The sequence below is a fragment of the Mycobacterium sp. GA-0227b genome, from assembly GCF_001499855.1.
In the GTDB taxonomy this organism is placed as follows: domain Bacteria; phylum Actinomycetota; class Actinomycetes; order Mycobacteriales; family Mycobacteriaceae; genus Mycobacterium.
This window is the reverse complement of the sequence record NZ_LQIK01000030.1, coordinates 230687-344980: the sequence shown is the minus strand read 5'-3', so window position 1 is coordinate 344980 and position 114294 is coordinate 230687. Positions and strand designations below refer to the sequence as shown.

General features: G+C 66.0%; 120 protein-coding genes and 2 pseudogenes (2 of these 122 only partly in view). 36 read left to right on the top strand and 86 right to left on the bottom strand.

Features of this window, described 5'->3' with window-relative positions; translation table 11 throughout:
* Window positions 1–698, bottom strand: partial view of a glutamate-1-semialdehyde 2,1-aminomutase gene (hemL, locus tag AU185_RS19215; protein WP_059099212.1) — the 5' portion only. It extends 607 nt beyond the left edge of the window; 698 of the gene's 1305 nt are visible here — the first part of the coding sequence; its start codon is at window positions 696–698; its stop codon lies off the left edge, out of view.
* A 52-nt stretch (window positions 699–750) separates the two neighbouring features.
* Window positions 751–1134, bottom strand: a complete 384-nt coding sequence (locus AU185_RS19210; protein ID WP_059099213.1) for a nitroreductase/quinone reductase family protein — start codon at window positions 1132–1134, stop codon at window positions 751–753.
* Window positions 1135–1155: 21 nt separating this feature from the next.
* On the opposite strand from AU185_RS19210, the gene AU185_RS19205 reads away from it, so the two are divergent.
* Window positions 1156–1536, top strand: a complete 381-nt coding sequence (locus tag AU185_RS19205) for a nitroreductase family deazaflavin-dependent oxidoreductase (RefSeq protein WP_059099109.1) — start codon at window positions 1156–1158, stop codon at window positions 1534–1536.
* A 5-nt stretch (window positions 1537–1541) separates the two neighbouring features.
* On the opposite strand, the gene AU185_RS19200 is transcribed toward AU185_RS19205, so the two are convergent.
* The gene (locus AU185_RS19200; RefSeq protein ID WP_059099110.1) at window positions 1542–2228 is read right to left on the bottom strand and encodes a FadR/GntR family transcriptional regulator; all 687 of its coding nucleotides are present in this window, start codon (window positions 2226–2228) and stop codon (window positions 1542–1544) included.
* An 84-nt stretch (window positions 2229–2312) separates the two neighbouring features.
* On the opposite strand from AU185_RS19200, the gene AU185_RS19195 reads away from it, so the two are divergent.
* A complete protein-coding gene (locus AU185_RS19195) occupies window positions 2313–3521 on the top strand; it encodes a CynX/NimT family MFS transporter (RefSeq protein WP_059099214.1) in 1209 nt (402 codons plus the stop codon).
* 137 nt (window positions 3522–3658) lie between these two features.
* A complete protein-coding gene (locus AU185_RS25710) occupies window positions 3659–3784 on the top strand; it encodes a hypothetical protein (RefSeq protein ID WP_286143210.1) in 126 nt (41 codons plus the stop codon).
* On the opposite strand, the gene AU185_RS25210 is transcribed toward AU185_RS25710, so the two are convergent.
* Window positions 3781–3966, bottom strand: a complete 186-nt coding sequence (locus AU185_RS25210) for a hypothetical protein (protein WP_156425590.1) — start codon at window positions 3964–3966, stop codon at window positions 3781–3783. The two genes, AU185_RS25710 and AU185_RS25210, sit on opposite strands and share 4 nt — an antisense overlap.
* Window positions 3967–4025: 59 nt before the next feature.
* Here AU185_RS25210 and AU185_RS19190 point away from each other — a divergent pair, with 59 nt between their 5' ends.
* Window positions 4026–4499 (top strand): hypothetical protein, encoded by a 474-nt coding sequence (locus tag AU185_RS19190; RefSeq protein ID WP_156425589.1) that lies wholly within the window; start codon window positions 4026–4028, stop codon window positions 4497–4499.
* A 238-nt stretch (window positions 4500–4737) separates the two neighbouring features.
* Here the strand turns inward: AU185_RS19190 and AU185_RS19185 are convergent, their stop codons facing one another.
* The 15 genes from AU185_RS19185 to AU185_RS19115 form a co-directional block, all read right to left on the bottom strand.
* Window positions 4738–5145: a hypothetical protein gene (locus AU185_RS19185; RefSeq protein WP_156425588.1), complete on the bottom strand. Its 408-nt coding sequence runs from the start codon at window positions 5143–5145 to the stop codon at window positions 4738–4740.
* A gap of 22 nt (window positions 5146–5167) precedes the next feature.
* The gene (locus AU185_RS19180; RefSeq protein WP_059099215.1) at window positions 5168–6526 is read right to left on the bottom strand and encodes a cytochrome P450; all 1359 of its coding nucleotides are present in this window, start codon (window positions 6524–6526) and stop codon (window positions 5168–5170) included.
* Window positions 6527–6576: 50 nt separating this feature from the next.
* Window positions 6577–7062 carry a pyridoxamine 5'-phosphate oxidase family protein gene (locus tag AU185_RS19175; protein ID WP_059099113.1) on the bottom strand — a complete coding sequence of 162 codons (486 nt, stop codon included), beginning with the start codon at window positions 7060–7062 and terminating at the stop codon, window positions 6577–6579.
* Window positions 7063–7143: 81 nt separating this feature from the next.
* The gene (locus AU185_RS19170) at window positions 7144–7470 is read right to left on the bottom strand and encodes a hypothetical protein (protein WP_059099216.1); all 327 of its coding nucleotides are present in this window, start codon (window positions 7468–7470) and stop codon (window positions 7144–7146) included.
* A gap of 44 nt (window positions 7471–7514) precedes the next feature.
* A complete protein-coding gene (locus AU185_RS19165; protein ID WP_059099114.1) occupies window positions 7515–8165 on the bottom strand; it encodes a TetR/AcrR family transcriptional regulator in 651 nt (216 codons plus the stop codon).
* A complete protein-coding gene (locus tag AU185_RS19160) occupies window positions 8152–9009 on the bottom strand; it encodes an oxygenase MpaB family protein (RefSeq protein WP_059099115.1) in 858 nt (285 codons plus the stop codon). The genes AU185_RS19165 and AU185_RS19160 overlap by 14 nt, the downstream gene beginning before the upstream one ends.
* 115 nt (window positions 9010–9124) lie before the next feature.
* The gene (locus AU185_RS19155) at window positions 9125–9376 is read right to left on the bottom strand and encodes a hypothetical protein (protein WP_059099116.1); all 252 of its coding nucleotides are present in this window, start codon (window positions 9374–9376) and stop codon (window positions 9125–9127) included.
* Window positions 9373–9855: a transport-regulating membrane protein Mce1N gene (mce1N, locus tag AU185_RS19150; protein WP_059099117.1), complete on the bottom strand. Its 483-nt coding sequence runs from the start codon at window positions 9853–9855 to the stop codon at window positions 9373–9375. The genes AU185_RS19155 and mce1N overlap by 4 nt, the downstream gene beginning before the upstream one ends.
* Window positions 9852–10223: a hypothetical protein gene (locus AU185_RS19145; RefSeq protein WP_059099118.1), complete on the bottom strand. Its 372-nt coding sequence runs from the start codon at window positions 10221–10223 to the stop codon at window positions 9852–9854. Before AU185_RS19145 ends, mce1N begins: the two co-directional genes overlap by 4 nt.
* 20 nt (window positions 10224–10243) lie before the next feature.
* The gene (locus AU185_RS19140) at window positions 10244–10678 is read right to left on the bottom strand and encodes a hypothetical protein (protein WP_059099119.1); all 435 of its coding nucleotides are present in this window, start codon (window positions 10676–10678) and stop codon (window positions 10244–10246) included.
* Complete coding sequence (hemB, locus tag AU185_RS19135) at window positions 10666–11646, bottom strand: porphobilinogen synthase (RefSeq protein ID WP_082683970.1); 981 nt, start codon at window positions 11644–11646, stop codon at window positions 10666–10668. Before hemB ends, AU185_RS19140 begins: the two co-directional genes overlap by 13 nt.
* Before the next feature lie 16 nt (window positions 11647–11662).
* Window positions 11663–13333 (bottom strand): bifunctional uroporphyrinogen-III C-methyltransferase/uroporphyrinogen-III synthase, encoded by a 1671-nt coding sequence (locus AU185_RS19130; RefSeq protein ID WP_059099121.1) that lies wholly within the window; start codon window positions 13331–13333, stop codon window positions 11663–11665.
* Window positions 13334–13387: 54 nt separating this feature from the next.
* Window positions 13388–14320 carry a hydroxymethylbilane synthase gene (gene hemC / locus AU185_RS19125; protein ID WP_059099122.1) on the bottom strand — a complete coding sequence of 311 codons (933 nt, stop codon included), beginning with the start codon at window positions 14318–14320 and terminating at the stop codon, window positions 13388–13390.
* Between the two features lie 3 nt (window positions 14321–14323).
* Window positions 14324–15667: a glutamyl-tRNA reductase gene (locus AU185_RS19120; RefSeq protein ID WP_059099123.1), complete on the bottom strand. Its 1344-nt coding sequence runs from the start codon at window positions 15665–15667 to the stop codon at window positions 14324–14326.
* A gap of 71 nt (window positions 15668–15738) precedes the next feature.
* A complete protein-coding gene (locus tag AU185_RS19115) occupies window positions 15739–15993 on the bottom strand; it encodes a glutaredoxin family protein (RefSeq protein ID WP_059099124.1) in 255 nt (84 codons plus the stop codon).
* A 39-nt stretch (window positions 15994–16032) separates the two neighbouring features.
* Here AU185_RS19115 and AU185_RS19110 point away from each other — a divergent pair, with 39 nt between their 5' ends.
* Window positions 16033–16950 (top strand): HAD family hydrolase, encoded by a 918-nt coding sequence (locus tag AU185_RS19110; protein WP_059099125.1) that lies wholly within the window; start codon window positions 16033–16035, stop codon window positions 16948–16950.
* A gap of 50 nt (window positions 16951–17000) precedes the next feature.
* Window positions 17001–17540, top strand: a complete 540-nt coding sequence (locus AU185_RS19105) for an FAS1-like dehydratase domain-containing protein (RefSeq protein ID WP_059099126.1) — start codon at window positions 17001–17003, stop codon at window positions 17538–17540.
* 90 nt (window positions 17541–17630) lie between these two features.
* On the opposite strand, the gene AU185_RS19100 is transcribed toward AU185_RS19105, so the two are convergent.
* The 9 genes from AU185_RS19100 to AU185_RS19065 all read right to left on the bottom strand — a co-directional run bounded on the left by AU185_RS19100 (window position 17631) and on the right by AU185_RS19065 (window position 25419).
* On the bottom strand, window positions 17631–18698 hold the full coding sequence (locus AU185_RS19100; protein ID WP_059099127.1) for a lysophospholipid acyltransferase family protein: 1068 nt from the start codon (window positions 18696–18698) through the stop codon (window positions 17631–17633).
* Between the two features lie 37 nt (window positions 18699–18735).
* Window positions 18736–19836 (bottom strand): SDR family oxidoreductase, encoded by a 1101-nt coding sequence (locus tag AU185_RS19095; protein ID WP_059099128.1) that lies wholly within the window; start codon window positions 19834–19836, stop codon window positions 18736–18738.
* Between the two features lie 31 nt (window positions 19837–19867).
* Window positions 19868–19969: a 30S ribosomal protein bS22 gene (locus AU185_RS24840; protein ID WP_003402602.1), complete on the bottom strand. Its 102-nt coding sequence runs from the start codon at window positions 19967–19969 to the stop codon at window positions 19868–19870.
* 198 nt (window positions 19970–20167) lie between these two features.
* Window positions 20168–20428: a helix-turn-helix domain-containing protein gene (locus tag AU185_RS19090; protein ID WP_059099129.1), complete on the bottom strand. Its 261-nt coding sequence runs from the start codon at window positions 20426–20428 to the stop codon at window positions 20168–20170.
* Between the two features lie 127 nt (window positions 20429–20555).
* Entirely contained in the window at window positions 20556–21437 is an 882-nt protein-coding gene (gene proC / locus AU185_RS19085) for a pyrroline-5-carboxylate reductase (RefSeq protein ID WP_156425586.1), read from the bottom strand.
* Between the two features lie 30 nt (window positions 21438–21467).
* Window positions 21468–22343, bottom strand: a complete 876-nt coding sequence (locus AU185_RS19080) for a thioesterase family protein (protein WP_059099131.1) — start codon at window positions 22341–22343, stop codon at window positions 21468–21470.
* A 23-nt stretch (window positions 22344–22366) separates the two neighbouring features.
* A complete protein-coding gene (locus tag AU185_RS19075; RefSeq protein ID WP_059099132.1) occupies window positions 22367–23212 on the bottom strand; it encodes a sugar phosphate isomerase/epimerase family protein in 846 nt (281 codons plus the stop codon).
* A gap of 15 nt (window positions 23213–23227) precedes the next feature.
* A complete protein-coding gene (locus AU185_RS19070) occupies window positions 23228–24370 on the bottom strand; it encodes an Rv0497 family membrane protein (protein WP_059099133.1) in 1143 nt (380 codons plus the stop codon).
* A 26-nt stretch (window positions 24371–24396) separates the two neighbouring features.
* Window positions 24397–25419 carry a Ppx/GppA family phosphatase gene (locus AU185_RS19065; protein WP_059099134.1) on the bottom strand — a complete coding sequence of 341 codons (1023 nt, stop codon included), beginning with the start codon at window positions 25417–25419 and terminating at the stop codon, window positions 24397–24399.
* A 33-nt stretch (window positions 25420–25452) separates the two neighbouring features.
* Between AU185_RS19065 and AU185_RS19060 the strand changes: the two genes are divergently transcribed.
* Complete coding sequence (locus tag AU185_RS19060) at window positions 25453–26229, top strand: DUF3109 family protein (RefSeq protein WP_059099135.1); 777 nt, start codon at window positions 25453–25455, stop codon at window positions 26227–26229.
* A complete protein-coding gene (locus AU185_RS19055; protein WP_172800336.1) occupies window positions 26226–26519 on the top strand; it encodes a YciI family protein in 294 nt (97 codons plus the stop codon). The genes AU185_RS19060 and AU185_RS19055 overlap by 4 nt, the downstream gene beginning before the upstream one ends.
* 72 nt (window positions 26520–26591) lie before the next feature.
* Here the strand turns inward: AU185_RS19055 and AU185_RS19050 are convergent, their stop codons facing one another.
* The 24 genes and pseudogenes from AU185_RS19050 to AU185_RS18935 all read right to left on the bottom strand — a co-directional run bounded on the left by AU185_RS19050 (window position 26592) and on the right by AU185_RS18935 (window position 51797).
* Entirely contained in the window at window positions 26592–27563 is a 972-nt protein-coding gene (locus tag AU185_RS19050) for an oxidoreductase (RefSeq protein ID WP_059099136.1), read from the bottom strand.
* Window positions 27560–28489 carry an SDR family NAD(P)-dependent oxidoreductase gene (locus tag AU185_RS19045; protein WP_059099137.1) on the bottom strand — a complete coding sequence of 310 codons (930 nt, stop codon included), beginning with the start codon at window positions 28487–28489 and terminating at the stop codon, window positions 27560–27562. The genes AU185_RS19050 and AU185_RS19045 overlap by 4 nt, the downstream gene beginning before the upstream one ends.
* The gene (locus AU185_RS19040) at window positions 28486–30063 is read right to left on the bottom strand and encodes a flavin-containing monooxygenase (protein WP_059099138.1); all 1578 of its coding nucleotides are present in this window, start codon (window positions 30061–30063) and stop codon (window positions 28486–28488) included. Before AU185_RS19040 ends, AU185_RS19045 begins: the two co-directional genes overlap by 4 nt.
* A complete protein-coding gene (locus tag AU185_RS19035; protein ID WP_059099139.1) occupies window positions 30060–30950 on the bottom strand; it encodes a metal-dependent hydrolase in 891 nt (296 codons plus the stop codon). The genes AU185_RS19040 and AU185_RS19035 overlap by 4 nt, the downstream gene beginning before the upstream one ends.
* Window positions 30951–30992: 42 nt before the next feature.
* On the bottom strand, window positions 30993–31805 hold the full coding sequence (locus tag AU185_RS19030; RefSeq protein WP_059099218.1) for a metal-dependent hydrolase: 813 nt from the start codon (window positions 31803–31805) through the stop codon (window positions 30993–30995).
* A gap of 248 nt (window positions 31806–32053) precedes the next feature.
* Window positions 32054–32758 carry a TetR/AcrR family transcriptional regulator gene (locus tag AU185_RS19025; RefSeq protein ID WP_059099140.1) on the bottom strand — a complete coding sequence of 235 codons (705 nt, stop codon included), beginning with the start codon at window positions 32756–32758 and terminating at the stop codon, window positions 32054–32056.
* Window positions 32759–33007: 249 nt separating this feature from the next.
* Window positions 33008–33646, bottom strand: coding sequence for a TetR/AcrR family transcriptional regulator (locus AU185_RS19020; RefSeq protein ID WP_231740292.1), 639 nt, complete (start codon window positions 33644–33646; stop codon window positions 33008–33010).
* A 66-nt stretch (window positions 33647–33712) separates the two neighbouring features.
* Entirely contained in the window at window positions 33713–34147 is a 435-nt protein-coding gene (locus AU185_RS19015) for an SRPBCC family protein (RefSeq protein WP_059099141.1), read from the bottom strand.
* Window positions 34147–35445 (bottom strand): saccharopine dehydrogenase family protein, encoded by a 1299-nt coding sequence (locus AU185_RS19010; protein ID WP_059099142.1) that lies wholly within the window; start codon window positions 35443–35445, stop codon window positions 34147–34149. The genes AU185_RS19015 and AU185_RS19010 overlap by 1 nt, the downstream gene beginning before the upstream one ends.
* Window positions 35442–35552 (bottom strand): annotated as a pseudogene (locus tag AU185_RS19005) (metal-dependent hydrolase); the annotation flags it as partial. The pseudogene AU185_RS19005 and the gene AU185_RS19010, both read right to left, overlap by 4 nt.
* A 161-nt stretch (window positions 35553–35713) precedes the next feature.
* Window positions 35714–37279 (bottom strand): flavin-containing monooxygenase, encoded by a 1566-nt coding sequence (locus tag AU185_RS19000; protein ID WP_059099144.1) that lies wholly within the window; start codon window positions 37277–37279, stop codon window positions 35714–35716.
* Window positions 37263–38264 (bottom strand): SDR family NAD(P)-dependent oxidoreductase, encoded by a 1002-nt coding sequence (locus tag AU185_RS18995; RefSeq protein ID WP_082683968.1) that lies wholly within the window; start codon window positions 38262–38264, stop codon window positions 37263–37265. Before AU185_RS18995 ends, AU185_RS19000 begins: the two co-directional genes overlap by 17 nt.
* A gap of 10 nt (window positions 38265–38274) precedes the next feature.
* A complete protein-coding gene (locus AU185_RS18990) occupies window positions 38275–39177 on the bottom strand; it encodes a metal-dependent hydrolase (RefSeq protein ID WP_059099145.1) in 903 nt (300 codons plus the stop codon).
* Window positions 39140–40158, bottom strand: a pseudogene (locus tag AU185_RS18985) (SDR family NAD(P)-dependent oxidoreductase). Before AU185_RS18985 ends, AU185_RS18990 begins: the two are co-directional and overlap by 38 nt.
* A gap of 24 nt (window positions 40159–40182) precedes the next feature.
* Complete coding sequence (locus tag AU185_RS18980) at window positions 40183–41739, bottom strand: flavin-containing monooxygenase (protein WP_059099146.1); 1557 nt, start codon at window positions 41737–41739, stop codon at window positions 40183–40185.
* A complete protein-coding gene (locus AU185_RS18975; RefSeq protein ID WP_059099147.1) occupies window positions 41736–42614 on the bottom strand; it encodes an SDR family NAD(P)-dependent oxidoreductase in 879 nt (292 codons plus the stop codon). The genes AU185_RS18980 and AU185_RS18975 overlap by 4 nt, the downstream gene beginning before the upstream one ends.
* Complete coding sequence (locus tag AU185_RS18970; RefSeq protein ID WP_059099148.1) at window positions 42611–43468, bottom strand: SDR family NAD(P)-dependent oxidoreductase; 858 nt, start codon at window positions 43466–43468, stop codon at window positions 42611–42613. The genes AU185_RS18975 and AU185_RS18970 overlap by 4 nt, the downstream gene beginning before the upstream one ends.
* 290 nt (window positions 43469–43758) lie before the next feature.
* Entirely contained in the window at window positions 43759–44136 is a 378-nt protein-coding gene (locus AU185_RS18965; protein ID WP_082683967.1) for a hypothetical protein, read from the bottom strand.
* 67 nt (window positions 44137–44203) lie between these two features.
* On the bottom strand, window positions 44204–44884 hold the full coding sequence (locus tag AU185_RS18960) for a DUF3108 domain-containing protein (RefSeq protein WP_059099150.1): 681 nt from the start codon (window positions 44882–44884) through the stop codon (window positions 44204–44206).
* Window positions 44885–44899: 15 nt separating this feature from the next.
* Window positions 44900–46726 (bottom strand): CocE/NonD family hydrolase, encoded by a 1827-nt coding sequence (locus AU185_RS18955; RefSeq protein ID WP_059099151.1) that lies wholly within the window; start codon window positions 46724–46726, stop codon window positions 44900–44902.
* Window positions 46727–46886: 160 nt separating this feature from the next.
* Window positions 46887–48464, bottom strand: a complete 1578-nt coding sequence (locus tag AU185_RS18950; protein WP_059099152.1) for a flavin-containing monooxygenase — start codon at window positions 48462–48464, stop codon at window positions 46887–46889.
* A 9-nt stretch (window positions 48465–48473) separates the two neighbouring features.
* A complete protein-coding gene (locus AU185_RS18945) occupies window positions 48474–49535 on the bottom strand; it encodes an alpha/beta hydrolase (RefSeq protein ID WP_082683966.1) in 1062 nt (353 codons plus the stop codon).
* Window positions 49536–49599: 64 nt separating this feature from the next.
* Window positions 49600–51216: a flavin-containing monooxygenase gene (locus tag AU185_RS18940; protein ID WP_059099153.1), complete on the bottom strand. Its 1617-nt coding sequence runs from the start codon at window positions 51214–51216 to the stop codon at window positions 49600–49602.
* 29 nt (window positions 51217–51245) lie between these two features.
* A complete protein-coding gene (locus tag AU185_RS18935) occupies window positions 51246–51797 on the bottom strand; it encodes an SRPBCC family protein (protein ID WP_082683965.1) in 552 nt (183 codons plus the stop codon).
* A gap of 186 nt (window positions 51798–51983) precedes the next feature.
* On the opposite strand from AU185_RS18935, the gene AU185_RS18930 reads away from it, so the two are divergent.
* The 14 genes from AU185_RS18930 (at window position 51984) to AU185_RS18865 (ending at window position 65482) form a co-directional block, all read left to right on the top strand.
* A complete protein-coding gene (locus AU185_RS18930) occupies window positions 51984–52760 on the top strand; it encodes a class I SAM-dependent methyltransferase (RefSeq protein ID WP_059099155.1) in 777 nt (258 codons plus the stop codon).
* Entirely contained in the window at window positions 52757–52972 is a 216-nt protein-coding gene (locus AU185_RS18925) for a hypothetical protein (RefSeq protein WP_059099156.1), read from the top strand. Before AU185_RS18930 ends, AU185_RS18925 begins: the two co-directional genes overlap by 4 nt.
* 6 nt (window positions 52973–52978) lie before the next feature.
* Window positions 52979–53947, top strand: coding sequence for a hypothetical protein (locus AU185_RS18920; RefSeq protein WP_156425582.1), 969 nt, complete (start codon window positions 52979–52981; stop codon window positions 53945–53947).
* A gap of 77 nt (window positions 53948–54024) precedes the next feature.
* A complete protein-coding gene (locus AU185_RS18915; RefSeq protein WP_059099158.1) occupies window positions 54025–55407 on the top strand; it encodes an ABC1 kinase family protein in 1383 nt (460 codons plus the stop codon).
* 481 nt (window positions 55408–55888) lie between these two features.
* Window positions 55889–56800: an ABC transporter permease gene (locus tag AU185_RS18910; protein ID WP_082683964.1), complete on the top strand. Its 912-nt coding sequence runs from the start codon at window positions 55889–55891 to the stop codon at window positions 56798–56800.
* Window positions 56800–57666, top strand: a complete 867-nt coding sequence (locus AU185_RS18905) for an MlaE family ABC transporter permease (protein WP_059099159.1) — start codon at window positions 56800–56802, stop codon at window positions 57664–57666. Before AU185_RS18910 ends, AU185_RS18905 begins: the two co-directional genes overlap by 1 nt.
* Window positions 57667–57669: 3 nt before the next feature.
* The gene (locus AU185_RS18900; protein WP_059099160.1) at window positions 57670–58722 is read left to right on the top strand and encodes an MlaD family protein; all 1053 of its coding nucleotides are present in this window, start codon (window positions 57670–57672) and stop codon (window positions 58720–58722) included.
* Window positions 58723–58724: 2 nt separating this feature from the next.
* A complete protein-coding gene (locus AU185_RS18895; protein ID WP_059099161.1) occupies window positions 58725–59735 on the top strand; it encodes an MlaD family protein in 1011 nt (336 codons plus the stop codon).
* On the top strand, window positions 59732–60745 hold the full coding sequence (locus tag AU185_RS18890; protein ID WP_059099221.1) for an MlaD family protein: 1014 nt from the start codon (window positions 59732–59734) through the stop codon (window positions 60743–60745). The genes AU185_RS18895 and AU185_RS18890 overlap by 4 nt, the downstream gene beginning before the upstream one ends.
* A gap of 1 nt (window position 60746) precedes the next feature.
* Window positions 60747–61913, top strand: coding sequence for an MlaD family protein (locus AU185_RS18885; protein ID WP_059099162.1), 1167 nt, complete (start codon window positions 60747–60749; stop codon window positions 61911–61913).
* Window positions 61910–62953: an MlaD family protein gene (locus AU185_RS18880; RefSeq protein WP_059099163.1), complete on the top strand. Its 1044-nt coding sequence runs from the start codon at window positions 61910–61912 to the stop codon at window positions 62951–62953. The genes AU185_RS18885 and AU185_RS18880 overlap by 4 nt, the downstream gene beginning before the upstream one ends.
* A complete protein-coding gene (locus tag AU185_RS18875) occupies window positions 62950–63918 on the top strand; it encodes an MlaD family protein (protein WP_059099164.1) in 969 nt (322 codons plus the stop codon). The genes AU185_RS18880 and AU185_RS18875 overlap by 4 nt, the downstream gene beginning before the upstream one ends.
* Window positions 63919–63957: 39 nt before the next feature.
* On the top strand, window positions 63958–64701 hold the full coding sequence (locus tag AU185_RS18870; RefSeq protein WP_059099165.1) for a PsbP-related protein: 744 nt from the start codon (window positions 63958–63960) through the stop codon (window positions 64699–64701).
* 4 nt (window positions 64702–64705) lie between these two features.
* On the top strand, window positions 64706–65482 hold the full coding sequence (locus tag AU185_RS18865; RefSeq protein WP_059099166.1) for a hypothetical protein: 777 nt from the start codon (window positions 64706–64708) through the stop codon (window positions 65480–65482).
* A gap of 9 nt (window positions 65483–65491) precedes the next feature.
* Here AU185_RS18865 and AU185_RS18860 read toward each other — a convergent pair whose 3' ends face one another.
* From AU185_RS18860 to AU185_RS18825, 8 genes are all read right to left on the bottom strand, one after another.
* Window positions 65492–67297, bottom strand: coding sequence for an SDR family oxidoreductase (locus tag AU185_RS18860; protein ID WP_059099167.1), 1806 nt, complete (start codon window positions 67295–67297; stop codon window positions 65492–65494).
* A 9-nt stretch (window positions 67298–67306) separates the two neighbouring features.
* On the bottom strand, window positions 67307–68263 hold the full coding sequence (locus AU185_RS18855; protein ID WP_059099168.1) for an SAM-dependent methyltransferase: 957 nt from the start codon (window positions 68261–68263) through the stop codon (window positions 67307–67309).
* Between the two features lie 129 nt (window positions 68264–68392).
* Window positions 68393–69079, bottom strand: a complete 687-nt coding sequence (gene regX / locus AU185_RS18850) for a two-component sensory transduction protein RegX (RefSeq protein WP_059099169.1) — start codon at window positions 69077–69079, stop codon at window positions 68393–68395.
* Window positions 69076–70260, bottom strand: a complete 1185-nt coding sequence (locus AU185_RS18845; RefSeq protein WP_059099170.1) for a sensor histidine kinase — start codon at window positions 70258–70260, stop codon at window positions 69076–69078. Before AU185_RS18845 ends, regX begins: the two co-directional genes overlap by 4 nt.
* A 141-nt stretch (window positions 70261–70401) precedes the next feature.
* Window positions 70402–71151 carry a phosphoglyceromutase gene (locus tag AU185_RS18840; RefSeq protein ID WP_059099171.1) on the bottom strand — a complete coding sequence of 250 codons (750 nt, stop codon included), beginning with the start codon at window positions 71149–71151 and terminating at the stop codon, window positions 70402–70404.
* 108 nt (window positions 71152–71259) lie between these two features.
* The gene (locus AU185_RS18835; RefSeq protein ID WP_059099172.1) at window positions 71260–71772 is read right to left on the bottom strand and encodes a type III secretion system chaperone family protein; all 513 of its coding nucleotides are present in this window, start codon (window positions 71770–71772) and stop codon (window positions 71260–71262) included.
* Complete coding sequence (mshA, locus tag AU185_RS18830) at window positions 71769–73070, bottom strand: D-inositol-3-phosphate glycosyltransferase (RefSeq protein ID WP_059099173.1); 1302 nt, start codon at window positions 73068–73070, stop codon at window positions 71769–71771. Before mshA ends, AU185_RS18835 begins: the two co-directional genes overlap by 4 nt.
* A 35-nt stretch (window positions 73071–73105) precedes the next feature.
* Window positions 73106–74395: an ROK family protein gene (locus AU185_RS18825; protein ID WP_059099174.1), complete on the bottom strand. Its 1290-nt coding sequence runs from the start codon at window positions 74393–74395 to the stop codon at window positions 73106–73108.
* Between the two features lie 181 nt (window positions 74396–74576).
* Between AU185_RS18825 and AU185_RS18820 the strand changes: the two genes are divergently transcribed.
* Window positions 74577–75344: an SDR family oxidoreductase gene (locus tag AU185_RS18820; protein ID WP_059099175.1), complete on the top strand. Its 768-nt coding sequence runs from the start codon at window positions 74577–74579 to the stop codon at window positions 75342–75344.
* An 81-nt stretch (window positions 75345–75425) separates the two neighbouring features.
* Here AU185_RS18820 and AU185_RS18815 read toward each other — a convergent pair whose 3' ends face one another.
* Complete coding sequence (locus AU185_RS18815; RefSeq protein ID WP_059099176.1) at window positions 75426–76706, bottom strand: L,D-transpeptidase; 1281 nt, start codon at window positions 76704–76706, stop codon at window positions 75426–75428.
* A gap of 15 nt (window positions 76707–76721) precedes the next feature.
* Complete coding sequence (locus AU185_RS18810) at window positions 76722–77789, bottom strand: UDP-N-acetylmuramate dehydrogenase (protein ID WP_059099177.1); 1068 nt, start codon at window positions 77787–77789, stop codon at window positions 76722–76724.
* 26 nt (window positions 77790–77815) lie between these two features.
* Here AU185_RS18810 and AU185_RS18805 point away from each other — a divergent pair, with 26 nt between their 5' ends.
* Genes AU185_RS18805 through AU185_RS18790 form a run of 4 tightly spaced genes read left to right on the top strand, consistent with a single transcriptional unit; the run spans window position 77816 to window position 80993 of the window.
* Window positions 77816–78322, top strand: coding sequence for a DUF2505 domain-containing protein (locus AU185_RS18805; protein WP_059099178.1), 507 nt, complete (start codon window positions 77816–77818; stop codon window positions 78320–78322).
* Window positions 78323–78377: 55 nt separating this feature from the next.
* Window positions 78378–79160, top strand: coding sequence for a class I SAM-dependent methyltransferase (locus tag AU185_RS18800; RefSeq protein ID WP_059099179.1), 783 nt, complete (start codon window positions 78378–78380; stop codon window positions 79158–79160).
* Window positions 79161–79209: 49 nt separating this feature from the next.
* Window positions 79210–80037 carry a carbon-nitrogen hydrolase family protein gene (locus AU185_RS18795; RefSeq protein ID WP_059099180.1) on the top strand — a complete coding sequence of 276 codons (828 nt, stop codon included), beginning with the start codon at window positions 79210–79212 and terminating at the stop codon, window positions 80035–80037.
* Window positions 80034–80993 (top strand): LmeA family phospholipid-binding protein, encoded by a 960-nt coding sequence (locus AU185_RS18790; protein ID WP_059099181.1) that lies wholly within the window; start codon window positions 80034–80036, stop codon window positions 80991–80993. The genes AU185_RS18795 and AU185_RS18790 overlap by 4 nt, the downstream gene beginning before the upstream one ends.
* 3 nt (window positions 80994–80996) lie before the next feature.
* Here AU185_RS18790 and AU185_RS18785 read toward each other — a convergent pair whose 3' ends face one another.
* The 8 genes from AU185_RS18785 to AU185_RS18750 form a co-directional block, all read right to left on the bottom strand.
* A complete protein-coding gene (locus AU185_RS18785; protein ID WP_156425581.1) occupies window positions 80997–82469 on the bottom strand; it encodes a PrsW family intramembrane metalloprotease in 1473 nt (490 codons plus the stop codon).
* A gap of 41 nt (window positions 82470–82510) precedes the next feature.
* Window positions 82511–84139: a S53 family peptidase gene (locus AU185_RS18780; protein WP_059099182.1), complete on the bottom strand. Its 1629-nt coding sequence runs from the start codon at window positions 84137–84139 to the stop codon at window positions 82511–82513.
* A 360-nt stretch (window positions 84140–84499) separates the two neighbouring features.
* Window positions 84500–85192 carry a deoxyribose-phosphate aldolase gene (gene deoC, locus AU185_RS18775; protein ID WP_059099183.1) on the bottom strand — a complete coding sequence of 231 codons (693 nt, stop codon included), beginning with the start codon at window positions 85190–85192 and terminating at the stop codon, window positions 84500–84502.
* Window positions 85192–85620 carry a DUF2599 domain-containing protein gene (locus tag AU185_RS18770; RefSeq protein WP_082683961.1) on the bottom strand — a complete coding sequence of 143 codons (429 nt, stop codon included), beginning with the start codon at window positions 85618–85620 and terminating at the stop codon, window positions 85192–85194. The genes deoC and AU185_RS18770 overlap by 1 nt, the downstream gene beginning before the upstream one ends.
* Entirely contained in the window at window positions 85620–85904 is a 285-nt protein-coding gene (locus AU185_RS18765; RefSeq protein WP_059099184.1) for a DUF2516 family protein, read from the bottom strand. The genes AU185_RS18770 and AU185_RS18765 overlap by 1 nt, the downstream gene beginning before the upstream one ends.
* Window positions 85905–85970: 66 nt before the next feature.
* Complete coding sequence (locus AU185_RS25905; RefSeq protein WP_059099185.1) at window positions 85971–86606, bottom strand: hypothetical protein; 636 nt, start codon at window positions 86604–86606, stop codon at window positions 85971–85973.
* A 62-nt stretch (window positions 86607–86668) separates the two neighbouring features.
* Entirely contained in the window at window positions 86669–87127 is a 459-nt protein-coding gene (locus tag AU185_RS18755) for a helix-turn-helix domain-containing protein (RefSeq protein ID WP_059099186.1), read from the bottom strand.
* A gap of 60 nt (window positions 87128–87187) precedes the next feature.
* Window positions 87188–88525, bottom strand: coding sequence for a DUF445 domain-containing protein (locus AU185_RS18750; protein WP_082683960.1), 1338 nt, complete (start codon window positions 88523–88525; stop codon window positions 87188–87190).
* A gap of 103 nt (window positions 88526–88628) precedes the next feature.
* On the opposite strand from AU185_RS18750, the gene AU185_RS18745 reads away from it, so the two are divergent.
* The 3 genes from AU185_RS18745 to AU185_RS18735 all read left to right on the top strand — a co-directional run bounded on the left by AU185_RS18745 (window position 88629) and on the right by AU185_RS18735 (window position 91133).
* Window positions 88629–89336, top strand: a complete 708-nt coding sequence (locus AU185_RS18745) for a TetR/AcrR family transcriptional regulator (RefSeq protein ID WP_059099187.1) — start codon at window positions 88629–88631, stop codon at window positions 89334–89336.
* Window positions 89333–90178, top strand: a complete 846-nt coding sequence (locus AU185_RS18740; protein WP_059099188.1) for a polyphosphate kinase 2 family protein — start codon at window positions 89333–89335, stop codon at window positions 90176–90178. The genes AU185_RS18745 and AU185_RS18740 overlap by 4 nt, the downstream gene beginning before the upstream one ends.
* A gap of 115 nt (window positions 90179–90293) precedes the next feature.
* Window positions 90294–91133, top strand: a complete 840-nt coding sequence (locus AU185_RS18735) for a type IV toxin-antitoxin system AbiEi family antitoxin (protein ID WP_059099189.1) — start codon at window positions 90294–90296, stop codon at window positions 91131–91133.
* Between the two features lie 68 nt (window positions 91134–91201).
* Here the strand turns inward: AU185_RS18735 and AU185_RS18730 are convergent, their stop codons facing one another.
* The 3 genes from AU185_RS18730 to AU185_RS18720 all read right to left on the bottom strand — a co-directional run bounded on the left by AU185_RS18730 (window position 91202) and on the right by AU185_RS18720 (window position 94570).
* Window positions 91202–92056 (bottom strand): 3-hydroxybutyryl-CoA dehydrogenase, encoded by an 855-nt coding sequence (locus AU185_RS18730; RefSeq protein WP_059099190.1) that lies wholly within the window; start codon window positions 92054–92056, stop codon window positions 91202–91204.
* 183 nt (window positions 92057–92239) lie between these two features.
* Entirely contained in the window at window positions 92240–93526 is a 1287-nt protein-coding gene (gene aceA, locus AU185_RS18725) for an isocitrate lyase (protein ID WP_059099191.1), read from the bottom strand.
* 267 nt (window positions 93527–93793) lie between these two features.
* Entirely contained in the window at window positions 93794–94570 is a 777-nt protein-coding gene (locus tag AU185_RS18720) for an acyl-[acyl-carrier-protein] thioesterase (protein WP_059099225.1), read from the bottom strand.
* A gap of 125 nt (window positions 94571–94695) precedes the next feature.
* Here AU185_RS18720 and ramB point away from each other — a divergent pair, with 125 nt between their 5' ends.
* Together ramB and AU185_RS18710 are read left to right on the top strand one after the other, a co-directional pair.
* Window positions 94696–96123, top strand: coding sequence for an acetate metabolism transcriptional regulator RamB (ramB, locus tag AU185_RS18715; protein ID WP_059099192.1), 1428 nt, complete (start codon window positions 94696–94698; stop codon window positions 96121–96123).
* A 10-nt stretch (window positions 96124–96133) separates the two neighbouring features.
* On the top strand, window positions 96134–96685 hold the full coding sequence (locus tag AU185_RS18710) for a carboxymuconolactone decarboxylase family protein (RefSeq protein WP_059099226.1): 552 nt from the start codon (window positions 96134–96136) through the stop codon (window positions 96683–96685).
* 11 nt (window positions 96686–96696) lie between these two features.
* Here the strand turns inward: AU185_RS18710 and AU185_RS18705 are convergent, their stop codons facing one another.
* Genes AU185_RS18705 through AU185_RS18690 form a run of 4 tightly spaced genes read right to left on the bottom strand, consistent with a single transcriptional unit; the run spans window position 96697 to window position 101683 of the window.
* Complete coding sequence (locus tag AU185_RS18705; RefSeq protein WP_059099193.1) at window positions 96697–96966, bottom strand: hypothetical protein; 270 nt, start codon at window positions 96964–96966, stop codon at window positions 96697–96699.
* Window positions 96963–98357: a dihydrolipoyl dehydrogenase gene (gene lpdA / locus AU185_RS18700; protein WP_059099194.1), complete on the bottom strand. Its 1395-nt coding sequence runs from the start codon at window positions 98355–98357 to the stop codon at window positions 96963–96965. Before lpdA ends, AU185_RS18705 begins: the two co-directional genes overlap by 4 nt.
* Window positions 98358–98366: 9 nt before the next feature.
* Entirely contained in the window at window positions 98367–101279 is a 2913-nt protein-coding gene (locus AU185_RS18695) for an MMPL/RND family transporter (RefSeq protein ID WP_059099195.1), read from the bottom strand.
* Complete coding sequence (locus tag AU185_RS18690; protein ID WP_502687992.1) at window positions 101276–101683, bottom strand: MmpS family transport accessory protein; 408 nt, start codon at window positions 101681–101683, stop codon at window positions 101276–101278. The genes AU185_RS18695 and AU185_RS18690 overlap by 4 nt, the downstream gene beginning before the upstream one ends.
* Before the next feature lie 199 nt (window positions 101684–101882).
* Here AU185_RS18690 and AU185_RS18685 point away from each other — a divergent pair, with 199 nt between their 5' ends.
* Window positions 101883–102560, top strand: a complete 678-nt coding sequence (locus tag AU185_RS18685) for a TetR/AcrR family transcriptional regulator (RefSeq protein WP_059099196.1) — start codon at window positions 101883–101885, stop codon at window positions 102558–102560.
* 18 nt (window positions 102561–102578) lie between these two features.
* Here the strand turns inward: AU185_RS18685 and AU185_RS18680 are convergent, their stop codons facing one another.
* Genes AU185_RS18680 through adh form a run of 4 tightly spaced genes read right to left on the bottom strand, consistent with a single transcriptional unit; the run spans window position 102579 to window position 105437 of the window.
* A complete protein-coding gene (locus AU185_RS18680; protein ID WP_059099197.1) occupies window positions 102579–103061 on the bottom strand; it encodes a hypothetical protein in 483 nt (160 codons plus the stop codon).
* On the bottom strand, window positions 103051–103329 hold the full coding sequence (locus tag AU185_RS18675; RefSeq protein ID WP_059099228.1) for a putative holin: 279 nt from the start codon (window positions 103327–103329) through the stop codon (window positions 103051–103053). Before AU185_RS18675 ends, AU185_RS18680 begins: the two co-directional genes overlap by 11 nt.
* 36 nt (window positions 103330–103365) lie before the next feature.
* Complete coding sequence (locus AU185_RS18670; RefSeq protein WP_082683959.1) at window positions 103366–103914, bottom strand: DUF779 domain-containing protein; 549 nt, start codon at window positions 103912–103914, stop codon at window positions 103366–103368.
* Window positions 103914–105437, bottom strand: coding sequence for an aldehyde dehydrogenase (gene adh, locus AU185_RS18665; RefSeq protein ID WP_059099198.1), 1524 nt, complete (start codon window positions 105435–105437; stop codon window positions 103914–103916). Before adh ends, AU185_RS18670 begins: the two co-directional genes overlap by 1 nt.
* A gap of 56 nt (window positions 105438–105493) precedes the next feature.
* Here adh and AU185_RS18660 point away from each other — a divergent pair, with 56 nt between their 5' ends.
* Together AU185_RS18660 and AU185_RS18655 are read left to right on the top strand one after the other, a co-directional pair.
* Window positions 105494–107497 (top strand): prolyl oligopeptidase family serine peptidase, encoded by a 2004-nt coding sequence (locus AU185_RS18660; protein ID WP_059099199.1) that lies wholly within the window; start codon window positions 105494–105496, stop codon window positions 107495–107497.
* A gap of 9 nt (window positions 107498–107506) precedes the next feature.
* The gene (locus AU185_RS18655; protein WP_059099200.1) at window positions 107507–108175 is read left to right on the top strand and encodes a class I SAM-dependent methyltransferase; all 669 of its coding nucleotides are present in this window, start codon (window positions 107507–107509) and stop codon (window positions 108173–108175) included.
* On the opposite strand, the gene AU185_RS18650 is transcribed toward AU185_RS18655, so the two are convergent.
* The 4 genes from AU185_RS18650 to AU185_RS18635 form a co-directional block, all read right to left on the bottom strand.
* Entirely contained in the window at window positions 108168–109421 is a 1254-nt protein-coding gene (locus AU185_RS18650) for a Dyp-type peroxidase (protein WP_059099201.1), read from the bottom strand. The genes AU185_RS18655 and AU185_RS18650 overlap by 8 nt on opposite strands.
* Window positions 109418–110344 carry an EfeM/EfeO family lipoprotein gene (locus tag AU185_RS18645; RefSeq protein ID WP_059099202.1) on the bottom strand — a complete coding sequence of 309 codons (927 nt, stop codon included), beginning with the start codon at window positions 110342–110344 and terminating at the stop codon, window positions 109418–109420. The genes AU185_RS18650 and AU185_RS18645 overlap by 4 nt, the downstream gene beginning before the upstream one ends.
* Before the next feature lie 189 nt (window positions 110345–110533).
* Entirely contained in the window at window positions 110534–111817 is a 1284-nt protein-coding gene (locus tag AU185_RS18640) for an HNH endonuclease signature motif containing protein (RefSeq protein ID WP_059157001.1), read from the bottom strand.
* Window positions 111818–111877: 60 nt separating this feature from the next.
* On the bottom strand, window positions 111878–112555 hold the full coding sequence (locus tag AU185_RS18635; RefSeq protein WP_059099204.1) for an EspK C-terminal domain-containing protein: 678 nt from the start codon (window positions 112553–112555) through the stop codon (window positions 111878–111880).
* 206 nt (window positions 112556–112761) lie between these two features.
* Between AU185_RS18635 and AU185_RS18630 the strand changes: the two genes are divergently transcribed.
* Window positions 112762–112995 (top strand): hypothetical protein, encoded by a 234-nt coding sequence (locus AU185_RS18630; RefSeq protein ID WP_156425580.1) that lies wholly within the window; start codon window positions 112762–112764, stop codon window positions 112993–112995.
* A 1107-nt stretch (window positions 112996–114102) separates the two neighbouring features.
* Here the strand turns inward: AU185_RS18630 and AU185_RS18625 are convergent.
* Window positions 114103–114294 carry the end of an ESX-1 system-associated protein gene (locus AU185_RS18625; RefSeq protein WP_502687736.1) on the bottom strand. Its footprint extends 711 nt past the window's final position, so only the last 192 of its 903 coding nucleotides appear in the window; its start codon lies beyond the right edge, outside the window; the stop codon is at window positions 114103–114105.

The following is a 114294-nucleotide window of genomic DNA, read 5'->3' as shown; positions in this document are numbered from 1 at the left end:
TGTTCGGCGGTGATCCGGCGCAGCGCGGCGTTGAAGCCGGGCAGCGGCGGGACGGTGCCCATGTTGCCGGGGCTGGCCTCGGTGATCACGCAGGCGATCTCGTCGCCGAAGCGGGCGAAGATCTCCTCCACCGCCGCGACGTTGTTGTACGGCAGCACGATCGTGTCGGCGGCCGCGGCGCCCGTCACCCCCGGCGACGACGGCAGCCCGAGCGTGGCGACGCCGGAGCCCGCGTCGGCCAACAGCGCGTCGCTGTGGCCGTGGTAGCAGCCGGAGAACTTCACGATCTTGGCCCGGCCCGTGTAGCCGCGGGCCAACCGGATCGCGCTCATCGTGGACTCGGTGCCGGAGTTCACCAGCCGCAGCCGTTCGACCGGTGCGACCCGGCCGATGATCTCGGCGGCCAGTTCCGACTCCGAGGGGGTGGGGGCGCCGAACGACAAGCCGTCGGACACCACTCGCTGCACCGCCGCGACCACGTCCGGATGCGCATGGCCGAGGATCATCGGCCCCCACGAGCAGACCAGGTCGACGTAGCGGTTGCCGTCGGCGTCGGTCAGCCAGCAGCCGTTGGCCGAGGTGATGAACCGCGGGGTGCCGCCGACCGCGGTGAACGCCCGCACCGGGGAGTTGACGCCGCCGGGGATGAGCGCGCACGCGTCGGCGAAGAGCTTCGCGGAGACGTCGGTGCTCGACATGGCCACCAGTGTCCCAGCAGGTGCGAAACCGTCAACTACAGGGTGTAGTGGCTCAACCGGGAGTGAGCGCGAACGTGGGGTGATCGGCATCGGACGGCAGCTGCTTCCAGTAGGCCTCGACGACCTTGCCGGCCAGCGGCCGGTAGGCGGCGATGATCGGTCCCCGCTTGTCCACCGGCACCTCCGTGGCCACATACGTCACGTCGCCGAGCTTGACGTGGGGGTCGGCGCGGACGTTCTTCACCCACTCGGCCTCGCCGCGGCTGGACACCAGATACTTGACGCCGTCGACCTCGGGGACCACGACCGGGATCTGTTGCGGCTGCTTGCTGACGCGCTTGGTCACCGTGAGTGTCTGGCTGTTGCCGACTCCGGTCGCCATCGCGATCTTGTTGAAGATCTTGCGCACGAACCACGGAGGCTTGAGGTAGGCCATGGCGTCGAGTTTGATGTCCGTATGCAGCTGCCGCAATGGCTGGCCCGATTCAACCGGCATGTGACCAATCCGATCCAGCGGCTGTGGGCCGGCTGGGCGCCGACGTTCGGCATCCTCTTGCACGTCGGCCGCAAATCGGGCAAGCCGTATCGCACCCCGTTGACGGTCTTTCCCACGGAGCATGGCGTGGCCATCCTGCTCACGTACGGACCCGACCGCGACTGGCTGAAGAATGTCACCGCCGCCGGCGGCGCCCGGATGAAGCGCTACGGCAAGACCCTCGAGCTGCGCGAGCCCCGCGTGATGCCCAAAGCCGAGGCGGCGCCGTCGGTGACGGGGTTGTGGCGGGCCATCTTCGCCCGATTGCCCTTCGAACAGGCCGTGCTGCTGACGCGGGTGTAGCTCGACTACGTCGACGCCTCGTCCGACAGCCGGAACTCGCTCAAGATCTCGTCGATGAACCCGCCGGCTTCGAGCCCGGCGGATTCGACGTCGCCCGCCGCGATCGCCTCGACCAGGCGGCCGTGATCGATCACGGCCGTGGCCGGTTCGTCGGCTGCGGTCGCGACACTGGCCATGACCACCTCGGTGAGCCCGCGATACAGCTCGATCAACACGACATTGTGGGAACTGCGCACCACGGCGACGTGGAACTCGGTGTCCGCCCGGGCGAAGGCCTCGGGCTCGTCGGACGGGGAAATCTCGTCCCGACGTTTCAGCAGTGCTCGTAAGTCGTCGACGTCGGCGGAGGTTCGGGCCCGGGCGGCCAGCCGCGCCCCCTCCACTTCAAGACAGCGCCTCACCTGCAGCACTTCCCGCAGCTCGGTTCCGCAGAGTCGGCGCAGAGCGCCCGATACCTCACTGGTCGCCCGGACGTACGTGCCGTCACCTTGACGGACCTCCAACAAGCCGCTGTGCGCCAACGCCCGAACCGCCTCCCGCACGGTGTTGCGGCCCACGCCGAGCGCCCCCGCGAGTTCCGGCTCGGTGGGAATGCGGGAGTTCACCGGCCATGCGCCCGACTCCACGGACGCTCGCAGCTGCTCGATGGCCTGATCCACCAGGCCGGTCCTGCGGGTGGTAGCGAGCGTCACACAATCTCCATTTCATCCGATCATCGGATGTATGAGACTCTACAACATGTGACTTCTACCGGGCTCGGCGACGCCGTCGACAAGATCAGGCGAGACGCCGATGCCTCGGACTCCAACGCGATAGACCGGCCCCCGCTGCTGGCCGGACGGTTCTTGCTCGTCGTAGCGGTCGTTCTCACCGCACTCAACCTGCGGCCTGCGATCACCAGCATCGGGCCGTTACTGGGACCGATGCGCACGTCGCTGGACGCCTCGGCCACCTGGGCAGGCGTGCTGACGACGCTGCCCGGGCTGTGCTTCGCGGGTGCGGGGCTGGCCGCGCCGGCGCTGGCCCGCCGGTTCGGGTTGGGGCCCGGAATCGCCGGCGCGATGGCGACGCTGGTTGTCGGACTCCTCGTCCGCCCGCTCGACGGGGCGTTCGTGGTGATCGGCGGAACGCTGGTCGCCACGGCTGGCATCGCGCTCATCAACGTGTTGATCCCGGTGGTCATCAAGGACGCCTTCCCCGCCCAGATCGGCGTGATGACCGGTATCTACACCGCCGCGCTTCAAGGCGGCGGCGCGCTGGGTGCGGCGGTCACGCCGATGCTCGAGCAGGTGCTCGGGGGCTGGCGGCAGGCGTTGGGTGGCTGGGCGTTGCTCGCGGCGCTGGCGTTGGCCGCTTGGTTGCTCGGCGGCAGGGATCTCGGTAAAACCGACGTTGGCGCCACCGTCGAACCACGAGAACGCCCCATGATGCGCAGCGGCCTGGCCTGGATGGTGACGTTGTTCTTCGGTTGTCAGGCCTGCCTGGCGTACATCGCGATGGGATGGCTGCCCGAGGTTTTGATCGACAGTGGCCTGACGTCGACGCGGGCCGGCCTGCTCAGCGGGCTGGTGTCGCTCATCGGGGTGCCGATCGCGCTGTTCGGCTCGCCGCTGGCGGCCCGCTCGACGAGTCAGGGACCGTGGGTCCTCGCCCTGGGCGTGACCGGCCTGACCGGCGTACTGGGCCTGATGCTCGCACCCGCCGCCGCTCCCCTGTTGTGGAGTGCCCTGTTCGGAATTGGGTTGGGCGCCTTCTCCCTTGCGTTGACCATCATCGCGCTACGGGCGCGAAACTCGGCAGACACCGCGCGGTTGTCCGGCATGGCGCAGGGCATCGGCTATCTGCTGGCCGGGATCGGTCCCTTCCTGTTCGGCCTGCTGCACGACGCGACGGGCGGCTGGACCGTGCCGTGGGCGTTGGTACTGGCCGTCTACGTGATCCAGATCGGTGCCGGGATGGTGGCGGGCCGCAACCGCTACGTCTGAGAAGACGCGCGGCTGTATTCGCGGCAGCCGGGCCGACGGTCCAGTCCTCCTTTCGACGCAATTGCACGGCGACTGGCCTTTATTTTTTTCTCGGGTATGGTCGCGCATTGATGCGGTCGCCAGTGAAAGGAGAAGTTGTGGCTGGTAAATCTCAAAGTAGGGAACTCAAAAAGCCGTCGATGACTCTCAAGGAACGCCGCGCGGCCAAGCGGGAGAAGACCGCCGAGGAGACGATTCCGCGCCGCAAGCGGGCAAGCCGCTAGTAAAACCGAGCGCGCTGCTTCGACTGCGGGATCGCAGTTTTCGCGATCCGACCGCGACATTCGCATTTTTCGAGATCCGTAATTTCACGCACCTCTTCGACAAATTGCTGAAGAGGAAACGGCGCATGCGCGAAATTGCGGAAAGGCGAAAAGGGCACGTTATAGGTCGAGAGATCGACCATTCATGGGATTCGAAGGATGACACAGTGTCTTTTGAAGACAATCAGATATTGGCGTCCGGATGACCGCGACGAGCGTTGACCAAGCAGACATGGGGGCGGGGCATCGGGGCGCGCCCGCGGCGGCGACGAAGGCGCAGTCCACGACGACCGGCAGACCTTCGGGTACGGCGGGCACGAGGGTGCTGGTGCGACTGCTGGACGACCTGGCCGATGCGTCACCGCCGACGGATCGAAGCACCGCATATCGCAATGGCTACACGGCGGGCATTCGATTCGCACGCATCTGTGTGCTCGACGAGATCGCCCTGGCGTCAGGGAGTTTCGCGAAATCGTCGCATACCCGCGGGCGTCGGCGAGACCGGGAACGCGTACGTGCCGGTGTGGCCCTCAGCACGATAGCCGCGCGACTGTCGCGGGATGCCGTCCCGGGCGCCGAAGACGGTGCTGCGGGCCGTCGCGACGCCATTTCGCTTGCGTTGCAGCTGGTTTCCGAATGCGAGCGAGAAATAAGTCACGAGCCCGGCGGCGTCTAGGTGAGCGCTTCACACGAATAGTGAGGTTGTGTTGGCGGTTCAGGAATCCGGCGATGCGCCGGTGACGATTTACGGCCGGCTTCCGGGCGTTGCCGAAGCGATTGCTGCGGCATACCGAAGCCACGCCATCGTGGTGCGCCACGGCCGTCCACCGTGCGAACGGCCGACGGCTTCGCGCTGGCCTGGGACTGTTGCCGGGTCTGCCGCGGCGACGGGCGCCGACGACGAGCCTCTCGAGTCAGCGATCCTCATCCTCGATGCGGACGCCGTCGAATCGTTGTTCGGTGATGGCCATTCCCGCCCGTCGCGCCGGCGTCTGCGCGCGTGTGAGAGCGACTGCTGCCAGTTGGGGCTCGCGGCAGTCGCCACCCGGGGCGCACGTCGAGTCCTGGTGGTCTGCGACGTGCGTCGGGTGTCGTTCGGCCAGAGAATGCGCGCCCGCCGATGGGTTCGGAACCTGGCACACCGAATCGACTACGAAAGCTCGATCAACGGATTCGATGAGCTTGCCACGGCGTTGGCCGAGATCGGTACGGATGAGGAAGTCGGCTTCGTCGCGGCTGCCGCCGTCGATTGGCACCGTCGGGGACAAGTCGGTAGCGCCGCACGGCCAGGCCGCCTCCCCCACTCCGGAGCCGACCGACACGCCTCGACCGCGCTGTGCGACGTCAGTCGCGCGGGCGCAGGCCGGCCCGGATCGGTCCCTTCGCGACCGTGGTGAACGGTACCTCGCACTCGAAGGTGCCATCGACAGAACGGATCTCCATCGCGCGCACGATCGTGGCCAGCGCCAGCGTCGTCTCCAGTCGCGCGAAATGCTCGCCGATGCACGGCCGGCCACCGGCGAGGAACGGCAGAAACTGCCAGCGGTTGCGGTTCTTGACGTTCTCGGGACTGAACCGCTCGGGGTCGAACTTCATCGGATCGGGCCACAGCACCGGATCGTGGTGCAGCCCATACAGTCCCAGGGCCACCAGCGTCCCAGCTTCGACTCGGTAGCCGTCGACCACGATGTCGCGGGTAGCCTGTCTGCCCACGCCAGCCGCCGGGGGGCACAACCGCAGCGCCTCGTGCAGCACCTGCACGGTGTAGCCGAGTCGGGGGACATCCTCGGGGGTCAGCTGCCGATCACCGATGGCGGCGGCTTCCGCGGCGACGCGGGCCTGGATGTCGGGATGATGTCCGAGGACCCACAGCGAGTAGGTCAACGCGGTCGACGTGGTGTCGTGGCCGGCGAGCATGAAGATCAGCAGGTCGTTCGAGATGTCGTCATCGGAGATCGGCAAGCCGGTCTCCGGGTCCCTCGCCGCCATCAACGCCCGCACGAGCGGGGCGTCGCGCGACGGGTCGGCGCGACATGCGCGCACCATCTCGTCGGTGATCTCCTTCATCTCGGCGACGGCCCTGCGGGTCCGGCGGCGCGCGGGCGTCGGCAGCCAACGTGGTGCCCGCACCGGCCGCAGCGCACGGTCCGCGGTGTAAGAGGATGCGACGTGCATGCACCGGGCGATGGTGTCGGCGCGCTCGTTGAGGTCGACGCCCAGCACCGACTGGCCCAACGACTGCATGGCCACCCGGCGGCACTCGACGTCGAGGTCGACATCCCCGCCGTCGCGCCAGCGGTCGACGAACGCCTGTGCCGCCCCGGACATGTGGCCGCCGAAGTTGCGGACGTTGTGTTTGGTGAACACCGGTTGCAGCGCACGTTTGCGCGGGCGCCACAGGTCGTTGGGCAGTACGAACAGGCTGTCGCCCGCCACGGCGCGGACCTCGTCGTGGTAGATGCACCGGTCTGAGGAGGCATCGGAGCGTCCCAGCACGTCGCGCATGCCGTTCGGCGACATCACCGCCACGATCGGCGGGTACCACCTCTTCGGTGCGAACTGGATGCGCGTGACGGGACCGCCGGCGGCACGAATCACTTCCTGTCCGGTGTCGAGCCTGCGCACCAGTTTCAGCAGCTGCCAGACCGGCAGTGGGTTCTTCGGCACCAGCGGCAACGCCCGGACATCGCTCGTGCTGGTCATGTCACCGATCATCACTCAGGCCGAGCCTTCTCGACCCCGGTATCCGGTTCTCATGTCGAGGACCAGGTCAACGGTGCGCCTTCGCCTTTCGTCATCACGGTTCCGGGCATCACCCTGATGCGGTAGGGGCTCAACCGCAGCACCGCGAACTCATCGGAGGTCGGCCCGTCCTGCCACATCGGGATGATCCTCGGGTCGTAGCCCACCGGCTCGGGACCGGTCGCGAACTTGTCCCACACCGCGGTCCGCGTCTCGTCGTCGACGTACCACTCGACCAGGCACTCGGCGCTGCAGGTGTCGTGGTTGGTGGTCCAGTAGCTCACCGACACCTCGGGGTGCACGGCGAGATGGTTCTTCTTGAGGGGAGTCGGCACGGTGGCGATCCAGCCGAGCAGGTCGGTGCCGTCCCACTCCCATATCGGGTGCAGGATGCGGGTGCGGGGACGACCGTTGGCGTCGACGGTGGCTACCGAGGCCCACACTATTGAATGCGCCATCTCGACGAAGACGGGCGCGATCTGTTCGAGAGGGGTCACGGTTGCCTAGCGTAGGCAGCTCTACGGGCGGACCGAGACACCGAGTTCCACCTCTACGAGATGGTGGCCCCGACGCAGACGTCAGTTACCGGTGCTCTCGCCGCCTTGGCCGCCCGCGCCTTCCTCGCTGAATTTCGGTTTGCCCTCGTCGTCGAGCCAGTCGTTGACGGCGGTACCCGCGACCGCGCCGCCACTGCCCGGCATCTTGGTGGTCGGCCGGTCCTCCTCGTAGGCCTTGTGCATCTCTTTGGCCTTCTCGCGATGCTCGTCGGTGACGTCGGGTTTCTCGGTCGGCGGCGGTGTCTCCTGCTCGCTGGTGACCTGGTGGTGTTCGTCGGTTTCCGGTTCGGCTTTCCGCTGCTCGTCGGTGAGCCGATCGTCTTCCTGCTGCTTGTCGTCGGTGCTCATGGGATATATCTGCCCGAACGTGTGATCCACCAAACAGAGGCGGGCTAACCAGTCGGCGCGGTGCGCAGCGCCGGCGGCAGGCTCGGCAGGAAGTGCTGGCGGGCGAAGGTGCGGATGTCGTCGGCGGACTCCAGCGGCTGTGTGCTGGGCAGCAGCAGCACCATCGCCGCGTACCGCAAGACGATGTCGGCCAGCTCCTCGATCGCCTGCTCGCCGATCCGCTCGGTGAACCCGGCTCCGAAGATGGTCCGCAGCGCCGCGGCCATCCGGGCGATGGCGGCCTCGTAGTGCGTGCGCGCGAGCTCGAGCAGCAGCGCCGGCTCATCTGTCAGCATCCGGTACAGCACCCGGTGACGGCGGAACTTCAGGATCGAGAGCGTGAATGCTTCGACGTAGTAATTCGACTGCGGCCCAACTCGTTTGACCTCGTCGGCGATGTCGGCGAACAGCGCGATGTTCTCCCGCTCGATCACCGCGGCGACGAGTTCGTCGCGGTTCGCGAACCGCCGGTAGATGGTGGTCCGGCTGACCCCGGCGCGACGGGCGACATCGTCGAGCGCGACCCGGCGCACGCCGTGCCGCTCGAACTCGATGACGGCGGCGTCGAGGATGGCTTCCGTCGTGGGCGACGAATCGGGTCCCGTCGTGGGCTCAGGCCCCGCGCGCTCAGGCCCGGCGCGCTCAGGCCCGGGCATAGCCCTTTTGCGCATAGCCGTTGTAGCGCACAGACATTGGCAGACGGTCCCACGACCAATTGACCGGCCGCGACCGGCACAACGCGGCGAAGCGCTGGTAGCGCCGCTCCTGGCGGTCGCTCCAGGGCAGCTCGAGCAGTGCGCGGGCGCGTGGCGGGAGGCCGCCGGTGGTCAGGAACGCCGCCAATGGATTGAACACCGGGGCGATCAGCCGCCACGCCCATCGCGGAACGCCTTTCGGGCAGGGGAATCCCTTGGTCACGTAGCCGACACCGTACCGTGCGGTCTGGTGAGCGACGACGATCTCGTCGAGCATGCGATCCCAGTAGCGTTCGAACTCGTCGTAGGTGGCAGGCATCGGCCGGTCGCTCACGCCATAGCGGCGGTACCACGTCTTCGACTCGAGGTAGATCTGTTCCTTCTCCTCGCGGCTCAACCGCTTGACGAAGGTGTCGGCGAAGTACAGCACCTGTTCGACGAACGTCGCGTGCGCCCAGAAGTAGGTGTCCGGATCCAACGCGTGATAGCGCGTCCCGTCCGGCATTTCACCTTTGATCTCGGTGTGGAAGTCGCGTACCTGGGTGCCGGGGTGGTCGTCGTCGGCGCCGTAGACGGTGTTGAAGATCGGCGGCAGCGAGCGCTTCACCCGTGCGGCGGTGTCGTCGAAGAACACCGAGTGGTCGAGCACGCCCTGGCCGAGTTCGGCGAGCATGTTCTGCAGCACCGCGGGGCGCGGCCCGATCAGGTACATCCGGTTGTCCCCGAAGTAGCGCCACACCAGCGACTGCGGCCCCAGCGGCAGGGCGTCGCCCACGCGGCCGTCTTTTTCAACCAACTCGGTCATTGGCACAGTGTTACAAATTCTGCACTTTGTACCAAGTGGATGTGAGCGGCCTCTCACCAACCGCGAGCGGCCTCTTTGTACGCGGTGCAGCGGGCGTGTCGCTGTGCAGACACGGTCACTCGCGGGCAGCGGGAGGGGGGCGGCGGCGGAACCGTGCCACCGCTAGCACGGCCAGCACGCCCGCGACCGCCGCCAACGCCAGCGCCAGTCCGAGCAGGGGTGCGCTGTACTCCACCGACGTCGTCGGAGGTTCGCCTTCGAGCACTGGCGCCACCGCGACCGTGGTGGTGGCTGCCAGCCAGCTCAGCACGCTGCCGACTGCCGCGGCGAGGGCCAGCATCAGCACCAGCGTTGCTCGGACGGTCATGCCGGTGGGATGCGCTCTTCGATCAGCTGGGTCAGCGCCTCCCGCAGCTGCTGGTGCTTGCGTGCCCACGCCTGCGCGGTGCGGTCATTGGTCAGTTTCAGCCCGATGCCGGTACGGCCCCGCGGAACGCCGGTGAGCTCGCCGAGCGCCCGTGCCGTCTGCCACTTCGGCGTCTCGCTGCCGGTCACTTCGGGGTAGACGCGGACGATCTCGTCGGTGCGGATGCGTTCGGTGCCCTGCCGCAGGGTCTCCGGCGTCAGCTCGACCGAGGTGTGGATGCGCGCGGCCTTGACCTGGATCCCGAGGAAGCCGCTGACGAGCACGAGGAATAAGCCGGGCATCAGCACCTGGAAGCCGTAGCCGGCGGACGCCTGGATCAACCCCATGGCGATCGCCGCCGCGGGCCCTGCCGCCACCCACCACCAGCTGGCTCCCTGCTCGTGGAACAGCACCTGCGGTCGGACCTGGTTGTCGGTCACGTCGGTTCCTCTTGCTTCGCCGCACCCGGCCGGGTGACCAGGATCGCCCCTGCGATCAGCGGCAGGACCGCGATCAGCGTCACGATGTGCACGATGCCGCGCGCCGAGAGCAGCACGACGAACACGACAATCGTCAACGACAGCGCGACGCCCGCCCTGCGGAACCGGACATCACCGGTACGGATGCGGCCGGCGAGGAAAGCCATGCCGGCGCCGGCGGCGACCGTGAGCATCCCCGCGCCGCGAAACAGTGCCGGCAGGCTCACCGAGGCGGCGATCAACCCGCCGACCATCAACATCACCGAGGCGACGACCCAGCACCAGAAGGCGGCGGTGACGACGCGGGTTCGCGGCGCGGGAGCGGTCATGGTCGGGCCAGCCTAACCCGTCACCGTGTGAAGTATTCGGTGGCGTCTTTGCGGTGCAACAGATATGCGCCCCCGAGGATCAGCACCGATCCGAGGATGGCGGTGACGGCGTAGGCGACCGCGGCGGCCGCCGCGCGTTCAGAGTTGAACAAGCTCGTCGCCACATAGACGACCACCGCCAAGCCGGCGCCGGTCAGAACCGTACGGGCCCACCGGTAGCCGTGCCGCATCAGGATCTGGAAGGTCAGTACGACGGCCGCGAGGATCACCACGAACGTCACCGAGACCACCAGCACGGGGACCGGTAGCCCCTGATCGCGATCGGTGACCAGTAGGTCGACGACGTGCCCGACGACCATCAGCGCAAGCGCCGCCACCCAGAGCCAGAACCCGGTGTCGACGTCCTCCGGTCGGGCACCGGGCGAGACGGGCGGTTCCGGACTCACGCCAGCCAACCGGCGACGTCGGCCGCCCAGTAGGTCAACACGATGTCAGCGCCCGCGCGCCGGATGCCCATGAGAGTCTCCAGCGCGACGGTCTGCAGGTCGATCCAACCGTTGGCGGCCGCGGCGCTGATCATCGAATACTCGCCGGACACCTGGTAGGCCGCCACCGGCACGGGCGAGAGGTCCGCGGCCGCACGCACGACGTCGAGGTAGCCCATCGCGGGCTTGACCATCACGATGTCGGCGCCTTCGTCGATGTCGAGTTCGACCTCGTGCAGCGCTTCCCGCGCGTTGCCCGGATTCTGTTGGTACGTACGGCGATCCCCGCGCAGGCTCGACCCGACCGCCTCCCGGAAGGGACCGTAGAAGCCGGAGGCGAACTTCGCGGCGTAGGCCAGGATCACCGTGTCGGTGTGCCCCGCCGTGTCCAGGCCGTCCCGGATGGCAGCGACCTGGCCGTCCATCATGCCGCTCGGCCCGACCACATGTGCACCCGAATCAGCTTGTGCCACCGCGAGTTCCACGTAGCGACTGTTGGTCAGGTCATTATCAACCCTGCCCGACCCGTCCAAAATCCCGCAGTGCCCGTGGTCGGTGAACTCGTCGAGGCAGGTGTCGGCCATCAGCACCGTGTCGTCGCCGAGGTCCTTGGCCAGATCGCGCAGCGCGACGTTGAGAACGCCGTCCTCGGCCACCCCCACGGACCCGGTTGCGTCCTTGTCCTCGTCGCGCGGCACGCCGAACAGCATCAGGCCGCCCACGCCCGCGGCCACGGCGTCGGCGGCGGCGCGACGCAGCGAGTCACGGGTGTGCTGCACGACGCCGGGCATGGAACCGATTGCGCGTGGTTCATCGATGCCGTCGGCGACGAACATCGGCAGCACCAGTTGTCGCGGCTCCAAGGTGGTTTCGGCGACGAGTCGCCGCATCGCCGGCGTGGCGCGCAGCCTGCGAGGCCGATGTCTGGGAAAAGCCACTACCGGCTCCTCGCGGTCAGCGACGCCGGCTCTTCTTACGCGGCGGCGGCAGCGCACCCTCGGCGCGCAACCGGGCGGCGTGTTCGGCGAGCGCCTCCACCAGAGGCCCGACGGCCGCGACTTCGGGCTGCACATCCACCCGCAGGCCGAATTCGGCTGCGGTCTCGGCTGTTTTGGGCCCGATGCACGCGACGATGGTCCGCGCGTGCGGCTTACCCGCGATGCCGACCAGGTTGCGAACCGTTGAGCTCGAGGTGAAGCACACCGCGTCGAAGCCACCGGTCTTGATCATCTCGCGGGTGTGCGCGGGTGGCGGCGCCGCGCGCACGGTGCGATAGGCCGTGACATCCTCGATCTCCCAGCCACGTTCGCGCAGCCCCTCGGCCAGCGTCTCGGTGGCGATGTCGGCGCGCGGAAGCAGCACACGGTTCACCGGATCGAAAACGTCGTCGTACGGCGGGAATTCATCAAGCAAGCCGAGCGACGATTGCTCGCCGGCCGGCACCAGTTCGGGGTTGATGCCGAACGCCCGCACCCGGTCGGCGGTGGCCTGGCCGACGCAGGCGATCTTCACCCCCGAGAAGGCCCGCGCGTCGAGACCGAATTCGTTGAACTTCTCCCACACCGCGCGTACCGCGTTGGTGGAGGTGAACACCACCCACTGGAACCGGCCGTCGACCAGACCCTTGACCGCGCGCTCCATCTGCGCCGGGCTGCGCGGCGGCTCGACCGCGATGGTGGGCACCTCGACGGGAAGCGCCCCGTGACCCACTAGCTTGTCGCTCATCTCGCCGGCTTGGTCCTTGGTGCGCGGCACCAGCACGGTCCAGCCGTACAGCGCACGGCTCTCCCACCAGTTCAGCTTGGCGCGGTTGGCCACGGTCTTGCCGATGGTCACGACCAGGGGACCGGCCAGTGGGCCGGCCGGCTCGATGCCCGCCGGCTTGTCCAGCACCGCCTTGTCGAGCAGCCCGGACAGTGTCGTCTCGACCGAACGCTGTTGGCACGTCGTGCCGCTGGCCGTCACCACCACCGGCGTGGTCGCGGTGAGCCCGTACTCGATCAGCGTGCGTGCCGCATCGGCCAGGTGCGTCGCCGTGGCGTGCAGGATCAGCGGCCCCGGCGCGGCGGCCAGCGCGGCCCAGTCGACGTGCGGGTCGCGGACATCGGCCACGGTGTGGGCCGAACCCAGCGGCAGGCCCGCGTACGTGGGCACCGCGGTGGTGTCCGGCAGGCCCGGCACGATCTCGAAGTTCAAATGCGACTTCGCCAGCGCCGACACCTCGCTGATCACCGCGTCCACCGACAGCGGGTCCCCCGCGACCAGCCGCACCACGTCGACACCCGTGCGGGCCTCGGCGATCAGCGTCTTGGCCACCTCGGCCGGATCGCCGACGGCCGACCGGATGTCGGGTCCGCCTGGGATCGTCGGCGCCTCGTTCCCCTGGGCGTCGCCGTCGGCCGGCGCTGCCGCTGCGGGTTCGGGGCCCGACGGGGGCGGCAGCTCGCTACCCACCAGGGCCAGCACCGCCTCCGGCACGTCGGGATCGGTGAACACCAGGGCGGCGTTGCCGAGCACGGTGCGGGCCCGCGTCGTCAGCAGTCCGGGGTCACCGGGACCCGAACCGACGAACGTGATGCGGCCCGGCTTCGGCTTGCGCCCCCGCCCGCTGGTCTGGCCTGTCATCTCAGTCACTCATCTCTCTGCTCTTCGCTCAACGCTCATCGCAGCTCTACTGCTTCATTCGGCGTCCGCCATGAGCTCGCGCGCCCCGAGGTCGAACAACTCCTCGGCCACCGAGAGCCCCAGCTCCCGGGCCCGGTCGGGAGTGCCGACACCGGACGCGCGGATCACGTCGGATCCGTTCAGCGCCGCCACGCAGCCGCGCAGCGACACCTCTTCGAAGACGTTGCCGTCCTCATCGATGGACTCGACCACCTCAGCGATCGCGCCCACCGGTGCGGAACAACCCGCCTCCAGTCGGGCGAGCAGGGCCCGTTCAGCGGTGACTGCGGCGCGCGTGTCGGCGTCGTCCAACTCCGCCAGCAGCGCGGCGAGCTCGGTGTCGTCCGCGCGGCACTCGACCGCGAGCGCACCTTGAGCCGGCGCTGGCAACATCTGCACCGGCTCGAGAGTCTCGGTGACATCGGCCAGCCGCCCGATGCGGGCCAGTCCCGCCCGTGCGACTACGATGCCGTCGAGATCACCGTTGCTAACCCTGTTCAACCTGGTATCCAGGTTGCCTCTTAGGGGGCGGATTTCCAAACCGAGACCCAGTGCTCTAAGCTGTGCGGCCCGCCGCGGGCTCGACGTGCCGATCAGCGAGCCGGCCGGCAACTCGCCGAGCACCAGCCCGTCACGGGCGACCAGGGCGTCGCGCGGGTCTTCGCGCGGGGGGCTTGCCGCGATGACGAAGCGCGGGTCGGCTGCGGTCGGCAAATCCTTGAAGGAGTGCACGGCGGCGTCCACCCGGCCGTCGTCGATGGCCTCCCGCAGGGCAGCGGTGAAGACCCCCACGCCGATGTCGGCGATGGGACCCTGATTGCGGTCGCCCTCGGTGGAGATGGTGACGAGTTCTGCGGCGTGGCCATTGGCTATCAGCGCATCTCTGACCGTACCGGCCTGGGTGGTCGCCAGCAGGCTGCCCCGGGTGCCTATCCGAATTACAGTCAAGCGTTACTCGGCCTTGTCGAAATCAGTTTGTATGAAGGGCATTTCGGGCCCAGCGACGGCGTCGACGGCCTGCTGGTCGAGCTCGAACAACTCGCGCAGCGCTTCGGCGTAGCTGTCGCCGCCGGGCGCGCTGGCAAGCTGTTTGACCCGCACGGTCGGGGCGTGCAGCAGTTTGTCGACCACCCGGCGCACGGTCTTGGCGACCTCGTCGCGGTGGGCCGCGTCCAGCCCGGGCAGCCGGTTGTCCAGCCTGAGCAGTTCGGCCTCGACCACGTCGGCGGCGCGCTGCCGCAACGCGGTGACGGTCGGGGTGACCTCGGCCATTCGCTGGCCGGCCAGATAGTTGGCGACCTCGGCGGCGACGATCGCGCGCGCGGCTTCGGCGTCGGAGGCGGCGGCGCGGGCCGACGGCTCACGCTGAATGCGCTCCATGTCCACGACGTAGACGCCGGGCAGCCCCGCCACCGCGGGATCGACGTCGCGGGGCATGCCGAGGTCGCAGATCACCAGCTGCTTGGGCTCTTGGCCGTGCGCCAGGCCGCGGTGCACGTCGGCCAGGGACACCACGGGACGCACCGCGCCGGTGCAGCTGACGACCACGTCGGCATCGGTGAGCAGCGGCGGCAGATGGTCGAACGGGAAGGCATGAGCCTCGATGCCCAGTTCGCGGACCTTCGCCGCGAGGCGCTTGGCCCGCGGCAGGCTGCGGTTCACGATGTGGATGCGATCGAGGCCGGCGCGGGTCAGATGCTTGGCGGCCAGCGAGCCCATCGCGCCCGCGCCGATCACCACCGCCGTGCGGCCGGCGAGCGAACCCAGCTTGCTTTCGGCCATGCCGAGCGCCACGGACACCACCGAGGCGCCGGCGGCGTCGATCCCGGTCTCCGTGTGCACCCGCTTGCCGACCGACAGCGCCCGCTGCGACAGCTCGTGCAGCGTGCGGCCCACGGTGTGGTTGGCCTCGGCGGCCGCATAGGCGCGGCGCACCTGGCCGAGCACCTGCTGTTCGCCGATGACGGCGGAGTCCAGTCCGGAGGCGACGGCGAACAGGTGCTCGACGGCGGCTTCGGCGTAGCGCACGTAGGCGTATTTGGTGAGGTCGCCCAGGCCCATGCCGGAGTGCTCGGAAAGCACCTGGCCGATGACCGACAAGCCGCCGTGGAACGCCTCCACGACGGCGTAGACCTCGACCCGGTTGCAGGTGGACAGCACCATCGCCTCGGTGACGAGGGAGGACTGCAGCACCTTGTCGATGATCTTTGCCTGATCGGATTCATCGGTGCTGAGTTGTTCGAGCACCGACACCGGCGCGCTGCGGTGCGAAACCCCGAAAAGCAGCACGCTCACGGCTTAATCACCACGTCATCCACGGTAGTCGGTCAACAGTTAGGTGACCAAATTCCTGCAGGAGGCCGCAGTCACTTCGCCAGGTCGGCGCGCAGGCGAGGCTCGTCGACCTCCCAGTAACTGTGCTCGGCGCCGTCGAGCAACACCACCGGCAAACGATCACCGAACTCCGCCCGCAGCGCGGGATCGCCCGCAGCGGCTGCGGCGTCGACATCGGTGATGACCAGCGTGAAGCCCAGTTCGTTCGCCAGCACCGTGAGCTGGTCGGCGACCCGTTGGCAGATCGTGCAGCCGTCGCGCGTCAGCAACTCCACCTGCCGGTCCACTCGACAAGTATCCCGCCACCGTGACTTAGGGTTGAAAACGTGTCCGAGTCCGGTCGCGTCGAAGGCGAGCAGTTGGCGGGACCAGCCTCTGCCGCCGATCAGCAGCGTGCCGGTGAGGCGAGCGCCGAGCAGGCCGTCACCGGTCTGGTTCTCGAGGAGCCCACCACCCCGTCGCCACCGCCGCCCGACCTGACCGCGGCGGCGTTCTTCGACGTCGACAACACGCTGGTCCAGGGCTCGTCGCTGATCCACTTCGCCCGCGGGCTGGCCGCCCGCAAGTACTTCACCTACGGCGACGTCGCGAAGTTCCTCTACGCGCAGGCCAAGTTCCAGCTGACCGGCCGAGAGAACAGCGACGACGTGGCCGCCGGCCGCCGTAAGGCGCTGGCGTTCATCGAAGGCCGGTCGACGGCCGAGCTGATGGCCGTCGGCGAGGAGATCTACGACGAGATCATCGCTGACAAGATCTGGTCCGGCACCCGCTCGCTGGCACAGATGCATCTCGATGCCGGCCAGCAGGTGTGGCTCGTCACCGCGACCCCGTACGAACTCGCCGCGACGATCGCCAAGCGGCTGGGCCTGACCGGGGCGTTGGGCACCGTCGCGGAGTCCGTCGACGGGGTGTTCACCGGACGCCTGGTCGGCGACATCCTGCACGGGACGGGCAAAGCCCACGCGGTGCGGTCACTGGCCATCCGCGAGGGCCTCAACCTGCGCCGTTGCACGGCGTACTCGGACAGCTTCAACGACGTGCCGATGCTGTCGCTGGTCGGCACCGCGGTGGCGATCAACCCCGACGCCGATCTGCGCGACCTCGCCCGTGAGCGGGGCTGGGAGATTCGCGACTTCCGCACCGCACGCAAGGCTGCGCGCATCGGGGTGCCGTCGGCGCTCGCCCTGGGCGCGGCGGGTGGGGCGTTGGCGGCAGTCGTCTCCCGTCGCCAGGACGGCCGCTGACGAGCCGCTGATAGGCTCGCGCCGCTGACTCCGACCAGAAGAGACCGTGTATGGCCATCGCAGAGAACATCATCGGCACTCATTACCGCTACCCCGATCACTTCGAGGTCGACCGAGAAAAGATCCGAGAGTTCGCGCGCGCGGTCAAAGACGAGCACCCGGCCCACTTCAGCGAAGAGGCCGCCAAGGAATGCGGTTACGACTCGTTGATCGCGCCGTTGACGTTCCTCGCGGTCGCCGGTCGCCGCGTCCAGCTCGAGATCTTCAACCAGTTCGACGTGCCGATCAACATGGAGCGGGTGCTGCACCGTGACCAGAAGATCACCTTCCACCGCCCGATCGTGGCCGGCGACAAACTGTTCTTCGATTCCTACCTCGACTCGGTGACCGAATCACACGGAGCCGTCGTCACCGAGGTCCGCGGCGAGGTCACCGACGCCGACGGCAACCCGGTCCTGACGAGCGTCGTCACCGTGATGGGCGAGGCGCAATCCGACACCGAGGCCGACGAGGTGAGCGAGCGCATCGCCGCCGCCCGCGATGAGGCGATCGCGAAAATGATTGCCAAGCAAACTAGTTCGGGTAGCTAGCCGCTAGCGCGAGCAGTCGCGAAGTGCCCCTTTTCAGGCCCGTTCGAGGGCAATTTGCGTCTGCTCGCGGAGGAAAATCTCCCCGGAGACTCAGCCGAGGAACGTGTTGCGGCGCTGCGCGAGCAGCTGGTACAGCGTCTGCTGGATGGTCTCGCGCACCTGGTCGGTGAGCTCGAACGTGATCATCGGGTCCTCGGCAGCCGACTCGTCGTAGTCGGCAGTCTCGATCGGCTCGCCGAACTGGATGTGCCACTTCGACGGCAGCGGGACCATCCCCGCCGGGCCCGCGAGCGGGAAGAACGGCGTGATCGGGAAGTACGGCAGCCCCAACAGCCGGGCCAGCAGCTTGACGTCGGCGATCATCGGATAGATCTCCTCGGAGCCGACGATCGAGCACGGCACGATGGGCGCCTTGGTGCGCAGCGCGGCCGAGACGAAGCCGCCGCGACCGAAGCGCTGCAGCTTGTAGCGGTCCTTGAAGTGCTTACCCAGGCCCTTGTAGCCCTCCGGGAAGACCGCGGTCAGCTCACCGGCGGCCAGCAGGCGGTGCGCATCGGCGGCGCAGGCCATGGTGTGGCCCGCCTTGCGCGCGGCCTGACCGACCATCGGCAGGTCGAAGACCATGTCGGCGGCCAGCAGGCGCAGATCGCGGTGTGTCGGGTGGTGGTCGTGCACCGCCACCGACGCCATCAACCCGTCGAACGGCAGCACGCCGGCGTGGTTGGCGACCACCAGCGCGGCACCCGTCTCGGGCAGATGCTCGACACCGCTGACCTCCACGCGGAACCACGACTTGAAGAACACTCTCAGCAAAGGCAGAAAGATTGCGTTGTTGAGGTGGGCGTCGAAGCCGAATTCGTCGACGACGTAATCGCCCATCATCCGCTTGCGGACGAATTCGGCGACCGCCCCTATTCGCTTGGCGAGTTCGGTCGGCGTCTCGTCGACGGTCGGCCCGCCGGCGGCGCCGGCCCTGCGGTCGTCGATCTCACGGACGACGGCGGCGATGTCCTCGGCGGAGGCGCGACCGAGCGGATCCGAGGTCTGCGAGGGATGTCGGCGGGAGCCCTGCGTGCGCGCGGCGTTGCGCCGCTGTGCCGCTGCACGGCCCGAATTCGCGTGCAGCGGGATGACTTTCGCCTTGGACTCGCCCGCCACTGTCGTTACCTTCTCCCCACCCGATCAGTTGATGAGCCTAGCGTCCCCACCGCTGCGCCGCAGCGACGGCGCGACTCTCCATTGAGCGTACCCACCGCGGGTCGACGATCGGAGTCAATCCGCGGCCCCGGACGTAATCGTCGAAGGCTTCCACGGTGGTCCACTTGGGGTTGTAGCCGAGTTCGTTTCGCATTCGCGATGTGTCCATAACACGGCCGTAACTCAGGTAGTCCAATTGCTCGCGATCAAGTTCAGTGTAGCGAGTCGCGCGCCTCAGCGAATCCACTGCCCACAGCGCCGACCGAGGCACGGGAAGCGGGATCCGGCCGGCCCGCCGGATCGCCTGGCTCATCATGATGATGCCGGACGCCCCGATGTTGTAGGTGCCTGACTTGCCCGCCATCGTCGCCCGCTCGAGCGCCCCGAGCGCGTCCTGCTCGTGCAGCAGCTGTAACCGGGCGTCGTGCCCGACGACGGTCGGTACGACCGGACCAGCGAGGTAGCGCGACAGCGCAGTATCCATCGCGGGACCGATCATGTTGGCCAGCCGCAGGATGGTGACCGCGATGTCGGGCCGCCGCCGTCCCAGTCCGCGCGCATATCCCTCGATGTCGATGCTGTCGCGGGCGAATCCTTCTCCCGGCGGGCGTCGAGCGCTGGTGTCCTCGGTGAACAGCACCGGGTCGCGAGAGGTCGAGCCGTACACCTCCGACGTCGACTTGAGTACGACGCGTTGCACCGACGGCGCCTTCTGACAGGCCGCGAACAGCTGGATTGCGCCCATCACGTTGAGCTCCTTGAGCGCCGCGCGCCCACCGGAGCGGGGCGCGTAGGACGCCGCGGCGGCGTGCACCACGGTGTCCACGTCGCCGTTGCGAATGACCTTCGCGATGAACGGGTTCCGGATGTCGGCGCGGACGAACTCTGCGCGGCCCATCCGCCGCAGCAGGTCCTTGCTCGGCGCGATCGCGTCGACGGCGATCACGTGGTTGATCAACGGGTTCTGCGCCAGCCGGGCCGTCAGGTATCCGCCGAGGAATCGGCACGCCCCGGTGACCAGGACGACTTTGGGATAGTGCACGGCGTCGCGCGAGTCAGACCCGTTGGTGTGCCCAGTGGAACGACCCTCGGAATCCATGACCGGTCAGCCTAACGACCGCGCGCGGAGATTACTTGCCGAGTTTTCTGCGCTGGACCCGGGTGCGACGAAGCAGCTTGCGGTGCTTCTTCTTCGACATGCGCTTGCGTCGCTTCTTGATGACTGAACCCATGAACTCCGCTACCTGTGAATACTTGCCGAACAAGCATTGTTGATTGACCCGGCCACTTTACCGGGCTGCGCAGGTAACCGCGAAACGCGCCTGATCGCCGGTGCCGGCTCGCACGGAGAGGACACGGAGAAGAATCAGCCGGTGATGAGCGCTCGCGCGAAAAACATCAGCTGATGCTGAGCGCTCGCGCGAAGAACATCAGCCTGCGTCGAAGTACGAGCTCTCCAGCATGTCGTGAACAGCCTTGGCGTGCACCCGGAACGAGCGGCCGACGCGGACGGCGGGCAGCTCCCCGTTGTGCACCAACCGGTAGACCGTCATCTTGCTGACCCGCATCAGGCTCGCCACTTCGGCGACGGTGAGAAATTGAGCTCGTGGCTGTTGACCGTCGGATCCGGCATCCCGAGCCGACTTTCCACTGGCCGAATCCCGCCCGGATGGCCCGTTCATAGACGTCATCGCAACCCAATCATTCAGGCACGGGCAGTCCCAGCGGCTTCCCCACCGCTGGCACCGACCCGTGCTTACACCAGGAGAATAGCGTGGCAGATGGTGTTACTGCGACGGGTGTGGGTAATTAAACGAATTACTCCGATGTAATTCCGAGCTGCTCAGAGCGCCTTTTCGCGGCCTCGACCGCTTCGGCGACGGCCGCCCGCAAACCACTTCGTTCGAGTTCCCGCAGACCAGCCGCTGTGGTCCCCCCCGGCGAGGTAACGGTCGCGCGCAGCTGAGCGGGCGTGGTGTCCATCCTGATTCCCGACGACGGCCCGGCCGCTCCCCCGGCCGATGCGGCCCGGTCGAGCCGGTCCAGCAGCATCGCGGCCGACCCCGCCATCGTTTGCGCGACCAGATCGGTGGCCACCGTGCGCGACAGCCCGGCCGCGACGCCCGCGTCGATGAGCGCCTCGACCATCAGGAAGAAGTAGGCCGGCCCGGAACCCGACAGCGCGGTGACGGCGTCGAGTTGGGATTCGGGCACGGTCAGCACGCCGCCGACCGCGTCGAAGATCGCGGAGACCTCCTTCATCTGCTCCGCGGTGGCGAACCGGCCGGCGGACAGCGCGCTGACTCCCCCGCCGACGACGATCGGCGCGTTGGGCATGACACGGATAACCGGCGCCCCGGCGGGCAGCTTGTTCTCGTAATAGGCGGTGGTGACGCCGGCGGCGACCGTCACGAAAACCTGTTCGGCCGTGTCGCTTTCGGCATGGCTGGCCGCATCGACGATCTCCTCGACAAGGCCTTCCACGTCTGCGGGCTTGACGGCCACGATGACGTAGCCGGCGTTGTCCACCGCGTTGGACACCGTCGTCACCAACACCGAGTACGTCTCGGCGAGGTGTTTCGCCCGGGCCGGATCCTTCTCCGCCACCACCAGGTCCTTGACCTGTCGCCCGGCGCGCAGCAGCCCGGACAGGAGTGCCTCACCGATACTTCCCCCGCCGACGATCGCGATTCTGGCCATGCCGGAAAGCATTGCAGAAAGCCGGTACGGCTACGCGCTCGGCACCATCGCGAGTTGGCGGCTCTGCACCACGATGCGGCCCTCACAGTCGACGACGATGTGGTCCTCGTCGAACCAGTCCTGGCCGATCTCCACCGTCGTGCAGAGCACCCGCAGCCACCCGTCGGCGGGCAGGGTACGCAGATACGCGGTCAGCTGGACGGTCGGCGCCCAGCCGAACCGGTTGACACCGAACGTCACCGGCGCCGACACATCGCCGCACAGCAGCGCGAACAGCACATCCGGCGCAACGCCTTTCGGGCGCACCCAGTACTCGATGACCGGCGGTCCGCCGTCGGACCGCGGTGCCATGGTGGTCAGCGAGGGCCGGATGTCGCAGCCGTGTGCGAGGTGCACGATGTCCGCCATCGGGTGTCCCTCGCCGATCGGCTCCAGACCGGGCGGCGGCTCGGGCTGCATCAGCGGGATCACCGGGTTGACCGACAGCAGCGGCGCCACGTGGTGCTCCGGGTCGCCGAGCGTGATTGCGGCCCGCACAGCCGTACGCTCACCCTGGTTGAGTTCGACGTCGATCAGGCTGATGCGACGTCCGCGCTTGCGCACAGTGGTGACCAGCTGCATCGGGCCGGGGTCCGGCGCCCACAGGAAGTTTCCGGACACCGCGATCGGCTGGACGTCCTCTACGCTCGCCCGATCCCCCGAGTCATCCCCTGGGCTACGCCCGTGGGCCCATCGTTCCAGCCGCCTGGAATGCTCGGTTCGCGCCGCGTTTGCGCACAACGCCAACATCGCGCCGCCGTGCACCTTCGGCCCGATCGTCCAATGTTCGTTCAGCTCACCGTGATACACGCCGTCACCGGCATCCGTGAGCGCCATGGCGTCGGTGAACAGGGTGGAGCCGGTCATCTGGTGGTTCCTTCGCAAGGAGGTCAGCGCAGCAGGTGCGCGCGGGCGAACTGCAACGACTCGACCAGCAACGCCTCGCGTTCGGCGGCGGTGCGGGCGCCCGATGTGGTCACCTCAAGGATCACATGCCCGGTGAAATCGCTCGCGGCCAGCATCTCGCAGACCTCCACCGTCGGCTGCGTACCGCGGCCGGGCACCAGATGTTCGTCGGTCGAGGCGCCGCTGCCGTCGCACAGATGCAGGTGCACCAGTCCGTCGCCCATCCGACGGGCCATCTCGATCGCATCGGAGCCCGCGGTCGCGGTGTGCGACAGGTCGAGCGTGTAGTGGGCGTGGTCGCCGTCGAGCGGATCGTAGGACGGCGCGAACGCAGAGATGCCAGGCCCCGGCCTGCCGCCACGTTTGCGCATCCGCTCGATCGAGGTCTGGCCCGCGCCGAAGAACCGGTCGGCCCGAAACGGGAACATGTTCTCGACGGCGACCATCACGTCGCTGGACGCCTCGAGCTCGGCGACCTGCTCAGAGAAGCCTTCGGCGTAGCGGCGCTGCCACCGGAACGGCGGATGCACGACGACGGTCTGGGCGCCCAGCTGTTCGGCCGCGCGCACACTGCGCTCGAGTTTCGGAATCGGGTTGGCGCCCCACACGCGCTGCGAGATGAGCAGGCACGGCGCATGCACCGAAAGCACCGGCATGTGGTACTTCTCGGACAACTGCGCGACGGCTTCCACGTCCTGGCTGACGGTCTCGGCCCAGACCATCAGCTCGACGCCGTCGTAGCCCAGCCGCGCCGCGTACTCGAAGGCCGCCTCGGTTCTCAGCGGGTAGACCGACGCCGTCGACAGACCGACCTTGATGGCTGGGCGCACGAGTTATTGGGCGCCTCAGCCCGCCTGCATCAGTGCCAGCGGCCCGAACGTGACCATCGCCCCGACCGCGACGGCGATCAACGTGCTGCCGATGTCCTCGGTCTTACGCACCACACGCACTCCGACCACCAGGCCGAGGATCACCAACACGCCGAGCACCAGCGCGATGATGCTGTTCCACTTCCACAGCTGATCGAACGCGATGAACAGGCCGGCACCGAAAGCGACCGCAACCACGCACTGGGCGACGACCCAGGCTCCGCGCAGGAACGCCGACATCGGTCCCGATGGCGCCACATCGGCGTCGTCCTCGAGGTCGATGTCCTCCGGGCCCAGGCCGCGGCCGCGCCGAACCACGTCGTCGGCGACGTCCTGGCCGCCGAACAGCTCGCTGTCCTTGTCGGGGGACCGCAGGTATGACGGCAGGTCCTCGCGGTCGTCGTCGTCCGGTTCGACGAGATCGACGGCAGCGTCGGCGGCGTCCTCCTCGTCGGCCTTGGGATCGGACCAGTCGAACGGGTCCGGGCTCATCTGCTCGGCCCCCACGCCGGTGTCGGTGTCCTCGCCCACCGCGCTTCGCCCGCCGGTGTCCTCGCCCACCCCACTGCGCCCGCCGGTGTCCTCTCCCACCCCACTGCGCCCGCCGAAACCGAACCGGCGCCGGGTGAAGTGCGAGCGGCGCGGCGGGGCGAAGAAGTCCAGGTCTTCGTCGGCGTCGCGATGCTCGACATGGGTCTGGTAGTCGGCGACGGCGTCGGCGTACTCGTCCTGCTCTTCTACGGAGGCCTCGGGTTCGACTCCGGTGTCCTCGGCGGCGGGCGATACTTCCTCGACGTGGTCAGGGGCGCCGTTCGTGGCAGCGGGTTCGGCCGCTTCGGGTACGGGTTCGAGGCGTTCGGGTTCGACGGTTTCGGCTTCGGCCTCGGCCGGGGCATCGACCACCGCGGCGGCCGACGGCCCGGTCGCGGGTGCGTCGTCCTGGTCGCGGACGACCGGGATTTCGCCGGTCAGTTCGGCGACGGAGATCGAGTCGGTGTCCCCACGGCGACGCCGGCGCCGACCGCCGATCGGCGGGGCACCGATCGTGCCGTTGCGCGCCAGCAACTCCGCAACCGAGATGGGTCGCGTGTTGCTGTGGTCGTCTTCTGGTCCTGTCATGGTGTATTGCCTTCGGCCCTCGTCACCTATCGTCCAGCATTGCGCAAAAACGTCTGTACTGAGGCCGGATTGTCAGCGCCGCCGATCGTCGTCGGATCGTCGGCACCGACGGAGCCGCTGCCGTCGGCTTCGCTGTCGAGTCTCCGCAGAATCAGCCCTTCTCGCAACGCCCAGGGGCAAATGTCCACGCTCTCGACGGCCAGGGCCTTCATGCTCGCCTCGGCGACCAACGCTCCGGCCACGATCTGTGGCGCCCGTTCGGCACTCACTCCTTCCAATTCCGCTCGGTCGGCCGCGGTCATCCTAGAGATGAATGCTATGAGCTGCCTTAACCCGGTGGCTGTGAGCGTCCGTTTGACCCGCGGACCGGCCCCGGAGGGCGCGGCGCCGGTCAACCGGGCCAGCGAGCGGAACGTCTTCGACGTCGCAACGGCCAGGTTCGGGGCGCCGGCTTTGAGCAGCTCGGCCCCGGCGTCGGCCAGTTCGGTGGTCAGCCAGTCGCGCAGCATCGCGACCCGCCGACGGCCCGGTGGGTCGTCGGGCAGCCATTCGCGGGTGAGCCGGCCCGCGCCGAGCGGGAGCGACAGCGCCACCTCCGGCTCCTCGTCGACACCGTTGGACAGCTCCAGCGACCCGCCGCCGATGTCGATGTTGATGATGCGTCCGGCGCTCCACCCGTACCAGCGCCGCACGGCCAAGAACGTCAGCCTCGACTCGTCGACCCCGGCGAGTACGCGCAGCGAGACCCCCGTCTCGGCGAGCACCCGCGCGAGCAACTCCTCGGAGTTCTTGGCGTCACGCACCGCCGAGGTGGCGAACGCCATCAGCTCCGAACACCCGGAACTGGTGGCGATCTTGGCGAACTCGTCGATGGTGCCGATCAGTTTGTCCGCACCCTTACGGGTCAGCTTGCCGGAGCCGTCGATGGCCTCGGCGAGCCGCAACGAGGCCTTGGTGGAACTCATCGGTGTCGGGTGCCCGCCCCGTCGCGCGTCCACCACCAGAAGGTGAACGGTATTGCTGCCCACGTCGAGCACGCCTAATCGCACACCTTCAACTTAATCGGTCTACCGTTGATTACCGTGAGCGCATCGCATCCCGGCGAGGTCGAACTCGATTTCGCCCGTGAGTGGGTCGAGTTCTACGACCCGGACAATCCCGAGCATCTGATCGCAGCCGATTTGACGTGGCTGTGCTCCCGCTGGACGTGTGTGTTCGGCACACCGGCCTGCCAGGGCACGGTCGAGGGGCGCCCGGACGACGGCTGCTGCTCGCACGGCGCGTTCCTGTCCGACAAGGACGACATCGCCCGCCTGGACGACGCGGTCAAGACGCTGACCGACGAGGACTGGCAGTTCCGCGAGAAGGGGCTCGGCAAGAAGGGGTACCTCGAGATGGACTCCTACGACGACAAGCCCAACCTGCGCACCCGAAAACACAAGGGCGCCTGCATCTTTCTCAATCGGCCCGGCTTTCCCGGTGGCATCGGCTGCGCACTGCACAGCAAGGCGCTCAAGCTGGGTGTCGAACCGCTGACGATGAAACCCGACGTATGCTGGCAGCTGCCGATCCGGCGCACGCAGGAGTGGGTGGAGCGGCCCGACGGGACCGAAATCCTCAAGACGTGGATCACCGAGTACGACCGTCGCGGCTGGGGTGAAGGCGGCGCGGATCTGCACTGGTACTGCACCGGCGATCCGAACGCGCACGTCGGCAGCAAGCCGGTCTGGGAGTCCTACGGGCCCGAGCTGACCGAACTGCTCGGCGAGAAGGCGTATGCGGAGCTCGCGGCGATGTGCAAGCGGCGCAGCGGTTTAGGGCTCATCGCCGTGCATCCCGCGACTCGGCTGGCCGGATGAACCTGTTCCTGTTCCGGCTGATTCCGCCGCGAGCGGATTTCGCCCAGACCATGACGCCCGCCGAGCAGCAGGCCATGGCCGCGCATCAGGAGTACTGGCAGCAACTGCTCGCCGACGGTCGCGTCGTCGTCTACGGACCGGTCGCAGATCCCGAAGGTGTCTGGGGAATGGGCGTGCTGCGCGCCACCGACCGCGCCGAGGTGCTCGCGATCGCCGAGCGCGACCCGTCGGTCACCGCCGGTGTCAACACCTTCGACGTGTTCGAGATCATGGGCGGCACGACGGGCTAGGCGCGGCGAGTGTCGGGTTGTGGCACGCGATCACGCCTCGAAGTCAAGTGAAGGTAACCCACTTTCGGCGGGCTATTTCTCGAGTTTGTCAACCGACTCGAGAGCGTCGTATCGCGCACCCGTTAGCTCGACCGACTTCTCCCACAGCTCCGCCGCCAACTGCGCATTGCGCGCTGCTGCGCTGCGCGGCGATCGGCTCACCGGCCCGCGGACCCCGAACAATCGGTTCGGACCGAGATAGTCGCCGTTGCGTACGTCGGGCATCGTTGCCGCGTACAACTGGCTCAGCGCACCGCTTTCCTCGCTGTTGGTGAACAACCGAAGCGCGACGTGCGTTAGTTGCACCGCTCCCGGAATCGGCGGAACCATCGAATCGAACAAGTTGGTTGCGGCCACCCCAGGATGGGCGATCACCGACTTCAGCGCGAGCCCGGCGGCGTCACTGCGTCGCGCCAGTTCCGCCCCGAATAGCAGGTTGGCCAACTTGGATTGCGAGTAGGCCGACATGCGTCCGTATTCGCGCAGCTCGAAGTTGAGGTCGGCGAGGACGATGAGCCCCTGACGGTGGGCGATGCTGGACAGCGTGACGACCCGGGGTTCGGACGTGGCCAGTAGCGCGGGCAGCACCCCGTCGGTGAATGCGAAGTGGCCGAAATGGTTCGTGCCGATCTGCATCTCGAAGCCATCGGCTGTACGGGCGAAGGGAATGGCCATCAGGCCGGCGTTGTTGATGAGCACGTCGATGCTCGGCGCTACCTCCACGACTTCGGCGGCGGACTCCCGCACCGAACCCAGATCGGCGAGATCGAGCGGAACGAGATGGTGCTCGGCTCCTGGCCCGGCCAATCGCACCCGGTCGAGGGCTTCGAGGCCGGTCATCTGGTTGCGGCAGGCCAAAATAATTCGCGCGCCGGCAGCCGCGAGCGCAGTCGCAGCCTGGAGACCGAGGCCGTTGTTCGCACCGGTTATCACCATGGTCTTACCGGCCTGATCGGGGATGTCCGCCGATCGGAAGTTGTCGACCTGCAGCCTCGTTCGCGTCATCGGACTTCGGCCATCCCTGACACCTCGACGGTGGTTCTCGGTGCGACCCGCGCCAGTAATCGAGCCCCCACCGTCTCGGCAAAGCTGATCGAGAACGGTTGTGCCATCCGCCGATTGATGCCCGGCGCGATGCGCAACATGAAGTACCCCAGCCATGCCTCGGTCCGCACCGGCACGACCGCGAGGTCGTAGCGGACCGCTCGCACGGCCGCCCGGGCCACCAAATCAGGGCTCATCGGCGAGAACGGAAGCTTCTCGGCGAACTCCTGCAGCTGCCGGGTCAATTGCTTACCACGCTCGATGAGTTCAGGGTCGACGCCGACGGTCACCGCCCGGTCGCCGATGTTGGTACTGATCACACCCGGACAGATCGCGCTGACACCGATACCGTGCGGGCCGAGCTCCAGGCGTAGGCATTCGCTCAGCATCTTCACCCCGGCCTTGGACACCGAGTACGGCGCCATCACCGGTGTGGGCGTGAAGGCCGCTGCCGATGCGATGTTGACGATGTGCCCGCCTCTGCCCCGCTCGACCATCATGGTGCCGAACACCCGGCAGCCGTGCACCACACCCATCAGGTTGATGCCCAGTTGCTTGTCCCAATCCTCGGCGGACAGCTTGAGGAACGGGCCGCCGACGACGATCCCGGCGTTGTTGACCACAACGTCCGGCACCCCGAAATCGGCACGCACCTCGCGAGCGAACAGTTCCCAGGCGTCGGGGTCGGTCACGTCCAGCAGCATTGCCGATGCTCGGTTGCCTACACCCTTGATCATCGCCGCTGTGGCCTCTGCGGAGTCGAGGTCGATATCCGAAACCACCACGTGGGCACCGAGTTTGGCGAAGCGGATCGCGGTCGCCCGCCCGATACCGCTACCGGCGCCGGTGACAACGACGACTTCCGGTTTGAGGTTGTTGATCTTCACAGGGCTTCTTTCGACGTAGCTGCCAGTTCGCGGACGGTTCCGGTGCCGGTACCGTAGTGGTAGACGTCGAGGTCGTAATGGCGGTTGTGCCAGTACATCTCGCCGTGCGTGGTCGGTCGGAACGGCGAGTCGCCGTGATAGTCGATGTAGTAGGTGTTGGAGCCCTCGCACGCCGGCGTGAACAGGAAGTTGCGCTCCTGGCGCCGGAGGCACTTCTGGAAGTACGCGTCGTGGACTTCTTGGCGGATCTCCACCTCCAGGGCATCGCGCCGCTTGGCTTCGGCGATCGCTCGGCTCAGATGCGCCGATGTGGCCTCGATCATCCACAGGTAAGAGCCCAGTACGAAGCCGTACGGTCCCGTGATCATGAACATGTTCGGAAAACCGGGTACCGAAACCCCTTGGTACGCCTGGAACCGGTTGACCGCCCAGAACTCCCCCGCGTCGACGCCGGCACGGCCGACGACCGGGAAGGGTGGAACCGAATCGCGCTCCCACAGTTTGAATCCGGTCGCGCAGATCAGAACGTCAACCTGGTGCTCGACGCCGTCCGCGGTCAGCACCCCGTTCGGGGTGATCCGCTCGATGGAGTCAGTGACCAGGCTGACGTCGCTGCGGTTGAATGTCGTCAGGTAGTCGTTGGACATCGACGGCCGTTTGCAGCCAAGCCCGTAGCGCGGGATCAGTTTCTCCCTGGTCACCGGGTCCTTGACCTGGCTGCGCATCCACGCCCTGACAGGTGCCTCGGCGAGCTTGCGCGTCGAGTTGACCAGCCACCCCGGGCCGGCCAGCATGCCGCTCATCCCGATCTCCGTCGCGATTGTGCCGAGACCCCGAATCGCGGAACGCAGCTGTCGCTGCTCCATCACTCTACGTACGACGCCGCGGATCTCAGCGTCCCGCTTGGGGAACACCCAGATCGGGGTGCGCTGGAAGACGGTGAGATGCTCGACCTCGTCGACGATCGCCGGAACCAATTGCAGCGACGTCGCGCCGGTCCCGATCACCGCCACCCGCTTGCCATCCAGGGTTACGTCGTGGTCCCACAGTGCGGTGTGCATCAGTACGCCACCGAAGTCGTGCAGACCTGGAATATCCGGCATCTTGGGCCGTTCCAGCCCACCGACCGCCATCACGACATACCGGCCGGTGATCTCCGCCCCGCCGTCGACGGTCAACCGCCACAGGCTGTTGCGCTCGTCGAAGGTCGCGCCGATGACCGTGGTGTTCAGTCGCAGCTTGTCCCGCAGGCCATACTTGTCCACCATTCGGTCGGCGTAGTCGCGCAGTTCGGCGCCGGGCGCGAAGACGCGTGACCAGTCGCCCCGCTGTTCGTAGGAGAAGCTGTAGATCACCGAGGGGATGTCGACCGCCACACCGGGATAGGTGTTTGCATGCCACGTGCCTCCGACGTGGTCCCACTTGTCGAGAATGACGAAGTCGTGAATGCCTTTACGCTGCAACGCGATACCGGTGCCGATTCCGCCGAATCCCGCACCGACTACCACTACCTCGTGGTCGGGGTCGATGCGCTCCGCGACCGGCGGACGCTCGATATCTGTGCTCGTCGTCATTTCACGTAACCGACGAGTTCGCCGTCGGCTCCGAACAGTTCCCGTTGCCAGCGTTCGAGTAGCTCGCCGGTCCGGACATCGTCGGGGTGAAAGCCGGGTCGTAGATACTCTCGGATCTCCGGCATGAATCCGCGCAGAAGCGGACCGCGGAAGATGTGATAGGTCTGCCGCAACACCTTGAAGGGGCGCCATGCGGTCGGATCCATCAGCATGGACACCGACACCGCAGCCGTGACGAACGGGATCGTCAGGTAGTACATGAACCACATCACCGCGATGCGGATCCGCTCCGACCCCCCGACCGCCCGATAGACATCGAAGGCGACCGACTTGTGCTCGAGTTCCTCCATGGCGTGCCAATTCAGTAGGTGCCACACCTCGGGATCGCCTGGGATCGCCTGAATTTCGTCCTTGGACAGCACCCGCGCTCCCAATACGGCGGTGTAGTGTTCGGCAGCGGCCGTCATCGCCAGGTGCACCTTCGCGGGGAACAGTTTCTCGATACGCAGCATGAGCCTCTGCCGCACACTCGTCGGTGAGAACAGCAGGAAGCGGACCAGCGGGTAGCCCAGGTCGGCCAGGTGCGCGTTGAGCTTGCGATGCTCCTGGCCGTGCACGGACTCCTGGCCGATGAAGCCCGCGACCCGCTTCTTCAAGACTGGATCGGTGATTTGGTCGGAGAAGCGGCGCACCGACCGGATGAACGACTCCTCGCCGGGGGGAAACGCTCCGGACAGCACGGCCACGAGGTGGCTCATCACGATGTCGCCTTCGACGAAGTGGCGCCGAATGGGTTCGGGCTCGCCGAATGGGAACCTCATCCTGCGGACCGTCGGGTACGCGCCGGTCGTCGAAGTGCCGCCGGTCGCCAGTGACTCCGTTGTCATGGTCGAATCCTTCCTTGTGGCTGTCTATTTCAGGTTGGCTGTCTATTTCAGGTGGTCGACGAGGACGCCGCCGGCGCCGAAGAGTTCGTCCTGCCACCGCTCGAGCAGCGCAGTGGTATCGATGTCGTCAGGATGGAATCCCGGGCGCATGTACTTGGCGAGTTCACTTGGCAGGCCCTTGAACACCGGACCGGTGAACAACTTGTACGCCTCACGCGCCAGGCGGCGCGGTTGGCGACGCGCGATCGGGTCACGACCTATCGAAACGCCCAGCGAGACTAGGGTCACCGGAACGGTCAACGCGTACATCACGGCCATCACCGCAATACGCGTGCGCTCGGTGCCGCCGACCGCGCGGTACACGTCGAACGCCACGGACTTGTGCTCCAGTTCCTCCAGCGCATGCCAGTTGAGCAGGTGCCACATCTCCGGTTCGGCGGGGATCGACTGGATTTCCTCGCTGGAGAGCACCCGCTCGGCCAGCACGGCGGTGTAGTGCTCCGCGGCGGCGGTCATCGCCAAGTGCACCTTCGCGGGCAGCCGCTCCTCGAGACGTATCTGCCCGGCCTTCAACCGCTTCGAGTCCCACCACTGGATGGCATAGCCCATCTCGACCAGCTTCTCGTTGAGGTGGCGGTGCTCCTGGCCGTGCATCGACTCCTGGCCAATGAAGCCGGCCACCCGCTTCTTGAGGTCCGGATCGGTGATGAGGTCCGCGAAGCGGCGCACCGACCGGATGAACCCCTCTTCACCCGGAGGGAATCCCGCCGAGAGTCCGGCGACGAAATGGCTGTACACCATGTCGCCGGCGACGAAGTACTTCTTGGTGGCTTCCTCGTTGAAACGGAAGCGGATCCGCCTGGTCTTGGGATGAGGCCTGGTCTCTGGCTGAGAAAGTGTCGCGCTTCGCGCTTTCGTTACTGCCGACCCTTGCCCACTGCGTTCGTTCACGGTTGCCCGCCCTTTTCTCGAACATTCAGTAACTAGTACCGCTAGTACTAGGTGATCTCAGCCTAAGTCGCGGCGCTGCGACGCGCAAGGGTTTTGAATAATGACGTTCTTCGAGAATTGCGATCGAGCAGACGAGCCGCTTCCGGCGCGGGTCAGTCAGTTTCGAACAGCGGCAGCTGCTCGTCAGGATCTATGGCCACGCCGCGCGCAGCAGCCGTTGCCGACAATGCGCCCCAGAGCAGGGTGCTCAGCTCGTCGATCAGCTCGTCCTTGCTGATAGTCGGCTCGTTGAGCCAGCGCAATACGCCGAGCGCCACGGCCCCGAGAATGCCGTCGACCACATACTGCAGGTTGTCCCCGTTGCCGCCGCGAGCAGTCAGCATCGCCGCAACGATCGCGGTGGTCGCGTCGGACAGACCTCGGCCGCTTTCAATCAGCTCGGCACTTGACTTGCCGTCGCTGAAATGCGAACCGACCAGGAACCGAAAGAGATTGGGCCGCTCGTCCACCAGGTCGATGTAACCGACCAAAGCAGAGCGAACGAGCTCCAACGCCGTACCGGCGAGATGGAATCGCGGCACGACCCGCTCAATGATCAGCTCCTGCACCCGTTCACCGACCGCGGTGAACAGCGTCTCCTTGTCGGCGAAGAAGCGGTACAGCTTCGGCCGTGGCACGCCGGCCGTCTTGACCACGTCATCGATCGAAAGTTCCGGCCCGTACTCGTCGATGGCGCGCAGCGTCGCCTCGATCAACTCCGTCCGTACCGTTGCGCGGTGCGCGCGCCAACGGTCGGTCCGCGCGTCACCTGTCGGCTCCGACAGTCGCGCGGCGAGGCGGGTGGCATCTGCCGGCATACGGCGATCGTAATTCAGCCAGCTCTCGCCGGTCGGCGGCGCGCGAGCGCTGCCTGCCCGCGATCCGCCTGCGGAAGGTCGAAGCCCTAGAAAGTGCTCCTGCGCCGCCTGCCGACCAGCTCATGAACTTGTGTTCGTGAACGAAACCCTTACGGCGGTTTTCTGCTGAACCGCCCAGCAGACGCGCTCGTGGTGCTCGCTGCCGCCGTTGTTCGGGTTCGGATGGCGACTTTGCGCTCCAACAGAAAACTACGTGGCGACGACCTCGGTTCCACTTTCCAGCTTCTCGAGCCACATGCGGAGCGTGGCGACCATCAAACCTGCGCCCTGCTCGCCGTCGAAGAGGCCGATGGCTTGGCCGATCGCCAGCCCCGTGCCCGTGGACACGACGGCATTGATTGCATCGTCCAGCCTCGGATCCGTCTCGGAGATCCCCTCGGGAAGCGCGTCCCCGAGCACTGCCCGGACCGATTCCGTGATCCGTGCGATGACATCGCGGTTGGCTGCGACCTGGTCAGCGTCATTGAAGGTGCTCGTCAGATACTCGGCCGCGAAGGTGACCAGAGACGTCTCAGTTGCCAGGCGGGTCCACCACGCCGACAACGCTTCGAATCGCGCATCCATCGAATCACCCGCGCGGACAATGCCTTCCATCAGCGCAGTGACCTCCGACATGAACCGGATTCGCATCACCTCGCGGCAGAGCGATTCCTTGCTGTCGAAGTTGCTGTAGACCGCCCCGATGGTCCGACCGGCTTCAGCGGCGATCGCCGCGATGGATGTGGCGTGGTACCCGTTGGTGTAGAACAACTGCTCGGCGGCATCCAGGAGGGCTTGCCGGGTCTGGGCCTGACTCTCAGCGCGAGTCAGCACCTTCCGAGCAGCCACGTCACCCTCCGCCTTGCTAGTCCAGGATGAGAGACATACTACCGCTATCTGAATAGTGAGTGCGTGCTAGCCAGCAGCCTGCCGGCGGGCTTCCCGCGCCGCGCCGCGGACCATGACCGAGGTCAGGCCACGCAGCGCGAGTGCGAGCAGCGAGCCCGGCACCGGAATTGATGGCGTGCTGTCCATCCGGTAAGTCACCCGAGTCCCGTCGCCGTCGTCGGCGAAGGTGATCTCACCGATGTGGCGCCGCACCGGTGCGCCTGCGATCAGTTCGTAGGAGATCCGTTCGAGCGGCACGAGTTCGGTGATGCGCTCCTTTACGCCGATCGGACCGAGACCCAGCTGGTGCACCGCACCCACCCCCTGGCGTTCGTCGACGCCCTCCTGTACCAGGCGCATCTGAAGCGGAAGGAACCTGGAATACCCATCCCTGTCGGCGAATACGTCGTACACGATCGCGCGCGGTGCGGGTACTACCCGCGTGACTGTTGCGTTGGCCACTATGCCCTCATATCACTCGTCGTCATGTCATTGTCCGATCTCGCGCATTCCAGCGTGACGCCGGCCGCCCTCAGTCGGTCGACGAGGACGTCACCGAGTGCGGCCACCGGTGTCAGTACGCCGGCTCTGACGGGAAGCCGGTCAGCATCGAGCACCAGTCCGAGCGCGCACTCGGCGAACATCACTGCGGTTCCCTTGTAACCGGGGTCGCCCGTGAGCTTGAACGTGGCCACGTACCGGGCGTCTGTCGATGTCCGCGTGTACGTCTCGACCCCGAGGTATCCCCTGTCCATCGTCTTATCGCTCGGGCCCGTGCCGGGCTTGGGCAACACGATATCGAGCGCTCGGCGGATCGGCGGGGTTGCCATCGATGCGAAGGCCACCGCGCAGCCGAGGACAACGGCCCCGGCGACGACTGTCGACACGATGGGCAACCGGACCAGCCCGATGCCTTCGCCGTACCGGAAGTCGGGTCCGTACGCGTCGCCGAGTAAGGCGTTGGTGCGTCGCACGATCCTGGTGTTGTAGATCGACACCGGGAAAGGCGCGAGCGTCCCACGCAGTGACGGATCGACCCTGGCCGCGTTGATGATCCTGCCGTCGAACGGTTGCTTGGGCCGCGGCCGTGATTCACCGGGGTTGTTCGTCAAGGCGTCCGGGTCCAGCACCTGACGCAGCTGTGGGCGATTTCCGACCAGCCCGGCGATAACTCGGAATGAGTCAACCGATCCGCCCGACACCCAACCCCAGATCTGACGGAGGATCATGGTCGTGTCGCCAAGCGTGCCTTCGCCGTCGTCGGCGGCGGCGCGGTGCAACAGGTACGCCGTCACATCCGAAGGCACGGAATCGAATCCGCACGAATGGATGATTCTCGTCCCGTTCTGCGCCGCCTGATCGTGAAACTTGTCGATGGACCAGCGCACGAACGGCGTCTCGGCGGTCAGGTCGAGATAATGGGTGCCGGCGTTCACCGCCGAAGCGACCAGGTTCTCGCCATACCGTAGCCACGGGCCCACGGTCGTCATGACCACCCGCGTCCGCGTGGCCATGGCGTCCGTTGACGCCGGCGATCCTGCGTCGGCCTCGATGAGCGTCCAATCGGCCGCCCGGTCGGGCAGCGAGCGGCGAACCTGTTCTAACTTCGCGCGATTTCGTCCGGCCAGCGCGACCGAAACACCCTGCGGCGCGAGGTCAGCCAGATATCTCGCCGTCGCGGCACCCGCGACCCCGGTAGCGCCGAAAACAACGATGTCGAACTCGCGCTTCCCACGCCGGGACGCCAAAGACTTCTTCACCGGACGCGGTCCACGAGGTCGCCGTTGGCGCCGAACAGCTTGAGCTGCCACTCCTGAACGAGGTCCTCGGTGTCGATGTCGTCCGGGTGAAAGCCGGGGCGGGTGAACTTGGCGAGTTCGCGCACCAATTTCGGGGACATGGGCACCGGTTCGCCGAAGCGAAAGCGCATGCGCCGCAACTTCGGTAGCACCAAACTCAACGGTGACCGATGGCTCCTCGCATTGCGTATGAACAGAGATTCCAGGACTGCCACGGTGTTCCTCTCGCCTACGCGAATGCCGCGACGTCGGACGGGGAGGCCGCGTCGACGGCCACCTCGTATCGGTAGTCGTCGAGCGGGAACTTGCGGTTGCCGCGGCTGGCCTCGAAGAAGCCGGACGGCCGGATATAAGTACTGTCCCCCTGCGAGTTCCGGTAGTACGTGGGAACGTGGCCGTTGAGGTCGGCCAAGTAGTAGCGCAGGGCCGCGCCTCGCTCGTACATCGCACGGTGGTAGCGCTCGGCCGCCTCCTTGCGTATCTCGCATATCGTCGCCCCGCGTCTGCGCGTCTCGGTGATCGCCCGCACCGCGTGATCCGCAGTCATCTCCACGAAGGAATGCCAGCCCGATCCCGTCCACGAGTAGGGTCCGACGAGAGTCCACCGATTGGGCAGCCCGGGCACCGAAACGCTCTCGTAGGCCTGCAATCCCTCCTCGCGGTAGAACGTGGCGAGGTCGAAACCGCCACGGCCCACCACCGTTCCAGGTCGATACGTCTCCGGGTCGGAGAACACCTCGTATCCAGTAGCCAGAATCAGCGCGTCGAGCTTGTGCAGCGCACCGTCGCGGGTCTTCACCCCCGTCGCGGTGATCTTCTCGATGGGCTCGGTGATGAGGGCGACATTGTCCTTGTTGTAGGCCCTCAAGTACGCACTCGACAAGGTCGGTCGCTTGGCCAGGAGGCCGAAGTTCGGCGTGAGCTTGTCCGCAGTCACCGGATCCTTGATCACGCGTCCGACGTAGCGCCGGTAGCCGTTGATCGTCCACGCGTCGAACTTGTCCATCACTGGCCGAACGGCCCGTGCGGGCGGTTTGGTAAGCGAACGCAGCAATAGATCCATGACCACCAGTGCGCCGCCGTGGATGGTCGCCGCCAGTCCCGGTATCGACAGCACGAGCTGCACGGCCCGAGGTACGGCGAAGTCCGGCTTCGGCACCGACCACACCGGAGTGCGCTGAAACACCGTGAGGTTCTTCACTTCCGGTGCGATGGACGGAATGATCTGCACCGCGCTGGCACCGGTACCGATGATGCCCACGGCCTTACCGCTCAGGTCATAGTCGTGGTCCCACGAGCTCGGCCGTAACACCTTGCCCTTGAACGACTTCGCCCCGGTGATCCCGACGTCCTCCTTCGGTCGCACGAAAGCGCCGACGGCGCTGACCAGGAAGCGTGCGGTGACGATCGATCCGTCGTGCATGTGCAACTTCCAGAACCGGCCTTCGTCATCCCACACCTCCTTCTCGACGTTGCAGTTGAACCGGGTTCGTTCGTACAGCCCGAACCGGGCGGCCACATCGGCGTGATACTGCTTGACTTCGGCGCCGTGCGGAAAGAACCGGGACCACTTCGCGTTCCGCGCGAACGAGTACTGGTAGGCCAGGGCCGGAACGTCGACCCCGAGGCCCGGATAGTGATTCTCGTGCCAGCTGCCGCCCATGTCGTCGGCCCGCTCGATGATGACGAAGTCATCGATGTCGGCCATGCGCAGCTTTGCGCCGATGGCGATTCCGGCCGGCCCAGCACCGATGATCGCCACCTCGTACTGCGGCCGGCTAATTGCCTGCGTCATGCCGTCTTCCCTTCATTGGGTTGCACCGATGTGTCGACAAGCTCGCCGTCGGCGTCGTAGATCCGCACCTCGATGGTTCTCCGGCTGCATCGCGGTCGCGATTGAGCAGGGTCAGGAGCCGAGCTCCACCGGCCTCCAGCCGGGAGACCGGGAACTGCCGCACGATCGCCCTGGTGAGCGACGGCGCCACCCGCGTCAATCCGTAAGTCAGCCAGGCTTCGGTCCGCACCGGCACAACATTGAGGTCAAAGCGCACCGCCCTGACCGCGGCGCGTGCGACGAGGTCCGGGCTGAGCGGCTGGACCGGCAGTTTCGCAGCAAAGTCACGGGCCTGCTGCAGGACGTCCTTGCCCTGACCGATCAGGTCGGCGTCGATTCCGACCGTGTCCGCGTTCTTGAACAGGTTGGTGTTGATCACCCCGGGGCAGACGGCGCTGACCCCGATTCCTCTGGGGCCCAGCTCGACTCGAAGACACTCGGTGAGCATCCTGACGCCGGCCTTCGAGACGCAGTACGCGGACGCTCCGGGCAAAGGCGCGTAGGAGGCCGCGGACGCGATGTTGACGATGTGACCGCCTTCGCCGCGCGCGACCATCTGCCTGCCGAACACGCGGCAGCCGTGGACGACCCCCGTCAGGTTAGGACCAAGTTGGCGGTCCCACGCCTCAGCCGTCATGTCGAGGAAGTCACCGGCAACCACGATGCCGGCATTGTTGACCAGAACGTCGGCGACGCCGAATTCCTCGCGCACGCCATCGGCGAACGACTCCCACGCATCCGGGTCGGTCACGTCCAGCCGGGCCGCCGACGCCGAATGGCCATTGGCCCGAATCGTTTCGGTGGTCACCTCGGCTGCGGCGAGGTCGATATCGGACGCCACCACGTGGGCGCCGCGCTTGGCGAATCTGATCGCGGTCGCGCGGCCGATGCCGCTACCGGCACCGGTGACAACGACGAGCTTGGGTTGCAGGCGGTTGAGCTTCACGGTTGTCTCCTCATCGGACGCGATCCACCAGATCGCCGTTGGCGCCGAACAACTTCAGTTGCCACTCCTGGACCAGGTCTTCGGTGTCGATGTCGTCGGGATGCCAACCCGGCTTCAGGAATTCACCGAGCTCGAGGATCACCCCCGGTCCGAGCGGTCCACGGAGCACACTGATCAGATCCCGCAGGAACTTCATCGGTTGCCGCCGCGCGGCGGGATCGCCAAGTGCCGAGGCCAGGGTGAGACCGAACAGGAACGGGTAGAACAACAACACCGTGGGCAGACCCACAACCACGACGCGCACCAACTCAGATCCACCCTTGTGTTGGTACAGGTCGAACAACACCGACTTGTGTTCCAGCTCTTCCAGAGCATGCCAATTGAGGATCCCTCGCACGTTGGGATCCGTTAGCATCGACTGCAATTCCTCGCTGGTCAACAAGCGTCGCGTCGCCGTGGCGGTGCCGTGCTCGAGCATCGCCATGAAGCCCAGGTGCAACATCCGGCCCGCGAATTCTTCGAGCCGGGTGTATGTCCTTTCCAGGAATTCTTCCCTGGTGAAGAGCCAGGAGGCGATCGGGTAGGTGCCCATCTCGTGGATCGTTTGGTTCAGTCGATTGTGCTCTTGGCCGTGCGTGGACTCCTGGCCGATGAAGCCCGCAACCCGCTTCTTCATCACCGGATCGTCGATCTCACCGCTGAACCTGCGCGCTGACCGGATCAGCGAGTCCTCTCCCGTCGGAAAAAGTCCCGAAATCACTGCGGCTAGGTGGCTCAGAGCGATGTTGCCGTTGGCGAAGAAGTGATCCATCGGCTTCTCTTCACCGAAGGGGAACCGGACCCGTCGCACCTTCGGCGGCACCAAGCTCAGCTCACTACGAACCCGGTTGGCGTTCTTCTGCAAGATGTTCATGGCCATACCCATGGTCGATCCCCTTCGTCAGGATGAGACGGACTCGGCTGTCGGAAAGTGGCTTTCGATGGTCACGTCGTTCTCCCTGTCGTTGCGGTCGATCAAGGTCAACAGTCGAGCGAGTGAGGCCTGCAGTCTGGACGGCGGGAACTGACGGGTAATCATCCTGGTGAGCGATGGCGCCGTCCGGGACAACCCGTAGAACAGCCAGGCTTCGGTGCGAACGGGCACCACGTTCAGGTCCAACCGCACCGCTCGGACGGCGGCGCGAGCGACGAGGTCCGGGCTGAGCGGCTGGACCGGCAGCTTCGCGACAAAGTCACGGACCTGTTGCAAGACGTCCTTGCCGCGGTCGATCAACTCGGCATCCAGTCCGACCGTCTCACCGTTGTTGCCGATGTTGGTGTTGATCAAACCCGGGCAGATGGCGCTGACGCCGATTGCCTTGGGACCCAGTTCAACTCGCAAGCATTCGGTGAGCATCCTGACCCCGATCTTCGAGACGCAGTACGCGGACCCGCCGGCGAGCGGAATGTAAGAGGCGGCCGAGGCGATGTTGACGATGTGACCGCCCTGGCCGCGCTCCACCATCTGCTTACCGAACACGCGGCAGCCGTACACAACCCCCATCAGGTTGGGACCAAGCTGGCGGTCCCACGCCTCAGGCGTCAGGTCCAGGAAGGCGCCGCCGACGCCGATGCCTGCGTTGTTGACCAGGACGTCGGCGACCCCGAACTCCTGCCGCACGTCGTTGGCGAACGACTCCCACGCATCCGGGTCGGTCACGTCCAGCCGCGCCGCCGACGCCGAATGGCCCTTGGCCCGAATCGTTTCGGTGGTCACCTCGGCGGCGTCGAGGTCGATGTCCGAGACGACGACGTGCGCGCCGTTCATCGCGAATCTGATCGCCGTAGCGCGTCCGATGCCGCTGCCGGCGCCGGTGACGACGACGAGCTTGGGTTGCAGGCGGTTGAGCTTCACAGTTTCTCCTGGGATCGTCTCAGGTCAGCCCACGGCGCCAGCGGGGACGAGCTCGAGTTCAGTGTCCCGCCAGCGTCCCGGGCGAAGGCGCGAGTATGCGTAGTGATCGAGCGGGAAATGCTTGTTTCCCCACCACATCTCGAGGTGCGTGCTCGGGCGGATGGCGGCGGGATCGCCCTGGTAGTTCACGTAGTACGTGTTGGAACCTTCGCAGGCCGGGGACAGCCACAACGTCTGCAGGGCGCGCCGCCGACTCTTGTTGTAGTAGGCATCGTGGGGTTGCTGCTTGATCTCCACACGCGTGGCCTCGCGCCGCCGCGCCTCGGTGATCGCGCGCGCCGCGTGCCGGCTGGTGCATTCGATCATGGCGATGTACGACCCGGCGGCGAACCCGTAAGGGCCGGTGATCAGGAAGCTGTTCGGGAACTTCGGCACCGAAACACCCTGGTAAGCCTGGAAGCGGTTGTCGTGGAAGAATTCTCCGATGTCCAGGCCGTCGACGCCGCGCAGCGGGAAGGGCGGTGTGTAGCCCTTGGCCATCACCTTGAACCCGGTGGCACACACCAGAACGTCGACGTCGTGGGACACGCCGTCCTCGGTGACCACACCGGTCGCGGTGATTTCCCGAATCGGCGCCGTGACAAGGTCTACGTGCGGTTCTGCGAACGTCTTGAGATACCGGTTGGACACCGACGGCCGCTTGCAGCCAGGCGCGTAGGCCGGCGTCAGTTGCTCGGCCAGCTCGGGGTTGCCCCGCAGCCACGCCCGGTAGCCCACCGCTCCGCCCCGCCGAAGCGAATCCGCGAGGAACGGCACGCGCTCGTGGAACACCCCGATGCCGGTGATCCCGAAGTCGATTCCCAGGGTGACCGCCGCTCGGATTGTGCGCCGCAGCAACGACATCCTCAGCAGGGCGGCGCTGACGAACGTCGGAATCGGAAAGTCCGGCTTCGGTGCCACCCAGATCGGTGTGCGCTGGAAGACGCTGAGATGACCTGCCACATCGGCGAGTTCGGGGATCAGCTGCAGCGCCGTCGCGCCGGTCCCGATAACCGCGATGCGCTTGCCCGCATAATCGAAGTCGTGGTCCCAGTTGGCGGTGTGGACCACCTTGCCCGAAAACTGGTCGATGCCGGCGATGTCCGGGAGGTTCGGCACCTCCAGGCCGCCCACGGCACCGATGACGAATCTCGCGACGAGAGTCTCCCCGGACTGCAGCTGGATCCGCCAGACGTGCTGCTCCTCGTCCCAGTCGGCAGCGACGACGGCTGTGCTTAACCTGATTCGCGAGCGTAGGCCGAACGAATCGACCACCTGCTCGGCGTACTGCTGCACCTCAGCTCCTGGTGCGAACATCCGCGTCCACTTCTTGGGTGGCGCATACGAGAAGCTGTAGTAGATGGACGGAATGTCGACCGCCACACCCGGATACGTGTTCGCCCACCAGGTTCCGCCGATCCCATCGTTCTTGTCAACGATGACGAAGTCGTCGATGCCCGCCTTCGTGAGTTCGACGGCGGCGCCGATCCCGCCAAAACCGGCGCCGACGATCAGGACCTCGTGGTCGATGTGCTGCGTCACGCGTTCGCCTTTCGATTCGCCAGACGATTGAGGAGCGGTTGGGCGACGCCGAGCAGTCGTTCGGCCCGGTCGAAAGACGCGACTGAGGTGACCGTCCGCATCAGGCTGGGCGACAAACGAATCGCGAAGTACCCCAACCACGCTTCCGGGGTAACCGGGACTACGGCCCAGTTGCGACGCACCGAGCGCTCGATGGCGCGGGCAACCCGATCCGGTCCGGCCAGCGCGACACCCTGCTGCACCACTCTCATTTGATCCCGCCACTCGGATTGCTGTTCGTCGGTCAGGCCGTTGCGTTCGCCGTGCGCCATCAGTTCCGTCCGGATCGCGCCCGGGCAGATCGCTGTGACGCCAATGCCGTGTCGACGCAATTCAATCCGCAACGACTGCGAGGCCATCAATACAGCCGCCTTTGCGACGCTGTAGGCCGGGATCAACTTCGAGGGCAAAAATGCCGCCCCCGACGAGATGTTGACGATGTGGCCGTGCACGCCTGCGTCGATCATCTGCTGCGCGAACACGCGGGAGCCATACACGACGCTCATCACGTCGATGTCGATCAAACGCTGCCATTGCGGAACCGTCGTCTCCACGAAGCCGCCTATATCCATCACACCGGCGTTGTTGACGAGAACGTCTGCGGCGGTGAACTCGGCCCGCACCCAGGCGGCGAAATCTTCCCATTGATCCTCGCGACTCACGTCGAGTCGATAGGGGACGGCCTGGCCGCCGTCGATCTTGATCTCCCCAGCGGTCGCCTCGGCCCCGACTTCGTCGATATCGGCGATGATCACGCGTTCGCCCTTGCGGGCGAACAGTTTTGCAGTCTCCTTGCCGATCCCCGCGGCGGCTCCGGTGATGATCACGGTCTTCATCGCGCGCCTCCAAAGATCTTTCCTGCCAAGGCCGTCGCCCGGTCGGCCAAAGGCATTTGCACGAAACCGCTCAGACCCCGCACCAATGACGGCGATAGGCGGTACAGGTACCAACTGGCCCACGCCTCAGCGCCGACCGGAACAGTCGAGATGTTCCACCGCACGGCACGCTGGATTGCCGCAGCCACCCGGTCGGGTGAGCGTCCGATATACCGATGTGCTGCACCAAGCTTTGCCGCCCACTCTGCACTGTCGTCCGCACCGACACCGGCTCTGGTGCCGTTGCCCGCCAACCCGGTACGGATCAGACCCGGACAAATCGCGCTGACACCAATCCCTTTGCCGCCGAACTCCTGCCGCAATGCCTGGGTTCCGAGCCAGACGCCGGCTTTCGCGGTCACATAGGACGGCGCCAGCGCCGTCGGAAGGAACGCACCACAGGACGCAACATTCACGATGTGGCCGCGCGTGCCCGCGTCCACCATTCGCTCGACGAAAAGTCGCGACCCAATCAGCGGGCTCATCATGTTGATCTGGATCATCCGTCGCCAGTCGTCCCCGGATTGCTCGAGAAATCCCCCGCCGATCAGGATGCCGGCGTTGTTCACCACCACGTCGGGCACGCCGAACTCTTCGCAAGTCCATGCGGTGAAGGCCTCCCGGTCATCGACGTCGGCGACGTCGAGGCGGCGAAAGACGGCGTTGCCGCCCTTGGCCTTGATCGCGTCGACCGTTTCGTTGCCCGTCTTTTCGTTGATGTCGGAGACGATCACCGTCGCACCCTTGCGGGCGAATCGTTGCGCGGTCGCCCTGCCGATCCCGCTCCCCGAGCCCGTCACCACTGCCAATGTCATTCATCGACTCCTTGTCGTGTGCGCGGGATCACTCCCACTGACAGAATAATACTATTCAGATAGCAATGCAATCTCGATTGAAGCGCTCTTCTGTACCGCCACCGTGGTCGGACACCGCAGCACCATCCGCTTACACGCGCGCGGATTGGCCGTCGGGCCGCTGAACTTCGTTGTGCGGGAAAGTAAATTACGAAAGCTGCCGCGTCCCTCGCCGACGCATCTCGGTAGTCGTAGGTCGGCTGTGCCAGGCGGCTCGCCCGGTCCGCGCGCACCTGCGGGAGTCGGCGGACCTACGCCATGCAGTACTGACGAGCCACAGTCAACTGATGCCGCGCCCTGCCGAGGTCGCTCGTGAGTTGGCCGGGGGCCGTCAATCGATATGGGTCGCTGCCGTCGATATCCGAAGCCACCGCGCCGGACCACAGCCGGAGGTCGACCGCGGCCGCACTACTCAACCCAAACAGCGGGGCCAGCGCGCTGCGAATCTGGCCTGCCACGGACGGCGGAGTTCCGGACGCCGAAACCATGTTGAACGTCTTGTCCAGCCGATCAGCTGACCGCAGGAGGATGTCGCATTCCCCATCGCTGGCGGTCGCCACTGCCGCAGTCCCCAAGCCCACTGCGACTGCAGCGATCGACAGTGTCACCCTGAGCATTGGTCGACGCATTGATCCACCCTCGCATCGCGTTCGTCGCCTCACCACCATTACCTCCGAGCCGAAAACCCGGGCCAACCTACGCGGCCAGTTCGAGCACACCCCGCGGGTTCCACGGCATGGGACCGGTGGGGAAGCTGAACCGCAGCATGCGGTGCGCACCGCTGGCTTCGAAATGTGCGGTGAACGGCGGGAGGAATCCCGCTATCACCTTGTCGAGCAATCCGTTGATATGAGCGAAACCAGGTCGCATGCGGACCTGCCAGGCATCGAACGATCCTGCTGCCACGTCGACGGTCGTGCGCTTCTCGACCTTGACCTCGAGCGGCCAATAGAGCGAAAAGGCAAGCCACAGGTCGTGTTTCGACTTGTGGCCGCGGCGGAAATCGATGCCGCGCATCAATGTCAGGCCGCCGATCAGGGGCATCACCCCTTGCGGAAAGGGGTCGATTCGGCCACCGAACTGGACATGCCGGGTTCCGATGAAGTAGCCCTCTTCCCGCGAGACAAGCCGGCCTTCGTAACGTGCTTCTGATCGGTAGCTTTCCGCGATCAAGGCGCCGTCCTGACGGCGGATGCGCTGCTCGACCCTCATCCTGAACGAGTCGTCCGAACCCGCATCGAACGACGACAGGTAGGCGTCACCATCATGCTCTACCAGAATGGACACTTGGCGGACTGTCGAGTCGCCGTCGACCCGCAGCGAGTAGATCGACTTCTCCCCATCCGCGATTGCGGGGTCGCGGAACGGGCTCGTCATCTCAGTGATCCTGGTTCAGGCCGAGAGATCAGTAGCGGCATTGGAATCCGCCGGCGCCGCCATGAGCACCAGGCGACTCGGCTGACCCGGATCGAGCACTATCTCTTGCGCGCGGCGCATCTTCCACGCGACCCGCGGCGTGAGGTAGAACCGTGGCCAGCTCGTGCGCGCGACTGCAACGCGTAGGCGGTGGCCGGCTCGCAGAACTGCCTCGGTCGGGTTGATGTCGATGTCCAACTCGTGCGGTATCCCGGGCTGCACCGGAAGCACCGCTTCGGCAGTGAGCGGATGACGTGCGGCAAGCAGTTCGCCACCGACGCGCAGACTGGAATCCTCGTCGATCGCACGACGGCTCGAGCGCAACGCACCGCGCGCGATCACCGACGACACACCGTCCGGCGCCACGTCGCAGACGGTGGCGAGCCAGAACGCGTCGATGCCGAGGGTACGGACCCGAAGATGCAGGTTAATGGGACCTGAGATCAGCATGTCTTCGGGGAGTGGGTCACTAGTGAAGGTCACTGCGCCCTTCTCGTGGCCCCGGTCGTCGACCGCCCACTTGCTGCCGAGCACAGCGGTCAACCCCATCAGTCCCCAACTCGTGGTTTGGGACGCGATGCCCGGCCGCCGGCGCGGAAGGCGCACCTCGGTCGTCGCCTCGTCGGGGCTGGCGCTCAGCGAGCCGTCGTAGGCCGAATGGTCGGCGCTCCCAGTAGATTTTGCCGACAGATACCAGGAGTGCACGGTGGCGCGTGGTGCTGGGAACTCGGCGCGAGAGACCCAGCCCGCCCCCTGCTGACGGATGGTGATCGGTCCGTAGGCATCAATACCGTTGTCGAACCCCTTCACCCAACGTTCGAAGAATGCGCACTGGAGCTCATCGAGCCGTTGCGGGTAGTCGGCAGCGCCGAAACCCGTCCCCGGCGCGATGTGATAGGTGTCCTCGACGACGAGTTGGCCCGCCCCGCGCGCCAGCTGCATGCGTTCGAACAACGTGGTCGCCGAATGGACGAAGACGTCGTGCCAGCCCGCCTGAAGCCACGTCGCCGCGGTGATGTCTTCGATTCGCGGGCAGCGCATCACGCTGTCTTCGTGGTACCAGTGCTCGACATGATCATCGGACAGGATCGACCGAGTGACGTCACCGAACCTGGTTCCAGGACTGGCAATCCGGTCGCGCACATAGCTTCGGAGCGCTCCGGTACGCACGAGCGCCGGCACCGATGGCAGCCACTTCACTGCATTCACCGCGGCAAGCCAGCCGATGGTGAACATCGACTGCACACCGCCGGTGAGCATCAGATCTTTCGTGAGATCGGCAGATCCCATCATCGCGAAGACGGCCTTGAGCCCTTCGGGCCGACGACCCGCGGCGTGCAAAGCGGTGATTGCCAGATACGAAATGCCCGTCATCGCGAGGTCGCCGTCGCACCACGGTTGTGCTCGAACCCAGGAAAGCACTTCCTGAGCGTCCTGTTGTTCGCGTTCGGAGAAGGCCTCCAACCGCCCTGTCGAGGTCCCGGTGCCCCGCACATCCACTGCGACGTGAACAAAGCCGCGGGAGATGAGCGTGCGGTTGGCGCTGACTGCTTCCAATGCTCCGCCGCCGAGCGTCCGCAGCACTTCCCGGCCGCCGGCCCGGCCGTGTCGTGAACCAGGGACCAGCCGGTAGACGGCCGGCCCGAAGTGCCCGAGCAGACCGATGAGCGGTGCGGCCCGCGTCAACAGGGTCTTGTTGTAGGGGGTCAAAGAGACGACCACCGGCAGTGGCTCGTCGACGGCCACACCACGCCGATAGGCAGGACGCGTGATGTCAGCTGAAAGAATCACACCGTCCGACATCCGGATTCCCACCCCGCGGTCGACACGCACCTTCGGGTACCGTTGCGGACCGAGAGAGAATCGAGCGTTCGGCGGTAGACCAACCACACCCGGTCGCAGTGGCTCGCCGAATGAAACCTGTTGCGAAATAGTCACTGCCGCTCCTTTCGAGTCGAGTTGATCACCGTCGTGCCGCCCGCTGCGGCACCGCTACGGTGGATGCCATCCCCCCGGCCACGGGCCGCGACGCCGTGTACCGGTAGTGATCGAGCGGGAAGTGCCGATTGCTCCAGTACATGTTGAACTGCGTCGTCGCGCGTAGAGCCGGAGCATGGCCCTGATAGTTGATGTAGTACGTCTTCGATTCCGCGCACCCCAGATCGAACAGATACGTGTTGTTGTTGCGGGCGAACATCTTCTGGAAGTACTCGTCGTGTGGTTCTCTGCGGATCTCGGCGCGGGTCGCGCCGCGGCGACGGGCTTCGGCGATCACGCGCGCGGCGTGGGTGGACGTGGCTTCGATGAGCGGGATGACCGAGCCGGGCGCGTATCCGTAGGGGCCGAAGATGTGGAACACGTTGGGATACCCCGGAACAGAGACACCTTCGTAGGATTGGAAGAGGTTCTCGTCCCAGAACTTGCCCAACTCCTCACCCCCTGACCCGTAGATCGGGTACGGCGGAGTAGCGCCCTTGTCCATGACCTTGAACCCCGTTGCGGCGACGACCATGTCGAACTCCCGTCGTTCACCGTCGGCAGTGACGATGCCGTTCTCTGTAAAGCTCTCGATGGGAGTCGTCACCAACTCGACATGCGGCAGGGTGAACGTCTTGAAGTACGAGTTCGACACCGAGGGCCGCTTGCACCCCAGTCGATAGCTCGGTATCAGCTTGCGGCGCAGCTCGCGATCACGTACCTGCGTGAACAGGTAGCCCTTGATGAGTTTCTCACCCAGCCCCAGCACGGCCGATGTCACGCGCGGGTAGTCCGAAAGCGCAAATGCGAGTCCTAGGAAGGCGTTGACGGCCACATTGCCGATCAACCGAACCCCGCTCTGCACGGGCCGGACGTCAAGCACCCGGTTCCAACCGGTTCCCATCGGGAAGTCCGGCTTTGGGGCGACCCAGATCGCCGTGCGCTGGTAGACCGTGAGTTGCTCGACGTGCTTGGCGAGTTCCGGAATCGCCTGCAGGGCAGTCGCACCTGTGCCGATCACGGCAACTCGTTTACCGCTGAAGTCGTAGGAGTGATCCCATCGCGCGGTGTGCATCATCTTGCCTGCGTAGTTCTCGATGCCATCGATCGGCGGCAGCTTGGGCTGCTCCAGGACTCCTACCGCGCTCACCAGGTATCGTGCCGTGATCACGTCCCCTGCGTCAGTCGTGACCCGCCACATGTCGGCGGAGTCGTCGAATCTGGCGTCCGTCGCGCCGCAGCCCAACCGCAGTTTGTCTCGGAGGCCTTGCTTGTCGACGACTTCCTCGGCGTAGCGCTGGATTTCGGCTCCCGGCGCAAAGAACCGCGACCATTGCGACCGCTGCTGAAAAGAGAAGTTGTAGATCGGCGATGGCACGTCCACCGCAACGCCGGGATAGGTGTTGGCGTTCCAGGTGCCGCCGACGGTGTCCCACTTGTCGATGAGCACGAAGTTCTCGACGCCGACGCGGCGGAGTGCCACCCCGGTTGCGATGCCGCCGAAGCCGGCTCCGACGACGAGCACCTCGTACTGGGGTTCAGCATGCACTGCGGCGTCGGACATGACGTTTCCCTACCTATCCGAACGGATCGTTGTCAATGGTGCCGGAGCAACGGCGGTCGGTGAGACGACTTCGCAAACAAACTGCACGACGTCCGCAAGGGCCTCGCGCGCTTCGGGGATGACGTCGGCAGCCGCATGGAAGACGTGGATGGCCTTTTCCCAGATCTGCAGTGTGTAGGGAACGCCGGCGTCGGCACACCTGAGCGCGAGAAGTTCAGCGTCGGGGAGCAGTACCTCCTCGGAACCCATCTGGATGAGTACCGGTGGTAGACCGGTGAAGTCGTGGTTCACCGGCGACCACGCCGGGTCGAGCTCTCCGCCGTCGGCCAGACCGCTCACCGCGGACATGGCGAGGATCTTGGCGGAGAGCATGGCGTCGCGCCGGTTGTTCGGATGTTGACGGTGGGGTTCTGGATCCAAGTTGGCCCACGGTGAGATCGCCGCGATGCCACCGGGCATCGGAAGACCTTCGTCGCGGACCGCCAAGGCGATCGCGAAGGCGATGCCGCCACCGGCCGAGTCGCCGGCCAGGACGATCTTGTCGGCAGCGAGCCCCTGAGCGAGGAGATGCTCGTACGCCTGCAAGCCGTCTGCGTACGCTTCGATGATCCCGGCCTTGGGCAACTGTCGGTAGTCGACGTTGAACACCGGCACACCGCTGTCACGGGCGATGCGACCCACCAGCCGGCGGTGGCTGTGTAATCCGCCGCCAACGAACGCCCCGCCGTGGAAGTAGAGAATCGCACCCGCGGCGGGATCGTCCGGCGACGGGTGGTCTCGATGCCATACCCATTCGGCTCGAAAGTCAGGAAACGACACCCGTCGCATGCGCGTTCCCCGCGATGGACGCAACGGAATCGTCGCAAGTTCTGCGGCATTGGAGATCCGAAACGCCGGTTTCCCGCGTAGCGGTCCGTGCACAGCCAAAGTTGCAAGTCCATCGAGCGCCGGTCGCAACGTCGCACGGGAAAGCGCGTGGAGCGCGCGCAGTCGCAAGCCGGGCTTGCTGCCGAACTCGACGCGGACGGCGCCGCTGCCGACGTCGACTCGTCGTGTCGTCGATGCGGTCATGCCGAAGTCCCATGATTCCCACGATCCGTCGAGCTGACGGTCAAACGGTCACTGGTGCATTCACTCACGACGGAATACTCACCTCTTCCGGCAGCTGCGGTACAGCACGTTCGCCAGCAGACGACGCGACGGTCCGGTACTCGTAATCGTCACGATCGAATCGGGTGGCCTTGCGGTACGTCTTCAGCAACGGCCATGGCCGGATGTACGGCGACTCGCCCTGCGAGTTGACGAAGTACGTGTTCGAACCTGCGCATCTGTTGCCCAGATAGAAGCTCAGGTTCCGTCCGCTTCTGAGCATGTCTTCATGGAAACGGTCTTGTGCCTCGGGGCGCACTTCCGCGACTGTTGCGCCCCTCCGCCGTGTCTCGGCGATCACGGTCGAGATGTGCCGCATGGCGTTCTCCACGAAGTAGTGGAATGCGGTGCCCGTCCAGGAGTACGGCCCGACCATGATGAACCGATTGGGCACGCCCGATACCGAGGTGCTGTAGTACGCCTTCATGCCGTCGGTGTTGTATGAGTGCCCCAGGTCGAATCCGTTGCGCCCGATCACGGTTCCGGGACGATAACTCTCCGGGTCGGAGAACACTTCGTAGCCTGTCGCGAGCACCAACGCGTCGATCTTGCGCTCCGTGCCGTCGGCGGTGCGGATGCCGTCCGGGGTGATCTCCTCGATCGGCGTGGTGATCAGGTCGACGTTGTCGCGGTTGAGGTTCGTCAGGTAGCTGCCGGCCAGACCGCCGCGCACGCATACGACCCCGAAATTCGGCGTCAGCTTCTTGCGCGTCTCAGGATCCTTCACGTTGATCCGTAGCCAACCGCGGTAGAGCTTGTGACCGAGGTAGTCGACGCCAACCGCAGCCCTTCGCCAAACCGGAGCGGGTGTATAGACGGCAATGCGGAGCAACCCGTCGATGATCGCCTGGGCCAACAGGTTCACGACGAACGAACCGCCGGGCATCGCGAGAAACCGCTGCATCCACGGCCGAAGCACAAAGTCCGGCTTCGGCATGTAGAGCTGCGTGGTGCGCTGGTAGAGGTCGAGCTGCGCGGCCTTCGGTGCCAGCTGCGGAGCGATCTGCATCGTGGTCGCGCCGACACCGATGATAGCCACCCGCTTGCCGGCGAAATCGTAGTCGTGGTTCCAGTCGGCGGGATATATCCGTTGCCCTTCGAAGGAATCCAGACCGGCGATGTCGGGCCTCGTCTTCGGGTTGATGTACGCACCGACCGCACTGATGACGAAGCGCGCGGTGATCGTCTCGCCTGTGTCGACATGCAAACGCCACAAGTGGCGGTCGTCGTCCCACATTTCCTTGACGACATTGGTGTTGAATCGCATCTTGGCGGGCAGGCCGTGCTCCGTGGCCAGATCCTCCAGGTACTCCAGTATCTGGTCTCTCTTGGCGAAGAAGCGGTCCCAGTCGGGCTTGCGTGCAAACGAGAACTGGTATGTGGTCGACGGTATGTCACATCCCGCATCTGGATAGTGGTGTGTGTACCACGTTCCGCCCATGCCGCCTACCCGGTCGACGATCAGGAAGTTCTGAACACCGATTTCCTGAAGCTTGATTCCCGCACAGATGCCGCCGAGGCCGGCCCCGATGACGACGGTCTCGTATTGCGGCTGCTCGAAAATTTCGGTGACAGCGGCTGATTCGGTTGTTGCCTGCGACATGCCTTGATTTCTCCTGGAGATTCGGCGGATTAGGCGGCAGCGATGGAGGAGCGGGCAGCCAGCCGCTTGCGCATGCCGGGTCCGAACCCGATGCGGTATGCAGTGCGCCAGACCGGCTTGACGTACTTGACGAACCGAAAGGGTGCGCGCGGGTTGATCGCAACCGTCCAGACGACATGGGTGCCACCGTCAGCCGTCTCGTGAAAAGTCACATCCTCGGCGTACTGGCGAACCAGGGCGAACTGCATCCAGTTCCCGCTCACCACACCGAAAGTGATTCTCTTGAGCGGCTCGTAGCGCCAGAACTGCTCGCGCTCTACCCACAGCACTCGAAACGGGTCATACACGCTGCCCATCTCGCGAACGATCCCGACGCCACGTTCCGGTGACGGGTAGCGGACCCCTGTCCCCGGGAAAGGCAGCCATTCCCAGGCTGCATCGCCATCAAGCACGTCCCATACGTCCTTGGGCGGTGCGTCGAACGTGAACTCAGTGGAGAACACCAGTGGCGCGGTGTCGAACGTCGAATCATCGACGGGCACGGCGGTCCACTGACGATGAAGGATGCCGGTTAAAGCCATGGACACTTTTCTGCTTTCACTCGACGACTGCGACAGATATCGACCTTATTCGGATATTAGGCCTATGTCAATGCTGCTTGAACTGTCTGAGCTGTGTGTTTATGGTGCAATATTGCTTCACTATCCACATAGTCCTATTATCTAGAAGGCCTGCCCGCGTTCGATGACGACGGAAGTTGACCGCTGATGTCTCTCACGACAAGTCCCACCGCAACCTCCCGCGCCGTCGGGCTTCTCGATCCTGATCGATGCGGCCGGGTCGAGATCACTGGCGACGGCTACTGCGACGTGCTCGGAGAGGCCGCTCCCCCGGCAGACAGACTCATCCAGCGACTGATGCGGACGAATGTCTATTCGGCGGGCTACCAACTCCTTCGTCCGGTCGGCCTGAAAGTCGCCGGCGGATTGAAGTCGCCCGGCCGGGACAAGGACCGCACCCGGGTCGCCGACTGGCTGCGTCTTCGTCCGGGCTGCACTGTCCTCGACATCGGCTGTGGGCCGGGGAACTTCACGGGTTGGTTCGGCGCTCAGGTGTTCCCGGACGGCCTCGCCGTCGGAGTGGACGCCTCACACCAGATGTTGCGCCGCGCAGTGGCCGACAACGCCGGTCCCGGCGTCGCGTACCTGCGTGGCGATGCCGAGAACCTTCCGTTTGCCGACGGTGTCGCGGACGCGACGACGTGCTTGGCGGCCCTATACCTCATCAATGAGCCGTTCCAGGCGATCAGGGAATTGGCCCGGGTCCTCAAGCCGGGCGGGCGCATGGTGATCCTCACGAGCCTCGCGCCCGGCGGTGTCAGCACCTCGCGACGGGGCAAGCTGATGCAAAGGGCCAGCGGCGTGCGGATGTTCGGTCGGGACGAGGTCACCGGGTTCCTGCGCGGAGCGGGTCTGATCGACATTCACCAGCACGTCGAAGGCCTGGCGCAGTTCGTGGTCGCCACGAAGGCGGAGCAAGTATGAATCCCGAACGCAATCCGCTGCTGGCGGAGCTGAAGGAGCCTGCCGACGTGCTGTCCAAGCTGTCGCCCGAGGAGTCAGTGTTGCTGCTGGGCATGCTGCGAAGTGCGAAGGCGAAACTTCAGACGAGCTCGGATCGCTCCCTCGACGATGTTCTCAACGGTCTTCCTCGACTCATCCGCCCCGCAGCCCGCAAGATTCTGTTCGGGAGGTGAGACATCGTGGCCGACTTGGTGACTCGAGCACAAATCGCGCTTCTTGCAGATCTACTGGAGGCTGACCCCGCGGCGTTGGCCAGCCTGGAGCACCTCGGAGCCGACGGCGTCCGCGCCTTGAGGTGTGCGATGTCCGATGCGCTTTTCGACTCGCTGGCTTCAGTTTTCGCACGGGTGAGCAAGCTGGCGCCGCTTGTTCCAAATGCCGTCGTCATTGCCGTCGCTCACAAGGCCGTACCTCCGGAAGTCGCCGGCCGCGCCGGTGGGGCCCTCGGTTTGGCACACGAAGACCGGGCTGTCGGTGTGCTGTCCGGGATGAAGCCGGCATACCTGGCCGACGCCGCCCCTTACGTCGACCCGCGGATCATCCCCCACTTCGCGCCCAAGTTACCGTCGCGGCTCCTGATTCCCGCCGCGAAGGAGTTGCTCCGTCGTCGCGAGTACCTCACGGCATCGCGGTTCGTCGAGTACGCCACCGAACAGCACATCGTCGACTTCGAGAAGGCCATCGACGATGACGAGGGGTTGATCCGGACGGGCGCGCTGGTATGGGACACGGATGTGCTCAATGCCATTGTGCGCGTGGCTGGTCCCACCCGACTCGTCCGGATGACGAAGGCAGCGAGAGCCGGTTCGACGCAGTTCGCCCTGACGATGCTCTCGGTGCTGGCCCGCATCCAGCCCGAACTCGCTTCTCCCGCCGTCGAAGAATTCCTTGGCAATCCCGACACCGAGGCCGTGTCACGATTGGTCAGCATCGCCGAGGGGGAAGGCGCACTGGCCGAACTGCTCGACCTGGCCGCCGTCCTCACCGATGACGGGCTGCGCAACCTCGCGTCCGCGCCGATCCTTGAAGACCAATCCTTCGCAGGGCGTTTCAGCGATGCGGCGGACACAGCCGATCGTCGAAAGACGTGGAAGCGAATCGAACACGCCCTCGAAGCTGTGCGGGAACCGGTCAAGGTCGTCGATTGACACCACGGTCATCGGCCCCCCAAGATCGTCACAGGCGGCAAAGAGGCCGTCCGACGACTCCGACGGAAGCGGGTGCCGTGACTGGTGCCGTCCCCAAGGCCCGAATATCCCGAGGCGGAAAGCTCGGGCGACTCGCCGCCGAACAGGCGGTGCGAAGCGCGGGCACGCGGCTGTCGATGATCGGCCGCTCCCAACGAGCCAAGAGCATTCTCGCCGAGCGCGCGACAATTGAGTCGGCGGATCAATTGGTCACCGTGCTCGGTGGCATGAAGGGCGCAGCGATGAAGCTGGGCCAGATGCTGTCAGTCCTCGATCTCGATCTGGTCCCTGAATCGCATCGCGAGCGGTTTCGCGAGAAGCTCGCCGCGCTCCGCGATCACGCGCCGATCGTCCCGTTCGCATCGATGCGGAAAGTCATCGAGACGGATATCGGCCCGCTGAGGCGGATATTCGCCGATTTCAACGACGAGGCCATCGCCGCCGCGTCCGTCGGACAGGTCTATCGTGCCAAGCTGCGCGATGGCCGCGACGTCGCGGTCAAAGTGCAGTACCCCGGCATTGACACGGCCATCAAGGCCGATATGCGAAACCTCGCGCTGTTCGCCAAAATCGGCAAGACAGTGTGGCCGGCGTTGGGCGCCAACGGCTTCCTCGAAGAGATCTCGCGAAATCTGGTGAATGAGCTGGATTACCTCCAAGAGGCCCGCACTCAGCATTACGTCGCCCAGAAGTATCGCGGCCATCCGCTCATCTACATCCCCGACAGTGTTCTCGAATTCAGCAGAGAACGCGTCCTGATCACCGAGTACGTCGACGGGACATCGTTCGAGGATCTGCGGAAACTTCCCGCCGAGGAACGCAACGACGTGGGCGAGCTGCTTTACCGCTTCTACATCGGTTCGCTGTTCCAGCACAACGAGTTCTGCGGCGATCCACACCCGGGAAACGTCATGCAGACGGCCGACGGAAAGGTCGTGTTCATCGACTTCGGGCTCTTCAATCGGATGGACCCCACCAACGTCGACTTCGAGCGCGTACTCCTGCGCGCCGCGGTGGAAGGACGAGCCAACGACATCTATCACCTGCTGATCGGCCGGGGCATCGTCGACGCCGATGCCGACATCACCCCACAGGAGTGCCTCGACTATCTGTGGGCGGCCGGTGAGTGGCACCTCGTCGACGACGAGATCACGGTGACGCCCGAGTTGGCCACCGGAGCGCTGGTAGTCGCGATCGATCCACGGGGGTCCGACCACTTCACCGGCATCAAGCGACAGTTGCTGCCGCCGGAGCACATTTTCTCGCGACGAGCCGACTTCTTCACGTTCGGCGCCCTCGGTCAGCTCGTCGCGACCAACAACTGGCATCGCATCGCGCGCGAGTGGATTTACGACGACCCGCCGGCGACCGACATCGGTCGGGCGATCGCCGACTGGGAGAACCGCCCCGGCAAGGGGTAAGCCTGTCGCGCGCCCATCCCCTATTGACGCCACCGACAGCAAACATGAAGGTCCGTGGATCTTTCCGACAATTTCGGTAGCGTTGCTATTTGGATAGTTGTATTATTCAGAAACTCATGGACCGCCGACCGCCGATTTCCCACCCGCACCGGAGTGCAGACTCGCACCACGGACGGCGCAGCGCCGCCAACCCGCCAGGCCGGCATCTGCCCAGGAAAGCGAGCGCTTTTCCTAGCGGGAGGCGCGCCCAGGACCCGTGGCTTGGAGCGGATCCGCCGGCTGAATTCCTGAGAGTGCCCCGGAATCCCTTGACCGAGCCGACTGTGACCGAGCACACTGATCGCCGGATTCTAGATAGCGGGGCTATCCGGAAAAGCCAGGGGCACGTAGACATCTCCGACACCCCGCGAGCAAGCGTGGCAGCTGTCATCGTCGTCGACGGGGACCGGTTGACGGGGCACGTGAACGAGGGGGTGAGCACTTGACGCAGACCGACATCGCGCCAGCGCCTCCCGCCGAGTCAACCGACGTCGATGCGAGTGGCGAGGACGGGGGCCCTAAGGTCGGCCGCCAACTGTCGACGGCTTTGGCCACGCCAGTGCGTTACGGGACGAGCCAGATCGACAAGTCGCTCAAGACTCTGGGGCGCTTCCTCGAGCTCGGCGCGCAGGCCTTCTACTATCTCGTCACCGATCTGATCCGATTGCGCCACCCATGGCGCGAGACCATCGGTCAGGCCTGGTTCATTGTCAGCGTCACGGCGATACCCGCACTCCTGGTGTCGATCCCGTTCGGTGTCATCGTGGCCGTTCAGGTCGGAAGTATCATCCAGCAAGTCGGTGCGACCGCCATCTCGGGCGCCGCCGGGGGTCTGGGCGTGATCCGCCAGGGCGCGCCGATCGTCGCGGCACTGCTGCTGGGCGGTGCTGCGGGCTCGGCGGTGACCACCGACCTCGGCGCGCGCACCATCCGCGACGAGGTCGACGCGTTGCGGGTGATGGGTATCGACCCGGTTCGCCGGCTGATCACGCCGCGGTTGGCCGCAATACTGCTCGTGGCGCCGTTCCTGTGTGTCTTCATCATCTTCATGGGTCTCGGCGCCGGCTACTTCATCAACGTCGCGTTCCAATCAGGAACGCCCGGAAGCTATCTGGCATCATTCGCCGCATTCGCCAACGTGGCCGATGTCGTGGTCGCGCTGATCAAGACCTGGATCTTCGGCGCGGTGACGATCCTCGTCGCGTGTCAGCGGGGGCTCGAGACCAGAGGCGGAGCTCGCGGAGTGGCCGATGCGGTCAACGCCGCCGTGGTCGCCGTCGTCGTCGCCGTCTTCGTGATGAACCTGGTCATCACGCAGCTGGTGACCATGATCCTGCCGACGAGGGTGGGCTGATGGCCACCCCGTCGAAATTCCTTCCCTTCGGGGCGGCGGCCCGCCTACCCCTGCGAATCGGGGGCGGGACGATGTCGCTGGCCGAACGACTCGGCCATCAGGCCACGTTCCTCGGCCTCGTCCTTGGCGCCGTGCCGAGGACGCTGAAGAACTATCGTCGCCAAACCGGCGCACTGCTTGTCGACATGACGTGGGGCAACGGCTCGATCATCGTCGGCGGCGGCACGATCGGTGTGCTGGTGTTCATGGGTGTCGCGATCGGGGCTTCGGTCGGCATCGAAGGGTTCGCCGCGCTCGACATGGTCGGCATGGGTCCGTTGACGGGCTTCGTCTCCGCCTACGCCAACACCCGCGAAATGGCACCGATGATCGCCGCGATCGGATTCGCCGCGCAGGCGGGGTGCCGGATGACCGCTGAGATCGGCTCGATGCGGATCTCTGAGGAGATCGATGCGTTGGAAGCCCAAGGCATCCGGTCGATTCCGTTTGTGGTGACAACGCGCGTCATTGCGGGCTTTATCACCATCGTTCCGCTTTACGTGGTCACGCTCTTGCTCAGCTACCTGTCCTGCGCACTGGTGGTCAACGTCCTGCACGGCCAGTCGTCGGGCACCTATTACCACTACTTCAACTCGTTCATTCAACCGTCGGACGTTTTGTTCTCGGTCCTCAAGGCCATCATCTTCGTCACCGTCATCATCGCCATTCACGGGTATCAGGGCTACTACGCCACCGGTGGGCCGGAAGGCGTCGGCGCCTCGTCGGGCCGTGCCATCCGCGCCAGCCTCATCTCCATCGTCATTCTCGACATGATCCTCACCCTCATCTTCTGGGGGCGCGACCCTGGCGTTCGGATCTCGGGGTAGCCCATGCCGATCTTCCACGACGAGTCCGGACGAGCAGCCAGCCCAACGAAACTGCGGTTGCGGGGCGTGGTCGTGTTCGCCGCCCTGGCCGTGGCCACCACGCTGCTGGTCCAGCTCGCCTCTGGGAAGTACGAGCCCGCGTTCAACCTCACCGTTGTCGCCAACTCGATCGGTGAGGGCCTCACGCCCGGCGCAGAGGTGAAATTCCGGGGCCTCACGATCGGTTCGGTGAAGAAGCTGGAGGCGATCGGCTACAACAGGCAGAAGCTGACCCTGGTGCTCGACCCACGACAGGCCGCCGCGTTGAAAGCGGATACCGGAGCCCAATTCACCTCATCGAACGTATTCGGCACGGCCGCAGTCGAACTCGTGAGTAGCGGACGCGGTGGTCGGCTCGCACCCGGTCGGACCTTGATGATCGGCGACGACGCGCGGTCCTCGTCGATCACCGGGCTGCTGCGCGAGGGGACCAAGCTCGCATCGGTGCTGGATTCACCCGCGGTCGACCGGATCATCGAGACGCTGCGCAAGCACGCCGACCTCGTCGAACCTTCCGCTCGGTCCGTTTTCGACACCGCCGAGATCCTCGTCGACGCACAGACCGTACCGATCTCACAGTCGCTGTCGGTCATCGCGTCGTTCGTCAACGGCGTCAACGACTTGGTTCCGCTCGCCGGGCTGCTGAACCAGCTCCTGGACGAGTTGACGTTCCTTGTGCAGCCGGGGGGCACCGACCGGACGAACACGATCCTCGTTCAGGTCAGTGGCCTGTTGAACTTCGTCGCCGATCTGTTCAACAAGAACAATCACTGGGTCGTACCGATGGCCAACGGCATCGTCAACGTCGCCGCACCTACCACCTACGCGCTGGGCAGCCTGGCACCGGCCTACGATCGCCTATCGGGGCTGATCGACCGGACCAGTGCAGCTTTCCCCATCATCGACGGCAAGGTCCGGCTGCGCATCGATGTGCTCCTGGACGCGATGCCCGGCCTGGCCGCTGCCCTGCCCGCCGAGCAGCCAGCACCACCGACACCTGTGGCGCCGGGGGGCTGACGGTGAACAAGACCGCACGATCCGCCCTCGCGTTGACAGTGTTTGCCGCGATCGCCTTGGTGTGCGCGCTCATCGTCGTCACCGCGCTGCGCAACCCCGTCGAGGGCGCGGAGTCCACGTACACCGCGACATTCAGCGACGTTTCCGGCCTGTACGTCGGCGACGACGTCCGGATCTCCGGCGTCCAGGTCGGCAAGGTCAAGACCATCCGACTGAACGGCCGCAACGCCGACGTGGAGTTCACTGTGGTGGCCAGTCAACCCGTGTACAGCGAGACCGTAGCTGCCGTCCGCTACCAGAACCTCGTGGGGCAGCGGTATCTGGAACTGGCCCAACCCGATGCCCCAGGCGCCCTGCTACCGGCGGGCTCCACCATCCCGATCGGCTCGACAATCCCGTCGTTCGATGTGGCCAAGCTGTTCAACGGTTTTCGGCCCATCTTCCGTACCTTGGACCCGGCAGAGTTCAACCAGCTCGGTGAGAACCTGCTGCGGCTCATCCAAGGCGACGAATCCGGTATCGGGCCCGTACTGCGCGACCTCGATGAGGTCTCCAAATTCGCCGCCGATCGCCAAGCGGTCTTCATCACCCTGATCCGCAATCTCGGAGAAATCTCGGTCGACCTCGGCGGCAAATCGAAGCAACTGTTCGACCTGATCACGACGCTCAACGGTGTTCTGATCCGACTGACGGCCAAGGCCGAGGGATTCCGTCAAGGCATCGACGAAGCGGTGCCGACACTGCGCAACGTGATCCAGATTCTGCAATACACCGAGCGCACGTTCGACGGTATGACCGTCCCGTTCTACGACCTGACCGCTCGGATGTTCCCCCAGACGCCGACCATCATCGCCGGGCTGTCGCTGGTGCCGTCGCTGATCCAGGGCCTGCGCAACCAACTCATCGAAGACAGGCCCGCTGTACCGCGTTTCACGTGTTCCAACGGCGAGGTGACCCTGCCAGGCATCGGCATCGTCTCCTTCGCCGAACAAAACCTGGTGGTGTGCCGATGAGGCTCTTCCGCCGCAACCGCCCCGCCCTGCTCGACGAGCACGCCGCCGGCGCCCGCAGCCGTCGGATCGGTGTCATCGGCAGCCTCCTCATCGTGGTGTCGCTGGTCGCAGCCGGTGCGCTCTATGTCAACCCCCTCGGGCAGCGCAGCTATACCGCGCACTTTGAAAGCTCGGGTGGGGCGCGGCCCGGTGACGAGATCCGCATCGCGGGAATACCCGTCGGCAAGGTCACCTCAATCGGTCTGGACGGCACCGTGGTCAAGATGACCTTCGAAGTGACGAAGTCACTCGTGATCGGCTCGGACTCCACGCTGGAGATCAAGCTACTCACTCCGCTGGGCGGGCATTACGTGGCGCTCGACCCCAAGGGGATTCACCCGTTGGGCGACAAGGTGATTCCCCCGCAACAGACGGCGACCCCGTTCGAGATCAACGACATCATTCAGGAGGCGACACCCCTGATTCAGGAGGTCGACGGTGACGTCATCCACGACACGTTCAGCGAGGTCGCCAACGCGGCGAACAAGTACCCCGACGCGTTGCGGGATGTCCTCCAGACCGCGAACACCCTGACGACGTCGCTGAGCCAGGTCACCGCGGACTACCACCGCGGACTCGACTTCCTCAACGAGTACTCCAGCGCTTTCGTCGCCGGCCGACAACAACTGGTCGTCATGGCGCAGCAGTTCGCGCTCGTGGGCGCCCGACTCACCACGAAGTCCGTAGAGATCGTCGAATTCTTCAGCCTGCTATCCGAACTCGCGCGCCTCGTCGACCGGTTGATGGTGTTCTACCACGATGAGGTCGCGCCGGTGGCCCACGGCATCGACGACATTTTCGACACGCTGTTCAGCCATCCCGAACGGATCGGCGAAGCGGCCGACGGCCTGGGCCAGATCCTGCGGATCGTGGTTCCGATGCTTAGCGGCAACGGCGTCGTGATCGACGAGAGCGACCGGCTCATGCCTGGCGAGGACGTGTGCATTCCCAACATCACCAGGCAGTGCTGAGATGAGGCCCCTACACTTTCTCCGCAACAGGTTCCGTGCCAAGTTCGTGGGCGTTGCGACCACCGCGATCGTGTTGACGGTGGTCGCCGCCGCGGTCGTCGGCGCAAAGACGTTGCTGCCGAAGATCGATGGCGTCCGTGCGATGTGCGCAGAGTTCACCGACGCGGCGGGTCTGTACACCGGCAACAAGGTGCAATTGCTCGGGATTGAAGTCGGCGAGGTCACGGCGATCACCAACGAGTCCGACCACGTCCGGGTCGACTTCACCGTCCGCAAGGATCTCGACCTGCCCGCCGACGTCGGGGCAGTCACCTACGGCGACTCGATCGTGACCGACCGCCACGTCGAGCTGACCAAGCCCTACGCCGGTGGACCCAAGTTCACCGGGCCGCAATGTATTGCGATCAAGTCCACGAAGACCCCGATCGGGATCAGCGAATCCTTCGCAGCGATCGGCGATCTCGCCGATGCCATCCTGGGCCGCGAGGCAGGCCAAGATCCGTTCAGCGCGCCTGGCGTGGCCGCGATCAATGACAGCCTGGCCGCGGCCAGCCGATCCTTGGACGGCACGGGCGTCACCATCAAGCAGACGCTGCAGAATCTCGTCGCGATGGTCGGTGATCCCTACAAGGCCGACGCCGACTACCGGCAGTTGCTGGAGAACAGCGAAATCTCCACCTCGGGGTGGCTGCGGCACTGGGACACATTCGCGGTCGTGATCAAGACACTGCCTGATACGGCCCTGTTGATAGAGAACCTCTCCGACCACTTCGCAACGGCGTTGAGCAGGCTCGTGCATCTGCTCCCGATATTGAAGGACACCCTCGATCGTTTCGCTCCGCGGGTCTACCACAACATCTCCGACAAGCTGATCCCCTGGGTCACTGACCTCCTCAACGCCTACACCCCTCACATTCTCGGGTTCCTCAACTCGCTTCCGCAGTTCACCAATTGGCTTTCCGACATCTACGAGCCCACATGGGGCACCCACAACGTCACGTATTACCCACCGCGCGTCGCGATCTCACCGACTCAGGCGAGCGCCATCTGCACCGAACTGCGGGCCCGCAACACACCGGGAGCCAATTCCGCGTGCGCACCCGGGACGGCGTCGGACCCCGTCACTCTCGGTCTCACCAACCTCATCCTGGGCGGAGCCCTCGGATGATCGCCGCACGCCTTTGTGTCCCGGTGATCACCGCGCTGGCGCTGGCGCTGACACCCGCGTGCTCACTCGATCCGACCGACCTGCCCGTGCCGGGCTCATACGTGCCGGGTGACGCGTACCGGATCAAGATTGAGTTCTCCAGCGTGCTGAATCTGCCTGCGAAGGCGAAGGTGGATTCGGGCGGGGTGCAGGTCGGCGTCCTCGATCACGTGGCGCTTGACGGCAGTACTGCGGTGGCCAGCGTCGACATCTCATCGGACGTCCGGCTGCCTCAGAACACCCGCGCTGAACTGCGCCAAGCAACGGTGCTCGGAGACATCTACATCGCGCTGCTGACACCGGATCATCCATCGCCGATCACGCTTCACGATGGCGACGCGATCCCGTTGAGCAACACCGCCCCCGCTGACAACGTCGAGGATGTCCTGCGGTCCGTGTCCGACCTCGCGTCCGGTGGCGGACTGAACACCTTGCAGGACACGGTGATCAAGCTCAACAACGCCTTCCCGAACGACCCCGCTGAGATCACCGAAGTTCAGCAGAAGGTTGCGGGAACGCTGAACGACCTCGCGGCAAATCAGGACACCATCAACGAGATCCTGGCAAGCGCCCGTAACATCAGCAACAGCTTGGTGGAGAACACCGACACGTTCGACCGACTGGTAACCGAAGGCCCCGACAAGCTCATCGGACTCGGCAGCGTCACGCTGAACATCGTGCAGCTTGTGATAGACGCAGGCAAGCTGGCCCGCAACATCTCTCCGGCAATCGATCCGAACACCGCCGAGATACTTCAGATGATCTCGCATGCAACACCTTTCATCGGCGCGGTCGCCACTGCCGACACCACGATTCCGACGATCATGGACAAGACGGTCGACCTCATCCGCGACAAGCTCATCGGCTTCTTCCGTAAGGGCGGGCCCCGTTACACCGTGACCGGACTGCACAATCCGGACGGGTCGATCGGCCTGGATCCGGCGGCCCGCGCCGACGAGGTGATCACCAGGATGCAGACGATGGGCCTACTCGCGCCATGAAGTTCAACGCAGGAGCGACGCTGGTGATCCTCGCAATCATCACGTTGATCGGCGCCGGCTACATGTCCCTCGGGGTGCTCGATATGGGGCCGACGAAGCAGGTCACCCGGATTCAGTTGATGCTCGAAGCTTCCGGCGGCCTGCTCTCGACATCCGATGTCACGATGCGCGGCATCAAGGTCGGACGGGTCACGGACATCCAGGCCACCCCTGCCGGTTTGGCGGTGGCTATTGATCTCGACAGCGAACATCCGGTCCCCGTCGACAGCCCGATCAGCGTCGAAGCCCTCTCCGTGGCCGGTGAACAGTACATCGACTTCAAACCGGAAGTCATTGCGCCGCCCTACTTGTCGGACGGTGCGGTGATACCTGCCGACCGGGTGACAAGCGCCGTCACGGTGAGCGACATCCTCGCCCGCGGTAACGCGTTGTTCTCGGCGCTGAATCATGAGGACTTGCGCACCGTGGTGACCAATCTCGCGGAGGCGATCACCGGCAACGACGAGACCCTCGATTCGTTGGCGACGACGGCAGGTCTCTACGCCCGAATGGTGCAGGAGAACAAGCAACTGCTCAACACGCTCTTCGGCAACCTGTCCACACTTACCACCGGGATGGGCGACCTGAAGGTGGGCGCGGTCTTCTCCGAGACCGGCCATATCCTGCCCAGCGCGGTTCCCGAATTCGTCCGTCTGATCCGCGAATTCGACAGCCTGTCGCAGCTGGGCACCGACATGTTCGGCGACGACGGAGCCATCGAATCCCTCGTCGACAAGATCAGCCAATACATCGAACTGCTCGCCGGGCCCTTGAGTACCTTCGCCACCGTGCTCGAACCGGCGACGGCACCCATCCGCGATGTCGAAATCGACGCCGGACATTGGCTCGACTTCTGGGAGTCCACGTTCAACGACGAAGGCGCCATGCGTCTTCAACTTCTCGTTCCAGAATGGCCACAGCCGTAAGGGGGCATCATGACAATCAGAACAACGAGTGAGGCGGACATGGCAGACAGCTCCGAGGACGACGTCGACGAAGGCGCCACGGTCGAGCAGGAGAGCACCGCCAAGGAGTCGCACGACAAGGTAGACAAGGTAGGCAAGGTAGACGAGAAGCCCGAGCCCGTCGACGAAGATCACAAGCCGGCGTCCTCCCGCCGGAATCCCTGGCAATGGGTTGCCGCTGTGTTGCTCATCGTTCTCATCGGCGTCGGTGTGTTCGGTTATCTCCAGTACAAGAACGCCGCGGACCAGCTCTCGGCGATGCGTCAGGAAGAGGCCAACCGCGCCGCCGCCGCACAGCTGGCGAAGGACTACGCGCTCAAGTCGTTGACGTATTCGTTCAAAGACCCCGACGCATTCTTCCGATCGGTCGAGGAGGGCGTGTCCGACGCGCTGAAGGACAAGTACATCAATGCCGAAGACTTGCTCAAGGGCGTGATGCTTCAGGCGCAGGTCACCTCGACCGGTGAAGTGCTGGCGACGGAGGTGACCCCACAGCCCGGCGATGTCTACCAAGTGGTGGTGTCGGCCAGCCAGACCACCAGGAATTTGCAGAATCCGGAGCCTCGGGTGTCGATAGTTCTCTTGCAGATCACCGTCAACAAAGCGGGCGACACGTGGCAGGTCTCCGATATCGGCCCCAAGACCGGGAGCAAGGCCGCCAACGCCGATCAGGTGCTGCCCAGTCAACCGGGTCCTCCAGCTGAGCCCGGTCCGAGTCCCGGCCGACCGACTCCCCCGCGGTAGCACGATGTTTCGCGCGCTGGTCGGAACGACGGCGGTAACCGCGGCGGTGTTCGCCTGCTGCCCGCCGGTTAGCGCGGACGACACCTTGCCTCGTTGCGCTCACCACAAGACGATGATCAACCCCGCCGAACCGATGGGGCACGAGGACTGCCGGCTCATTTCCACGGATCGGAGGGGTTTGGCGTTCGACGTGACCTACTGGAGTACCGGCGGCCCCTCGGCGCCACCGTTGGCGGTGAAGATCGAGGTCACCGACGGGTCCGGCACCGTCACTCAGACCATCAACGAGGTCACCGAGCCCTCCGACCCGGCGCCGGTCGGCCTGGAGGATCTCGACGGCGACGGCCGCGAGGAAATTATCGTGCCGATCGCGCGTCGGTCGTACAACGGCGGCTCGAACACCCGGTTTTCCGTGTGGCGCGCAGAGGGGGACCGGGCGTATTTCGAACGAACTCAGATGGAGGGGCAAGCCGTCTACCCCAGCGGCGACGGCTACATCGTCACCAATTGGGGCGCATTGACCAGCCGCGATCTCACCTTCTACGTGCCAACCGGCGCCGGGTTCACCGTCGCGGTCACGTTGACCCTTCAGGCCGAGGACATCGACCTGCACACCGGGGAGGTGCGCACGGTGAGCTGCCGTACGCACCAACAAGAGGGTCTGGGCATGATCCGTATGGACATCAAGCGAGCCCAGGACGTCTTCTGCGCCTCACCGGCAGCGATGGCGATATGGCCGGACGCGCAACGGGTTTCGGCCGCCCCTTGGCGCCCGCGGTAGCACACGTCACTACCCTAAAGCGACCTTCCTGGCGGCGATCCGACCGATACCCGGGGCCAGCCTGTGCGCCAGGTACTGTAGCCGCGCTTCGGGCGTCACCGGGACGACGGACTTGTTCTTGCGCACCGCCGCGACGATCTGTTTGGCGACCTTGTCGGGACCGTAGCGGCGGAGTCGATACGCGCGATCGACCGTCGCAAGCTTCTTTTCGGCCTCCTGCTCGGAGAGGCCCGACACCACTGAACTGCGAACGATGTTGGTGTGCACGATGCCTGGGCAAATCGTGCTGACGCCGATACCTGCGGACGCCAACTCGGCGCGTAGGCAGTCGGAGAACATGAATACCGCGGACTTACTGGTCGAGTAGGCGGTGAAGCCCTGCTGCGGTGTGTAGGCGGCCATGCTGGACAGGTTCACGATGTGCCCGCCGAGACCGCGGCTGACCATCTTCGGCCCGAACGCGCGGCAGCCGTTGACAACGCCATACAGGTTGACGTCGAGCACGCGCTTGAACTCGTCGGACGTCGTCGCCAAGAACCGACCGGCCTGGCCCACGCCGGCGTTGTTGACCAGCACGTCGGGTACTCCGTGCGCGGCCACCACCTGCTCGGCATGAGCGACGACCGCCGCCTCGTCGGAGACGTCCAGTTGATAGGCGTGGGCGTCAGCGCCGAGCTCGCCGATCAGCGCGGCCGTCTCCTTCGCCGATGCCAGGTTGACGTCCGAGACGACGACCTCGGCACCGTCGCGGGCGAAGGCAATGGCGGTCTCTCGGCCGATGCCACTGCCTGCACCGGTGATCACCACGAGTTGGTCATCGAACGGCCTTCGCTTCCTGCCCATTTCGGCCCGGCGCAGCCCCCGTGTCGGAGGCAGACCGGAGACCGCGTCGATCAATTCGGTCGTCGCGGTCGCCAGAAGCTCGGGGTGCGAAAACGGCAACCAGTGCCCGCCGCGCACCACTCGCTGCCAAACCGCGGGAGCCCACTTGAGTTCGTCGGAGTAGCTGGCCGCGCGGACTGCGGGATCATTCGTCCCGACGATCACCTGCACCGGAACTTGGGTGAACTGGTCCCGCGGTTTGAGGGCCGACAAGATGTTGGCCCGGTAAATGCGCAACCCGTTGCCGATGTCCCGGTCGAAGGTGGGGCCCAGCCATATCTGGTTTGCGTCGGCCCCCTCGACGCGGGAAAGCCCTGTGCGCCAACGCTCGGCGGTCATTGTCATCCGGAAGAACGCCTTCGGGACGAGCGGCAACGCGAAGTACGCCATGTAGAGAAGCGAAGCCACCTGAGCTAGCACATGTGCGACATTCTTCGGCGTCGGCCGAGACAGCCGATGCCGCGCCCACATCGTCAGGTGCGCGGCGTTGGGGCCCGCAACCGACGTGAAAGAGGCGATCTTGTGCTGCGCGGTCGGATCGCACACGGCCTCCCACATCGCGACGCTGCCCCAGTCGTGGGCGAGCACGTGGACCGGTTTGCCGTCGCCGACTGCATCGATCACGGCGAGGTAGTCGCTGGCGAGGGCTGCCAGCTTGAACTCTCGATAGCTCTTCGGGTTCGACGACTGCCCATGTCCGCGGTTGTCGACGGTCACCACGCGGAACCGATCGATCAGATGTGGCGTGACGGAGTTCCACATGTCGTGCGAGTCCGGCCACCCGTGCAATAGCAGCAGCGTCTCGCCGGCCCGATTGCCTTGCTCGTAAACGGCGATGTCGATGTCGCCGTTGCGCACCACGCGGTGGGTGACCTGCGGTCCCGCGGAGGCCTCCTTCTCGTGACCGCCCACAAGATCCGATACCGATTCCATTGCGATCCCCTATGCCTTGGCCGCCACGGCCACAATGTAATCCGAGAAGAGTGTGGCAAACCGAAAACCCAAGGGAGTGAACGAATAACGAACGACAGGGTTCACATGCCGCATGTCGGCGTCGCGCAATCTCTTCGTCAGGAATCTGCCCAGCGGGGCATAGACGTCATCGGTGATGGGTCGTGTCTGAACATCCACAAAGCCCATGCACTGCAGGAGATCGCGATACCCGGCAAGGTCGGCCGCCGCGGCGACAGCCCATCGGGACGCACGCCGCCAGCCGCGACGCGCAACCTCGCGGCGGGCCAGCGCGGTCAGTGGTGTGCGCGTGGGCACGATGTCGGCCGTCACCAGAAGTCCGCCGGGTTGCAGCACCCGCAGCGCCTCGGCGAAGAAATCCACTCGCGACGGGAAGTGGAAGGCGGATTCCAGCGCCACCACCTTGGTGCACGATTCGTCTTCGAACGGCAGATCGGTCGCGGACGCGTTGACGAAGCTGATCCTGTCGGCCAACCCGGCCTCGGCCACCCGCCGTGTCGCGATTGCGACCTGCTCGGCAGCGACGTTTACTCCGGTGATGTACTCGGGGCCGAACTCGTTGATCCACAACATGTCTTGATCGCCGTAACCGCAGCCGCAGTCCACGATCGTGTCAGATGAGTTGAAGTCGGCGGTGCGCGCGAGCAACCGAGCCAAATCGCGACTCGCTTCGTCCAGGGTCGCCGGACCGTTCTTCCAATGGCCGAAGTTGATGAACAGCGATTCCTCGCCGTACAGATTCTGAGTACCGACGATGTCGTAGATCTGACCGGCCTTCGGACCGCCCGACGACGACAAAGAAACGGCCGCCATCTGTCGCCATTCGTCGGCCCATCGCCCTAGCCGAGCGCCGAGGGATTCATCCCGGGTGTTGCGCGGAATCGTCGTCACGTGCTGTTTCCCATCTGAGAGCGGGCCAACATGCATTACCCATACAGATAGTACTAGATACCTGAGGTACTGGATACCCTTCGTCGTGATCCACTTTTGCGCACGCGAGATCCGGTGTAGTTGGTCGCGCTCACCGCCGCCAACTACACCGAAATCCGAGGGCGGCTAGCCCTCGAGCTTGTAACCGAGGCCGCGGACGGTGACCAGGTGCACCGGGTTCGCGGGATCCGCCTCGATCTTCGACCGCAACCTCTTGACATGCACGTCAAGGGTTTTCGTGTCACCGACGTAGTCGGCGCCCCACACCCGGTCGATGAGCTGGCCGCGGGTCAGCACCCGGCCGCTGTTGCGCATCAGATACTCGAGCAGATCGAACTCCTTGAGCGGCAACGTGATCGGCTCCCCATTCACCGACACCACGTGGCGCTCGACATCCATCCGGACGGGTCCGGCCTCCAGCACGCTGTCGCTGAGGCCGATGTCGTCGTTGTCGGCGCCGCGCCGCAGCACCGCACGGATTCGGGCGATCAGCTCCCGCGCCGAGTACGGCTTGGTGACATAGTCGTCGGCGCCGAGTTCCAGGCCGACCACCTTGTCGATCTCGCTGTCGCGAGCGGTCACCATGATCACCGGAACGCTTGAGCGCGAACGTAATTGCTTGCACACGTCCGTCCCGCTCATACCGGGCAGCATCAAGTCGAGCAGCACGATGTCGGCGCCGGCGCGTTCGAACTCGGCGAGGGCGGTCGGCCCGTCGGTGACGACGGTGGCCTCGAACCCCTCCTTGCGAAGCAGAAAGGCCAGGGGATCGGCCAAGGACTCCTCGTCCTCCACGATCAGCACACTGGTCATTGGTCTCGCTGGTCCTCTCGTTCGTCCGATTCATGATCGGGGTAGGCCGGAATCGACAGCGTGAACGTCGATCCCGTACCCGGCTGACTCCACAGCCGGATGCTTCCGTTGTGGTTGGCCGCGACGTGCTTGACGATCGCCAACCCCAACCCGGTGCCGCCGGTGGCCCGGGAACGCGCCTTGTCGACGCGGAAGAATCGCTCGAACACCCGCTCCTGGTCCTCGCGGGCGATGCCGATACCGCGGTCGGTGACCGCGATCTCGATGGTGTCTCCGCGCCGCCTGCGGCTGATCGAGACCGACGACCCGTGCGGCGAGTAGGCGATCGCGTTGGACACCAGGTTCGCGATCGCGGTGACCAGCAACGACTGGTCACCCAGCGCGCGGAAACCGGTCGGCGCGTCGGTGGTGATCCTGATGTCGGCGTTGTCGGCCGGCACCTTGTGGCGGGACAGCGCCTCGGCGACCACGGTGTCGACGTCGACGGCGTCCAGGGCCGGCAGGGCCTCGGCGCCCTGCAGGCGCGACAGCTCGATCAACTCGCCGACCATGTTGGCCAGCCGGTTGGACTCGGCCACCATCTTCTCGGCGAACCGGCGCACGGTGGCGGGGTCGTCGGCCGACGCGAGCAGCGCCTCGGCCAGCACGCCCATCGCGCCGACCGGGGTCTTGAGCTCGTGGCTGACGTTGGCCACGAAGTCGCGGCGGGTGGCTTCCATCCGGGCGTGCTCGGACTGGTCGTCGACGTAGACGACCGCGAACCGGCGATCCTGCTCGGTCAGCAGTCGAACGTGGCCACGCACCGAGAGCCCGGACCGGCCGGGGTTGGCCCGCTTGTTTCCCGCGAGGTCCACTTCGGTGGGCTCGCCGGTGGTCAGCGTGCGCTCGGCGGCCCGCCAGGCCCGCTCGTCGAGCAGCCGGTCCCGGACCAAGCCCAGCTCACGGGCCCGGTCGTTGGCGTAGACGACATCACGGAAGTGGTCGACCACCACGATTCCCGTGGGTGACCGCGAAGCGACGTGGGAGAGCATCTGCGAGACGGTGATGCCGGCCTGCGCGCTGGCCCGACGCTGGCGACGTTCCCTCAGACGGGGCGCCAGCCCCGCTCCGAGGGCCACACCGGTCACCAGAGCGAGCAGTGCGACCACCGCTGCGAGCAGCAGTGCCGAAACGACACTCACGCGGAAATCGTACGCATCCGGTGAACGTCATCCCAGCAGCGTGCGGCCGAATCGGGACAAGTCACACAAGGAAAGAAGGAAATTCGGGCCCCGGCCTCCCCCTGTTAACCCGATGTTCGCCGTAGCCGCCCTATTGCGCGGCTATTTCGCGCCCTGGGACGCGACGGCGGCGGCGCCCGCGGCCGCGGCTTCGGGATCCAGGTAGGTGCCGCCGATGACGGTCGGCTTGAGATCGGAGTCCAGGTCGTAGCGCAGCGGGATGCCGGTCGGGATGTTGAGCCCGACGACATCCTCGTCGGACATGCCGTCGAGGTACTTGACCAGCGCACGCAGCGAATTGCCATGCGCCGCGATCAGCACGGTCTTGCCCGCCCGCAGGTCCGGTTCGATCGTCTCGGTGTAGTACGGCACGAACCGCTCGACCACGTCCTTGAGGCACTCGGTGCGCGGCGGGCCACCGGGCACGTCGGCGTAGCGCGGGTCGCCGTCCTGGCTGTAGGTGCTGCCGGGGTCGATCGGCGGCGGCGGGGTGTCATAGCTGCGCCGCCACGCCATGAACTGCTCTTCGCCGTACTTGTCCTTGGTCTCGGCCTTGTTCAGCCCTTGCAACGCGCCGTAGTGCCGCTCGTTGAGCCGCCAGTCGCGGTGCACGGGGATCCAGTGCCGGTCGGCCTTGTCCAACGCCAGGTTGGCGGTGGTGATCGCGCGGCGCAGCAACGAGGTGTAGAGCACGTCGGGTTGGCGGTCGAGCTCCTTGATCAGCTCGCCGGCCCGCACTGCTTCGGCGCGACCCTTCTCGGTGAGGTCGACGTCGACCCAGCCGGTGAACAGATTCTTCTCGTTCCAGTCGCTCTCGCCGTGGCGAAGCAGGATCAACGTGCAGTCACCCATGCCGAAATCTTCTCATGGCAGACGGATCGACTTCTGCCCGTACCGAGATCGACGAAATGGCGGGAATCTCGCGAGAAAAGCCGCCAAAACGTAGGTTTCGGCGAGGCGTCAGTCCTCGTCGTCGTCTTCGATCAGGTGGGCGAACGCCTGCAAGTTCTTCAACGACTCGCCGCGCGACACCCGCCACTCCCACTCCTTCTGGATCGACGAGCGAAAACCCAACTCCAGCAACGTGTTGAAGTCGTTGTCGACGGCTTCGAGCACCTGGCCGAGCACGCGGTCGACCTCCTCGGAGGTGACGGATTCCAACGACATCCGGCCGACGAGATAGATGTCGCCGACGTTGTCGAGCGTGTAGGCCACGCCGTAGAGCCGGCGGTTGCGCTTGAGGAGGAACCGGTACACGCCCTCGTGGTTCTCATCGGGTTTGCGGCAGACGAACGCCTCGATCCGCACCGAGTGTTCGCCGATGGACAGGATCGTGTTGGTCTTCAGCCGTCGCTCGCCGGGTAGTTCGACGATGATGCCGGGCAATCCGCCGTGCGCGCCCTCGTGGTGCGTGCAGACCAGGCCGTTCTCCTTGCACGCTTCCTCGATGACCTTCGCCGCGTCGGTGCTCATGCCCGCACCCCTCGTCGCCGCGAGAACCGCCGGCCGGTGCGGCGGGCGCCGCCGTCGCGTGACCGGTGGCGTGCCCGGTAATCGCCGATCGCACGCCCGTAGCTGGCCAGCAGCGCATCGACGGTGCGGGACCACGAGAACGTGGCGGCGTGGGCGATCGCGGCGGGTCTCATGCCGTCGGCGCGCTGCAGCAGATCGCCGATGGCGTGCGCCCAGTCCCCGTCGTCGTGCCCGTCGACCAGGATCCCGGTGACGCCGTCGCGCACCGCGACCGGCAATCCGCCGACCGCCGCGGCCACCACCGGTGTGCCGCACGCTTGCGCTTCCACCGCGACCAGGCCGAAGGACTCCGAATAGCTGGGCACCGCCACCAGATCTGCGGCCCGGTACACGTTGACCAGCTGTTCGCGCGACTGCGGCGGCAGGAACGTCACCCGGTCCGAGATACCCAGATCGTCGGCCAGCCGAACCAACCCGTCCGGGGCCTGCAACCCGTTGCCCGACGGACCGCCCGCCACCAGCACGCGCACCCCGGGCAGCTTGGCGACCGCGCGCAATGCCACGTCGGGCGCCTTCAGCGGCTGGATGCGGCCCACGAATGCGACGATCCGTTCGTCGGCGGCCAGCCCCAGCGCGGCGCGCGCCGCTTTCCGATCCCCCGGCGTGAACACCTCCAGGTCGACGCCCGGGTGCACGACGTCGATCCGCGCCGGATCTGCATGATGCATCGAGATCAGTTGCTGCGCTTCATGTTCGGTGTTGACTATCAACCGGTCGGCTTCGTCGACGACCTGCTGCTCACCGACCGCGCGCAGCGGCGGCTCGGGCGAGTCGCCGTCGGCCAGCGCGGCATTCTTGACCGCGGCCAGGGTGTGCGCGGTGTGCACCAGTGGGACGGCCCAGCGGTCGCGGGCCAGCCAGCCCACCTGACCGGACAACCAGTAGTGCGAGTGCACGATGTCGTAGTAGCCGGGTTCGTGCGTCGCCTCGGCGCGCAGTACCCCCGCAGTGAAGGCGCACAACTGCGTGGGCAGGTCGTACTTGTCCAGCCCCTCGAACGGCCCGGCCACCACGTTGCGCACCAGCACCCCGGGCGCCACCCGCACTGTCGGCGGATCAGACGACGAGGTCGCGCGGGTGAAGATCTCGACCTCGACTCCGCGGCGAGCCATCTGCAGCGCACTCTGCAGCACGTAGACGTTCATGCCGCCGGCATCGCCCGTGCCGGGCTGGGCCAGCGGCGACGTGTGCACCGACAGCACGGCTACGCGTCGGGGCAGTTCCGTTGCTAGGCGCACACAGTCATGTCTACACCGCGCCCGCAGGCGCCCAGTCACGCAGTGGCTTCGGCGGCCTCCCGGCGCTGCGCCCGGCGCATGGCCCCGATCGGGTCGGCGTACAGGCCGCCGAGCGACACCACACCCGCACCGGCCTCCTGAACGCGGTTGCCGAAGACGGTCAGCCGGATCTCGCGCGAAGGCATCACCGAACGCTGCGCGAACGCGGCCGCCGCGACGCTCATGCCCTCGGGATATTCGGTGAACGCCTGGCCGCCAACGATCAGGTCGTCGGGGTTGAGCATGTCGCGCAGCAGCGCGACGGCCTCGCCCAGCACCCGTGCCCGTTCGGCCAGCAGCTCCTGCGCGGGCCGGTTGCCCTGGCGGGCAATCTTGAACAGCGCCTGCATCGTCGAGCCGGGGCCCTCGGCGGCGATGATGCGCGCCTTGCGGGCCGCGATCAGCACCGCTTCGTCACTGACTGTGGACTCCAGTTGCCCTGTGCCACCGAGCAATTCGGACTGCACAGGCAGAGCGGCGATGGTGCCGGGGCCGCTGGCCGGCGAGTGAACCCGGCCGCCGATCGACAGCGCGTAGCCGACGGTTTCGCGGGCATAGACGTACAGGCTCGTCGACGTGTCCGAGGCCTGCCTGCGCCCCCCGAGCAGCAGTTCGGCCCCGGCCATCGCGTCCACATGCGAGGCGACCGACACCGGCAGACCGAGGGTTTCGGCGAGTACCGGCCCGACCGGCGCGTCGGACCAGCCGAGCCGCGGATGGTCGAGGTAACCGGTCGTGCTGTCGACGACGCCGCCGGCCGCCACGCCCACCCAGAGCGGGCGGCGGCGATGCCAGTGGCCCAGGTAACGGCGGGCGCTGTCGGCCAGCGACGCCAGCGCGGTGGCCTGCGGGGCCCGCGGAGTAGGCGTTTCGACGACGTCGAGGGTGCGACCGAAGAGGTCGGCGGCCACGATGCTGGTGCTGCGGGCGCCGATGTGGATCCCCAGCGTGAGGAACGGTTCGTGCTTCACCTCCACGGGCACGCGGGGCCTGCCGATCGCGCCGGAAACCGCGAGGTCGGCGCGTTCGCGCAGTACACCGGCCTCGAGCAGGGCGGTGACCTGGCGGTTGACGGTCGCGATGCTCAGGCCGGTGACCTGGGCGATGACGTCACGGGCGATGGGCCCGCGCAGGCGGGCCGCACTGAACACCGACGCGGCGGCGGCGTCGGCCACCTTCAGCGCCGGCGCGACGACATGCCGGCGGGCCAACAGCGCGCGCTTGGCGTGCTGGGCGCTGCGGACCGACGGCTTCGCGGGAAGTGTGGTGGTGACGGAAGTGCGCATCTGCTTGTCCTTCGGAGAGGTCGGCCGGTGGGTTCTCGGGCCACACCCGGCGACTCAGCAGGACAGCGGTTGTCCGGGGTCAGTCAGGCGCGGCGAAGTGCGCGACAACAACACGCACGCCGGGAACAGGCCTGACTGGACAGCACACGGTGAACTTAGCACGCCAACTAAAGTTGGGCAGATGACGACACCCCGGACCGACAGTCGAGTCGCGGTGGTCACCGGCGCCAGCGCAGGCATCGGCGCGGCCACCGCGAGAACCCTTGCCGCACAAGGTTTTCACGTCGTCTGCGTAGCCCGTCGCCAGCAGCCCATCGAGGCCCTCGCCGAAGAGATCGGCGGCACCGCGATCGTGGCGGACGTCACGTCCACCGAGGCGGTGTCGGCGCTGGCAGAGGCGCTGGACCGGGTACCCGGGCAGGTTTCGGTGCTGGTCAACAACGCCGGAGGCGCGCGAGGACTGGATCCGGTGGCCGAGGCCGACATCGAGCACTGGCGCTGGATGTGGGAGGCAAACGTGCTCGGCACACTGCTGGTGACCCGCGCGCTGTTGCCGAGGCTGATCGACTCCGGCGACGGGTTGATCGTCACCGTCACCTCGATCGCCGCGGTGGAGATCTACGACAATGGCGGCGGGTACACCTCCGCCAAGCATGCCCAAGGCGTGCTGCACCGGACGTTGCGCAGTGAGCTGCTCGGAAAACCCGTGCGGCTCACCGAAGTTGCGCCGGGCATGGTGAAAACCGACTTCTCGCTGAACCGGTTCGAGGGCGACGAGGAACGCGCCGCCAAGGTCTACGAAGGCGTCACCCCGCTGCTGGCCGAAGACGTCGCCGAGATCATCGGGTTCGTCGCGGGCCGACCGTCGCACGTCGACCTGGATCTGATCGTCGTGCGGCCGCGCGATCAGGTCAGCGGCGCCAGCGGATCCCGCTTCAACCGGCGCTAGCCGATCGCAATGTCAGCCTGACAGCGACGCCGCGCATATATAGCCGCGGCGGCGTTCTCAGCGCGACATTGCGTCAATGAACTAGCGGCCGGGGCGGCCGTTGACCGGTTGCGGTGCGCCCGAGGGGGTCGCGGGCGCGGTGCTCGGAATGTCCGGTCCGTTCTGCTCCGACAGCGCCGACATCGCCTTCCATTCGTCCCACGGCACCACCCAGTCCCAGATGTCGCCATCGGAGTACGACAACTCGATGCGGGTCCCGGTGACCTCGACGGGATCGCCGTAAACGGCGGTGTGGAAGTACTGCTCGGCGTCGGACTCCGAGAGGTTGATGCAGCCGTTGGTGACGTTGCTGCTGCCCTGCGAACCGAGGCTGGCGGGGTTGGCGTGGATGAACTCGCCGTTGTTGGAGATCCGCACCGCCCACCGCTCGTGGATGTTGGCGTAACCGGCCGCGGGATTGGTCATCCAGAAGTCTTCGTACTTCTCCGTGACGACGTGGATCCCGCTGCGGGTGACGTTGCGGTCCAGGTCACCCTCGCCGTAGCTGCACGGGAAGTCCATGATCACCGCGCCGTTGGCGTCGAGGACCTGGATGCGGTGCGACGACGCCTCGGCCCTGACGACTTGGCGACGGCCGATCTCGAAGCTCAGCGTCGCGTCCTGCGCGCCGTAGGCGTCGTCGCCGAACGGCACGCCGTACAGCTTGGCGTCGACGTGCACCTTGGTGCCGGCCGGGTAGTACTCGCGGGTGCGCCAGTGCACGCGGGACCCGCCGACCTCGTCGGGCAGCCACGCCCAGCTGCCCTCGACGGGCGGCTCGGTGGTGACCTTGAGCGCCTTCTCCACCGTCGCCTTGTCGCTGATCGGGGCGTCGAACTGGATGATGATCGGGGCGGCCACCCCGACCACCTGGCCGTCGGCGAGCTGGAACTGACCGCTGACCTGGGTGCTGGGGTTGATCGTGGAGAACGAACCGTCGACCTGCACCGCCTTGCCGTCGCGGCCGACGACCGAGCCCTTCCAGGTGTACTCGGCGCCGTAGCCCAGCGGTTCGGTGATCGTGAACTCGGTGCGGTCGCGGTTGAGCGCGCCGGCGACGACCTTGCCGTCGGGGTTGGTCAGGGTGATCCGCTGGAACCAGCCGTTGCTGACCTCGACGCCGGCGCGCTCGGTCGGCGAGATGTCGGTGGCGTCGTTGGCCGGCTTGAAGTTCAGCGTGGGTTCTGCGGGCGCGTCCTGCGCGGACGGTTCGTCGCCGTTGGCCATGCAGGCGGCCAGGGCCCCGGGCGCGACGACACCGACCGCCAGTGCGGTCAGGGCGCGCCGTCGGTTGAACGACGGCAGGGGTTCCCCGGTACTCACGTGGACCCAGCGTACCTACAGCGAACAGCCGATCAGGTCAGGCTCGGCTGTGAGTTCGATCCCGAAACTCGTTCGAACACCGTCACGTACCGTCCTGGCCAGCGCGATCACATCGGCGGTGGTGGCGCCGCCGCGATTGGTGAGCGCCAGCGCGTGCTTGGTCGACAGCCGCACGGAAGCATCCGCGCCCGGATATCCCTTGCCGAAGCCGGCGTGCTCGACGAGCCAACCCGCGGCGAGCTTGACGCCGTCGGGCGCCGGATAGTTGGGCACCGGCCCGTCCTGCTGGGCGCGGATCCGCTCGAACTCGGCGGGCGTGACGACGGGGTTGGTGAAGAACGAGCCGACGCTCCAGGTGTCGTGATCCGGGTTTTCCGAGCCGGCGTCGATGACCATGCCCTTGCTCGAGCGCAGTGCCAGCACCGCCTCACGCACCGCGAGCGGATCGGCGCGCGATCCTTGCTCGACACCCAGCGTGGCGGCCAGTTCGCGGTAGCGCAGCGGCGCGCTGCGCCCGTCGGGGTCCAGGGCGAACTCCACTTCGAGCACGATCGCGTCGTGCGCGCGTTTGAGGACGCTGGTGCGGTAGCCGAACCGCAGCGCGTCCGGGGTGACCCAGCGATCTCTCCCGGTGCGACGGTCCAGCAGCCGCACCCGCCGGATGGTGTCGGCCACCTCCGCGCCGTACGCGCCGACGTTCTGCACCGGTGTCGCGCCGGCGGATCCCGGGATTCCGGACAGGCACTCCAGCCCGCCCAGCCCGTGCGCCAGCGAGGTCACCACGACGTCGTCCCACACCGCGCCGGCCTCGACGCGAACCAGGTTGCCGTCGACGGTGATCTCGGTGTTCGCGAGGTAGATGACGGACAGGTCGGTCAACTGGTCACAGATCACCACGTTCGAGCCGCCCGCCAGCACCAGCGCGTCGTCATCCGGGCCGAGGTTGCGGACCACGTCGATCACTTTCTGGGTGGTGTCGCATGTGATCAGCCGCCGCGCAACGGGTCCGACGCGCAGTGTGGTCAGCGGTGCGAGCGGCACCGCCTCCTCGACCAAAGCGCCCCCGGGTTGCGAACTGACCACGGGCGGTAACGGTAGCCTGACCAGCTATGCCGCGTTCATTCGACATGGCCGCCGAGTACGGGGGCAGCGTCGAACAGGTCCACCGGGCTTTCAGCGACGAACGCTACTGGCTGGCGCGGCTGACCGATTCCGGCGCCGACGACTACTCGCTGGACTCCATGGTCGTCGACGAGCACGGCGGTATCGACGTTGTCACCACTCAAACGCTGCGGGTGGACCGGTTGCCCGGGGTGGTGACCCAGTTTCATCGCGGCGACCTGAGCTTCGTGCGCGAAGAGACCTGGAGCCCGGTCCGCGACGGCAAGGCCGACGCGACGGTCAAGGGGTCGATTCCCGGTGCACCGGCCGGTTTGACCGGCACCGCGGTACTGGCGCCGGCCGGTCCCGGTTCGCGGCTGGAGTTCACCGTCGAGGTCGAGGTTCGGGTGCCGCTCGTCGGCGGCAAGATCGAGAACTTCATCGGCGGTCAACTGGTGGATCTGCTGATCGCCGAGCAGCGCTTCACAACCGTGTGGATCGCCGAGAACGCCTGACGCTCAAGACGGCGCGGTTCCCGGCGTCGCCGTCGTCGCTTTCTAGAATCGGATCATGTGCGGGCCCATCGGTCAGCTGACGCGGGGCACCACCGGCTACAACCGGTTGCGTCGGAGCGATCGCTGGCTCGTCCACGCGCCGCGGGTCCGCGCGACCTTGCTCTCCGCCGAGGACCCGCTCGTCATCGATCTCGGTTATGGCGCGCTTCCGGTCACAACCCTGGAGCTTGCGGCACGGCTCCGCTTGGTGCGCAACGATATTCGTGTAATAGGACTGGAGATTGACCCCGAGCGGGTGCGCACGGCCCGCACCGCGGTAACCGACTCGGTCGAATTCGGCCTCGGCGGTTTCGAATTGGCGGGCATGCATCCGGTCCTGGTGCGGGCGTTCAACGTGCTGCGCCAGTACCCGGTCGAAACCGTCGCGCAGGCGTGGTCGACGATGCAGCGGCAACTGGCACCCGGCGGGCTCATCGTCGACGGCACCTGCGACGAGCTCGGCAGGCGCTGCTGCTGGGTGCTGCTCGACGCCGACGGGCCGATAAGCCTGACCCTGGCATGCGACCCGTTCGCGATCGAGCGACCCTCCGACCTCGCCGAGCGGCTGCCCAAGGTGCTGATCCACCACAACGTCGACGGTCAACCCGTGCACGCGCTGCTGACCGCCGCCGACCGGGCGTGGGCCAGCGTGGCGGGTCACGGGGTGTTCGGCCCGCGGGTGCGGTGGCGTGCGATGCTGGAGACGTTGCGCGACAACGGCTTTCCTGTCGCCCCCGCCCGTCGCCGGATGCGTGACGGGGTGCTGACCGTGCCTTGGTCGACGGTCGCACCGACCTGACGAACCGCCCGTGAGGCGTGATCAACGATCGAAGCCGTAGGCTGGGCCAATGCGGATTGCCCTAGCGCAGATCCTCAGCGGCACCGAGCCTTCCGAGAACCTTGCGCTGGTCGAGGAGTACACCCGGCGCGCCGCGGACGCCGGCGCCCGGATGGTGCTGTTCCCGGAGGCAACGATGTGCCGGTTCGGGGTGCCACTCGCTCCCATCGCCGAGCCGCTGGACGGACCATGGGCGTCGCAGGTGCGGGCGATCGCCGAGCGGGCGGGAATCGTCGTCGTGGCGGGCATGTTCGTGCCGTCCGGCGACGGGCGGGTCTTCAACACGTTGATCGCGACGGGGCCCGGCTCGGACGGACCCATCGATGCGCACTACGAGAAGATCCACCTCTACGACGCGTTCGGCTTCCAGGAGTCCAAGACCGTCGCGCCCGGGCGCGAACCGGTCGTGATCGACGTCGACGGGGTTCGCGTCGGCCTGACGCTGTGTTACGACGTCCGCTTCCCCGAGTTGTACGTCGAGTTGGCCCGACGGGGCGCGCAGCTGATCACCGTCCATGCGTCGTGGGGCAGCGGGCCGGGCAAGCTCGAGCAATGGTCGCTGCTGGCCCGGGCCCGCGCCATCGACACGACCGGCTACGTCGCGGCGGTCGACCAGGCGTGCCCGGACGCCGACATCGCGGCTCTGGGCCCGACCGGTGTGGGGGGCAGCCTGATCGCGTCCCCGACCGGTGAGGTGGTGTCGGCGACGGGCGCCGACCCGCAGTTATTGGTGGCCGACATCGACCTGGACGCCGGGCGCAAGGTCCGCGAGACGATCGCGGTGATGCGCAACCGCGCAGACTTCACCCGCCTCGATAAGGCAGAATCGCGGTCGTGACCGACCCCTGGGCTCGCCCGAACCAACCGCCGCCGCCACCGCCGGGGCCGCCACAAGGTCCGCCTGGGCCGCCACAGGGTCCACCGCCGGGGCCGCCACAAGCTCCGCCCGGGCCGCCACAGGGTCCACCGCCGGGGCCGCCACAAGGTCCACCCGGGCCGCCACAAGGTCCTCAAGGGCCGTCGGCCCCACAGAAGCGTCCGTCGTCCGGTTCGAAGATCAAGGACGTGTTCCGCGATCCGCTGTCGATCGTGCTGATCGTCGTCATCGTGATCGGGCTGACGCTGGCCGGCCTGCTGGCCGGTGAGCTCTACGCTCGCAACCGCGCCAACAACGTCGTCGCCGACGCCACGTCGTGCGTTGTCGAGGATGATGCCACCGCGTCGTTCGGCGTCATGCCGCCCTTCCTGATCCAGCACATGTCCGGTCACTACACGAACATCCACATCGAGACCGCCGGCAACCAGATCCGCGACGCCAAAGGCATGAAGGTCGAGCTGGCGATCCAGGACGTCCGCCTCGAGGACACGGCCACCTCGAGTGGATCGATCGGCTCGCTGGTCGCGGACATCACCTGGTCTTCGGAGGGCATCCACCAGACCATCACCGACTCGATCCCCCTGATCGGTTCATTCGTCACCGGCGTCACGACCAACCCGTCCGAAGGCACCATCGAACTGGAGGGCGCGCTGGGCAACATCGTCACCAAGCCCACGGTGGCCGACGGCGGGATCTCGTTGCAGGTTCTCGAGCTGACCGGGCTCGGCTTCACGCTGCCGCGGGAAACCGTCCAGCCGGCGCTGGATGCGTTCACCTCCGAGCTGACGAAGAATTACCCGCTGGGAGTCAAGGCCGATTCGGTCGATGTCACCGAAGACGGTGTGGTGAGCCGGTTCTCGACGCAGAACGCTGACATCCCCAAGGGCGAACAGGACCCCTGTTTCGCGGCGCTGTGACCGTCAGTCGGTAACCCCGCCCCACCGGAAACTGTTGACGTATCTGCCCATATCCATCGCCAGCTGCAGATTCGCACCGGAGGGATGGCCGGGGCCGAAGTCAGGGCTGAACTTCCGGTACGGGCCGATCGCGGACGCCACCAGCGCGTAGTCGTCGTGCACCGCGACCATCACGATCAGCCGAAGCCGGCTGAAGCTGCTGTTCGCGTCCTGGGGATAGTCGTCGGCGACGACGCCGTAGCCCAGCCGGTAGCCGACCATCGCGTTCGGGATCTCGTAATCCGTTGTGGCGTCCGGGTAATACTTGTCAATCAGATCCTCGGCGATCTGTTTGGGCGTCCGGTTGCCCGCGGGCAACCCGAACAACCCCAGGGTGCCTGTGTCCCCGCCGGTGAACTCCAGGACGACACCGTCGGAGTCGAACGTCACCTCGTATGCGCTACCGGGGCCCGGATACTGGACCGAGAACGCTTCGCCGTCGGCGAAGAACCGCGGGTTCGATTCGACGGGCTCGCCGATCGGTGGCCGCCCGCAGTCCGGTGGGCAGACGACCTTGGCCACCGCCGGAGTGGTCAACACTGCCGCGGCAACACCCGCGACGATCGCGACAGCGACGCCGACGGCGAGTGAACCCAGCACCCGCGTCCGCCTCGCCCGGCCGTCGCGGCCCGTCCGATCCGGCTCCATCGCAACCTGTTGTCCGATGCGCAGCGCGGACAATGCCAGCACGGCCACCGCGGCGTATACGGCCAGCTGCAGGCCGCCGGGCACCGGCGTGAAGTCCACCACTCCCATGACCGCGTAAAGAGCAAGCGTCACAGTCACACTCGCGACGATCGCCCGCACTCGACCCGTCCACAGCGCGATTCCCACCAGACCGCCCAGGGCGGCGGCCGTCACCGGCAGTGCGACGCCTCGCATCCCGGCCTGCAACAGCAGCGAATAAACCGACCGGTCATCGGCCGTCACGCCGGTCGCGAACTGCGGAAACAGCCGGACCAGCGTCGCCGCGGACGTGAACACGACAGCGCTCAACGCGCCGACGGCGTAGCCGTCCAGCGGCCTCGCCGGACGCCGGAACCCCACGATCACCGGCGGAATCAACATGAGAACCGCGCTGCCCAGCGGTATTCCGACGCCCACCAACCCGTGATCCAGATGTGGCCCCCTCGCCGCGAGCGCGACATCTTGAGATTGGGCGACCACCGTTCCCGTCGCCAACGCCCAGCCGATCCCGAGCACCGCCGCCAGCACTGCGGTCGACGCCAGCAGACGAGCGGACACATCGTCGCGCACACCCGCCTCACGCAGGTAGACCACGAACACCAGCGCCACGCCGACCGCGGCGACGGCGATCATCGGCGCCTGCCATCGCAACAGTGCGAACCCGACCAGCACCGCCGACAACACCGCAAGCGCCGCCGCGAACGGCACCCGCGAAGGCGGCGCCAGATGCGGAAACAGCGCGCTGGTCAACGGATCTCGCCACCCTCGGCGGCGCCGTGTCGAGGCCTTCGTCACCGCGACGTCCTCTGCAGGTCGAGAAGGTTGCGGGCGAGGTTGAATGTGTCGGGTGTGCCCAGACCGGTCACCAGGTCATAGCCCGGCAGGGACAGATCGACGGCGTTGCCGCCTCGACGTACGTCGCGGAAGCCGGGCCGGCTCGAACCCTCGGCCGCCCGGTAGAGCAACGGATTGAGATTGCCCAGCGGGCGTCCACCGTTGGCCACCAGGTACTGGTTCATCAGCACGGTCAGCGCCGCCCAGATCGGTGCCGCTTGCGAAGTGCCGCCGCCGATCACCTCGCGCTGGCCGAAGATGAACCGCACGCCGGTGAACGGATCGGCGACCGCCGAGACGTCGGGGACCAGGCGCCGCCGCTCGGTGTCGCGCTCCACCGACAACCGGTTCTGCCACTGCGGGCGGTCGAACAACTTGGACACTCCGCCGCTACTGCCTTGCGTCAGCGGAGAATCCACCCAGGCGTCTTCGCCCAGCCACTGTCCGCGGGTGCCCGTCGACAGCGTGGTGCCGCCGACCGACGTCATCGTCGGCAAGGACGCGACCGCGTCGACGCCGACGTCGTCCGGTCCTGGCGGGGCCGACCACCGTTCGCCGCCTTTACATTCCAGCCCCGCCGTGTCCCCGCTGGCGTCGAACGCCGAGGTGCCGCGCCGCTGCGCAGCGGCCAACGCCGCCGCCACCGGCGCGAGATCGGCCGCGCTGACGAACGCTTCGCATCCCCATCCGATAGACAGACTCCACACCGCGCCGGGATAGTCCCGGTCCACCGACTCGAACAGTTTCCCGAGCTTCTCGTACGCGCCGTCGCCCTCGACCGTCGGTAGCGCGTTGACGACGACCAGCCGCGCGTCGGGCGCAATGGCATGCGCCACTTGCAAATCCATCGCGGCCTCACCGCGCATCTCGGTGGGCTTCCCTCCGACGATCTCAGGGGTGAACCGGGGCAGACCGAAGGTGTCGGCGAACAGGTCGAGGTCGTTCTGCGCGGCGCTGTCGAACGTGAAGAACACGATCGTCGCGCCCTCACCGCTGAACCCGGCGTCGACGAGCGGCGTCGCGTTGTACGCCGACAGCAGCCCCGCCGGCGGTAATCCACCTGCGGGCACATCCAACGGAAGGAAGCCGGGCGCTTTGGTGTGGTGCGGGGTGTAGCTCATGATTCGGCCGACCGCCGTCACGACGCCATGCAATGCCGGCGGCACCGCAGGTTGCGCCGGCGATGCGTAGAACAATTTTCCCGCCGGGGCGCGGTAGTCGTGCACCGGCACTCCGAACGCCCGCCCGAGGTCCGCGGCGGCGCCCTCGACGATCGCCCATTCGTCGCTCGGCCGCCATCGCACCGACAGGTTGCGGGCCTGGCTCCAGTCGATCAGCGCATGGGGTCGGCCTACCGCGTCCAGCGTGACGGTGATCTGGGCGTCAGCGCTGCGCGAGGGACCCAGATCGGTCGAGTTGGCCAGCAGCGCCGCATAAGGACCGGCGATCAGCGCCGGGGCCTGCGACGAACAGGCCGCTGAAGCGGCGATCAGCAGCGCGGCTGCAAGAAGCGCTGAGGTGCGCCGCTTACTGGCCGTGGGGACCGCGATGCCGACCGGGCGTCGGGCCGGGAGCCGGAGGTGCATGGACCGTGGGCGAGAAGGGGTTCGGCTGATCCGGGTCGATGCGCGGAGCTTTCTCCGTCGGCGTCGCGGGGGGCGGCGCCGTGGTCGGCGTCGGAGTCGTTGGCGTGGTCGTTGGCGTGGTAATTGTCGTGGTGGTCGTCGTCTCCGGCGCCTGCTCCTCTTCCTGGGCGCAGCCGGCGGTGAACGCACCCGTCACGAGCACCGCGGCCAAACACGCAACGGCCGGAACTCGACGAAGCAAACCGTTATGAGCGATCATGATCGGATCCTATCCGGGGTTTCACGTGCGCAAGCGTACTGACAACACATCCGCGCGAAGACGACCGTCAGACTACAGCAAATTTGTCAACGGCACGTGAATCAGCGCTCGCGGTCGGTTCCCGGCAGGCCGTCCAGGACCGCCCTGGTGCCGGAGAGGCCCAACCGGCTGGCGCCCGCGTCGAGCATCGCGATCGCGTCGGCTGCCGTCCGGATCCCACCGCTGGCCTTGACCTGCGGCCCAACGCCGGCCATCAGTTCGACGGCCCGCACCGATGCGCCGCCAGCGGGGTGAAAGCCGGTGGAGGTCTTGACGAAATCGGCCCCCGCGTCCGCCGCGGCCCGGCACGTCGTCAGCAACGTGTGCGCATCCCCGAGCAGCAGCAGCGCGGCGGATTCGACGATCACCTTCAGCCGCGCGCGGTCACCGATCGCCGACCGCACCGCGCCGACGTCGGCGCGCACCGCCTCGAAGTCCCCGTGTAGCGCGGCGCCCACGTCGATCACCATGTCGATCTCGCCGGCTCCGTCGTCGACGGCGAGCCGCGCCTCCTCGGCCTTGATCACCGATCGATGCTTGCCGGATGGAAAGCCCACCACCGCGCAGATCACCTGCGCCGACGACGCAGCCCTGCGGGCGACCGCAGTCATCGGCGGAGACACACAGATCGCGTACGTCCCGAGGGCCGCGGCCTCGTCCGCGAGCGCGAGGATGTCGGCCTCGGTGGCCTCGGGTTTGAGCAGCGTGTGGTCGACCAGCGCGGCGACCTCGTCCCGGCGGTAGCTCTTGGCCACTAGAACGGTTCTTCGGTGCCGCCGGGGTTGCAGCCGGCCCGCACCATGTCCTCGTAGGGGACCTCGGGTCGCCATGGCTCGAGGTTCCAACTGGTCTTGCCGGGACTGTAGCGCTCGGCGAATTCCCAGTGGCAGATGAACTGCGGCTTCATCCCGGGGAAGTCCGCGTCGGGCGAAAGCGCGAGCACCTGGGCCCATGCCGCTTCGCCCTGCTCGGGCGTGGCCGGTCCGGACGCCTGGCGGGCGGCCGGGGTCGGATACACCCGCAGACTGGACAAATCGCCCCACTTGGCCCATTCGACATGGTCGACATACGGCGGCGCGGGAGGCACGGGGTTGGCCGACGCCACTGCGGCGGTGAGCAGAGGCACGAGGACGCCAGCGGTCACTGCGGCCGCCCGCAGGCTGACCGCGACGACGCCGCGCACTACCGCGACTTCCCCTGGATCTCCAGGAGTTTGGGCCGCACGTCGACCAGATAGACACCGGCCGCGACGGCGGCGATGGCGGGGCCCAGTACGGAGCCGAGCACCAAGGCCAGCAATCCGGCGACCCCGAGGATCACCAGCCAGACCGGCTTGGTCAGTTTGTCGGCGGCCGTGTAGGCGTCCGGCCGCTGGATCGCCGCGTGGACGAACGCGTACACGGTCGTCACGAGCACGGCGATCTGCAAAATGAAGAGGACGTAACCCACCAAGCCTTGGAGCTGCACGCTCTCAAGACTAAGCGGGTTACGTCCCCTTGGTCGACTTTGGGCCGTCAGACCCGCTGCCGAGTGCTACTTCTGGGTGACCTTCTTGGCCGCAGCCTTCTTGGCCGGAGCCTTCTTGGCCGGGGCTTTCTTCGCCGGAGCCTTCTTGGCCGGGGCCTTCTTGGCGGCGCTCTTCGCCGGCGCGGCGCCCTTCTCGGCCTTCTTCGGCAGCTCGACGCCGACCAGCTTGGCGGCGCGCTCACCCACGGCGCGGGTCTGCGCGGCCACGTTGCCCAGCGCCTCCTGCGTCAGCTCGACGGCCTGGTCGGTGTAGCCCTCGACACGGCCTGCGGCCTCGCTGAAACCGGGCTGGCTGCGCAGCCGCTCGATGGCGGCCTCGCCACGCTCGATGAGCCGGTTGTACGTGCTCTGCGCGGCGTCGGCGTAGCTCTCGGCGAACTTGCGCAGTTCCTCGGCGCTCAACCGCTCGCGCAGCTCACCGAACTGCGTCGGCAGGTCCTCCTGCAGCCGGTCGATCCGCGCACGGGTCTCCTCCACGCGGGTGCGGGAGTCGGAGCGGGCGTCGTCGGCGCGCTCACGGAGCGTCGCGACGATCTCGTTGACCCGCTCGAGTGCCAGATCGGCCGCGCCGACCGCCGCGAGCAGCGGGGCCTTCAGGTCCTCAACGGTCGGCTGGTTCTTGGCCGGGGTGTTCTTTGCCATGGTGCTCGTTTCCTTTCGAGGTATGTCGTTGGTGTCTGTCGGTTGGTCAGTCGAAGAAGTCTCTAGTCAGTCGCCGACTCCTCTTCTGTTTCGTTGCCGATGGCGGCAACTTCGGACTCGTTCTGCTGACGAAACGATGTGTAGATGTCGAGCAGCACCTGCTTCTGCCGCTCGGTGATCGCGGTGTCGTTGACGATGGCGTCGCGGACCTCGCTCGTCTCGCTGGGCTCGAGAATCCCGGCCCTCACATACAGCACCTCCGCGGACACTCGCAGCGCCTTGGCGATCTGATTGAGCACATCCGCGGAGGGTTTGCGCAATCCCCGCTCGATCTGGCTGAGGTAGGGATTGCTGACGCCGGCCTTCTCGGCCAACTGTCGTACGGATACCTGAGCGGCCTCACGCTGCGTGCGGATGAACGTGCCGATGTCCTGTGCGGCGGTCTGCGCAGCGTTGGACACAACGACGGCAAGTTTGTCATCCTGCGACGTACGTGGCCCCCTCGTGCAACGGGTATCCAAAAAACGACACCATTACCGTACGACGGGGTGCTAACTTTTGCAAGCACTAGTTAGCGCAGGTCAGAATAGTAGTTGGGCTATCGAATAGATGACCAGCCCCGCCAATGAGCCCACCACGGTGCCGTTGATCCGGATGAATTGCAAGTCCCGGCCGACATGAAGTTCGATGCGCCGACTGGCCTCCTCGGCGTCCCACCGCTCGATGGTTTCGGTGATGATCGCGGTGATCTCGACGCCGTACTCGGCGACCAGGTGCTGGGCCGCCCGGATGATCCAGTTGTCGACCTTGTCGCGCAGATCGGCGTCGTCGCGCAGCGACTCCCCGATGTGGATGACCGAGTCCGCGATCCGGATGCGCAGCGCTGACGACGGGTCGTCGACCGACTCGAGGATGATGCGCTTGGCCGCCGTCCACGCGGTCTCGGCGGCCCTGGCGACCTCGTCGCGGCCCATGATCTGTTCCTTGACGTTCTCGGCGCGCTGGATCGTGGCCTCGTCGTGCTGCAGATCGTCGGCGAACTCGAACAGGAACCGGGTGGCCGAGCGGCGCAGTTCGTGGTCGGGATTGCGGCGCACCTTGTCGGTGAAGTCCATCAGCTCGCGGTGGATGCGGTCGCCGACGAGGTGGTCGACCCAGCGCGGCGACCAGGTCGGCGAATCGCGTTCGATCACCCGCTCGATGACGGGCCCGGCATTCAGCGACCACTGGAACGCGCGGTCGGCGAGCAGCTGCAGCAGGGCTTCCTGACGACGTTCCTCGAGCAGCGTGGCCAGGACGCGACCGACGGGCGGACCCCACTGCGGCTCGGCGAGACGCTTGACGATCATCCGGTCGAGCACGTGCTGCACATCCTCGTCGCGCAGCATTTCCACGAGGACACGCAGCACGGTGGCGGTCTCTGCCGCGACCCGCTCGGCGTGCGCGCGATCGGAAAGCCACTTTCCGAGCCGGCCCGCCACCTCGGCGTCGCGCAGTTTCGTCGAGACCACCTCCGGGGACAGGAAGTTCTCCCGGACGAACGTGCCGAGGCCCTCGCCGAGCTGGTCCTTCTTGCGCTTGATGATCGCGGTGTGCGGGATCGGGATGCCCAGCGGGTGCTTGAACAGTGCGGTCACCGCGAACCAGTCCGCCAGCGCGCCCACCATGCCGGCCTCGGCGGCGGCGCGCACGTAACCCACCCAGCCGGGCGCGCCCATCGACTGCGCCCACGTGCAGAGCAGGAAGATGACGGTGGCCCCGACGAGGAAGCTCAGCGCGACGACCTTCATCCGTCGCAGCCCGCGGCGCCGCTCGGCGTCTGCGGCTGCGTCGGCCCCGGCTAACGACTCGGCGAAGCTGGCCCGCGGTGCGGGCGGAGCCGCCACGGCGCGTCCGCCGGCGCTCGGTCTGTGTGCCACCCCTCCATCATCCGCTACGACGTGGGTGAGGCTCCGGACCGACAACCCGCGCTGTCAAGATCGGCCGTACTATCGGAGAGACGACGAACGGATCACGAGGAAAGTGGCACAGCAGACCGAAGCGATCGCGGTCAAGACGGACGGCCGCAAGCGGCGATGGCACCAGCACAAAGTGGAACGCCGCAACGAGCTGGTGGATGGCACGCTGGAGGCTATCCGGCGCCGCGGCAGCAATGTCAGCATGGACGAGATCGCCGCCGAGATCGGTGTCTCGAAGACGGTGCTGTACCGCTATTTCGTCGACAAGAACGACCTCACGACCGCGGTGATGATGCGGTTCGCGCAGACCACGCTGATCCCGAACATGGCCGCCGCGCTGTCGTCGAACCTGGACGGTTTCGCGCTCACCCGCGAGATCATCCGGGTTTACGTCGAGACGGTGGCCGCCGAGCCGGAGCCTTACCAGTTCGTGATGGCGAACAACTCGGCGAGCAAGAACCAAGCGGTCGCGACATCCGAGAACATCATCGCGCGCATGCTGGCGGTCATGCTGCGGCGTCGGATGGTGGAGGCGGGCATGGAGACCGGCGGCATCGAGCCGTGGGCCTATCACACGGTCGGCGGTGTGCAGCTGGCCACGCACTCGTGGATGTCGAACCCGCGGATGAGTTCTGATGAACTGATCGACTACCTCACCATGCTGTCGTGGAATGCGTTGTGCGGCATCGTCGAAGTGGGCGGATCGCTGCAGCGATTCCGCCAGCAGCCTCACCCGTCGCCGGTGCTGCCGCCCCCGCGGGCCAATCAGTGACCTCCACTTCCGAGATCGCCGAAGCGCTGAGGTTTCGCGCAGGCGACAAGGTGGCCGACATCGATCCCGAGGCCACGCCGGGGTTCAGCGGGTCGAAAAGCGATGGGGCGGCGGTGCAGTCCGATCGCAGCGCACGGTTGGCCGAGCTGCAGGAGATGCTCTACGCGAACTGGAAGGCAGCCGAAGACTCCCGCTCGGTGTTGCTGGTGCTCCAGGGCATGGACGCCGCGGGCAAGGGCGGTATCGTCAAACACGTTGTCGGGGCGGTGAATCCGATGGGCGTGCGCTACACCGCGTTCGGCAAGCCGACACCGGAAGAACTCGAGCATGACTTCCTGTGGCGCATCCGGCGTGCGCTGCCGCCGCCCGGACACATCGGCGTGTTCGACCGGTCGCACTACGAGGACGTGCTCATCGTGCGGGTGCACAATCTGGTGCCGCCCGAAGTGTGGGGTGCGCGCTACGACGAGATCAATGCGTTCGAGCGTGAACTCGTCGACGGCGGAACGACTCTGGTGAAGGTCGCGATGTTCATCTCGCTCGACGAGCAGAAGAAGCAGTTGCTCGAGCGCCTCGACGACCCGACGAAATACTGGAAGTACAACCCCGGCGATGTCGACGAACGCGGCAAGTGGCCCCAGTACCAGGAGGCCTATCAAGCGGTGCTCGATCGTACGTCGACGGATTACGCACCCTGGCACGTCGTGCCGTGCAACCGCAGGTGGTACAGCCGCCTCGCCGTCACCGAATTGCTGATTCAGGCCCTCGAAGGCCTCGACTTGTCTTATCCAGCGGCGGATTTCGACATCAAGGCCGAACGCAAGCGGCTGCTCGACTCCTAGCCCGCCGAGCGCACGCTCCAGGTACGGAAAAGCGCAAAAGATGTACGTGGGCCGTGCGCTCGGCGACAAAAATTTGGTGCGCTCGAGGTGGTCTGCGAGGCACGACGATTGACAGGTGCGCTGCGACGTCTTCCTCGGCTCAGAAGCGCTGGCGTCGGGTGCGGTGACGCGGCGCGGGCTTGCCCGTCGATACGTGAGGCTGCACCGCGACGTGTACGCGCCCACGGGCCTGACGCTGACCCCACGCGATCGGGCCTACGCAGCATGGCTCTGGTCGGGTCGACGGGCCATACTCGTCGCGCATTCGGCTGCCGCGATCCTCGGCAGCCAGTGGATTCCTGAGGATGCGCCGGTCGAGATCGCCCACACGCGCCGGCCCGCGACCGACGGCATCGTCGTCCGCAGCGACGCGCTCGCGGACGACGAAATCGAGTACCTGGACGGCTTCGCGTGCACCACGCCTGAACGCACGGCCTTCGACCTGGGCCGTCGACTCCCGCTGGACACCGCCATTATTCGCATCGACGCACTGCTGAACGCGACATGGGCCAAACCCGCGGGAGTGGAGGCCATCGCCGAGCGTTACCCCGGCGCGCGCGGTATTCGCAGCCTGCGCGCCGCGCTGGACCTCGTCGACGGTGGCGCCGAATCACCTCAGGAGACGCGGCTTCGGCTGCTACTCGTTCGGGCGGGCCTGCCGCGGCCGGTCACCCAGATTCCGGTGGGGCGCCGGCGTATCGACGTGGGGTGGCCGGATTGCCTGGTCGGCGTGGAGTACGACGGGGAACGGCACTTTACGAACCCCGAGGACTACGCCGCCGACATCGAACGCCTCGAATTCCTGGCGAGCCAGCGCTGGTCGATCGTGCGGGTGAGCTCACGACAATTGCGTTACGAGGAAGACCGCATCGTTGCACGGGTCAAACGGGCACGGGAGCGGGCCGGCTGTGGCTAACCCTCGCCGAGTGCACGCTCCAGGTACGGAAAAGCGCCGAAGACGTACGTGGGCCGTACACTCGGCGGCTAATAGGAGTAGAAGCCCCGACCGGATTTCTTGCCGAGTTGGCCCGCCTCGACCATCCGCAGCAGCAGCGACGGCGGCGCGTAGTGCGGATCCTTGTACTCGTCGTACATCGAGTCGGCGATCAATTTCATCGTGTCGAGCCCGATGAGGTCGGAAAGCCGCAGGGGGCCCATCGGGTGCGACAGCCCCGCCACGATCGCCGAGTCGACGTCCTCGACCGTCGCGACACCCGCCTCGACCATCCGGATCGCCGACAGCAGATATGGCACCAGTAGCGCGTTGACCACGAAACCCGAACGGTCAGAACACCGCACGACCTTTTTGCCCAGCGTCTCGCTCGCGAACGCGGCCGTTCGGTCCAACGCACCATCCGAGGTGGCCAGCGTGTTGACCAGTTCGACCAGCGGCAGCACCGGTACCGGGTTGAAGAAGTGCAGCCCCAGCACACGGCTCGGATTCTTCGTCGCCGCAGCGATTTTCATGATCGGGATGCTCGACGTGTTCGACGCCAGCACGGCGTCCGGATCGGTGACGATCTCATCGAGTTCTGCGAAGATCTTGCCCTTGACCGCCTCGTCCTCGACGACGGCCTCGATGACGAGCTGACGGTCCGCCATGTCGGCGAGCGATGTGCTGAACTTCAACCGCGCCAGCGCCGCGTCCCTATCGCTCTCGGAGAGCTTGCCCTTGCTAGCCGCCCGCTCCAGCGATCCGGTGATGCGCTTGCGGCCGGCTTGCACCAGCTCCTCGGAAGGCTCATAGACGACCACATCAGCGCCCGCCTTCGCGCACACCTCGGCGATACCGCCGCCCATCTGACCGGCGCCGACGACGCCCACTCGTTCAATGCTCACGACTTCTCCTCACAGCATCAGGCCCCGCCCAATATAAGGACGGGGCCTGATGGCACGAACCATGGGCTTAGTGGCTCCGGCTTGTCGGTTCCACTTCCTCCTCGCGTCCCGGGGGCCGCGCATCGTCAGTGGCTCCGGCTTGTCGGTTCCACTTCCTCCTCGCGGCCCGGGGGCCGCGCATCGTCAGTGGAACTGACCCTCTTCGGTCGAACCCGCCAGCGCGGTCGTCGACGAGTTGGGGTCGACGGTGGTGGCGATCCGGTCGAAGTAGCCGGCGCCGACCTCGCGCTGGTGCTTGGTCGCGGTGTAACCCCGCTCCTCGGCGGCGAATTCGCGCTCCTGCAGCTCGACGTACGCGGTCATCTGGTTGCGGGCGTAGCCGTAGGCCAGATCGAACATCGAGTAGTTCAGGGCGTGGAAGCCAGCCAACGTGATGAACTGGAACTTGAAGCCCATCGCGCCGAGCTCCTTCTGGAACTTCGCGATCGTCGCGTCGTCGAGGTGCTTCTTCCAGTTGAACGACGGCGAGCAGTTGTAGGCCAGCATCTGGTCGGGGAACTCGGCCTGCACGCCCTCGGCGAACTTCTTGGCCAGCTCCAGGTCCGGGGTGCCGGTCTCCATCCAGATCAGGTCGGCGTACGGCGCGTAGGCCTTGGCGCGCGCGATGCACGGCTCGATGCCGTTCTTCACGCGGTAGAAGCCCTCCTTGGTGCGCTCACCGGTGATGAACGGCTGGTCGCGCTCGTCGACGTCGGAGGTGATCAGGGTGGCCGCCTCGGCGTCGGTGCGCGCGATGACGACGGTCGGCACGTCGGCCACGTCAGCGGCCAGGCGAGCAGAGGTCAGGGTGCGGATGTGCTGCTGGGTCGGGATCAGCACCTTGCCACCGAGGTGACCGCACTTCTTCTCCGACGCGAGCTGATCCTCCCAGTGCGAGCCCGCGACACCGGCCGCGATCATCGCCTTCTGCAGCTCGTAGACGTTGAGCGCACCACCGAAGCCGGCCTCACCGTCGGCGACGATCGGCACCAGCCAGTTCTCGACCGAGGTGTCGCCCTCGACCTTGGCGATCTCGTCGGCGCGCAGCAGCGCGTTGTTGATGCGACGCACCACCTGCGGCACCGAGTTCGCCGGGTACAGGCTCTGGTCCGGGTAGGTGTGCCCGGACAGGTTCGCGTCACCGGCGACCTGCCAACCCGACAGGTAGATGGCCTTCAGGCCGGCGCGCACCTGCTGGACGGCCATGTTGCCGGTCAGCGCACCGAGCGCGTTGACGAACTCCATGTCGTGCAGCTGGTTCCACAGCACCTCGGCGCCGCGGCGGGCCAGCGTGGACTCCTCGACGACGCTGCCCTGCAGCGCGACGACGTCCGCAGCGGAGTACTCGCGGGTGACGTTCTTCCAGCGCGGGTTGGTGTCCCAGTCCTTCTGGATCTCCTCGGCGCTCTTCGGCTTGCCAACGCTTGACATGGTGCTCCTTCGAATCTGTTCACTTCGCTGCGGCGCCGCCGGGGTACCCGGCTTGTTAACGCCTAAACGGTCTTCCCGTTCCGCTGATACGAGGATGCCTCACACTGTTAGCGCAGGTCCAGCCATTTCGTGTGCCAAGTTTCGCCAAGGGCTATCGAAATCTTGCAAAGTTTGCGAAGACCGTCGTTGCCTTAACCGGTTCAGAAGTTACCGGCGAGTAGTCGATTTGCGCAGGTCAGTACGCTCGTACTGTTAACCCGTTGATCATCAGAGCGTGAAGATGCAGGCGACCGCTTTCGCCTCTTCGCCGACCGCGTATGTGAGCGTTGTAACAGTGCGGTCGGTCAGCTCGGGACCGAATTCCTCCGTCGACCCCGGCGGGTGGACGTGGCTGAGGATCTCCATCTTGTCGCCCAGCGCGACGGCCGCATCGTGCTCGATCGCCACCCGCAGCGGATAGCGCGTCAGCTCCGGGTGATGGTGGAGGTAGTCCTCGACGACCGACCAATAGACCGAGTTGTTCATGTGGTCGAAGATGTCGATGTCGCTGACCCGGATCGGGTAGTCGGTGATCTCGTCGGCGTCCTCGCGGCTGCCCGCCGACAGGTACGCCTTCCACCGCAGCCGGTCGATGTCCGTCGTGCGCCGCAGGCCCTCGAGGAAGTCGTCGGAGATGCGCGCCGGGCCCTGGGTCTCCCGGTTGATGTTGATCCAGAAGGCTTCGGATTCGATGAGCCCGCCTTTGCGCCCATCGATGCGGACCCGCATCTCGCACCACCGGTTCGACGTGCCCGAACACCAACGGCGCAGCCGGAGCATGTCCTGGAACTCGATCGGGCGGATCATGTCGATCATCGTGCGGCGCACGATCCACAACGGGTGGGTCTCCTGAAAGCCCATCTCACGCAACTGGTCCGAACCGATGTCCTGGATGTGTCGCGTGGCCGCGTCGAACTTGAGCCGGCCCTGCCGATCCACATCGGCGACCCGCAGCGGCCACTCGATGTCGAACACATCGGGATGCGGGTCAGGGACGGGCATCATGGCCTTCGCCAGACCCTGCCCAGCCCCGGGGCCCTGCTTGGTGCTCACGAAGGCCGATCCTGCCACAGCACCCGATCTGCCAACAATGCGAAGACGTCCTTTGCAACGTTGCTACGCTGGTCGGCGTGGCGAAAACGTTTGTCGGCGCCCGTGTTCGACAACTTCGCGGCGAGCGCGGCTTCAGCCAGGCTGCCTTGGCGCAGATGCTGGACATCTCGCCGAGCTACCTCAACCAGATCGAGCACGACGTGCGGCCGCTGACCGTGGCGGTACTCCTGCGCATCACCGAGGTGTTCGGCGTCGACGCCACGTTCTTCGCCTCGCAGGACGACACCCGGCTGGTCGCGGAGCTGCGCGAGGTCACGCTGGACCGGGACCTCGACATCGACGTCGACCTGGGCGAGATCGCGGATCTGGTGGCCGCACACCCGAACGTGGCCCGCGCCATGGTCGCCCTGCACCGCCGCTATCAGCTGACCACCACGCAGTTGGCGGCGGCCACCGAGGACCGGTTCTCCGTCGGCAGCGGTTTCAGCTCGGGGTCGGGGTCGATCACGATGCCGCACGAGGAAGTGCGCGACTACTTCTACGAGCGGCAGAACTACCTGCATGAGCTCGACACCGCCGCCGAGGACCTCACCATCCGGATGCGGATGCAGCGCTCCGAGCTGGCCCGCCAGCTGTCGGACCGGCTGACGATGGTGCACGGCGTGCGCATCTCGCGCCGCACCGACCTCGGCGAGACGGTCCTGCACCGATACGACCCGGCGACGAAGACGCTGGAGATCAACAACCACCTCTCGTCGGGGCAGACCGTGTTCAAGATGGCCACCGAGTTGGGGTATCTCGAGTTCGGCGACCTCATCGACAAGCTCGTCGAAGAGGGCAAGTTCACCAGCGAGGAGTCGACGCGGTTGGCGCGACTGGGCTTGGCCAACTACTTCGCAGCCGCAATGGTGTTGCCGTATGCGCAGTTTCACGACGTCGCCGAGAACTTCCGCTACGACGTCGAACGGCTGTCGGCATTCTATTCGGTCAGCTATGAGACCATCGCGCACCGCCTTTCGACACTGCAGCGGCCTTCGATGCGCGGGGTGCCACTGTCATTCGTCCGCGTCGACCGTGCGGGCAACATGTCGAAACGTCAGTCCGCCACCGGTTTTCACTTCTCGTCCAGCGGAGGCACCTGCCCGCTGTGGAACGTCTACGAGACGTTCGCCTATCCCGGCAAGATCCTGGTGCAGGTGGCACAGATGCCCGACGGCCGCAACTACATGTGGGTGGCGCGCACGGTCGAACGCCGCGCGCAGCGCTACGGTCAGCCGAGTAAGACGTTCGCGATCGGACTGGGCTGCGAACTGCGGCATGCTCACCGGCTGGTCTATTCGGAGGGGCTCGACCTCTCCGGCGAGGTGGCGACGCCGATCGGTGCGGGCTGCCGGGTCTGCGAGCGGGACAACTGCCCGCAACGCGCCTTCCCCGCACTCGGGCGCGCGCTCGACATCGACGAGCACCGCAGCACCGTCTCGCCCTATCTGGTCAAGCAGCCCTAAACTCGCTGTGGTGAGCGAACTCGAGTCGGCACGCATCGCGCCCGGTGGTATCAAAGAACTCGGCCCCCTCAACTGGGCCATCGCCAAGCTCGGCGCGCGCGCCATTCGTGCGCCCCGGTTCAGCCTGTTCAATGTGCTTGGCCAGCACCGGCTTCTGTTCCTGGCATGGCTGCCCTACAGCGGGCTGCTGCTGGGCCTGTTGAGCAAGCTGCCGGTGCGCGACGCCGAGACCGTGATCCTGCGCGTCGGGCATCTGCGCGACTGCGAATACGAACTGCAGCAGCATCGCCGGCTGGCCCGCACCCGCGGCATCGGCCCGGACCTGCAGAAGAAGATCTTCGAGGGACCCGACGCCGAGGGGCTGACCGACCGCCAGCGTGCGTTGATCACCGCCACCGACGAGTTCGTCGTCACCCGGGGCGTGTCGGCCGAGACCTGGGCCGTGCTCGCCAGACACCTCACCAGAGCGCAGCTGATCGAGTTCTGCATGCTCGCCGCCCAGTACGACGGGCTGGCCGCCACGATCACCACTTTGAAAGTGCCGCTGGACTTTCCGGACTGACCGCCGCGCGGCTAGAGGTAGGTGATGCCGAGCACGATCAGCGACAGCAGCACCGGTGAGACGGGCAGCCCCCACAGGAACGCGGCCCACACCTCGGCCTTGCGCTCATAAGACCGCCGCCCCAGCCACGTGGCCACCGCGCCGCCGACGAACGAGACCGCGGCCACGACGAGCACCCACGTGCTGACGTCCGACGTTGCGGTGGCAAGCGAAATGCCGGCCAGCCACAGGACGTGGCCGACCACCAGTCCGCCGATGCCGGCGACCCAGATCGCCCTCAAAAGTTGATCATGTGGCCGAGCAGCCCGTGGAAGCACTCCTGCAGGGCCTCGGACATGGTCGGGTGCGTGTGCACGTTGCGGGCCAACTCGGTCGCGGTCAGGTCCCACTTCTGCGCCAGAGTCAGCTCCGGCAGCAGTTCGGAGACGTCGTGGCCGATCAGGTGGCCGCCGATCAGCTCGCCGTACTTGCCGTCGGCGATCAGCTTGACGAAGCCGCTGGGGTCGCCGGCGCCGTGTGCCTTCGCGTTCGCGGTGAACGGGAACTTCGCGACCTTGACGTCGTATCCCTCGTCGCGGGCCTGCTCCTCGGTGAGCCCGAAGCTGGCGACCTGCGGCTGACAGAACGTCGCACGCGGCAGCATCCGGTAGTCCCCCAGCGGCAGGGTTTCGGCCCCGGCGATGGTTTCGGCGGCGACGACGCCCTGGGCCTCGGCGACGTGCGCCAGCTGCAGTTTGCCGGTGACGTCACCGATCGCGTAGATGTGCGGCACGTTCGTGCGCATGTAGTCGTCGATGCCGATGGCCTTGCGCTCGGTCACGGTGACGCCGGTGTTGTCCAACCCGTAGCCCTCGATGTTGGGCGCGAAACCGATTGCCTGCAGCACCTTTTCGGCTTTGATCTCTTGTGAGTCGCCGTCCTTGCTGACCGTCACGGTGACTTCACCGCCGCTGTCGTCGATCGACTCCACCTTGGTGCCGGTGAGGACTTTGACCCCCAGCTTCTTGAACTGCTTCTCGATCTCCTTGGAAACCTCGGCGTCCTCGTTGGGCAGCGCGCGCGGCAGGAACTCGACGACCGTCACGTCCACGCCGTAGTTCTTCAGCACGTAGCCGAACTCCATGCCGATCGCGCCTGCGCCGGCGATGACGATGGACTTCGGCAGCTCGCGCGTCATGATGAGCTCTTCGTAGGTGACCACGTTCTCCGACAGCGACGTGCCGGGCACCAGGCGGGTGCTGCTGCCGGTGGCGATGATGATGTTGTCGAACTCGACGATCTCGGTGTCGCCCTCGTTCAGGTCGACTTCGAGCGTGTGGTCGTCCTTGAACTTGCCGTACCCGTGGATCTCGGTGATCTTGTTCTTCTTCATCAGGTAGTGCACACCCGCGACCCGGCCCTCGGCGACCTTGCGGCTGCGATCGAATGCCACGCCGTAGTCGAACGTCGCCTCCCCGCTGATGCCGAACTGCTTGGCCTCCTTGGTGAAGATGTGCGCGAGTTCCGCGTTGCGCAGCAGCGCCTTCGACGGAATGCAGCCGACGTTGAGGCAGACGCCGCCCCAGTACTTGGGTTCGACGATGGCGGTGTTCAGTCCGAGCTGGGCAGCGCGAATGGCCGCGACATATCCGCCGGGGCCTGCTCCGAGAACGACGACGTCATAGTGGGTCACGCCCCCACACTAATGGGCGTCGGTGATCAGCCCAGCAACGTCCTGCGGATCGCGCTGGATCGGCTTGGGCCACGGCGCCGGGCGCGGGCGCTGACGTACCTGCAGGGGCCACCAGAACCATCGCCCGAGCAGGGTGGCGACCGACGGTGTCATCAATCCTCTGATCACGAAGGTGTCGAAGATCAAGCCCAACGCGATCGTGGTGCCTACCTGCCCGATGACGATCAGGTCGCTGACTGCCATCGTCGCCATGGTGAACGCGAACACCAGGCCGGCGGCGGTGACCACGGGACCGCTACCGGCCATGGCCCGGATGGTGCCGGTGCGCAGCCCGGCGCGGACTTCTTCTTTCATTCTCGACACCAGCAGCAGGTTGTAGTCCGCGCCGACCGCCACCAGCACGATGATGCCCATCGGCAGCACCATCCAGTGCAAGGGAATTCCGATGATGTGCTGCCACAGCACCACCGACATCCCGAATGCGGTGCCCAGGCTCAACGCCACGGTTCCGACGATGACCAGGGCGGCGACCAAGGCTCGGGTGATGACCATCATGATGACCAGTATCAACAGCAGCGCCGCGGTGACCGCGATGAGCAAGTCGTAGTCGGCGCCCTGCTGCATATCGTCGAACATCGCCGCGGCGCCGCCGACGTAGACCAACGAACCCTCCAGTGGTGTTCCCTTGATCGCCGCCGCCGCAGCCTTTTTCAGCGGTTCGATGCGGGAGATGCCCTCCTCGGTCAGCGGATCGCCCTGGTGAATGATGGTGAACCGGACGGCATGCCCGTCGGGCGACATCATCAAATCCATGCCGCGGATGAAGTCGGCGTTGGTGAACGCTTCCGGCGGAACGTAGAAGGAGTCATCGTTGAGGGCTTCGTCGAACGCCTCGCCCATCGCCGCGCTGTCTTCCTGCTGTTCCATGGTCTGGTCCTGCTGCGCCTTCTGAACCTGATACTGGTTCAGCATCATCTGGCGCTGGTTCTTCATCGACTGGATCATCCCCGGCATCACCGCGGTCATCTCCAGCGTCAGGTCGGCCATCCGGTTGATGTCAGGAACCATGTCCTGGAAGTCGTCGGACATGGTCGACATGCCGTCGAGGGTGTCGAAGATCGAACGCAGCGACCAGCAGACCGGGATGTTGAAACAGTGCGGCTCCCAATAGAAGTAGTTGCGCACGGGCCGGAAGAAGTCATCGAAGTCGGCCAGGTTGTCGCGCACTTCCTGCAGAGTCAGGGACGTGGCGCCCATCTTGTCGGCCATACTCCGCGACACCACGGACAGCTCCCGGGTGATCGAGTTCATCTTCTCCATCGAGGCGATGGTGTGGGCCATCTCGTCGGCCTGGGCCAAGATGTTGTCGATGACGCCCTGTTGGTAGTCGTTGGACATGAGCTGGCCGACGCCTTGCTGGCCGATCATGTACGGGATCGTCGTATGTTCGATCGGCTTGCCGTCGGGCCGGGTGATCGCCTGCACCTGGGCGATTCCCTCGACCCTCGACAAGGCCTTCGCGATCTTGTCGATCACCAGGAACCCCGCCGGATTTCGCAGATCGCGGTCGGTCTCGACCATCAGCACATCCGGGTTCATCCTGGCCTCGGAGAAATGCCGGGTCGCGGCCGCGTAACCGACGTTCGCCGAGATGTCGTCGGGCAGAAACAGCCGGTCGTTGTAGGTCGTGTGATAGCCGGGCAGCGCCAGCAGGCCGACCATGCATGCCGCGAGGGCGATCACCACGAACGCACCGGGCCAGCGGACGGTCGAGGTGCCGATCCGACGCCACGCCCGGGTCGACGACTTGGCCCTGGGCTCCAGCACATTGCCGAATCGACTGACCACCGAGATCAGCGCGGGACCGAACGTCAAGGCCACCACGATGCCGAACACCATCGCCACGGCCATCGGGGAGCCCATGCTCTCGAAGTACGGCAACCGGGTGAAGTTCAAGCAGAAGGTAGCTCCCGCGATGGTCAGCCCGGACGCCGCCACCACGTGGGCGGTCCCGTGAAACATCGTGTAGTACGCCGATTCTCGGTCCTCTCCGGACCGGCGCGCTTCCTGGTATCGGCCGACCAGAAAGATCCCGTAGTCGACGGCCGTGGCGATGGTCAAGGTGACCACCAGGTTGGTGGCGAAGGTCGTCAGGCCGAAGACATTGTGGAAGCCCAAGAAGGAGATCAACCCGCGCGCGCCGAGCAATCCCATTGCGAGCATGCTGAGCAGCACCAGCGTCGTGGCGATGGATCGGTAGATCACCAACAGCATGACGACGATGACGCCGAAAGTGAGCAATTCGATCGTCCGCATGCTCTTGTCGCCGACGGCGTTCTGATCCGTCGTCGTCGCCGCCGCACCGGTCACGTACACCTCGACGCCCGGGGGCGTCGGGTGTTTCACGACGATGTCGCGAACGGCGCGCACCGACTCGTTGGCCAAGGTCTCGCCCTGGTCGCCGGCGATGTACACCTGGGTGTAGGCGGCCTTCCCGTCGACGCTCTGCGCGCCCGCCGCGGTGAATGAGTCGGACCAGAGGTCCTGCACGTACTGCACGTGGTCGGTGTCGGCGCGCAGATCGCGGACCATCTGTTCGTAGAACTCGAGCGCTTCGGCGCCCAGCTTGTCCTCGCCCTCGAGCACGACCATCACCGAGCTGCTGGTGTCGTACTCCTCGAACGTGGTGCCGACGCGCTTCATCGCGATCATCGACGGCGCGTCCTGGGGACTCATCGAGACCGCGCGTTGCTTGCCCACCACTTCCAGCTGGGGCACGGCGGTGTTGAGGAAGCCGATGATGACGACCCAGCCCACGATGATCGGCAGCGCGAAGAGCCGGATCAACCGCGGAAGCCATGGCCGCTTCGGCCGGGCGATGGGGTTGGCGTCCGTCGGCGCGTCGTCGACTGGGGCGCTCACGCGGACTTCACCAAACAGAAGGTCTGGGCGTTCACACCCGAAGCCGTGTTTTCATCCTTGACCTCGTCGTCGACGGTGATCCGGCAGCCGATGGACCGTCCGTCGGTTTGGGCGATGACGTTCGGCGCCACCGACGGCGCCGTGGTTTCCAACGTCAGCGTCCACGGCAGACTCACGGTTCCGGCGCGCACCGGCTTGCCGTCAAGATCCAGGTAGTTGACCACGGCGGTTCCCGAACCGAAGACCTCATAGGTCACCACCTTGGGAATGAACTTCTCCGCGGTGTCCGCTCCGATCGGCGTCACCAGGACGGGCTCGGCACCGAAGACCGTCCGCAGATGCGACACCGCGAGATAACCCGCAGAAACGGCGACCACGATCATGACGGGGAGCCAAAAGCGCATGATCATCTTCAACACCGACGTGCCCCCGGCTTCATACCAGCCGGCACGGGTAGTGCGCGGAATCGATCGACGGCAGTCAAAGTGCTGGCCTTTCGGCATTGTGACGACCCCGATCTCAAGGGGTGCTAGTCAGACAAGCTAACGAACGAAGCGGACAAGGTCAATCCGCTTTTATGTGCTGCGCATTACACTCGGCCGGATGAATGCGGGTGAGAGCGAGTCGCCGCGGCCGGCCCCCCGGCCGTTGCGTAAGGACGCCGAACGCAACCGCAATCGCGTCCTGCAAGCCGCCCGGGAGTTGTTCGCGGCCAAAGGATTGGAGCCCAATCTCAATGACGTCGCGCACCACGCCGGCGTGGGTGTGGGAACGGTGTACCGGCGGTTCGCCACCAAAGACGACCTCGTCGAGGCGGTGTTCGTCGACGGCCTGGACCAGCTCACTGCATTGGCCGAAGCCGGGCTGCGACATCAGGACGCGTGGGAGGGCTTCGTGTGGTTTGTCGAGCACATGTGCGAGATGACCGCCACCGATCGAGGCCTGCGCGAAATCGCCTTCAGCAAGACCTACGGCGGCGACCGAGTGAAAGCAGCACAGGCACGCCTTCACCCGGTGGCCACGAAACTCGTTGAGCGAGCGCAGATCGACGGCCGCCTCCGTTCGGACATCTCCCCCACGGACATGCCGATCATCAGCCTGCTGGCCGGGATGGTCAGTGAGTTCGCCGGTCACGTGGACACGAATCTGTGGCGACGCTACGTCGGTATCCTGTTGGACGGCATGCGTTCTCACGCTGAGAACGAGCCGTTGCCGGTGAGGGCGCTGGACGACGAAGGCCTCGACGCGGCGATGCGGACATGGGAGCCCGCCAGCCGCTAGGTCACTACGCGGCGAGCCTCAGTACGGGATGAGCCCCACGAAACAGCGGCTGGCCCATTCGCAGTAGTAGAGACCGTGCAATACCGCCGCGCCGGCCACCGCCGCCAACGGCGCCGACATGACCGCGATCGCCAGCGCCGTCACCACCGGTCTGTTCGGCGCCATGGCGAGAAGCAGGCCACCCACCGTCGACGTGACGACGAATACCAGCACGACGAATACCGGCGCCGTCTTGTCGATCGAGTGGTACCACCAGTGGTAGAGGCCCCAGCCGGCCGCTGCGGAGAGCGCCCAGACGCCCGCGACGACGAGCACGAACTGCCACCGCTTGAGGTACTGGTAGTTGCCCGGGACCACCACGGGATGCGCCGGAACGGGTAACGGCTCCGAGGGGACCTGTTCGACGACGGCGCTCAGCGCCTCGAACTCGTCTGTCTGGAACGTCGGCGTATACGGCTGCGTCGGATCGCCGGGCAGTGTGTCGGTTCGTTCAGGCACCATGCACCGCCTGGATCGCCACCAGCACACCGAACCAGCCGGGCGCGATCGCGAGGACGAACGCGCCGACCGTCGTCACCCAGCGCCGACCGGACAACAGAAGCGCCAGCATGCCGAGCGCACCCGGCACACCGACGACGAGCGCAACGACGACGTCGGGCCGGATGGCCGCGTCGACCACCAGCGTCGAGGCGATCCCGAGGATCAGCCCCACCGCCGTGCCGACGAGGAGGGCACTGGTCAGCAACCACGCCCGAGGCAGCGGGATCACGATCACGAGGTTACGCGGATAGTCCTCGCTGGCCCGTTAGCCGCTCGGCGCGTTAGGTATCGGACACGCATCAATTGCGTCAACGTCAATGACGATGTGGGTGTCCGACGGCGGCGGCCGCTCACCCCGGGCGAAAGCCGCACCCGTGATCGTCTGTTGCTCGGCGAGCAACCGGTTCTCGGCGTCGGTGAACGCCCGGCCGCGGGACAGGAACCGCACGCCCTCCGGCGCTTCGACGCTGAAGCCGCCACCTCTCCCGGGTACGACGTCGATCACCAGTTGGGTGTGCTTCCATGCGTCGAACTGCGGCCCGGAGATCCACACCGGCACGCCTTCCCCGACGTCGAGGACCGCCAGCAGCACGTCGCGGTCGCCGACGACGAACTCGCCGTCGGGGTAGCACATCGGCGACGAGCCGTCACAACACCCGCCGGACTGGTGGAACATCAGCGCGCCGTGCCGGTCCTGAAGGCGGCGTAGCAGGTCGGCGGCGGCCGCGGTGATCAACGCCCGCGGCGGTGCCCCGGCGCGATTCGGGTGTCCGAACAGTCGCTCACCGACTGTTTCGACACCGAAATCGCTCATCAGAAGAAGCCCTGCGCCTTGTTGCTGTAGGACACCAGCAGGTTCTTCGTCTGCTGGTAGTGGTCGAGCATCATCTTGTGGTTCTCGCGCCCGATGCCGGACTGCTTGTAGCCGCCGAAGGCCGCGTGCGCGGGGTACACGTGATAGCAGTTCGTCCAGACGCGGCCCGCCTTGATGTCGCGACCGGCCCGGTACGCGGTGTTGCCGTCGCGCGACCAGACACCGGCGCCAAGCCCATACAGGGTGTCGTTCGCGATGGCGATCGCGTCGTCGTAGTCGCTGAACGACGTGACGGCGACGACGGGACCGAAGATCTCCTCCTGGAAGATTCGCATCTTGTTGTCGCCCGCGAAGATCGTCGGCTGAACGTAGTAGCCGCCGTTGAGATCACCGCCGAGTTCGGCACGCTCGCCGCCGGTGACGATCTTGGCACCCTCGGACTTGCCGATCTCGATGTAGGACAACACCTTTTCCAGCTGATCGTTGGACGCCTGCGAACCGATCATCGTCTCGGTGTCCAGCGGATCACCCTGCCGTACGGCCTTGGTACGGATGGCGGCGAGCTCGAGGAACTCGTCGTAGATGTCGGCCTGGATCAGGCTGCGCGACGGGCACGTGCACACCTCGCCCTGGTTGAGGGCGAACATCGTGAAACCCTCCAACGCCTTGTCCTGATAGTCGTCGGCGGCGGCCAGCACGTCGGAGAAGAAGATGTTCGGGCTCTTGCCGCCGAGCTCCAGCGTGACGGGTATCAGGTTCTGCGACGCGTACTGCATGATCAGCCGGCCGGTGGTGGTCTCGCCGGTGAACGCGATCTTGGCGATCCGGTTGCTCGACGCCAGCGGCTTGCCCGCCTCGAACCCGAAACCGTTGACGACGTTGACCACACCCGCGGGCAGCAGGTCGCCGATCAAGGACATCAGATAGAGCATCGACGCCGGCGTCTGCTCGGCGGGCTTGAGGACGACCGCGTTGCCCGCCGCCAGCGCAGGGGCGAGCTTCCACGTCGCCATCAGGATCGGGAAGTTCCACGGGATGATCTGCCCGACCACGCCGAGCGGTTCATGGAAGTGGTAGGCGACGGTGTCGTCGTCGATCTGGCTCAGCGAGCCCTCCTGCGCGCGGATGGCCCCGGCGAAATAACGGAAGTGGTCGACGGCCAGCGGGATGTCTGCGTTGAGCGTCTCGCGGATCGGCTTGCCGTTGTCCCAGGACTCCGCCAGCGCCAGCGATTCGAGGTTCTCCTCGATGCGGTCGGCGATCTTGTTGAGGATGTTGGCGCGCTCGGCGGGAGCCGTCTTGCCCCACGCGGTCGCGGCGCCGTGCGCGGCGTCGAGCGCCTTGTCGATATCGGCTTCGGTGGAGCGCGGCACCTCGCAGAACGGCTGTCCCGTCACCGGCGTCGGGTTCTCGAAGTACTCCCCCGAAGCCGGCGGAACCCATTCACCGCCGATGAAGTTGCCGTACCGAGACTCGTACGACATCAGGGCATCTGCCGCGCCGGGGCGGGCGTAAGCGGTCATCAGTGACTCCCTCTCGAAACGGTGTAACGGAGCTCACACTACGCCCGGCCGCCACAATGGGTGTCGTGGACGACCCCTACCTCTGGCTCGAAGAGATCACCGGCGATGCAGCGCTCGACTGGGTCCGCAAGCACAACGAGCCCACGCTCGCCCGCTTCGGCGGTGACCGGTTCGAGCAGATGCGCGCCGAGGCTTTGGAGGTGCTCGACACCGACGCGCGCATCCCGTACGTGCGCAGGCGCGGCGACCACCTCTACAACTTCTGGCGCGACGCGAACAACCCGCGTGGCCTGTGGCGACGCACGACGCTGGAGAGCTACCGCACCGAGCAGCCGCAGTGGGACGTCCTGATCGACGTCGATCAGATCGCGGCCGCCGACGGCGAGAATTGGGTGTGGGCCGGCGCTGAGGTACTCGAGCCGGACTTCTCGCTGGCGCTGGTCGAACTGTCCCGTGGCGGCGCCGACGCCACCGTGGTTCGCGAATTCGACATGACCACATGGCAGTTCGTCTCCGACGGATTCGAACTGCCGGAGGCCAAATCGAGCGTGACGTGGCAGGACCGCGACACCGTGCTGGTCGGTACGGACTTCGGCCCCGGCTCGTTGACCGACTCCGGTTACCCGCGGATCGTCAAGCGCTGGCGACGGGGCCAGCCGCTGTCCGACGCGCAGACGCTCTTCGAGGGCGAGGCCACCGACGTCAGCGTCGGATGCGGTTACGACGCGACGCCGGGCTTCGAGCGGTTGCTGATCACGCGGTCGTTCGACTTCTTCAACCGGCACCGCTACGAGTTGCGCGGCGACACGCTGATCGAGATCGACGCCCCCTCAGATGCCGGCATCTCCTGGCACCGCGAGTGGTTGCTGATTCGGCCTCGCACCGATTGGACAGTCGGGTCGACGACGTATCGTGCCGGTTCCCTGCTCGCCGCGAACTACACCGAATACCTCGACGGCACAGGCGAACTGCATGTGGTGTTCGAGCCCGACGAGCACTCCAGCCTGGACAACTACGCGTGGACCCGTGACCGCCTGGTACTCGTCACGCTCGTCGACGTGATCAGCCAGGTGACGGTCGTGACACCTGGGACCTGGGAGCGAGCCGAGATCCCCGGTATTCCACCGAACACCAACACCGTCCTGGTGGACGTCGACGAGTACGGCGACGAAATGTTTCTCGACGCCAGCGGTTTCGACACACCGTCGCGGCTGCTGTGGGGCCGTGCCGGCGATGCGGTCACCGAGGTCAAGCGCGCACCATCGTTCTTCGACGCCGCGGACCTCGAGACCAGCCAGCATTTCGTCGCCTCCGCGGACGGCACCATGATTCCGTATTTCGTTGTGGCGCACCGGCACAAGCAGGCACCCGGACCGACCCTGCTGAGCGGGTACGGTGGCTTCGAGGTGGCCAATACGCCGAGTTACGGCGGCGTTCTCGGCAGGCTGTGGCTGAGCCGCGGCGGCACGTTCGTGTTGGCGAACATTCGCGGCGGCGGCGAATACGGCCCGACGTGGCACACCCAGGCCATGCGGGAGAACCGGCACCTCGTCTATGAGGACTTCGCCGCTGTCGCACAGGATCTCGTCGCGCGTGGCATCACCACCGTCGAGCAACTCGGCGCGCAGGGCGGCAGCAACGGCGGACTGCTGATGGGCGTGATGCTGACGCGGTACCCGGAACTGTTCGGCGCGCTGGTGTGCAGCGTCCCGCTGCTGGACATGCGCCGGTTCCATCTGCTGCTTGCCGGCGCATCCTGGATGGCCGAGTACGGAGACCCGGACGATCCCGACGACTGGGAGTTCATCTCCAAGTACTCGCCCTACCAGAATATTTCGGCGGATCGACGGTACCCGCCGGTGTTGATCACGACCTCGACGCGCGATGACCGAGTGCACCCCGGTCACGCCCGCAAGATGACCGCCGCGCTGGAGGATGCCGGTCATCCAGTCCACTATTACGAGAACATCGAGGGTGGGCATGCGGGCGCGGCGGACAACGCCCAGACCGCGTTCCGCTCGGCGTTGATCTACGAGTTCCTGCACCGAACATTGGGCTAGCCTGAAGCCATGGCCGATCTTCGCGAAAACTGGGCGGGGCGTTTCGGCAAGCTGGGCGGCGGGGCGTACGACTTCGCGGTGCAGCGAGAGTGGCTGGCCAGACCCGCCGGCCGGGTGCTGTGGGGCACCGACACCCGCCTGCTGCGCGACAGCCTCCGTGCAGTGGCCGACCTGCCGGACGGCTCGGCGGTGCTGGACATTCCGTGCGGAGGCGGGCTCGCGCTGCGGGAGTTGTGTGCGAACCAACGGCTACGCTACGTCGCAGCCGATATATCACCGGCCATGTTGGACCGGGCGCGCCATCGAGCCGCCGCGATGGGTCACGATGCCATCGAGTTCATCGAGGCCGATATCGAACGGATGCCGTTCGACGACAAGGAGTTCGACGTGTGCCTGTGCTTCAACGGTCTGCACTGCCTGCCCGACCCGCCTTCGGCGGTGCAGGAGATCACGCGTTGTCTGAAGCAGGGCGGGCGCCTCGTTGGAGATACGGTCATCCGCGGCGCGGGGCCACGGCAAGACCTCGCCATCGCGGCGTTTCGACGTGGCGGCATCTTCGGGCCCGGCGGCACCGCCGACGACGTGCGCGACTGGCTCACCCATGCGGGGCTTCGGATTGAGAAGCTTCAGCAGTCAGGGGGCATCGTCCACTTCGCCGCGACGCGCGACGTCAGCTGAGCAACTGGTCGCCGAGGAACCGGTCGGGGCCGGTGACGCCTGGCAGGATGAAGAAGAACCCGCCGCCGACCGGCATGATGTACTCCTCGAGCGGTTCGCCCTTGAGCCGGTTGGCAACGGTGAGGAAGCCCTTCTCGAGGCTGCGCTGGTAGGCGATGAATGCGAGCCCCTGATCGAGTCGGCCTGCGCCGTCGAATCCGCGGGAGTAGTTGAAACCCCGTCGCAGAATGAGGTTTTCGTCTGTCTGAGGAGTGCGCGGGTTCGCCAGCCGGATGTGCGCGGTGAGCGGTATTCGCTTGCCTTCGGGGTCTTCTGGATAGTTGGGGTCGGTGAACTCGCCGGTCAGTCCGAGCGGCGCGCCGCTGACCTTGCTGCGCCCGATCAGCGCCTCCTGCTCGACGAGCTGCGTGCGGTCCCAGAATTCGACGAACATCCGGATGATGCGGATCGCCTGATAGGAGCCGCCGACCGCCCACTCCGGTTCTCCGTCCTGCGCGCCCACCCAGACGTGGCGATCCATGATCGCATTGTCGTCGACGTCGAGGTTGGCCGTTCCGTCCTTGAAACCCAACAGGTTTCGCGGCGTCGCGGCCTCGGATACCTGGCCGGCGCCGATACCCCTGGCGTAGCCGTCGACCATCCACCGCAACACCAGGTCACTGCGGGTGCGACGCATCAGCTGCCGCAGGGCGAAGATGACGGTGTCGCTGTGACCCGCTTCGATGATGATCGACAGATCGCCGTGCGACAGTTTGGGATCCAACCGGTCGTTGGCGATGAAGGGCATGGTGACCAGTTCCTTGGGCTTGCGGTCGGCCAGCCCGAAGCGGTCATCGAACAGCGACGCCCCGACGCCGACGACTATCGCGAGGTTGTCCGCGGGCGGCTGCTCGCCCAGGATGCCGGAGTCGACGGGCGGGTAGGCCGGATCGCGGGGCTCCGGCGGCTTGCCCGCCATGAGCGCGCGGATCTCTTCGGTGAGGTCCTGCAGGGCGCGTTTCAGGCTGTCGCGGTCCTTCGACTGCACGTTGAACGATGCGACCAGCCCCTGCTCCGGAATGGGCAACGCGGTGATGCCGGTCTGGTGTGCACCGTCGAATGGGACGAAGGCCGCCGCGGGTGCGGTGGGTGATTCGGGGTCCGATGAACAGCCGGCGAGGACCGATCCCGCGCCCACCACGGCACCGGTTCCCAACGCGCCGGAGATGAATCCTCGCCGCGAGAGTTCCGAGCGACCTTCGGTCACTGCAGCTTCAGCACTCCAGACACCTGCGACAGGTTCTCCGACAGCCCGGCGAGCTCGGCCTTCAGCTTGTCGATCACGTCGGGTGTCACAGTGACCTCGGGGCAGCGCGGCGACGGGTAGCGATCGTTCTCGGTGCAGAACAACACCCAGCCGTCACCGCGACGCAGTGGCGCCAAGGTTTCGAACACCGAATTGATTCCGGCGTCGATCTTGCCCAGCAAGGCCGGATCGGCTTGTACGAGTGCGGGATTGAGCTTGCCGACGGCGTCGCGTGCCCCCTGCAGGTTGGCGTCGAAGTCCCAGAGGTCGGTCTTGGAGTAGCGGTCCTCTTCGCCGGTGATCTTGCCCTCGGACACCTCTTCGATCAGCTCCGCGGCGCCGTTGGAGACGTCGACCGGCTTGACCTGAACCGACGGGAATTGCGCCTTAAGGTCGGCGACGTCCTTGTCGAGCTGATCGGCGAACGGCGCGCCGCCCTCGGTGGTGTTCTTCTCGAACAGCAGGAACTCGAGGCGATGCCAGCCGGTGAACTGGGGGTCGTCGACGCCGGCGAAGTCATCCACCCGAGCATCGATCTTGCGGTCGATCTCTTCGACCAGTCCGGCGATCGGCTCGATGCGTTCCCACGGCTGACGTGACGGCGCATAGGCGTCCTGGGCGGCCTTGAGGTCTCCGGCGCGGACCGCATCGGTGAATACCTTGACCACGCGCTGAAGTTCGTCGATGTTGCTCTGCACGTAGGCCTTGTAGTCGGCTGCCGCCTTGTCCAGCACAGCCGGATCGACCGCGGGGGCCGCGCTCGTCGTCGTGGTGGTCGTTCCACTGGCGGACGTCTCGCTGCCAGAGGAGTCGCCACCGGCGCATCCGGACAAGATCAGACCGACTGCGGTTATCGGGACTGCCCAGGCGAGATAGCGGTTCATGTGCACCTCTGCGTTCGGAGAGGCTGAACATAACACCCAGCGAACGCGCGGAGGATAGCCACACCTAAAAATTCAGCCTCGCGGACCGCGTCGCGAAAGGACGTGACGGTCGGCGATGGTCGACGGGTTCAGGAAGGCGTCAACCCGGTTGGCGTTGGCGCGGTGTTGGGATCGGCGATCGTCGCCGGTTCAGTTGGGTGATGGTGGGGGTTGGGGTTCGAAGGGGCTGTACCACCACCAGTCGGCGCGTTCACCGATCGGTCCGCGCCAGGGTGCGGCCGGGGGTGGGGGTTGGGTCGGGGGCCGGGCCAGTGATGCGTTGGTCAGCTCTCGCCCGGCGTTGTCGGTGACGGTCAGGTTGGGGGCGGGTCCGGTGATGGTGATCTCGCCGCGGTGATGCATCCGGTGGTGATACGGACACACCAGCGCCAGGTTGTCCAACTCGGTCGGCCCGCCGTCTTCCCAATGCCGAAGGTGATGAGCGTGCAGACCGCGGGTGGCCTCACAGCCGGGCACCACACACGTCGAATCGCGGTGCTCCAGCGCCCGGCGCAGCCGGCGGCTGATCTGGCGCGTGGTGCGCCCGGCGCCGATCAGCTGCCCGCGGCGTTCCAACCACACCTCACAGCTGGCATCACACAACAAATATTGCCGATCGGCATCAGAGAGCAGCGAGCCCCGATGCAGCCAGCCGGCGCGCTTGTCGACATCGAGATGCACGATCACGCTGGTGTGCTGCCCGTGCGGGCGCCGGACCACATCGGCGTCCCAGGCCGATTCCACCATGCGCAGGAACGCATCGGTGAGCGTCGGAAACGGCTGCAGACACTGCGCCTCGCGCTGGGCACGGCGTTCGTGCTCCTGGCCGGGGGTGTCGGGACCGTACTCGCCGGTGTGTTCGCTGATCAACGCCTCACGATGGGACTGCAGCGCGGCGTCGACCTTGGCCGCCTCGATATTGGGCACGGTGATCCGGTAGGTGCTGAACTGCGCCCCGGTGATCTTGGTGATCGACCGCTGCGGCTCAGGCCTGGGGTCAGGCTTCGGGCGCGGTTCGAGGCGGACCGCGGTGCGCAGCTGGTTGACCGTGGCCACCGACGCCAGCTTCGCGTAATGCTCATCAGAACCATGGCCCGCGCGCTGGGCGATCACGCCGACCTGATCCAACGACAATCGGCCCTGCGACATTTCGGCGGTGCAGCGCGGGAACTCCTCGAACCGATCGGCGATCGCAGCCACCGTCTTGGCCGTCGCCTCGGCCATACCCAACTTCCAGGCCACCAACGCCTTGACCGACCGAGCCCCGGTGATCCCCCACAAGTTGTCGTGATCGAGCTCGGCGACGATCTCCACGATGCGCCCATCAACGGCATTGCGCTGACCCGCCAACTCCTCCAACTGCCCAAACAACTCCTCCAAACGCTCGAGGCGACTCAAATCCACCTCAACACCAGAAGGAGCGAACGAAACCATAACCGCATCATGACAGCACCCACCGACAAATCCGGGTGGCTGACTGCGGGTCCGAAGGTGTCAGACGGTGGCGCTCGTGGCGATAGCCTCGGAGTTCAAGACGCTGAGGTGCTGCCAGTAGATCCAGTCCGCGATCGCGGCACGCTGGTCGGCAGCTTCTGTCGCGGTGTGCGCTTTGTGAAGCGCGAGTTGCTGGGCATGGTCGGCGTAGGCGACGAAATGCTGCAGCTGCGCCTGGCCGCGCTCCGGTGCGTTGCTGAGCAAGGGGCGAAAGACTTCGAACCACAACAGCGCGCGATTGTCGTCGGGTGGGGTGGCGTCGGTGGGCGGTGCGGGAAGAACTTCGGTGAGCCCGCTGGGGGCGATAGCAGCCAATTTCGTTGCGGCGTCGGGTGATATGACCTGCAATCGGTGACGGCCTTCCATCTGGCCGTTCTCGGGAATGTCGTCCGGACGCAGGATGATCTTGGGGGCGCCGGGATCGAAGCCCTTGAACTGGTCTTCGGTCGCGATGACGGCGCGCAGATCGGTGTCGTGGTGCTGCACCCAACCATGAAGCGCGAGAATGGGATACGTCGTCCAGGTGCCGCGTACCTTGGTGGGAATGCTCTCGTCGGCGGTGGCCATCTTGACCCGTTCGGGCAGGTTCACGCCTTCGGGGATGTAGCCGAGACCGTAATTGTTGGCGACGACGATGGTTCCGTCCTTCGCCAGTCCGGTGACCCAGAAGAAGCCCATGTCGGTGTTGCCGACGTTGAGAGCTGCGGCGATACGGTGGGCTAATTGGGTGTGGTCGCTGCTGGACCTCCGTAAGGTGGCAGCGGCGACCGCTTCGCGTTGGGCTCGGGCAGCCGAAACCGGTACCGGCGCAGGGGCTCCAACGGTGCTCGCACCCGCAGCAGCTGCGGCGGCCGGGGGTATGCCGGCGGTCGCGGGAGCGGTGGGTGCGACGGGTGCCGCGGGTGGAGGTGTCGCTGGTGGACCGAGTTGAACAGGTGGCGCGGGAGTTGGGGCGGGCGCGGTTGGCGGCGGCGCGACGGGTGCCGAGCCCCCACTGGTCGAGCCGGTGGCCGACGCGGTCTGACTGGGCTGCGTCGCTGCGGGTGCGTCGGGAAGTAGGGGAGGTGCAGGCGGTTGCGCGGTGGGAAGGGGAGCGGATGGTTGAGGCGGTGGAATAGGCGCCGCCTGCGCCGCTCGGGTCGCCGCATCGGCGATTGACCGTTGAAAGTCGCTAATCTGCGCTTGATTTGCCGCTGTCGCAGCGGGATTGACAGTGCTGGGTGTGCTGGGCGTAGTCGGTGCCGATGGCGTCGAGGGAGCGGATGGTGTCGACGGCGCAGAGCTACCGGACGATAGAGGAACCGCCGGGGTGTTGAGACGTGGAGGTGCCGGTGCACCGGAACCGCCTGGGACGCCGGGTACACCGACTAAGCCCGGGGGTGAGTTGGGATCGGACGGTGGTACTGGGTTCGAAGACAAGGGTGGTTCTTCGGCCGTATCGGACGTGCCAAGTGGGCCGCGTGTGGCTCCATTTTCGCGAGGCGGGTCGGTAAACGCGTCTTGTAGTGTTTCGTCAGCTATATCGCTAATTCCTTGTGGAGCGCCGGTCTTACCATTCCCGTTCGTGCTTTCTGAGGGAGATGGTCCGCTGGGGAGGTCCTCAGCGATTACAGGTGTTCCCTCTGGGCCCCGCCAATTGCTGACCGGTTGTACTGTCATATCGGCCGACGGCTGATCGCCGTCAGAAACGACCACGTCATCTGGAGACGAACTGGGAGTATCCGAAGTCGTGAGCGGCACACCTGAAACTTGAGAGCCAGCCATCGCGACGATCGCGATATTCTCAGCACGAATCGCGGCAATTCCCTTCTGAATTGCAGCTTCTTTGGCATCGCTCGGGATGTCTGGATGATTGCGAATCCAGTCAAGAATCTTGTTCGCAACCTCTACATTGTCGATTATCGCATTCTTGCTATGAACCGTTGCGCTGATGCAGTTTTTGAACGCTGTAGATGCGGCCTCGACTCTTCCTTTCACGGATTCGAGGTCCGCAAGCCGTCTGTCAATCGACGAGCTGGCTGAACATGCAGCCGGCCCCGACCAAGCGCCGACTCCTCCGAACATGAGTGTCTTCTCCTGTTTTATACAGTCAAGTTGGAGACTCAGCGACCTCGACACGGAATCGAACGCATCGGCACATGTGCGCAAAGAATCTTCGTCAACATCTGGCCACGCAGGCGGAGACGTCAAGCCGTATGGGTCATGTGGACGAAGTATTCCCATTGCTATGTTCCGACAGCCTTGCAAGCTTCATAGATAACCGAGCTCACTCTGTAGGCAGTGAGGTCCAGGTATTTATCGGCGGTTATGTAGGTGGGTAAGGCTTCGGCGTAGGCACGACGATATTGAGCTGCAAAGACCGCAAGATCCCTCAATGTGAGATTGGTCGTTTCTTCGCCAAGCCTCTCGAAGTCGTC

Bases quoted from the DNA above. Each gene is read 5' to 3' on its own strand.
- AU185_RS19210 (WP_059099213.1), bottom strand. From the start codon at position 1,134: ATGGCCTACCTCAAGCCTCCGTGGTTCGTGCGCAAGATCTTCAACAAG.
- AU185_RS19205 (WP_059099109.1), top strand. From the start codon at position 1,156: ATGCAGCTGCCGCAATGGCTGGCCCGATTCAACCGGCATGTGACCAAT.
- AU185_RS25210 (WP_156425590.1), bottom strand. From the start codon at position 3,966: ATGGTCGATCTCTCGACCTATAACGTGCCCTTTTCGCCTTTCCGCAAT.
- AU185_RS19190 (WP_156425589.1), top strand. From the start codon at position 4,026: ATGACCGCGACGAGCGTTGACCAAGCAGACATGGGGGCGGGGCATCGG.
- AU185_RS19180 (WP_059099215.1), bottom strand. From the start codon at position 6,526: ATGACCAGCACGAGCGATGTCCGGGCGTTGCCGCTGGTGCCGAAGAAC.
- AU185_RS19170 (WP_059099216.1), bottom strand. From the start codon at position 7,470: ATGAGCACCGACGACAAGCAGCAGGAAGACGATCGGCTCACCGACGAG.
- AU185_RS19165 (WP_059099114.1), bottom strand. From the start codon at position 8,165: ATGCCCGGGCCTGAGCGCGCCGGGCCTGAGCGCGCGGGGCCTGAGCCC.
- AU185_RS19160 (WP_059099115.1), bottom strand. From the start codon at position 9,009: ATGACCGAGTTGGTTGAAAAAGACGGCCGCGTGGGCGACGCCCTGCCG.
- AU185_RS19155 (WP_059099116.1), bottom strand. From the start codon at position 9,376: ATGACCGTCCGAGCAACGCTGGTGCTGATGCTGGCCCTCGCCGCGGCA.
- AU185_RS19145 (WP_059099118.1), bottom strand. From the start codon at position 10,223: ATGACCGCTCCCGCGCCGCGAACCCGCGTCGTCACCGCCGCCTTCTGG.
- AU185_RS19130 (WP_059099121.1), bottom strand. From the start codon at position 13,333: ATGACAGGCCAGACCAGCGGGCGGGGGCGCAAGCCGAAGCCGGGCCGC.
- AU185_RS19105 (WP_059099126.1), top strand. From the start codon at position 17,001: ATGGCCATCGCAGAGAACATCATCGGCACTCATTACCGCTACCCCGAT.
- AU185_RS19095 (WP_059099128.1), bottom strand. From the start codon at position 19,836: ATGGATTCCGAGGGTCGTTCCACTGGGCACACCAACGGGTCTGACTCG.
- AU185_RS24840 (WP_003402602.1), bottom strand. From the start codon at position 19,969: ATGGGTTCAGTCATCAAGAAGCGACGCAAGCGCATGTCGAAGAAGAAG.
- AU185_RS19090 (WP_059099129.1), bottom strand. From the start codon at position 20,428: ATGACGTCTATGAACGGGCCATCCGGGCGGGATTCGGCCAGTGGAAAG.
- proC (WP_156425586.1), bottom strand. From the start codon at position 21,437: ATGGCCAGAATCGCGATCGTCGGCGGGGGAAGTATCGGTGAGGCACTC.
- AU185_RS19080 (WP_059099131.1), bottom strand. From the start codon at position 22,343: ATGACCGGCTCCACCCTGTTCACCGACGCCATGGCGCTCACGGATGCC.
- AU185_RS19070 (WP_059099133.1), bottom strand. From the start codon at position 24,370: ATGACAGGACCAGAAGACGACCACAGCAACACGCGACCCATCTCGGTT.
- AU185_RS19055 (WP_172800336.1), top strand. From the start codon at position 26,226: ATGAACCTGTTCCTGTTCCGGCTGATTCCGCCGCGAGCGGATTTCGCC.
- AU185_RS19050 (WP_059099136.1), bottom strand. From the start codon at position 27,563: ATGACGCGAACGAGGCTGCAGGTCGACAACTTCCGATCGGCGGACATC.
- AU185_RS19040 (WP_059099138.1), bottom strand. From the start codon at position 30,063: ATGACGACGAGCACAGATATCGAGCGTCCGCCGGTCGCGGAGCGCATC.
- AU185_RS19035 (WP_059099139.1), bottom strand. From the start codon at position 30,950: ATGACAACGGAGTCACTGGCGACCGGCGGCACTTCGACGACCGGCGCG.
- AU185_RS19025 (WP_059099140.1), bottom strand. From the start codon at position 32,758: ATGCCGGCAGATGCCACCCGCCTCGCCGCGCGACTGTCGGAGCCGACA.
- AU185_RS19000 (WP_059099144.1), bottom strand. From the start codon at position 37,279: ATGACGCAGGCAATTAGCCGGCCGCAGTACGAGGTGGCGATCATCGGT.
- AU185_RS18990 (WP_059099145.1), bottom strand. From the start codon at position 39,177: ATGAACATCTTGCAGAAGAACGCCAACCGGGTTCGTAGTGAGCTGAGC.
- AU185_RS18975 (WP_059099147.1), bottom strand. From the start codon at position 42,614: ATGAAGACCGTGATCATCACCGGAGCCGCCGCGGGGATCGGCAAGGAG.
- AU185_RS18970 (WP_059099148.1), bottom strand. From the start codon at position 43,468: ATGACATTGGCAGTGGTGACGGGCTCGGGGAGCGGGATCGGCAGGGCG.
- AU185_RS18965 (WP_082683967.1), bottom strand. From the start codon at position 44,136: ATGCGTCGACCAATGCTCAGGGTGACACTGTCGATCGCTGCAGTCGCA.
- AU185_RS18960 (WP_059099150.1), bottom strand. From the start codon at position 44,884: ATGACGAGCCCGTTCCGCGACCCCGCAATCGCGGATGGGGAGAAGTCG.
- AU185_RS18955 (WP_059099151.1), bottom strand. From the start codon at position 46,726: ATGTCGGACGGTGTGATTCTTTCAGCTGACATCACGCGTCCTGCCTAT.
- AU185_RS18950 (WP_059099152.1), bottom strand. From the start codon at position 48,464: ATGTCCGACGCCGCAGTGCATGCTGAACCCCAGTACGAGGTGCTCGTC.
- AU185_RS18945 (WP_082683966.1), bottom strand. From the start codon at position 49,535: ATGACCGCATCGACGACACGACGAGTCGACGTCGGCAGCGGCGCCGTC.
- AU185_RS18940 (WP_059099153.1), bottom strand. From the start codon at position 51,216: ATGTCGCAGGCAACAACCGAATCAGCCGCTGTCACCGAAATTTTCGAG.
- AU185_RS18935 (WP_082683965.1), bottom strand. From the start codon at position 51,797: ATGGCTTTAACCGGCATCCTTCATCGTCAGTGGACCGCCGTGCCCGTC.
- AU185_RS18930 (WP_059099155.1), top strand. From the start codon at position 51,984: ATGTCTCTCACGACAAGTCCCACCGCAACCTCCCGCGCCGTCGGGCTT.
- AU185_RS18925 (WP_059099156.1), top strand. From the start codon at position 52,757: ATGAATCCCGAACGCAATCCGCTGCTGGCGGAGCTGAAGGAGCCTGCC.
- AU185_RS18905 (WP_059099159.1), top strand. From the start codon at position 56,800: ATGGCCACCCCGTCGAAATTCCTTCCCTTCGGGGCGGCGGCCCGCCTA.
- AU185_RS18900 (WP_059099160.1), top strand. From the start codon at position 57,670: ATGCCGATCTTCCACGACGAGTCCGGACGAGCAGCCAGCCCAACGAAA.
- AU185_RS18890 (WP_059099221.1), top strand. From the start codon at position 59,732: ATGAGGCTCTTCCGCCGCAACCGCCCCGCCCTGCTCGACGAGCACGCC.
- AU185_RS18885 (WP_059099162.1), top strand. From the start codon at position 60,747: ATGAGGCCCCTACACTTTCTCCGCAACAGGTTCCGTGCCAAGTTCGTG.
- AU185_RS18880 (WP_059099163.1), top strand. From the start codon at position 61,910: ATGATCGCCGCACGCCTTTGTGTCCCGGTGATCACCGCGCTGGCGCTG.
- AU185_RS18875 (WP_059099164.1), top strand. From the start codon at position 62,950: ATGAAGTTCAACGCAGGAGCGACGCTGGTGATCCTCGCAATCATCACG.
- AU185_RS18870 (WP_059099165.1), top strand. From the start codon at position 63,958: ATGGCAGACAGCTCCGAGGACGACGTCGACGAAGGCGCCACGGTCGAG.
- AU185_RS18865 (WP_059099166.1), top strand. From the start codon at position 64,706: ATGTTTCGCGCGCTGGTCGGAACGACGGCGGTAACCGCGGCGGTGTTC.
- AU185_RS18860 (WP_059099167.1), bottom strand. From the start codon at position 67,297: ATGGAATCGGTATCGGATCTTGTGGGCGGTCACGAGAAGGAGGCCTCC.
- AU185_RS18855 (WP_059099168.1), bottom strand. From the start codon at position 68,263: ATGCATGTTGGCCCGCTCTCAGATGGGAAACAGCACGTGACGACGATT.
- regX (WP_059099169.1), bottom strand. From the start codon at position 69,079: ATGACCAGTGTGCTGATCGTGGAGGACGAGGAGTCCTTGGCCGATCCC.
- AU185_RS18840 (WP_059099171.1), bottom strand. From the start codon at position 71,151: ATGGGTGACTGCACGTTGATCCTGCTTCGCCACGGCGAGAGCGACTGG.
- AU185_RS18835 (WP_059099172.1), bottom strand. From the start codon at position 71,772: ATGAGCACCGACGCGGCGAAGGTCATCGAGGAAGCGTGCAAGGAGAAC.
- AU185_RS18825 (WP_059099174.1), bottom strand. From the start codon at position 74,395: ATGCGCACTTCCGTCACCACCACACTTCCCGCGAAGCCGTCGGTCCGC.
- AU185_RS18820 (WP_059099175.1), top strand. From the start codon at position 74,577: ATGACGACACCCCGGACCGACAGTCGAGTCGCGGTGGTCACCGGCGCC.
- AU185_RS18805 (WP_059099178.1), top strand. From the start codon at position 77,816: ATGCCGCGTTCATTCGACATGGCCGCCGAGTACGGGGGCAGCGTCGAA.
- AU185_RS18800 (WP_059099179.1), top strand. From the start codon at position 78,378: ATGTGCGGGCCCATCGGTCAGCTGACGCGGGGCACCACCGGCTACAAC.
- AU185_RS18795 (WP_059099180.1), top strand. From the start codon at position 79,210: ATGCGGATTGCCCTAGCGCAGATCCTCAGCGGCACCGAGCCTTCCGAG.
- AU185_RS18780 (WP_059099182.1), bottom strand. From the start codon at position 84,139: ATGCACCTCCGGCTCCCGGCCCGACGCCCGGTCGGCATCGCGGTCCCC.
- AU185_RS25905 (WP_059099185.1), bottom strand. From the start codon at position 86,606: ATGGCAAAGAACACCCCGGCCAAGAACCAGCCGACCGTTGAGGACCTG.
- aceA (WP_059099191.1), bottom strand. From the start codon at position 93,526: ATGTCAAGCGTTGGCAAGCCGAAGAGCGCCGAGGAGATCCAGAAGGAC.
- AU185_RS18720 (WP_059099225.1), bottom strand. From the start codon at position 94,570: ATGATGCCCGTCCCTGACCCGCATCCCGATGTGTTCGACATCGAGTGG.
- AU185_RS18690 (WP_502687992.1), bottom strand. From the start codon at position 101,683: ATGCGCTTTTGGCTCCCCGTCATGATCGTGGTCGCCGTTTCTGCGGGT.
- AU185_RS18685 (WP_059099196.1), top strand. From the start codon at position 101,883: ATGAATGCGGGTGAGAGCGAGTCGCCGCGGCCGGCCCCCCGGCCGTTG.
- AU185_RS18680 (WP_059099197.1), bottom strand. From the start codon at position 103,061: ATGGTGCCTGAACGAACCGACACACTGCCCGGCGATCCGACGCAGCCG.
- AU185_RS18670 (WP_082683959.1), bottom strand. From the start codon at position 103,914: ATGAGCGATTTCGGTGTCGAAACAGTCGGTGAGCGACTGTTCGGACAC.
- adh (WP_059099198.1), bottom strand. From the start codon at position 105,437: ATGACCGCTTACGCCCGCCCCGGCGCGGCAGATGCCCTGATGTCGTAC.
- AU185_RS18660 (WP_059099199.1), top strand. From the start codon at position 105,494: ATGGGTGTCGTGGACGACCCCTACCTCTGGCTCGAAGAGATCACCGGC.
- AU185_RS18655 (WP_059099200.1), top strand. From the start codon at position 107,507: ATGGCCGATCTTCGCGAAAACTGGGCGGGGCGTTTCGGCAAGCTGGGC.
- AU185_RS18645 (WP_059099202.1), bottom strand. From the start codon at position 110,344: ATGAACCGCTATCTCGCCTGGGCAGTCCCGATAACCGCAGTCGGTCTG.
- AU185_RS18640 (WP_059157001.1), bottom strand. From the start codon at position 111,817: ATGGTTTCGTTCGCTCCTTCTGGTGTTGAGGTGGATTTGAGTCGCCTC.
- AU185_RS18635 (WP_059099204.1), bottom strand. From the start codon at position 112,555: ATGGGCTTCTTCTGGGTCACCGGACTGGCGAAGGACGGAACCATCGTC.